106 protein-coding genes (2 of these 106 cut by a window edge) are annotated in these 111,523 nt (G+C 68.9%); 53 read left to right on the forward strand and 53 right to left on the reverse strand.

What is annotated here, in order from left to right:
- From CVO96_RS15590 to CVO96_RS15620, 7 genes are all read right to left on the reverse strand, one after another.
- On the reverse strand, positions 1-48 hold the 5' end (the start) of the coding sequence (locus CVO96_RS15590) for an ABC transporter permease (protein WP_165795323.1). 792 nt of this gene lie to the left of the window's left edge; only the first 48 of its 840 coding nucleotides appear in the window; it begins with the start codon at positions 46-48; its stop codon lies off the left edge, out of view.
- A gap of 3 nt (positions 49-51) precedes the next feature.
- Positions 52-1,026, reverse strand: coding sequence for an ABC transporter substrate-binding protein (locus tag CVO96_RS15595; protein ID WP_103313015.1), 975 nt, complete (start codon positions 1,024-1,026; stop codon positions 52-54).
- 138 nt (positions 1,027-1,164) lie between these two features.
- Positions 1,165-2,337: a sulfate adenylyltransferase gene (sat, locus tag CVO96_RS15600; protein WP_103313016.1), complete on the reverse strand. Its 1,173-nt coding sequence runs from the start codon at positions 2,335-2,337 to the stop codon at positions 1,165-1,167.
- Between the two features lie 160 nt (positions 2,338-2,497).
- The gene (locus CVO96_RS15605; RefSeq protein ID WP_423739381.1) at positions 2,498-3,220 is read right to left on the reverse strand and encodes a phosphoadenylyl-sulfate reductase; all 723 of its coding nucleotides are present in this window, start codon (positions 3,218-3,220) and stop codon (positions 2,498-2,500) included.
- 2 nt (positions 3,221-3,222) lie between these two features.
- Positions 3,223-3,765, reverse strand: coding sequence for an adenylyl-sulfate kinase (gene cysC, locus CVO96_RS15610; RefSeq protein WP_103313018.1), 543 nt, complete (start codon positions 3,763-3,765; stop codon positions 3,223-3,225).
- Positions 3,762-5,333, reverse strand: a complete 1,572-nt coding sequence (locus tag CVO96_RS15615; protein ID WP_103313019.1) for a nitrite/sulfite reductase — start codon at positions 5,331-5,333, stop codon at positions 3,762-3,764. The genes cysC and CVO96_RS15615 overlap by 4 nt, the downstream gene beginning before the upstream one ends.
- A gap of 49 nt (positions 5,334-5,382) precedes the next feature.
- Positions 5,383-5,841 carry a DUF4395 domain-containing protein gene (locus CVO96_RS15620; protein ID WP_103313020.1) on the reverse strand — a complete coding sequence of 153 codons (459 nt, stop codon included), beginning with the start codon at positions 5,839-5,841 and terminating at the stop codon, positions 5,383-5,385.
- A gap of 200 nt (positions 5,842-6,041) precedes the next feature.
- On the opposite strand from CVO96_RS15620, the gene CVO96_RS15625 reads away from it, so the two are divergent.
- From CVO96_RS15625 to CVO96_RS15635, 3 genes are all read left to right on the forward strand, one after another.
- On the forward strand, positions 6,042-6,572 hold the full coding sequence (locus CVO96_RS15625; protein ID WP_103313021.1) for a phosphoribosyltransferase family protein: 531 nt from the start codon (positions 6,042-6,044) through the stop codon (positions 6,570-6,572).
- The gene (locus tag CVO96_RS15630; RefSeq protein WP_103313022.1) at positions 6,569-7,147 is read left to right on the forward strand and encodes a phosphoribosyltransferase family protein; all 579 of its coding nucleotides are present in this window, start codon (positions 6,569-6,571) and stop codon (positions 7,145-7,147) included. Before CVO96_RS15625 ends, CVO96_RS15630 begins: the two co-directional genes overlap by 4 nt.
- Positions 7,148-7,636: 489 nt before the next feature.
- Complete coding sequence (locus CVO96_RS15635) at positions 7,637-8,026, forward strand: DoxX family protein (RefSeq protein WP_243398400.1); 390 nt, start codon at positions 7,637-7,639, stop codon at positions 8,024-8,026.
- Between the two features lie 141 nt (positions 8,027-8,167).
- Here the strand turns inward: CVO96_RS15635 and CVO96_RS15640 are convergent, their stop codons facing one another.
- On the reverse strand, positions 8,168-9,058 hold the full coding sequence (locus CVO96_RS15640; protein ID WP_103313024.1) for a complex I NDUFA9 subunit family protein: 891 nt from the start codon (positions 9,056-9,058) through the stop codon (positions 8,168-8,170).
- Between the two features lie 45 nt (positions 9,059-9,103).
- Positions 9,104-10,012 (reverse strand): MerR family transcriptional regulator, encoded by a 909-nt coding sequence (locus tag CVO96_RS15645; protein ID WP_243398401.1) that lies wholly within the window; start codon positions 10,010-10,012, stop codon positions 9,104-9,106.
- 156 nt (positions 10,013-10,168) lie between these two features.
- On the opposite strand from CVO96_RS15645, the gene CVO96_RS15650 reads away from it, so the two are divergent.
- Together CVO96_RS15650 and CVO96_RS15655 are read left to right on the forward strand one after the other, a co-directional pair.
- Complete coding sequence (locus tag CVO96_RS15650) at positions 10,169-11,071, forward strand: UbiA family prenyltransferase (protein ID WP_103313026.1); 903 nt, start codon at positions 10,169-10,171, stop codon at positions 11,069-11,071.
- 3 nt (positions 11,072-11,074) lie between these two features.
- The gene (locus tag CVO96_RS15655; RefSeq protein WP_243398402.1) at positions 11,075-12,445 is read left to right on the forward strand and encodes a phytoene desaturase family protein; all 1,371 of its coding nucleotides are present in this window, start codon (positions 11,075-11,077) and stop codon (positions 12,443-12,445) included.
- A gap of 60 nt (positions 12,446-12,505) precedes the next feature.
- Here the strand turns inward: CVO96_RS15655 and CVO96_RS15660 are convergent, their stop codons facing one another.
- The 7 genes from CVO96_RS15660 to CVO96_RS15690 all read right to left on the reverse strand — a co-directional run bounded on the left by CVO96_RS15660 (position 12,506) and on the right by CVO96_RS15690 (position 19,903).
- Positions 12,506-14,278 carry a S8 family serine peptidase gene (locus CVO96_RS15660; protein ID WP_103313027.1) on the reverse strand — a complete coding sequence of 591 codons (1,773 nt, stop codon included), beginning with the start codon at positions 14,276-14,278 and terminating at the stop codon, positions 12,506-12,508.
- 339 nt (positions 14,279-14,617) lie between these two features.
- Positions 14,618-16,189: an L-glutamate gamma-semialdehyde dehydrogenase gene (gene pruA, locus CVO96_RS15665; RefSeq protein WP_103313028.1), complete on the reverse strand. Its 1,572-nt coding sequence runs from the start codon at positions 16,187-16,189 to the stop codon at positions 14,618-14,620.
- Positions 16,182-17,057: an SDR family oxidoreductase gene (locus CVO96_RS15670; RefSeq protein WP_207795324.1), complete on the reverse strand. Its 876-nt coding sequence runs from the start codon at positions 17,055-17,057 to the stop codon at positions 16,182-16,184. The genes pruA and CVO96_RS15670 overlap by 8 nt, the downstream gene beginning before the upstream one ends.
- Positions 17,058-17,061: 4 nt before the next feature.
- Positions 17,062-17,994, reverse strand: a complete 933-nt coding sequence (locus CVO96_RS15675; RefSeq protein ID WP_103313029.1) for a proline dehydrogenase family protein — start codon at positions 17,992-17,994, stop codon at positions 17,062-17,064.
- Positions 17,987-18,673 (reverse strand): GntR family transcriptional regulator, encoded by a 687-nt coding sequence (locus CVO96_RS15680; RefSeq protein WP_165795324.1) that lies wholly within the window; start codon positions 18,671-18,673, stop codon positions 17,987-17,989. Before CVO96_RS15680 ends, CVO96_RS15675 begins: the two co-directional genes overlap by 8 nt.
- A 71-nt stretch (positions 18,674-18,744) precedes the next feature.
- Positions 18,745-19,221 carry an MgtC/SapB family protein gene (locus tag CVO96_RS15685; protein WP_103313031.1) on the reverse strand — a complete coding sequence of 159 codons (477 nt, stop codon included), beginning with the start codon at positions 19,219-19,221 and terminating at the stop codon, positions 18,745-18,747.
- Positions 19,222-19,501: 280 nt separating this feature from the next.
- A complete protein-coding gene (locus CVO96_RS15690) occupies positions 19,502-19,903 on the reverse strand; it encodes a hypothetical protein (protein WP_103313032.1) in 402 nt (133 codons plus the stop codon).
- An 84-nt stretch (positions 19,904-19,987) separates the two neighbouring features.
- On the opposite strand from CVO96_RS15690, the gene recO reads away from it, so the two are divergent.
- On the forward strand, positions 19,988-20,767 hold the full coding sequence (gene recO / locus CVO96_RS15695) for a DNA repair protein RecO (protein WP_103313033.1): 780 nt from the start codon (positions 19,988-19,990) through the stop codon (positions 20,765-20,767).
- Here the strand turns inward: recO and CVO96_RS15700 are convergent.
- Together CVO96_RS15700 and CVO96_RS15705 are read right to left on the reverse strand one after the other, a co-directional pair.
- Complete coding sequence (locus CVO96_RS15700; RefSeq protein ID WP_103313034.1) at positions 20,755-21,447, reverse strand: 16S rRNA (uracil(1498)-N(3))-methyltransferase; 693 nt, start codon at positions 21,445-21,447, stop codon at positions 20,755-20,757. The two genes, recO and CVO96_RS15700, sit on opposite strands and share 13 nt — an antisense overlap.
- A complete protein-coding gene (locus CVO96_RS15705) occupies positions 21,444-22,250 on the reverse strand; it encodes a 50S ribosomal protein L11 methyltransferase (protein WP_103313035.1) in 807 nt (268 codons plus the stop codon). The genes CVO96_RS15700 and CVO96_RS15705 overlap by 4 nt, the downstream gene beginning before the upstream one ends.
- Positions 22,251-22,518: 268 nt before the next feature.
- Between CVO96_RS15705 and CVO96_RS15710 the strand changes: the two genes are divergently transcribed.
- The 5 genes from CVO96_RS15710 to deoD all read left to right on the forward strand — a co-directional run bounded on the left by CVO96_RS15710 (position 22,519) and on the right by deoD (position 28,830).
- Positions 22,519-23,034 carry a MarR family winged helix-turn-helix transcriptional regulator gene (locus CVO96_RS15710; RefSeq protein ID WP_103313036.1) on the forward strand — a complete coding sequence of 172 codons (516 nt, stop codon included), beginning with the start codon at positions 22,519-22,521 and terminating at the stop codon, positions 23,032-23,034.
- Positions 23,031-25,136: an MDR family MFS transporter gene (locus tag CVO96_RS15715; RefSeq protein WP_103313037.1), complete on the forward strand. Its 2,106-nt coding sequence runs from the start codon at positions 23,031-23,033 to the stop codon at positions 25,134-25,136. Before CVO96_RS15710 ends, CVO96_RS15715 begins: the two co-directional genes overlap by 4 nt.
- Positions 25,137-25,344: 208 nt before the next feature.
- Positions 25,345-26,214 carry a DUF2167 domain-containing protein gene (locus tag CVO96_RS15720; protein WP_103313038.1) on the forward strand — a complete coding sequence of 290 codons (870 nt, stop codon included), beginning with the start codon at positions 25,345-25,347 and terminating at the stop codon, positions 26,212-26,214.
- Between the two features lie 278 nt (positions 26,215-26,492).
- Positions 26,493-27,680 (forward strand): alanine--tRNA ligase-related protein, encoded by a 1,188-nt coding sequence (locus CVO96_RS15725; protein WP_103313039.1) that lies wholly within the window; start codon positions 26,493-26,495, stop codon positions 27,678-27,680.
- A 442-nt stretch (positions 27,681-28,122) separates the two neighbouring features.
- Positions 28,123-28,830 (forward strand): purine-nucleoside phosphorylase, encoded by a 708-nt coding sequence (gene deoD / locus CVO96_RS15730; protein WP_103313040.1) that lies wholly within the window; start codon positions 28,123-28,125, stop codon positions 28,828-28,830.
- A 13-nt stretch (positions 28,831-28,843) separates the two neighbouring features.
- Here deoD and CVO96_RS15735 read toward each other — a convergent pair whose 3' ends face one another.
- Positions 28,844-30,103, reverse strand: coding sequence for an RsmB/NOP family class I SAM-dependent RNA methyltransferase (locus tag CVO96_RS15735; RefSeq protein WP_103313041.1), 1,260 nt, complete (start codon positions 30,101-30,103; stop codon positions 28,844-28,846).
- A 444-nt stretch (positions 30,104-30,547) separates the two neighbouring features.
- Here CVO96_RS15735 and CVO96_RS15740 point away from each other — a divergent pair, with 444 nt between their 5' ends.
- From CVO96_RS15740 to CVO96_RS15750, 3 genes are all read left to right on the forward strand, one after another.
- Positions 30,548-31,729, forward strand: a complete 1,182-nt coding sequence (locus tag CVO96_RS15740) for a sugar ABC transporter substrate-binding protein (protein WP_103313042.1) — start codon at positions 30,548-30,550, stop codon at positions 31,727-31,729.
- Positions 31,730-32,036: 307 nt separating this feature from the next.
- Positions 32,037-33,434 carry an ABC transporter permease subunit gene (locus tag CVO96_RS15745; protein WP_103313559.1) on the forward strand — a complete coding sequence of 466 codons (1,398 nt, stop codon included), beginning with the start codon at positions 32,037-32,039 and terminating at the stop codon, positions 33,432-33,434.
- Positions 33,431-34,801, forward strand: a complete 1,371-nt coding sequence (locus CVO96_RS15750; protein ID WP_103313043.1) for a sugar ABC transporter permease — start codon at positions 33,431-33,433, stop codon at positions 34,799-34,801. Before CVO96_RS15745 ends, CVO96_RS15750 begins: the two co-directional genes overlap by 4 nt.
- Positions 34,802-34,934: 133 nt before the next feature.
- On the opposite strand, the gene CVO96_RS15755 is transcribed toward CVO96_RS15750, so the two are convergent.
- From CVO96_RS15755 to CVO96_RS15765, 3 genes are all read right to left on the reverse strand, one after another.
- Complete coding sequence (locus tag CVO96_RS15755; RefSeq protein WP_103313044.1) at positions 34,935-35,339, reverse strand: hypothetical protein; 405 nt, start codon at positions 35,337-35,339, stop codon at positions 34,935-34,937.
- 224 nt (positions 35,340-35,563) lie between these two features.
- Positions 35,564-37,150 carry a phosphoenolpyruvate carboxykinase (ATP) gene (pckA, locus tag CVO96_RS15760; RefSeq protein ID WP_165795326.1) on the reverse strand — a complete coding sequence of 529 codons (1,587 nt, stop codon included), beginning with the start codon at positions 37,148-37,150 and terminating at the stop codon, positions 35,564-35,566.
- Positions 37,151-37,575: 425 nt separating this feature from the next.
- Positions 37,576-38,709 (reverse strand): coiled-coil domain-containing protein, encoded by a 1,134-nt coding sequence (locus CVO96_RS15765; protein ID WP_133161807.1) that lies wholly within the window; start codon positions 38,707-38,709, stop codon positions 37,576-37,578.
- 266 nt (positions 38,710-38,975) lie between these two features.
- Here CVO96_RS15765 and CVO96_RS15770 point away from each other — a divergent pair, with 266 nt between their 5' ends.
- Entirely contained in the window at positions 38,976-40,670 is a 1,695-nt protein-coding gene (locus CVO96_RS15770) for a DNA repair protein RecN (RefSeq protein WP_243398403.1), read from the forward strand.
- A gap of 251 nt (positions 40,671-40,921) precedes the next feature.
- Positions 40,922-42,055 carry a protease complex subunit PrcB family protein gene (locus tag CVO96_RS15775; protein ID WP_103313048.1) on the forward strand — a complete coding sequence of 378 codons (1,134 nt, stop codon included), beginning with the start codon at positions 40,922-40,924 and terminating at the stop codon, positions 42,053-42,055.
- Between the two features lie 38 nt (positions 42,056-42,093).
- Here CVO96_RS15775 and CVO96_RS15780 read toward each other — a convergent pair whose 3' ends face one another.
- Both CVO96_RS15780 and CVO96_RS15785 read right to left on the reverse strand, forming a co-directional pair.
- Positions 42,094-42,534: a DoxX family protein gene (locus CVO96_RS15780; protein ID WP_103313049.1), complete on the reverse strand. Its 441-nt coding sequence runs from the start codon at positions 42,532-42,534 to the stop codon at positions 42,094-42,096.
- A 282-nt stretch (positions 42,535-42,816) separates the two neighbouring features.
- Entirely contained in the window at positions 42,817-43,914 is a 1,098-nt protein-coding gene (locus tag CVO96_RS15785; protein WP_103313050.1) for a BMP family lipoprotein, read from the reverse strand.
- Between the two features lie 209 nt (positions 43,915-44,123).
- On the opposite strand from CVO96_RS15785, the gene ligA reads away from it, so the two are divergent.
- The 5 genes from ligA to CVO96_RS15810 all read left to right on the forward strand — a co-directional run bounded on the left by ligA (position 44,124) and on the right by CVO96_RS15810 (position 48,647).
- On the forward strand, positions 44,124-46,232 hold the full coding sequence (gene ligA / locus CVO96_RS15790; protein WP_103313051.1) for an NAD-dependent DNA ligase LigA: 2,109 nt from the start codon (positions 44,124-44,126) through the stop codon (positions 46,230-46,232).
- Positions 46,233-46,411: 179 nt separating this feature from the next.
- Positions 46,412-46,762: an Asp23/Gls24 family envelope stress response protein gene (locus CVO96_RS15795; RefSeq protein WP_103313052.1), complete on the forward strand. Its 351-nt coding sequence runs from the start codon at positions 46,412-46,414 to the stop codon at positions 46,760-46,762.
- Between the two features lie 43 nt (positions 46,763-46,805).
- Positions 46,806-47,303: a transcription antitermination factor NusB gene (gene nusB, locus CVO96_RS15800; RefSeq protein ID WP_103313053.1), complete on the forward strand. Its 498-nt coding sequence runs from the start codon at positions 46,806-46,808 to the stop codon at positions 47,301-47,303.
- Positions 47,300-48,205, forward strand: coding sequence for a bifunctional methylenetetrahydrofolate dehydrogenase/methenyltetrahydrofolate cyclohydrolase FolD (folD, locus tag CVO96_RS15805; protein ID WP_243398404.1), 906 nt, complete (start codon positions 47,300-47,302; stop codon positions 48,203-48,205). The genes nusB and folD overlap by 4 nt, the downstream gene beginning before the upstream one ends.
- Entirely contained in the window at positions 48,189-48,647 is a 459-nt protein-coding gene (locus tag CVO96_RS15810; protein ID WP_103313054.1) for a divergent PAP2 family protein, read from the forward strand. Before folD ends, CVO96_RS15810 begins: the two co-directional genes overlap by 17 nt.
- Positions 48,648-48,780: 133 nt before the next feature.
- Here the strand turns inward: CVO96_RS15810 and CVO96_RS15815 are convergent, their stop codons facing one another.
- Together CVO96_RS15815 and CVO96_RS15820 are read right to left on the reverse strand one after the other, a co-directional pair.
- Positions 48,781-49,161, reverse strand: a complete 381-nt coding sequence (locus tag CVO96_RS15815; RefSeq protein WP_103313055.1) for an NADH-quinone oxidoreductase subunit 15 — start codon at positions 49,159-49,161, stop codon at positions 48,781-48,783.
- 60 nt (positions 49,162-49,221) lie between these two features.
- Positions 49,222-51,054 (reverse strand): alpha-amylase family glycosyl hydrolase, encoded by a 1,833-nt coding sequence (locus CVO96_RS15820; RefSeq protein ID WP_103313056.1) that lies wholly within the window; start codon positions 51,052-51,054, stop codon positions 49,222-49,224.
- Between the two features lie 455 nt (positions 51,055-51,509).
- Between CVO96_RS15820 and CVO96_RS15825 the strand changes: the two genes are divergently transcribed.
- The 6 genes from CVO96_RS15825 (at position 51,510) to CVO96_RS15850 (ending at position 57,197) form a co-directional block, all read left to right on the forward strand.
- Positions 51,510-52,118, forward strand: a complete 609-nt coding sequence (locus CVO96_RS15825) for a GntR family transcriptional regulator (protein WP_243398405.1) — start codon at positions 51,510-51,512, stop codon at positions 52,116-52,118.
- 56 nt (positions 52,119-52,174) lie between these two features.
- A complete protein-coding gene (locus CVO96_RS15830) occupies positions 52,175-53,338 on the forward strand; it encodes an ABC transporter substrate-binding protein (RefSeq protein ID WP_103313057.1) in 1,164 nt (387 codons plus the stop codon).
- A gap of 184 nt (positions 53,339-53,522) precedes the next feature.
- Positions 53,523-54,410, forward strand: a complete 888-nt coding sequence (locus tag CVO96_RS15835; protein WP_103313058.1) for a branched-chain amino acid ABC transporter permease — start codon at positions 53,523-53,525, stop codon at positions 54,408-54,410.
- Between the two features lie 139 nt (positions 54,411-54,549).
- Positions 54,550-55,551 (forward strand): branched-chain amino acid ABC transporter permease, encoded by a 1,002-nt coding sequence (locus CVO96_RS15840; protein WP_103313059.1) that lies wholly within the window; start codon positions 54,550-54,552, stop codon positions 55,549-55,551.
- On the forward strand, positions 55,548-56,336 hold the full coding sequence (locus CVO96_RS15845; RefSeq protein ID WP_103313060.1) for an ABC transporter ATP-binding protein: 789 nt from the start codon (positions 55,548-55,550) through the stop codon (positions 56,334-56,336). The genes CVO96_RS15840 and CVO96_RS15845 overlap by 4 nt, the downstream gene beginning before the upstream one ends.
- A 99-nt stretch (positions 56,337-56,435) precedes the next feature.
- Positions 56,436-57,197 (forward strand): ABC transporter ATP-binding protein, encoded by a 762-nt coding sequence (locus tag CVO96_RS15850; protein ID WP_103313061.1) that lies wholly within the window; start codon positions 56,436-56,438, stop codon positions 57,195-57,197.
- Positions 57,198-57,242: 45 nt separating this feature from the next.
- Here the strand turns inward: CVO96_RS15850 and CVO96_RS15855 are convergent, their stop codons facing one another.
- Both CVO96_RS15855 and CVO96_RS15860 read right to left on the reverse strand, forming a co-directional pair.
- Complete coding sequence (locus CVO96_RS15855; RefSeq protein ID WP_243398406.1) at positions 57,243-57,980, reverse strand: MBL fold metallo-hydrolase; 738 nt, start codon at positions 57,978-57,980, stop codon at positions 57,243-57,245.
- Positions 57,977-58,321 (reverse strand): YrdB family protein, encoded by a 345-nt coding sequence (locus CVO96_RS15860; protein ID WP_133161808.1) that lies wholly within the window; start codon positions 58,319-58,321, stop codon positions 57,977-57,979. Before CVO96_RS15860 ends, CVO96_RS15855 begins: the two co-directional genes overlap by 4 nt.
- A gap of 53 nt (positions 58,322-58,374) precedes the next feature.
- Between CVO96_RS15860 and CVO96_RS15865 the strand changes: the two genes are divergently transcribed.
- The 3 genes from CVO96_RS15865 to CVO96_RS15875 all read left to right on the forward strand — a co-directional run bounded on the left by CVO96_RS15865 (position 58,375) and on the right by CVO96_RS15875 (position 60,705).
- Positions 58,375-58,968, forward strand: coding sequence for a TetR/AcrR family transcriptional regulator (locus CVO96_RS15865; RefSeq protein WP_103313063.1), 594 nt, complete (start codon positions 58,375-58,377; stop codon positions 58,966-58,968).
- A gap of 31 nt (positions 58,969-58,999) precedes the next feature.
- The gene (gene ispG, locus CVO96_RS15870) at positions 59,000-60,226 is read left to right on the forward strand and encodes a flavodoxin-dependent (E)-4-hydroxy-3-methylbut-2-enyl-diphosphate synthase (protein WP_103313064.1); all 1,227 of its coding nucleotides are present in this window, start codon (positions 59,000-59,002) and stop codon (positions 60,224-60,226) included.
- Between the two features lie 77 nt (positions 60,227-60,303).
- Positions 60,304-60,705, forward strand: a complete 402-nt coding sequence (locus CVO96_RS15875; RefSeq protein WP_103313065.1) for a DUF4259 domain-containing protein — start codon at positions 60,304-60,306, stop codon at positions 60,703-60,705.
- Between the two features lie 122 nt (positions 60,706-60,827).
- Here the strand turns inward: CVO96_RS15875 and CVO96_RS15880 are convergent, their stop codons facing one another.
- From CVO96_RS15880 to CVO96_RS15895, 4 genes are all read right to left on the reverse strand, one after another.
- The gene (locus CVO96_RS15880) at positions 60,828-61,337 is read right to left on the reverse strand and encodes an EXPERA domain-containing protein (protein ID WP_103313066.1); all 510 of its coding nucleotides are present in this window, start codon (positions 61,335-61,337) and stop codon (positions 60,828-60,830) included.
- 125 nt (positions 61,338-61,462) lie between these two features.
- The gene (locus CVO96_RS15885) at positions 61,463-61,699 is read right to left on the reverse strand and encodes a DUF7669 domain-containing protein (RefSeq protein WP_103313067.1); all 237 of its coding nucleotides are present in this window, start codon (positions 61,697-61,699) and stop codon (positions 61,463-61,465) included.
- A gap of 183 nt (positions 61,700-61,882) precedes the next feature.
- Complete coding sequence (locus CVO96_RS15890) at positions 61,883-62,305, reverse strand: hypothetical protein (RefSeq protein WP_165795327.1); 423 nt, start codon at positions 62,303-62,305, stop codon at positions 61,883-61,885.
- Between the two features lie 41 nt (positions 62,306-62,346).
- Positions 62,347-63,198 carry a M55 family metallopeptidase gene (locus CVO96_RS15895; RefSeq protein ID WP_103313068.1) on the reverse strand — a complete coding sequence of 284 codons (852 nt, stop codon included), beginning with the start codon at positions 63,196-63,198 and terminating at the stop codon, positions 62,347-62,349.
- A 118-nt stretch (positions 63,199-63,316) separates the two neighbouring features.
- Between CVO96_RS15895 and map the strand changes: the two genes are divergently transcribed.
- Both map and CVO96_RS15905 read left to right on the forward strand, forming a co-directional pair.
- A complete protein-coding gene (gene map / locus CVO96_RS15900; RefSeq protein WP_165795328.1) occupies positions 63,317-64,078 on the forward strand; it encodes a type I methionyl aminopeptidase in 762 nt (253 codons plus the stop codon).
- Positions 64,075-64,734 (forward strand): pentapeptide repeat-containing protein, encoded by a 660-nt coding sequence (locus tag CVO96_RS15905; protein ID WP_103313070.1) that lies wholly within the window; start codon positions 64,075-64,077, stop codon positions 64,732-64,734. The genes map and CVO96_RS15905 overlap by 4 nt, the downstream gene beginning before the upstream one ends.
- Here CVO96_RS15905 and CVO96_RS15910 read toward each other — a convergent pair.
- Complete coding sequence (locus tag CVO96_RS15910; protein WP_103313071.1) at positions 64,731-65,264, reverse strand: hypothetical protein; 534 nt, start codon at positions 65,262-65,264, stop codon at positions 64,731-64,733. The two genes, CVO96_RS15905 and CVO96_RS15910, sit on opposite strands and share 4 nt — an antisense overlap.
- 66 nt (positions 65,265-65,330) lie before the next feature.
- Here CVO96_RS15910 and CVO96_RS15915 point away from each other — a divergent pair, with 66 nt between their 5' ends.
- The 7 genes from CVO96_RS15915 to CVO96_RS15945 all read left to right on the forward strand — a co-directional run bounded on the left by CVO96_RS15915 (position 65,331) and on the right by CVO96_RS15945 (position 71,313).
- Positions 65,331-66,572: an ABC transporter ATP-binding protein gene (locus CVO96_RS15915; protein ID WP_243398407.1), complete on the forward strand. Its 1,242-nt coding sequence runs from the start codon at positions 65,331-65,333 to the stop codon at positions 66,570-66,572.
- A gap of 91 nt (positions 66,573-66,663) precedes the next feature.
- On the forward strand, positions 66,664-67,491 hold the full coding sequence (locus CVO96_RS15920; RefSeq protein ID WP_165795329.1) for an ABC transporter permease: 828 nt from the start codon (positions 66,664-66,666) through the stop codon (positions 67,489-67,491).
- Between the two features lie 97 nt (positions 67,492-67,588).
- Complete coding sequence (locus tag CVO96_RS15925) at positions 67,589-68,401, forward strand: ABC transporter permease (RefSeq protein ID WP_103313072.1); 813 nt, start codon at positions 67,589-67,591, stop codon at positions 68,399-68,401.
- Positions 68,398-69,495, forward strand: a complete 1,098-nt coding sequence (locus CVO96_RS15930; protein WP_103313073.1) for a polyamine ABC transporter substrate-binding protein — start codon at positions 68,398-68,400, stop codon at positions 69,493-69,495. The genes CVO96_RS15925 and CVO96_RS15930 overlap by 4 nt, the downstream gene beginning before the upstream one ends.
- Positions 69,495-70,085, forward strand: a complete 591-nt coding sequence (locus tag CVO96_RS15935) for a hypothetical protein (RefSeq protein ID WP_103313074.1) — start codon at positions 69,495-69,497, stop codon at positions 70,083-70,085. Before CVO96_RS15930 ends, CVO96_RS15935 begins: the two co-directional genes overlap by 1 nt.
- A gap of 90 nt (positions 70,086-70,175) precedes the next feature.
- Positions 70,176-70,520 carry a stage V sporulation protein S gene (locus CVO96_RS15940; protein WP_103313566.1) on the forward strand — a complete coding sequence of 115 codons (345 nt, stop codon included), beginning with the start codon at positions 70,176-70,178 and terminating at the stop codon, positions 70,518-70,520.
- Between the two features lie 109 nt (positions 70,521-70,629).
- A complete protein-coding gene (locus CVO96_RS15945) occupies positions 70,630-71,313 on the forward strand; it encodes a zinc metallopeptidase (RefSeq protein ID WP_103313075.1) in 684 nt (227 codons plus the stop codon).
- A 334-nt stretch (positions 71,314-71,647) separates the two neighbouring features.
- On the opposite strand, the gene CVO96_RS15950 is transcribed toward CVO96_RS15945, so the two are convergent.
- Together CVO96_RS15950 and CVO96_RS15955 are read right to left on the reverse strand one after the other, a co-directional pair.
- A complete protein-coding gene (locus tag CVO96_RS15950; RefSeq protein ID WP_103313076.1) occupies positions 71,648-72,001 on the reverse strand; it encodes a metal-sulfur cluster assembly factor in 354 nt (117 codons plus the stop codon).
- Positions 72,001-72,315 carry a rhodanese-like domain-containing protein gene (locus tag CVO96_RS15955; RefSeq protein ID WP_103313077.1) on the reverse strand — a complete coding sequence of 105 codons (315 nt, stop codon included), beginning with the start codon at positions 72,313-72,315 and terminating at the stop codon, positions 72,001-72,003. Before CVO96_RS15955 ends, CVO96_RS15950 begins: the two co-directional genes overlap by 1 nt.
- A 60-nt stretch (positions 72,316-72,375) precedes the next feature.
- Here CVO96_RS15955 and CVO96_RS15960 point away from each other — a divergent pair, with 60 nt between their 5' ends.
- On the forward strand, positions 72,376-72,657 hold the full coding sequence (locus tag CVO96_RS15960) for a rhodanese-like domain-containing protein (RefSeq protein WP_103313078.1): 282 nt from the start codon (positions 72,376-72,378) through the stop codon (positions 72,655-72,657).
- Between the two features lie 26 nt (positions 72,658-72,683).
- Positions 72,684-74,144, forward strand: a complete 1,461-nt coding sequence (locus tag CVO96_RS15965; protein WP_103313079.1) for an aspartate aminotransferase family protein — start codon at positions 72,684-72,686, stop codon at positions 74,142-74,144.
- Between the two features lie 227 nt (positions 74,145-74,371).
- On the opposite strand, the gene CVO96_RS15970 is transcribed toward CVO96_RS15965, so the two are convergent.
- On the reverse strand, positions 74,372-74,887 hold the full coding sequence (locus tag CVO96_RS15970) for a hypothetical protein (protein WP_103313080.1): 516 nt from the start codon (positions 74,885-74,887) through the stop codon (positions 74,372-74,374).
- A gap of 117 nt (positions 74,888-75,004) precedes the next feature.
- On the opposite strand from CVO96_RS15970, the gene CVO96_RS15975 reads away from it, so the two are divergent.
- Together CVO96_RS15975 and CVO96_RS15980 are read left to right on the forward strand one after the other, a co-directional pair.
- Positions 75,005-75,838: an alpha/beta fold hydrolase gene (locus tag CVO96_RS15975; protein ID WP_103313081.1), complete on the forward strand. Its 834-nt coding sequence runs from the start codon at positions 75,005-75,007 to the stop codon at positions 75,836-75,838.
- A gap of 46 nt (positions 75,839-75,884) precedes the next feature.
- Positions 75,885-78,440 (forward strand): excinuclease ABC subunit UvrA, encoded by a 2,556-nt coding sequence (locus CVO96_RS15980; protein ID WP_103313082.1) that lies wholly within the window; start codon positions 75,885-75,887, stop codon positions 78,438-78,440.
- Between the two features lie 59 nt (positions 78,441-78,499).
- Here CVO96_RS15980 and CVO96_RS21155 read toward each other — a convergent pair whose 3' ends face one another.
- The 6 genes from CVO96_RS21155 to mntE all read right to left on the reverse strand — a co-directional run bounded on the left by CVO96_RS21155 (position 78,500) and on the right by mntE (position 86,225).
- Positions 78,500-78,640, reverse strand: a complete 141-nt coding sequence (locus CVO96_RS21155) for an MFS transporter small subunit (protein ID WP_165795330.1) — start codon at positions 78,638-78,640, stop codon at positions 78,500-78,502.
- 15 nt (positions 78,641-78,655) lie between these two features.
- Positions 78,656-80,062, reverse strand: a complete 1,407-nt coding sequence (locus tag CVO96_RS15985; RefSeq protein WP_103313083.1) for an L-lactate MFS transporter — start codon at positions 80,060-80,062, stop codon at positions 78,656-78,658.
- Between the two features lie 230 nt (positions 80,063-80,292).
- On the reverse strand, positions 80,293-81,120 hold the full coding sequence (locus CVO96_RS15990) for a formate dehydrogenase accessory sulfurtransferase FdhD (RefSeq protein ID WP_103313084.1): 828 nt from the start codon (positions 81,118-81,120) through the stop codon (positions 80,293-80,295).
- The gene (locus CVO96_RS15995) at positions 81,104-81,706 is read right to left on the reverse strand and encodes a helical membrane plugin domain-containing protein (protein ID WP_103313085.1); all 603 of its coding nucleotides are present in this window, start codon (positions 81,704-81,706) and stop codon (positions 81,104-81,106) included. Before CVO96_RS15995 ends, CVO96_RS15990 begins: the two co-directional genes overlap by 17 nt.
- Positions 81,707-81,739: 33 nt before the next feature.
- On the reverse strand, positions 81,740-84,808 hold the full coding sequence (fdhF, locus tag CVO96_RS16000; RefSeq protein WP_243398408.1) for a formate dehydrogenase subunit alpha: 3,069 nt from the start codon (positions 84,806-84,808) through the stop codon (positions 81,740-81,742).
- A gap of 514 nt (positions 84,809-85,322) precedes the next feature.
- Positions 85,323-86,225 (reverse strand): manganese efflux transporter MntE, encoded by a 903-nt coding sequence (gene mntE / locus CVO96_RS16005; RefSeq protein WP_103313086.1) that lies wholly within the window; start codon positions 86,223-86,225, stop codon positions 85,323-85,325.
- 163 nt (positions 86,226-86,388) lie between these two features.
- On the opposite strand from mntE, the gene CVO96_RS16010 reads away from it, so the two are divergent.
- Complete coding sequence (locus CVO96_RS16010; RefSeq protein WP_103313087.1) at positions 86,389-88,617, forward strand: ATP-dependent helicase; 2,229 nt, start codon at positions 86,389-86,391, stop codon at positions 88,615-88,617.
- A 90-nt stretch (positions 88,618-88,707) separates the two neighbouring features.
- On the opposite strand, the gene CVO96_RS16015 is transcribed toward CVO96_RS16010, so the two are convergent.
- Positions 88,708-89,241 (reverse strand): chromate transporter, encoded by a 534-nt coding sequence (locus CVO96_RS16015; RefSeq protein WP_103313088.1) that lies wholly within the window; start codon positions 89,239-89,241, stop codon positions 88,708-88,710.
- On the reverse strand, positions 89,234-89,836 hold the full coding sequence (locus CVO96_RS16020) for a chromate transporter (protein WP_103313089.1): 603 nt from the start codon (positions 89,834-89,836) through the stop codon (positions 89,234-89,236). Before CVO96_RS16020 ends, CVO96_RS16015 begins: the two co-directional genes overlap by 8 nt.
- A gap of 192 nt (positions 89,837-90,028) precedes the next feature.
- On the opposite strand from CVO96_RS16020, the gene CVO96_RS16025 reads away from it, so the two are divergent.
- Complete coding sequence (locus tag CVO96_RS16025) at positions 90,029-90,403, forward strand: ArsR/SmtB family transcription factor (RefSeq protein WP_103313090.1); 375 nt, start codon at positions 90,029-90,031, stop codon at positions 90,401-90,403.
- Positions 90,400-90,942, forward strand: a complete 543-nt coding sequence (locus tag CVO96_RS16030; RefSeq protein WP_103313091.1) for an SRPBCC domain-containing protein — start codon at positions 90,400-90,402, stop codon at positions 90,940-90,942. The genes CVO96_RS16025 and CVO96_RS16030 overlap by 4 nt, the downstream gene beginning before the upstream one ends.
- Before the next feature lie 141 nt (positions 90,943-91,083).
- Here CVO96_RS16030 and clpB read toward each other — a convergent pair whose 3' ends face one another.
- From clpB to glnA, 9 genes are all read right to left on the reverse strand, one after another.
- Positions 91,084-93,642, reverse strand: a complete 2,559-nt coding sequence (clpB, locus tag CVO96_RS16035) for an ATP-dependent chaperone ClpB (RefSeq protein WP_103313092.1) — start codon at positions 93,640-93,642, stop codon at positions 91,084-91,086.
- A 110-nt stretch (positions 93,643-93,752) separates the two neighbouring features.
- Positions 93,753-94,361 (reverse strand): Ig-like domain-containing protein, encoded by a 609-nt coding sequence (locus tag CVO96_RS16040; RefSeq protein WP_165795331.1) that lies wholly within the window; start codon positions 94,359-94,361, stop codon positions 93,753-93,755.
- 97 nt (positions 94,362-94,458) lie between these two features.
- Positions 94,459-95,466, reverse strand: coding sequence for a lipocalin family protein (locus CVO96_RS16045; protein ID WP_207795325.1), 1,008 nt, complete (start codon positions 95,464-95,466; stop codon positions 94,459-94,461).
- A gap of 171 nt (positions 95,467-95,637) precedes the next feature.
- Entirely contained in the window at positions 95,638-96,405 is a 768-nt protein-coding gene (locus tag CVO96_RS16050) for an ABC transporter ATP-binding protein (RefSeq protein WP_103313094.1), read from the reverse strand.
- Entirely contained in the window at positions 96,398-97,207 is an 810-nt protein-coding gene (locus CVO96_RS16055; RefSeq protein ID WP_103313569.1) for an ABC transporter ATP-binding protein, read from the reverse strand. The genes CVO96_RS16050 and CVO96_RS16055 overlap by 8 nt, the downstream gene beginning before the upstream one ends.
- An 11-nt stretch (positions 97,208-97,218) precedes the next feature.
- A complete protein-coding gene (locus CVO96_RS16060) occupies positions 97,219-98,850 on the reverse strand; it encodes a branched-chain amino acid ABC transporter permease (protein ID WP_103313095.1) in 1,632 nt (543 codons plus the stop codon).
- On the reverse strand, positions 98,847-99,860 hold the full coding sequence (locus tag CVO96_RS16065; RefSeq protein WP_103313570.1) for a branched-chain amino acid ABC transporter permease: 1,014 nt from the start codon (positions 99,858-99,860) through the stop codon (positions 98,847-98,849). Before CVO96_RS16065 ends, CVO96_RS16060 begins: the two co-directional genes overlap by 4 nt.
- A 351-nt stretch (positions 99,861-100,211) precedes the next feature.
- Entirely contained in the window at positions 100,212-101,369 is a 1,158-nt protein-coding gene (locus tag CVO96_RS16070) for a branched-chain amino acid ABC transporter substrate-binding protein (RefSeq protein WP_103313096.1), read from the reverse strand.
- A 294-nt stretch (positions 101,370-101,663) separates the two neighbouring features.
- Positions 101,664-102,977 carry a type I glutamate--ammonia ligase gene (gene glnA, locus CVO96_RS16075; RefSeq protein WP_207795355.1) on the reverse strand — a complete coding sequence of 438 codons (1,314 nt, stop codon included), beginning with the start codon at positions 102,975-102,977 and terminating at the stop codon, positions 101,664-101,666.
- A gap of 477 nt (positions 102,978-103,454) precedes the next feature.
- On the opposite strand from glnA, the gene CVO96_RS16080 reads away from it, so the two are divergent.
- The 7 genes from CVO96_RS16080 to CVO96_RS16110 form a co-directional block, all read left to right on the forward strand.
- Positions 103,455-105,611, forward strand: a complete 2,157-nt coding sequence (locus tag CVO96_RS16080) for a glutamine synthetase III family protein (RefSeq protein WP_103313098.1) — start codon at positions 103,455-103,457, stop codon at positions 105,609-105,611.
- A gap of 650 nt (positions 105,612-106,261) precedes the next feature.
- Positions 106,262-106,798, forward strand: coding sequence for a pilus assembly FimT family protein (locus tag CVO96_RS16085; RefSeq protein ID WP_103313099.1), 537 nt, complete (start codon positions 106,262-106,264; stop codon positions 106,796-106,798).
- Positions 106,795-107,229 carry a type IV pilus modification PilV family protein gene (locus CVO96_RS16090; protein WP_103313100.1) on the forward strand — a complete coding sequence of 145 codons (435 nt, stop codon included), beginning with the start codon at positions 106,795-106,797 and terminating at the stop codon, positions 107,227-107,229. The genes CVO96_RS16085 and CVO96_RS16090 overlap by 4 nt, the downstream gene beginning before the upstream one ends.
- A complete protein-coding gene (locus CVO96_RS16095) occupies positions 107,226-108,134 on the forward strand; it encodes a PilW family protein (RefSeq protein ID WP_103313101.1) in 909 nt (302 codons plus the stop codon). Before CVO96_RS16090 ends, CVO96_RS16095 begins: the two co-directional genes overlap by 4 nt.
- Positions 108,135-108,223: 89 nt before the next feature.
- Entirely contained in the window at positions 108,224-109,759 is a 1,536-nt protein-coding gene (locus CVO96_RS16100; protein ID WP_133161809.1) for a hypothetical protein, read from the forward strand.
- A 484-nt stretch (positions 109,760-110,243) separates the two neighbouring features.
- Positions 110,244-111,049, forward strand: a protein-coding gene (locus CVO96_RS16105) for an IS5 family transposase (RefSeq protein WP_103313103.1) whose coding sequence is annotated in 2 segments (ribosomal slippage) — positions 110,244-110,586 and positions 110,586-111,049 — 807 coding nt in all. Because the reading frame shifts where the segments join, the coding sequence is not laid out codon by codon here.
- A gap of 376 nt (positions 111,050-111,425) precedes the next feature.
- A protein-coding gene (locus CVO96_RS16110; protein WP_103313104.1) for an AAC(3) family N-acetyltransferase crosses the window boundary here: on the forward strand, positions 111,426-111,523 show its 5' end (the start). 709 nt of this gene lie beyond the right edge of the window; the window shows 98 of its 807 coding nt (coding positions 1-98); it begins with the start codon at positions 111,426-111,428; the stop codon falls past the right edge of the window.

Below are 111,523 nucleotides of genomic sequence, written 5' to 3' on the forward strand. Positions count from 1 at the left end.
CGTGCTGGCCGGGCGGGCGTCGCCCACGGGCTGACGGGTCACGGTCACGGCCTACTTCCTCAGGAACGGCGTGAGGTCGGGCGCCGTCCGGGCGTAGCCGGCCTCGACGTTCAGCGCGGCGTACTCTCTGAGCGCGTCGGCGTCGAGCGCGGTCGTGAAGCGCGTGCGCGCGAAGGCGCGCTGCAGTACCCGTGGATCGAGCTTCGCGCCGGTCAGCTTGTCCAGCTCGCTGTTCACGGAGGCCTGCGCGGCCGCGGGCTGCTTGGTCAGGAAGGCCACGGCCTCGCTGTGGGCCTTCAGGAACGCCGTGACCAGTGCCGGGTTGGCCTGGGCGAACTTCGCGTTCACGATCAGGATGGTCGTCGGGTACTTCCCCTCACGCCAGACGGTTTTCTCGCTGCCGATGACCCGGTGGCCCTGGGCCTCCAGCGCCGCGCCCCAGGGCTCGGGCACGAGCGTGGCGTCGGCCCGCTTGCCTGCGAAGGCCAAGGTGGTGTCGGCGGGCGGAATGGGCACGATGGTCACGTCGCCGCCGTCGGCCTTCGATTTCAGGTTCTGTTCGCTCAGGATGTGGCGCAGGGAGATGTCCTGGGTGTTGCCCAGGCTGGGCACCGACACGACCTTCCCCGCGAGGTCTTTATAGGTCTTGATGGCGCTGTCCTTGCGGGCGACCAGCACGGCGCCGGCCTCGCTGGCTCCGGCCAGGAACTGCACCGGCATCCCGCGCGTGGCGGCGCTGATGGCCGGGCCGGGGCCGATGTAGGCGATGTCGATCTGGCCCGCCGCGAAGGCTTCAGACAGGGTCGTGCCCGAGACGAATTCTTTCGGCTCCAGCTTCACGGCCCCCAGCGCCTTCTGGAAGGTGCCGCGTTCCAGCCCGACCAGCGCGGGCGCGTGGGTCAGGTTGGGAAAAAACCCCAGCCGAACCGTGGTGGCCGGCTGGGCGAGGGCGGGGGTGGCGATCAGGGCCGTCAGCAGGCTGACGGCGCGGGACAATCGGAGCGTTCGGAGTCGGGTGGATGGCATGGACACCTCCGGTGGGCAGGGTGGGGGAAAAAGGTGGAGAACAGGCTCTATGCTGCCCAGCCACGTCCTGAAGGGGGTGAAGGGGGCGCCGGGCTGACCTTAAGAATCGGATCAGCTTCGCAGCCCCCCACCAGGGGCTCAGGCGTCCTGGGCGGTGTAGGCCCTTCGCAGCACCTCGGCCACCTCGGGGCGGGTGAATTCGGCGGGCAGATCCTCGCCCGCACGCAGCTTCTCGCGTACCTTCGTACCGCTCAGGATCAGGTGGTGCCCCGAGTCGTGCGGGCAGGTGCGCGGGCTGACGAGTTGCCCGCAACTCCGGCAGTAGAAGGTGTGCTCGAAGCGCAGGATTCGGATGCCCAGTTCCTCGGCCGTGAAGGCATGGAAGATCTCCTGGGCGTCGTAGGTGCCGTAGTAGCTGCCCACGCCCGCATGGTCGCGGCCCACGATGAAATGTGTGGCCCCGTAGTTGCGCCGCGAGAGGGCGTGGATGATCGCCTCGCGCGGCCCGGCGTAGCGCATGGCCGCCGGGTACACGGAGAGCAGCGTGCGGGCCTGCGGGTAGTACTTCTCCAGCAGCACCTCGTAGGCCTCGACGCGGGTGGCGGCGGGCACGTCGTCGCCCTTGGTGGTGCCCACCAGCGGATGCAGCAGCAGGCCGTCCACCAGCTCCAGCGCGACCTTCTGTAGGTACTCGTGGGCGCGGTGGATGGGGTTGCGGGTCTGGAAGGCCACGGTCGAGCGCCAGCCGCGCGCCTGGATCACCTCGCGCACCTCGGCGGGCGTGCGGTGGTGTACCGGGAACGCGCCGCGCGGCACCGCGAACAGGGTCACCGGGCCGGCCAGATTGACCTCACCCTGGGCGTACAGCGCCGCCACGCCGGGATGGGCGGGATCTTCGGTGCGGTAGACCTCGCGGGCTTCGAAGCCCTTGCGGGCGTCGTAGCGCTCCTGCACCTCGATGGTGCCGACCTCCTGGCCGCCGTGGGTCAGCACGACCGTTCCGCTCAGCCGCCCCGCGTCCTCGCGGCTCACGGGCAGCGTGATGGGCACGCTCCAGGGGGTGCCGCCCGAGAGCCGCATCCGCTCGATCACCGAGAGGTAGTCGGCCTCGCCCAGAAAGCCGGTCAGGGGCGAGTACGCGCCGGTGGCGATGAGTTCCAGGTCGGCGGCGGAGCGGTCTGAGAGTTCCAGCCGGGGAAGGCCGCGAAGCTCGGCCGGGTCGAAGTCGTGGCCGGGGCGCCGGATCAGGTTCACCAGCGTGCCGCCGAGCGGAGTGGGAAGGGTCGTGGCTTCGGTCATCAGCGTGGGCATCGGGACTCCGGGTGGGGGGGAGAGCTGTGGATGAAAGAGGTCAACAATAAGGCCAGGTCTAAGGGTCAAACAGTCCAACCGTCGAACAGAAAGGACATAGAACATCGTTCGCTGCCCCGCTGTCGGGCGGTTCGACCTTTCGACGGTTCGACCGCCTGCCTCACAGCTTGCCGTTCCCGGCCCACAGGCCACATTCGGTCTTGCCCTGGCCGGCCCAGCGGCCCGCACGGGCGTCCTCGCCGGGGCGCACGGCGCGCGTGCAGATCCAGCAGCCGATGCTCAGGAAGCCGTCGAAATACAGCGGGTTCACGGGCAGGGCATGCTCGGCCGCGTAGGCCTCCAGCTGCTCCCGCGTCCAGTGGGCCAGCGGATTGACCTTCAGGCGGGCGCCGCCCGTCTCCACGAAGGGGATGTCGGCGCGGGTGCTGGCCTGGTCGCGGCTGCGGGCGTTCAGCAGCGCGGAGGGGCCTCTGTGCCGCAGGTAGTCCTGCAGCGGCGCCACCTTCCGCACCGCGCAGCAGGCGTCCGGGTCGGCGGCGTACAGCGCGGGATCGGTCTGGCCGTCCTCGGGCGAGGCGCCCGCGTTCAGCGTCACGAACTTCAACTGGGGGTAGCGCGCCGCCAGTCGGTCACGGGTCGCCAGCGTCTCGGGAAAGTGGTAGCCGGTGTCCACGAACACGACCTCGCCCCGGTAGCCCGCCCGCGCCGCCAGGTCGATCAGCACCACGCCGTTCAGGTTGAAAGCGCTGGGCATTAGCAGCTCCGGGTGGGCGGCCAGCGCCCAGCGGATCACCTCAAGCGGGTCACTGTCCGGCGTGAAGGCGGGCGGGGTCAGGGTGGACAGCAGTCCGGCGTCCGGCCCCAGGGCCTCCGGCGAGCGCAGGCTCACGCTTCCCCCAGCGCGCGCAGCAGTTCGTCCAGGCCCTGCCGCACGCTGATCCGGTCGGTTCTCAGGTGCAGATCCGGATTCTCGGGCGCCTCATAGGGGTCGCTCACGCCCGTGAAGTGCGCGATCTCTCCGGCGATGGCCTTCAGGTACAGCCCCTTCACGTCGCGCTGCGTCACCACGTCCAGCGGCGCGTCCACGAAGACCTCCAGCGCCCGTGGGAAGGAGGCCAGCACCTCGCGGCGGGTGTCTGCATAGGGGCTGATCGCGCTGACCAGCACCGTCACGCCGTGCTTCGCCAGCAGCCCGGCCACAAAGCCGATGCGCCGGACGTTGGTGTCGCGGTCTTCCCTGGAAAAGCCCAGACCCCGGCTCAGGTTCTCGCGCACGGCGTCGCCGTCGAGCAGCTCGGCCGCCACGCCGCGCGCCTGCAGTTCGGCGTGCAGCGCTCCCGCCAGCGTGCTCTTCCCCGCGCCGCTCAGGCCGGTGAACCAGACGACCTGGCCGGTGCCGACCTGGGGGCGCTCGGCCGTCTGGGTCACGCCGTCACCACTTCGCGGGACTTCAGCACCGTTTCCGGCGTAAAGCGCTCGTGGCCCACCCGGTCGGCGTACTCCACGAAGCTCTCGCCCGGCTGTTTATGGTCGCGGAAGTCGCTCAGCACGGCCTCCGAGTAGTCGTTCAGGCGCTCTGCGGGCACGGCCCCCTTGAGCTTCGTGCCGGTGCGCTGCGCCTGCCCGATCGAGCCCGCCAGATGCACGTTGTAGACCTCGTGCACGGTGCCGTCGGGATCGGTCTTGTTGGCGCCCATGAAACCCAGGTCGGCCACCTGATAGCGCGTGCAGGCGTTCGAACAGCCGGTCAGGTTGATGGTGAAGGGCACGTCCAGATCGCTGAACTGCGGCTCCAGGTGGTCGACCAGGTTCGCGGTGCGGGCCTTGGTCTCGGTCAGCGCGAGGCGGCAGAACTGGGTGCCGGTGCAGGCGATGGTGGTGCCGCGCAGCGTGGTCTTGGGCGCGAGCCCCAGGGCCTCCAGCTCGGCGCTCAGGGCCGCCACGTCCCCGGACTTCACGTGCGGGATCAGCATGTTCTGGAAGGCGGTGGTCTTGAGCACGCCCCCGCCGTAGCGGTCGGCGAGGTCGGCCAGCGCGCGGGCCTTGCGCGGGTCGATGCGGCCCACGGTGGTCGCCACGACCACGTAGTTCAGGCCGTTCGCCTGGGGGTTGACGCCCAGCACGTCGTTGCCGCCGAAGCGCGCCACCGGGGCGGCCGGGCCGTCCGGCAGCCTGCGGCCCAGGTACTCGGTCTCCACGAGGTCGCGGAACTTCTCCACGCCCATGTCCTTGATGAGGTACTTCAGGCGGCTCTTCTTGCGGTTCACGCGGTAGCCGTGGTCGCGGTACGCCCCGGCGATGGCGCGGCCGACCTCGACCACTTCCTCGGGGCGCACGAACACGCCCAGGCGCTGCGCGAGGTGCGCCACCGCGCCCAGCCCGCCGCCCACCCAGACGTCGAAGCCGATCTCGCCGTTCACCCGGTGCGCCAGGAAGCCGATGTCGTTGATCATGTGGATGCCCTCGAGCTCGGGCACCGCCGTGATGCTCATCTTGAACTTGCGCGGCAGATCCTGGAACTCCGGATTGCCGGTCAGGGTGCCTTCCATGGCGTGGGCCAGCGGGCGCACGTCGATGATCTCGCGGGCGTCCAGCCCGGCCAGCGGCGAGGCGATCACGGCGCGCACGGTGTCGCCGCACGCACCCCGGGGGTGCAGGCCCAGCGGCTCCAGGCGCCGGAAGATCTCCGGAATCTTGTCGATGGTCAGCCAGTGGAACTGGAAGGCCTGCCGGTCGGTCACGTCCAGAAAACCCCGGCCGTACTCCTCGGCGATGTTGGCGACCTCGCGCATGGTCGCCGTGGAGAATTCGGCGGCCGGCACGCGCACGCGCATCATGAGGAAGCCGTCTTCCTGGGGGCGCTGCGGATACACCCCGGCCCACTTGAGCAGGTCGATGCGCTCGGGGTCGATGAAGCCCTGCGCGGCGTACTGCGGAATGAGGTCGAAGATCTGGAAGGGCGGCAATTCTTTCTTCAGGGTTTCGATGTCGGACATGGCAGTGTTCCCCTTGCTTCGTGGTGTCGTGGAAAGGCGGGTCTCTTCCTCAGCGCTTCAGGATGACGTACCGCGCCCGGCGGTACTGGAAGTACATCAGACAGCCCACACAGATCTTCTTCGACAGGTTGAGGACGGCCAGGGCGATGACGAGCACGCCCAGCAGGGCGCCCAGCACGCTCAGGCCGGTGAAGGTCGCCAGCGCGGAGGCCAGCAGAAACACGCCGCCCACGCCCTGCGCAAAGTGGTGGGCGCGGGGGTCTTCCTCGACGACCTCGGGCTTCAGGCCCAGCACTGGGCCCAGCACACGATACGCAGCGCGCATGGGCGAGACCTCGGGCGCCGGGGCCCCCACCAGCATGGCGAGGCCCAGGGCCAGCGTCAGCCAGGGCAGGGTCAGGATCACGGCCAGCAGGGTCACGGACACCACGGCCAGCTGGTTGAAGCGCAGCGCACTGAGATCGGTGCGCGCCGGCTGGCGAAGGGCGGAGGAGGGCGAGGTAATCATTGACCAAAAGAGTAAACTTCTATAGCTGACAAAACAAGTCAACTGCTTACATCAAGCGCTTATCCACGGCCAGATAGACCGATATGAGATCCGAAACGTCGTCTGAGCCGCTGCATTCAGCTCCCCGCTCTGTTTAGACGTGCCGGCCGGGGCGGGCCGGTGCGCCCTCACGGCGCCGGTCAGGTTCTACACTCGGGGACGTGAACTCGCACACCGTACACGTGGGTCGCGTGACCCGTGACCTTCCTATCGTTCCCGTCGCGCCGGGCGTCAGCGTCGCCCTCTTCAACATGCTGGGCGACACCGAGGTCACCGAGGAGGCCGGCCGCGAACTCGCCCGGCTCCTGCCCGCCGATATCGACGTGCTCGTGACCCCGGAGGTCAAGGCGCTGAGCCTGGCGCACGTCATCAGCCGCGAGAGCGGCAAGCCCTACATCGTGATCCGCAAGACCCAGAAGCCCTACATGGTCGAGCCCATCGCCCGCGAGGTCGTGAGCATCACCACCGGCAAGCCCCAGCTGCTGGTGCTCGACGGCTTCGACGTCGCTAAGATCCGCGGGCACAAGGTCGCCATCGTGGATGACGTGGTCTCCAGCGGCGGCACCCTGCACTCGCTGAGGCAGATCATCGAGGAGGTCGGCGGCGAGGTCGCGGCCGTCATGGCGGTCTTCACCGAGGGTGACGAGCGGCCGGAGGTGACGGCGCTCGGCCACCTGCCGCTGTTCAAATGAGCGCCGAGTCCCCGGTCAACCCTGAGTCCCCGGTGAACCCGGAGTCCAGCCCCCTGAGCGTGCGGATCGGTGAGGTTCAGCGCACCCTGCCCACTGTCCGCGCCGGAAACCTGGGCCGCGTGCCGCTCGTGGAGTTCATCGGAGATCCCGAATTCACCAACGCGGCCGCCCAGGCCATGCTCGGGCTGATTCCGCCCGGCACCGAGATCCTCCTGACGGTGGTGACCAACGCCCTGCCGCTGACCCACGAACTCAGCGACCGCTCGGGGCTGCCCTACGTCTGTGCCCGCAAGAAGCGCCGCACCTACATGCAGGATCCGCTGATCCAGAACGTGCCCAGCCTGAGCCTGGGCGTGGCCGAAACGCTCTGGCTGGACGGCCCGCACGCCGAGCGGATGCGCGGCAAGCGCGTGACCATCGTTCAGGATGTGATCGCCAGCGGCGGCACCGCGCGAGCCCTGGCCCGCTTCGTGGAGCTGGCCGGCGGCACCGTGGGCGGCTATATGGCCGCCTTCCGCCAGGGCGACACCACCCTGCCGTTGGCCTACCTCCAAGAGCTGCCGAGCCGGGTGTAAGCGGGGAAAGGGTTCGGGACAGGGCCACCGCACCGTCGCAAGCGCTGACTTTGACGGCTGGCCTGTGGGCGATCCCGTCTGCCTCTCAGCTGTCCCAGCCCGTCCCCTTGGGTGCCAGCTCTCCTCACTGCGGGCTCTGCGAGTTGGGGAAAGCAAAGGCGTGCCAGCTGATCTTTTCCTTGCCTCCCCCTTAAATCATGGCGACTCGGAACGCTGGACTCGCAGAGCGGCGACGCAGAGGGGTCGTCTGCAGCCTGACCGGGTTCACCCCTTTGCTGCCTGTGCCGTGGCCCTGTCGGGCTGCGTGAACCCAATCTTCATCAATCCCGGTCACCATGGTCTCACCTCGGGTGGTGTGGTCGGCCCCTCGTCCCGGCGCTTCTCCTTCGTTTCCTTCAAGGACGTTGCCTGCGAGGACATGGCCGACCCCCGTGCTCATCCCGAGCGGAGGCCGATATGACGAGTGCCACCATTCAGCCGAGAAGAGGAATGCACGTCGCCCTGTGGGTCGCTCAGATCCTGCTGGCCGCCGCCTTCGGGCTGAGCGGATTCGCCAAGATGACTGCGCCCATCGAGCAGCTGTCGACCATGCTGGCCTGGGTCACGGCCGTGCCCGAATGGCTGGTTCGCTTCATCGGCGTGGCCGAGGTGGCGGGCGCCCTGGGCCTGATCCTGCCCGCCGCCACGCGCCTGCAGCCGGGCCTGACGCCGCTGGCCGCGCTGGGGCTGACGACGATCATGGTGCTGGCCCTGCTCTTCCACCTCAGCCGGGGGGAGGTGCAGGCGCTGGGCATCAACGTGATCCTGGGCGTGCTGGCCGCCTTCGTCTTCTGGGGCCGCACCCGCCGGATGCCCATCTCGCCCCGCTCGACGTCATAGCGCATCGGTCATCCTGATTCGTCCTGGATGACCGGGCGGAGCGAGCGGAGTTCACCCAGCATTGGGAACCTGTGAAGAGGCGGAGCCGAGAATGGCAGCATCAGACGTCCTTTGTCTGATTCTGCCATCCAGACAGCGGCTCTAGCGCCTGTTCCTGGCGCCGGCCACGATCGCCGCGAGCTGGTCGTCCAGCCGCAACAGGGGCAGGCCGAAGACCGTGCGGGCGGGCTCGTTCGGCGCCGTGTTGCCTTCCTTGAGCATGGCGTACTGATCCTTCGTGATGGGCGGCCTGGGCAGCAGGCCCATCAGGGGCACCGCCAGATTCATCAGCGCGATCGGCACCGGCACGATGGGCTTGGATTTGCCCAGCGCCCGGAGTTCCAGTTCCAGGAGCTGCCGGAAGGTGTACTCCTGCGGCCCGGTCAGGGCGTAGGTCTGGCCCACGCTCTGCGGAGTGCTCAGCGCTCCCACGAAAGCCTGGGCCACGTCCTGCACGCTGACTGGTCGGAAGGGGAACGAGCCGTCGCCGATCTGCGGCACGACCGGCGCCGTGCTCACCAGCTCGCGCAGCACCCGCCCGAAGAAGTCGTCGCCCACGCCGAAGATCAGGCTGGGCTGGAAGATCGTCCAGTCCAGGCCGCTGGCGCGTACCAGGGCCTCGGCGCGGGCCTTGCTGGAGCTGTAGCGGCTGCCGCTGTCCTCGCGGGCTCCCAGCGCGCTCATGTGCACATACCGGGTGCCGCGCGGCGTGGCGGCCAGCACGTTCCGAGTGCCCTCCACATGCACCCGCTCGAAGGTCTGGCGGCCCTCCTCCTGGATGATCCCGACGAGGTGGATCACCGCCTCCGGATCGGCCTGGCCCACCGCGCGCTGCACGGAACCGGGGTCGGTCACGTCCAGCGTCAGGCCCTGGGCCGCTCCCAGGCCCTCGCCCCGGCGGCTGCCCGCCCAGACCCCGTGCCCGGCGTCCAGCAAAGCCTGCGTGATGGCCCGCCCCACGAAGCCGCTGGCTCCCGTGACGAGCACCCTCATGTCGTCGTCCTCATGCCACGTTCATTCATCTCCAGCTCCTCCATCTCAGGTACCCGTCTCCCGGGCAACCAGCAATTGCCCATCCTGCAGTCCGTTCACGATGGTCTCGGCCGCGCCCACGGCGTCCGGGCCGGCGTAGATGCCGCGCAGCTCGTCCGCCAGTTCGGGCCGGCTGTTGAGCAGCGCGCCGCCCAGGAATACCGGCAGTCCCAGGTCGTCCAGCTCGGGTCGCTGCGCGCGGGTCGGTGCCAGTGCCCAGTCGCCCTGCAGGGTCAGGGCCACGGCGGCCGCGCCCCGCTGCCGGGCGTAGATGCCCAGATCGCGCAGCGGCGTGTCGGCACCCACGAAGGCCACGCGCACGCCGCGCCGCCGCAGGGCCAGGGTCACCATCATCAGGCCCAGCTCGTGCTGCTCGCCGGGCGCGCAGGCGACCACCACCAGCGGGCCGGCCTCGCCCTGCACCTCGGCGTCCATCAGGGCGCTCAGGCGCGAGCGCAGAAAGGAACTGGCCTGATGCTCGTGGGCGATGGTGATCTCGCCCCGCTCCCAGCGCAGCCCGATGTCCACCAGACTGGGCGAGATCACCGACAGCAGCATGTCCTCGGGGCTCAGGTGGAGCTGGGCCTCGTCCAGCAGGGCCGCCGCCTCCGAGGTCTCGGGCCTCAGCAGCGCCTCGGTGAGTTCGGCGGAGAGCTGCTGGAGACTGCCGCCCTGGTTCCAGTCGGTGGGCCGCTCCAGCTGGCCGCCCCGCGTCAGCTCGGCCGCCCGGCGCGCCGAGACGCCCTGGCGCAGGTGGGCCTGCATCTGCCCGATCTTCGTCACGTCCTGCGGCGAGTACAGGCGGTACCCGCTGGCGTTGCGAACCGGCTGGGGAAAGCCGTAGCGCCGTTCCCACTGCCGGAGCGTGGTGGCCGGCACACCCGTCTGCGCCTCGACCTCGGAGGCGGTGAACATGGGAGTGTGCTTCAGATCGTGTTCTGGGGCCATTCGTTCCTCATTGTCCAGCACAGCCTATCCAGACTTTGCTGCATAGGGTACGGTTTCCCGGCTGCGGCGCCGCCGGGGGGCAAATGGAGGGCAGGCGTCGCCTAGAATGCAGCCCGGTCAGCCATGCGTACCCGTTTCCTGATCCACTCCGCCGCCCGCCCCTTCGGTCTGCCGCTGCGCCGCCTGCTGGCGGTGTCGCGCCCGGCCCTGTGGGTCAACACGGTGGGCACGCTGGTCACGGGGCTGTGGCTCAGCGGGCGGCTCTCCACGCTGGAGCCGGGCCTGCTGCTGCTGCTGGTCTACCTGACCCTGCCCTTCAACCTGCTGATCTACGGCCTGAACGACCTCTCGGACACTGAGGAGGACGCCCGTTCCAGCCGCAAGGGGGGCTGGCAGGGCGCCCGCCTGAGCGTGGCCGAGGGCGGGCCGCTGCTGCGCGCCACCCTGGCCTGGAACCTGCCCTTCCTGCTGGCGCTGAGCGTGCTGCTGCCCCCGCTGGCCACCGCCACGCTGCTGCTCTCGGCCACGCTGTTCGCGGCCTACAGCCTGCCGCCGCTGCGCCTCAAGGGCCGCCCCGGGCTGGACGGCCTGAGCAACGTCGCCTACGCCCTGCCGCTGGCCCTGCCGGCCCTGGCGCTGGGCGCCCCCGTGCCCTGGCTGCCCCTGCTGGCCCTGATGGCCTACTCGGTGGGCAAACACGCCTTCGACGCCGCGCAGGACATCCCCGCCGACTGGCATGCGGGCACGGCCACCGTGGCGACCCGCCTGGGGGTGAAGGGCACGGCGACCTATGCCCTGGGCTGGTTCGGGCTGGCCGGGGCCCTGCTCTGGCCCGTGTCCCACCTGAGTGCGCTGGCCCTCTGGCTGATCTGCGGCGGCATGGCCCTGGCCCTGCGCGCCCGCCCCACCCCGGAACGCGCCGCGGGGCTCTATCCGCTCAGCATCGTCACCCCCTGGATCGTGGGCGCCGTGGCAGGCGTGCAGCTGGTGTACCTGCTGGCGCGCGGGCTCTGGACGGGTCTCTGAACCGTGGCTGAGCGCCCACCTCAGTCCGGGCTGGAGGTTGGCGTGCTGGGCGGCGGGCTGGCCGGGCTGGCGATCGCCGCGCTGCTGGCCGGGCGGGGCCAGCGGGTCACCGTGTACGAGCGTGCCCAGGCCGGGGGCAAGCTCAGCCGCGTGCACGCCGGAGGGCTGGACTTCAGCACCGGCCCCAGCCTGTTCACCTTCCCGGACGTGTGGCGTCAGTTCCTGAGCCGCCTGGACGAGCCCGACCCGCTGGAGCTGAGGCCGTTGCCCGGCGGCCTGGGCCTGCACCACACCCCGTTCGGCCCCGTGCCCCTGCCCGTGCCGCCCGGCCACCCCCTCTCTACCCACTGGGCACGGTACGTCTCGCTCGTCGCCCCGCTGGCGCCCCATCTGCTCACCCTGCTGACCACCCCGCCCCGGCTGGGTGATGGAGCCTTCCGGCGGGCCGCCCGGGCCCTGTTCCGCGTCACCGGCCCCCACTCCAGCGCCGAGGGCTGGATCCGTGCCCACGGGTTCCCGGCCGCCCTGGCCCACGCCCTGCGGACTCAGGCCCTGAACGCGGGCCTGTCCCCCAGGGACGCGCCGGCCCTGTACGCCCTGCTGCCCGCTCTCATCGGCCCGGACGTGTTCCGACCGGCCAACGGCATGGGCGCCCTGCTGGAGACGCTGCTGGACTTCGTGGCGGCCCGCGGCGGGCGGGTGCTGGAGGACTCGGCGGTGAGCCGGGTGGGGAAGGGGCAGCTCACGCTGGAGGGGGGGGAGGTCGTCCGGCACGATCTGCTGGTGAGCGCCCTCGATCCGGCCCGGCTGGCGGCGCTGCGGGGCCAGCCGGCACCGTCGCCGGTGGCCCGGCGCACCGTCAGCGGCGTGGCGATCTATGGAGCGCTGGACAAGCCCTCGGCCCTGCCCGCCACCAGTGTCGTGCCGCCGGGGGATTTCGGGGCCTTCCGCGCGGCCCTGCGCGTCGGCGCCCTGCCGCCGGACACCCTGGCCCTCGTCCACGCCGATGACCGGCGGCTGGCCCTGCTGCTCACCGCGCCGGCCACGGGCCGGGCCCTGGATCTGGAGCACCCCTGGGTGCGGGGGCAGGTGGAGCGGGTGGGGAGAGTCCTGGGCGCGCCGGGCCTGCTCGCCTCGGCCGGGGGAGCGGTGGCCCTCACCCCGGCTTTGTACGCCCAGGGCGGTCATCCCGGCGGCGCGATCTATGGCCGGGCGCCCGGCCTGTGGCGGGGCGGCCCCCTTCATCCGCAGCCCTACCGCCTGAACCGCACGCTCTGGCAGGTCGGCACCGGGGTGCATCCGGGCGGCGGCATCCCCGCCATCCTAGGCGGCGCGCTGATCGTGGATCGCCTGCTGCGTGAGGCGGGTTATTGAACGTTTCACCAACAGCCGCCGCCTCCCCCGGAGGGAAGGCGGCGCCGGATGGTGGAGGGCTTACTGGCCGGTGATGGCCTTGTAGGGATCGACCAGGCCGGAGCCGAAGTTGGTGTCCTTTCCGGCGGTGCCCAGATCCTTCGCCGTGCTGGTCAGCAGGCTCAGCAGGCCAGCGTTCGTCAGCGTGGGCTTGGCGGCCCACACCACAGCGGCGGCGGCCGAGACGTGCGGCGTGGCCATGGAGGTGCCGTTGAACGACTCGTAGTCGGCCGCGGTCACCGAGGCCGTGCCGGTGGTAGGCAGCTTGCCGAGCAGGGCCTGACCGTCGGCCTGCTGGAGGCCCACGACGGGAACCGCGTAGGCGTTCGTCAGGCTGATGCCCAGCGCGCCGGCCGCGTTGTTGTAGATCATGACGCCCTTGGCGCCGCTGGCGACCGCGTTCGCCGTCTTTTCCTCGAAGGAGCAGGTGCCGCGGCTGATCAGGGCGATGTTGCCGCTCAGGGCCGCGTTGCGGGTCGTGGTGCCGCAGAACTCGTTGTTCGTGCCGCCCGCCGCGACGACGCTGCCGGTGAAGGAGCCCTTGCCGGTCAGGTCGGCGGCCTGCACGTTCTGGAAGCTCACCCCGCCGCCCGAGGCGCTGGCGGCCGTGCCCTGGCCCAGCGGCACCGAGCTGATCACGTCCACGCCGGGGCCGGACAGATCGACCTGGGTGCCGAAGTTGCTGAAGTCGGCCTTGGCGAGGTTACTGTCCACGGCCGCCACACCTACCACTTCAGTGTAGGCGGCGGGGTACGACACAGCTGCGCCGTCGTTGCCGGTCGCCGCGATGATCAGGGCGCCCTTGTTATAGGCGGCGGTGTAGGCCCGCTGCTCGGTCTGGCTCTTGGCGCCGCCGCCCAGGCTCATGGACACGATGACCTTATCTTCGGTGCCGCCCTGGGACTTGAGCTGGGCCACACACCAGTTTACGCCGTTGATGATCCCGCTGGAGGAGCCGCTGCCGGTGTCGCCCAGCACGCGCGCCATGTACAGATCGGCGCCGGAGGCCACGCCGCCCACCCCATCCGCGTCCATGCCGCTCTGCAGTCCGCCCGCGCCGGTGCCTGCCCCGTACTGGGCGAAGACCGTGCCGGCGACGTGCGTGCCGTGGTGAGACACGTCGTTCAGCAGGTAGGCGTCGTTCCGGTTGGCCTCCGTGGTCACAAAGTTTCTGAACCCCTTGAGCTTGCGCCCGAATTCGGGGTGGTTGCCGTCGATCCCGGTGTCCGTAATGCATACGGCGATCTTCGTGGTGGCCGCGCCCGTGTAGCCGGCGGCGCGCAGCTGCGGCACGCGCAGGGCGGCGTCGCCCCAGGTCGTCTCGCCGCTGGCGGTGTAGATGGCCTGCGCGGAGATCGCCTGCGCCGAGAGGGTCTGACCGGACAGGCTCCTCTGCGCACCTCCCTCGTCGCTCACGCCGCTGCGGAAGCCCAGCGCCCTATGCACGGCCTCGCGCTCCACGTACTCCACCTGCGGGTTGCCCTGCAGCTTCGCCAGGGCTGCCGGGCTCAGGCGCACGGCGGCGGCGCTGATCTCGGCCCACTGCTGGGTCAGGGCGCCGCCGGCCGCCTGGATCGCCTGGGCCTGCAGCGTGGCCTGGGCCGCCAGTTGCTGCGCGCCGAGACTCTGGCCACTCAGCGGCTGCTTGAAGCCCACCAGATAGGTGTCGCCCGCCACCGCTTCGGGGGCGGGCACGCTGGCGACCGGCGCGGCCGCGGGGGTGGCGGTCTGCTGTCCGCAGGCAGCCAGGGTCAGGGCGAGGGTCGTGGCGAGCAGGGGGCGCGTGTGCTTCATGGTGTCCTCCAGACAATCGTTCAAGACCGTCCTGGGCGGTCTGCCGCAGGATCGCAGGGTGTGGAGTCGGGCCGGGCACCCACCGCAGGAGGAGGGAGCCGCTGTACAAACACCGTACGCCGTGGGTTGAACTTGGCGCGGATGTTAGGGCGCCGTGAGTAGGCGCTGGAGAGACCTGTGTAGACGACCTTGGGCTCGGTTCAATGATGTGAAAAATTTCCGATCCGGTCGGGAGAATGGATGAAACTGGCCTGCCGGGCGGAAGGGTTCCGCCTGGCAGGCCGATCAGATTGACAAGGGGTGGTCATCAGCGCTTCTGAACGCCAGCGGCGTCAGAGTTCACCAGCGCTCGGTCACGGTCTTGAGTTGCAGGAAGTTGGCGAGGTAGTCCGGGCCGCCCGCCTTGGAATCGGTGCCGCTCATGTTGTAGCCGCCAAAAGGTTGCACGCCCACGATGGCGCCGGTGATCTTGCGGTTGAAGTACAGGTTGCCGGCCTCGAATTCATGGCGGGCCTGCTCCAGCCGGGCCCGGTCGCGGCTGCACACGCCGCCGGTCAGACCGTACTGGGTGGAGTTGGCGATCTCCAGGGCGTCGGCCCAGTCCTTCGCGCGCAGCACCGCCACGACCGGCCCGAAGATCTCCTCCTGCGCCAGCCGGGCCTCCCGCCCCACGTCGCCCACGATGGTCGGCTGCACGTAGTAGCCGGCCCTGCCGTTCGCCTCGCCGGGGGCCTGCCCGCCCAGCAGCACGGTGCCCTCCCGCGGGGCGATCTCCAGATACCCTTTGATCTTGTCGAAGCTCATCTGGTTCACCACGGCCGTCACGTTGGCGTTCTCCTCGCCCGTGCCGACGCTCAGGGCCCGGGCGCGCTCCACGAAGGCGTTCACCACGTCGTCGTACACGCTGTCCACCACGATCAGGCGGCTCATGGCCGAGCACTTCTGGCCGTTGAAGCCGAAGGCCCCCTGCACGGCGGCCGTCACGGCCACGTCCAGGTCGGCCGTTTCATCGACGATCAGGCCGTCCTTGCCGCCCAGTTCGAGGATCACCTTCTTGATCCACCGCTGGCCGGGCTGGGTCTTCGCGGCGACCTCGTTGATGTGCAGGCCCACCGCGCGGCTGCCGGTGAACGTGATGAAACGCGTCCGGGCGTGCGTGGTCAGGTACTCGCCGACCTCCCTGCCCACGCCGGGGAGGAACTGCAGGACGCCCGCCGGCAGCCCCGCTTCCAGCAGGATGTCCACCACGAAGCCGGCGATCAGGCCGGAGTCCTCGGCCGGCTTGGCGATCACGCAGTTGCCCACCACGATGGGCGCCGCCAGCATCCCCAGGAAGATCGCGCAGGGGAAGTTCCACGGCGAGATGCTGACGCCCACGCCGATCGGCAGGGACATCAGGCCGTTCTCCTCGCCCTCGAACCAGGTCGTCTCGGACGAACCGAAGCCCGCGTATTTCATGGCGCTGCGGGCGTAGTACTCCAGAAAATCGATGGCCTCGGCCACCTCCACGTCGGCCTCGGCGTAGTTCTTGCCGACCTCGATGCTCATCAGCGCGCAGGCCTCCAGGCGCCGGCGCTTGAGGATCGCCGAGGCCTTGAGCAGAATGCGGGCGCGGGCGTCCATGTCCCACTTCTTCCAGCCCTCGAAGGCCCTCCAGGCGCCCTGCAGGGCCCGCTCGGCATCCTGGATGGTCGCCTTCGCGGTGGTGCCCACCACTTCCTTGGTGTCACAGGGATTGAGCGAGGTCAGCTTCCCTTCAGTGTCCACCCGCTCGCCGTCGATGATCAGCGGATAGTGCCTGCCGACCAGCTCGGCGCGGACTGTCCTCAGCGCGGCCTGATAGGCCTGCACGTTCTCGGGCAGCGTGAAATCGGTGAAGGGCTGGGGGCGGTACTCCTGAATCTTAAGCATGGGGGGACTCCTGGAAGAGCAGGGGGGCGATGTGGCGGGCGAAGTCGGCCACCGACAGCGGCGGGCGGCCCAGCAGGCGGGCGGTGTCGGGCGAGACGCGCGAGGCGAGGCCCAGGCGCGCGACCGCGTAGATGGCCACCATGACCAGTAGCTGCGAGGCCGGCACGCCCCGCGCCCGCAGCCGGCGGTAGAAGGCCAGGGGAGAGGGATCGCTGTAGCGGATCGGGCGGCCCGTGGCGGCGCTGAGCGTCTGGGCGACCTGGGCGTAGGTCAGCGCCCCGGCCCCGGTCAGTTCGTAGGCCTGGCCGGCGTGACCCCCGCTGGTGAGCACCAGCGCCGCCACCGCCGCGATGTCCCGCACGTCGATGAAACTGGTGCGGCCCCGGCCGGCGGGCACGAAGACCTCGCCCCCCCGCAGCTCGGGCAGATGGGTGGTGCTCAGGTTCTGCAGGAAGAACGACGGGCGCAGGAACGTCCAGGCCACGCCGCTCTGGCGCAGGTATGCTTCCAGCTTCGCGTGCGGTACCCAGGGCTGGCGCTCGGCGCCCTGCAGCGACAGCAGGGTCATGTGCCCCACGCCCGCGCCCAGGGCCACGTCCAGCGCCGGCAGCATGTCGCGGGCCACGGTGCTCAGCTGGGGCGGGCGCACCACGAAGAGCCTGTCCAGGCCCTGGAAGGCGGCCACGTAGGTCGGGCGCTTCCCGAACTCCAGCGCCCCGTACTCCAGCCCCGGCTGCTCCCCGAAAACCTCGCGGGCGGCGTCCGGGCGCCGGGCCAGCACGCGCACCCGGGCGCCGCGCGCCAGCAGCTCGTGCACCAGCGGCGTGCCCACGTTGCCCGGCGCCCCGGTGACTCCGATCAGGGTCACGGCCTCATCCCCGGAGCATTCCGCGCAGCACGAACATCACGTTGGCGGGGCGCTCGGCGATGCGGCGGGAGAAGTACGGGTACCAGTCGCGGCCGTAGGGGATATAGGCGCGGACGCGGTAGCCCTCGGCGGCCAGCTGCCTCTGCAGGTCGCGGCGAACGCCGTACAGCATCTGGAATTCGAAGGCGTCCTTGCTGATGCCGTGCGCCAGGACGTAGTGCTGCACGTCGCGGATGATGCTCTCGTCGTGCGTCGCCACGTTCACGTAGTTCCCCGCGCTCAGGTGGGCATACACCAGCCGGCGGTAGCTGGCGTCCACGTCGGCCTTGTCGGGCATGGCGACCGTCTCGGGCTCCAGATACGCGCCCTTCACGATCCGCAGGTTGGGGTGCAGGTCGTCCAGAGCGGCGCGGTCGGCCTCCGAGCGGTAGAGGTAGCTCTGCAGCACCGTGCCGACGTGCGCGGCGCCGAACTCGCCCACCAGCGTGCGGAACTGGCTCAGCGTCACGTCCACGCGCGGGTGATCCTCCATGTCCAGGCACACGAAGCCGCCGTACTGCTTGGCGCGGCCCACGATGCGCCGGGCGTTGGTCAGGCCCAGGTCGGCGCCGGCCACGGTCTGGCCCTGCCCCACGCTGGACAGCTTGACGCTGACGTAGCCGGGGACGCCGGCCGCGTGCGCCTCGTCCAGCAGGTTCAGCACCTTGTCGGCGAATTCGTTGGCCCTGTCCGGGCTGGCGACGAACTCGCCCAGCAGGTCGAGGTTGCCCAGGATGCCGTCGCGTCGCAGCTCCTGCACGGCCCCGAGGGCGGTCTGCACGCTCTCGCCAGCCACGAAGCGCTGGGCGACGCCCCAGCCGCGCGAGCGGACGACGTGTTCAATGGTCTTCTGGCCGGCGACGGTCAGGACGGCTTTGCGGTAGAGCTGGTCAATCATGGCGGGTCTCCTCGGTCGTCCGGGCCAGGTCGTGCAGGACGAGGGTGGCGAAGGTCTGGACGTGCGTGCGGGCGGCTTCGCGGGCCGCGTCGGCGTCACGGGCCAGGATGGCGGCCAGCAGGGCGGCGTGCTGGGCGTCGGTCTGGGGATGGGCGTTGTAGGTGCGGGTCTGGTGCTTGATCAGCGCCACCCGCTGCTCCAGATCGCGGGCCAGGTCGCCCAGCACCGCGTTGTGGGCGGCCAGCGTGATACAGCGGTGGAAGGCCAGATCGAGCCGGGTCTGTTCGCGGTAGTCGCTGGTGGGCGCGGCCTGCAGCGTGTCCAGGGCCGTTCCCAGGGCCCGGGCGTCGGCCGGGGTGTGGGCCCGGGCGGCCAGCGCGGCCGCCAGTCCGTCCAGCTCCTGGCGCACCACGTAGGCGTCACGGGCCTCGGCGGCGCTCACCGTCCGCACCCGCACGCCCTTGTTCGCCTCGGCCACCAGCAGGCCGTCCTGCGTCAGCCGCATCAGCGCCTCGCGGATCGGGGTGCGCGACACGCCCAGCCGCTCGCCCAGCTCGACCTCGCCCAGCCGCTCTCCAGGGGCGATCTCGCCGTCCAGCACGGCCCGGCGCAGGTGTTCGTAGACGCCGTCCCGCACCAGGGTGGGTCGCTCGAAGGCGGTCGCGGTGGGGGCGGTCATCGTGGATATTGTATACAATCGTGCCTCCCTCCGTGTCATCGGTGTTCGAGTTCGGATTTGGGGCACCAGGCTCAGGGATCGGTGGGATCGCCGCGCCGCTCGGCCAGTCGGTGCAGCGGGCTCAGGACGAACAGGAACAGCAGGGTCGCCCCGGTGGCGAACACGTACAGGTGAAGTCCGCAGGCCACCCCGACGCCTGCCGTGGAGAGCAGGCTGGCGGCGGTCGTCAGCCCCCGGGTGTGCTCCCCCCGTTTCGAGGAGAAGATGGTGCCCGCGCCCAGGAAGCTCACGCCGCTGACCACGGCGGCCAGCACGCCCACCAGATCGAAGCGCACGCCGTCCTCGGGCGAGCCGTACTGCACGATCAGCTGCTCGGCCAGCACCACGAACAGCGACGAACTGATGCCCACCAGCATGTGGGTTCGCAGCCCGGCGCCCGCCCGCTTGCTCTCCCGCTCCCAGCCGATCAGGCCGCTGAGCAGGGCCGCGACCAGCAACCCGAGCATCAGGCCCAGCTCCGCCCAGATTCCCGACCACAGTTCCGTCATGCTCCCACGGTACGGAGCCCGGCGCGTGCCGGTCTTGATGAGATCTTCAGGGACGTGTCAGGGGATGCGTCCGGAGCACGGCACCGGGGGCGCCGCTGTCATGGGCGTGTCCGATGCGGCCGGAATGCGTGAACCCCTCTCCCGCCCGGAGTGGAAATGGACACTCGGTCTGCAGCAGGGGAACCCGAGGCCGTGTGATCCCTGGGTTCCGTCGGGAAAACTCTTCAGTTGGGGCGGCGTCCGTCAGGCTGGCCGATCCGAGTACTTCGGCGGGCGCGGCTCAGTCCGAGTAGGCCGTTTCGATGGGGAAGATGCGCCCGGAGAGCGTTTCCAGCCCCCGTTTGCCCGAGCGTTTCTGGCACGATTCGGTCGCCACGCACAGGGTCACGTAGCGGGTCAGGCGGCGGCCCACGTGCACACGAAAAACCGCAGCTTCGGAGCGGCTGCGGGTGAAGTGGCACAGGTCGCAGTGCAGCGCGTTCTTCCCCTTGGGATCGACCGGCGTGAATTCGGCCAGCTGGTCGCCGTGCACCAGGGCCAGCCGGCCATCGGCCACACGGTACAGGCCCAGGGTGGGGGGGGCCCCGGTCTGTTCCTCCCCGAACAGTTCCCGGTGGGTCTCCGGAAACAGTTCCCGCAGAAGATCCCTAACGCTGTGATCCTGGTGGTGCGGGTCACTCATCTCCAGAAGTGTACCTGCCCGGCGGGGCACGGAAAGTGGACGCTGGCACAGGTGTCCGGGGCGCATCCGGATAGACTGCGCCCTGTGAGGTCACGCACCGCCAACCGCAGCGGCATCGTCATCCGGCGGCGGGTGACGCCGGCGGGCGACATCATCGTGACCCTGCTGACTCCGCAGGGCAAACTCAAGGCGGTGGCGCGGGGCGGGGTGCGCGGCCCGCTCGCCAGCCGCCTGAACCTTTTCCACCATGTCGGCGTCCAGATCTACCAGGGGCCGCACAACGATCTGGCGAGTGTCCAGCAGGCCATTCTGGAAGGTGCACTGCCGAAGCTGGCTGAGCCCGAGCGTTACGCCTTCGCCCACCTGATGGCCGAGTTCGCCGACGCGCTCTTTCAGGAAGGCGAGTTCAGCGATCAGGCCTTCGAACTGTTCGCCGGCGCCCTGCGTGGGCTGTCGCACCAGCCCGATCCGGAGTGGGTGGCGCTGGTGCTGAGCCACAAGCTGCTGGCGCTGGCCGGCTTCGTGCTGAACACCGGCCACTGTGCGCGCTGCCGGGCTCCCCACCCCGCGCACCCCGATCCGTTGGGCGGGCAACTGCTGTGCGGCGCGTGTTCCAGCCTGCCGGCGTACCAAGGCGAGGCGCTGGAATTCCTGCGGAGCGTGGTTCGTCAGACCGTGCGGGCCAGCATGGAGGGGCCGGTGCCGCCCGAGCAGCGCCCCGCGCTGTGGAAGGCACTGGAGCGCTACGTGACCGTCCATATCGGCAACGTCCGATCGTGGCGCCAGCTCCTGCCGATGGCCGCGCCGGCCTTTGCCAGCCCTGGCCCTGTGGCTGACGCTGTGGTCGACACTCAGGCCCCGTAGGCCGCGATCGCTCCCAGCAGGGCCACGGGCGCCGTCTCCGCCCGCAGGATGCGCGGCCCCAGCGTGACCGACTGGGCGCCCCGTTCCAGCAGCCCGGCGACCTCGGGGTCGCTCAGACCGCCCTCGGGACCAGTGAGCACGGTCACGGGGGCCGTCCAGTCCAGCAGGTCGCCCAGCCGCTGGGCCGCGCCGGGCTGGGCCACGAACAGCCTCCCGGTCCAGTGCAGGGCGCCCAGGGGGATGGGGGAGAGCACGTCCGGCACCACCGCGCGCCGCGACTGCTTGCTGGCCTCCTGCGCGACCCGCCGCAACCGAGTCAGCTTCTGCTCCCCGATCTCGCGGGCGTCGGCACGGGCCGTGACCAGCAGCTGAATCCGCGCCACCCCCAGCTCTGTGGCGGCCCGCACGACCTCCGAGAGCTTGTCGCCCTTGAGGAGCGCCACCGCCAGCGTGAGGGGAAAGGGGGTCTCTGAGGCGCCCGCGGTCTCCTCGCCCAGTTCGAGCACGGCCCGGGACTCGTCCAGCTCCAGCACGGTCGCCCGGGCCTCGGCGCCCTGGCCGTCGAACACGCGCACTTCGTCTCCCGGCCGGAGGCGCAGCACATGAAGATGTCGCGTCTCGGCCGGCCCCAGCGTCATCTTCCCCCGGAGCGCCGGCACCCGGACGCGGTGGCGGGTCATCCCTGCGGCGCGCGGGCGGTCAGCAGCACCCACTCGCCGTCCTGGCGCACCTGCAGCTGGCTGAACCCCTCCCGCTCCAGGGCCTCACTCACCAGCGCGAGCTTGCTGCCCAGGATGCCGGTCAGGATCAGGGGGCCGCCGGGGCGCAGGGTGACCGCGTATTCGCCCGCCAGCAGATCGTGCAGTTCGGCGTACAGGTTGGCGACGAGCACGTCGCAGGCCGGCTCCGGCGCGTCCGAATCCAGCCCCAGGCTGCCCTCGGCGAAGCTGACCCGACCCTGGGGCACCCCGTTGATCTCCGCGTTCTCCCAGGCGATGGGAATGGTGATGGGGTCAATGTCCAGCCCCCGCGCGTGCCCGGCGCCCAGCAGCGCCGCCGCGATGGCCAGCACGCCGCTGCCGGTGCCCACGTCGAGCACCGTGCGGCCGCTCAGCTCCAGCTCGCCCAGCGCCTCCACCGCCATGCGCGTAGTGGCGTGGTGGCCGGTGCCGAAGGCCATACCGGGTTCGATGATGAGTGCGACCTGCCCCGCCGGCACCTCGCCGGTCAGCCAGGGCGGCACGATGGTCACGCGGCCGGCGTGCACCGGGCGCAGGTTCGCCTTGAACTCGGCCAGCCAGTCCTGATCGGCCTCCTGGCGCCACTCGCCGTCGCTGACTTCCGGCGCCAAGTCGGCGCGGTCGTCGAAGTAGACCCGGATGGTGCCGGCGCGCTCCTCCAGGCCGGTGGCGCCGGCTTCCCACAGCAGATCGAGCTGGGCTTCGCGGGTCTCAAAGGTGCCGGGCAGGTGGTACACGAGCATGGGGGAAGTGTAGCGGGGCCGCGCCGCCAGGATTCCGGACGGAACCGTCCCCACCCACCTCCGGACGTCCACGTCCAGCCCGCCCCAGTCGAAGCGTTTCGGTGTGGAGGACGGGTGCCTCAATCCTGTGGGGGCAGCGGGGCAGAGGAACCGTGGTTCCAGCGAGTCCGCTGGGCCACCGCCCTAAGCCATCCGGCCGACCTTGACGATCCGGACACTCAGGTTCATCATACCGTCTTATGGACAAGACAGTTTCAAGCTTGGAACTATGATCCCCCCCGACCTCCCCTCGCCGTCCGAGGTGCCGCCGGCCAACCGGGAAGCCGCCACCCGGCTGGGCCACACCATGCGCCGGCTCCACAAGCACATCAGCAGTCTGGTCATGGGCGGCATGCAGGACGAACTGCAGGAACTCGACCTGTCGTTCTCGCAGATGACGGCCCTGCACCACCTGCGGGCCTATTCCCCCGCCACCGTCACCGTCCTCTCGGAGCGCACCCGGCTGAGCCTGCCGGCCGCCAGCCACCTGCTCGAACGCCTGGTGCAGCGCGGGCTGGTGACCCGCCAGGAGAACCCGGAGAACCGCCGCGAGAAGCTGGTCGCCCTCACGGGCGCCGGCCGCGCCGTGCTGGAACAGATGGACTCGGCCTTCGTGGGCGCCTATATCAGCACCTTCGCCCAGCTCAACCCGCAGACCATCGAGGCCGCCGAGGGCCACCTGCGTGCACTGCTGAATGAACTTGAGCCCGCCGCCGCCTGCGCTGCCCCCCAGGAGACCGTATGACCACCCCCACTGCCCGCGCGCCCGAAGGCCGCATCAACTACGCCGAGACGCTCGACTTCCCCACCAAGCGGATCATCCTCTTCGGCGTGCTGCTGGGGCTGTTCCTGGCCGCGCTGGATCAGACCATCGTGTCGACGGCGCTGCCGATCATCGTTCAGGAACTCGATGGCCTGAGCCTGTACTCGTGGGTCACGACCGCCTACCTGCTGGCCAGCACCGCCATGGTGCCCATCTACGGCAAGCTCAGCGACATCTACGGCCGCAAACCGATCCTGCTCTTCGGCATCGTGGTCTTCCTGGTCGGCTCGGCGCTGTGCGGGATGGCCGGCGAGCCCTGGTTCGGCAACCTCTTCGGCGGCGGCATGATGCAGCTCGTGGTGTTCCGTGGCCTGCAGGGCCTGGGCGCCGCCGCGCTGACCTCGGTGGCCTTCGCCATCATCGCCGACCTGTTCGCGCCGGCCGACCGGGGTCGCTACCAGGGGCTGTTCGGAGCGGTGTTCGGCCTCAGCTCGGTCATCGGGCCACTGCTGGGCGGCTTCCTGACCGATAACATTTCCTGGCGCTGGGTCTTCTACGTCAACCTGCCGGTCGGGCTGCTCGCCATCGCCTTCATCCTGTCCAAGATGCCCACGCTCGCCAGCGGCCTGAAGCCCAAGGTGGACTACCTGGGCGCCGCGCTGATCGTGGCCTTCTCGGTGCCGCTGCTGCTGGCGCTGACCTTCGGGGCCGACCAGGCCGCCTACGGCTGGCAGAGCCCCACGGTCTGGACACTGTTCGCCGTGAGCGCGGCCGCGCTGGTCGCTTTTCTGTTCGCCGAGTCGCGCCACGAGAGCCCGATCCTGCCCCTGACCCTGTTCAGGAACCCGACCTTCGCCTGGAGCGTCACCGCCCGCTTCTTCATCGGCGCGGCCTTCCTGGGCGCCATCCTGTTCCTGAGCCTGTATCTGGTGAACGTGCAGGGCGTCTCGGCCACCAAGGCCGGCACCGCCACCATTCCGCTCACGGTGGGGCTGATCATCGGGGCCATCGGTTCCGGGCAGATCGCCAGCCGTATCGGGCGCTACAAGCCGCTGATGCTGATCGGCCTGACCACCATGATCCTGGGCTTCCTGCTGCTGTCCACCCTGAACGCCGACACCCCGTACTGGGCGGTCATCGCGCGCATGGTCGTGCTGGGTCTGGGCATCGGGCCGGCGCTGCCGCTGTACAACCTGGCGCTGCAGAACGCGGTGCAGCCCTGGGAGATCGGCGTGGCGACCTCTGCGGGGCAGTTCTTTCAGCAGTTCGGCAGCGTGATCGGTACGGCCGTCTTCGGCGCCCTGCTGTCCAGCGGCCTGAGCAGCCAGTTCAGCACCCAGTTCAGGGCCGCCCAGACCGGGCAACCGGCCGCCGTGGTCAGCCAGCTGGAAACCATCCGCGAGACGGCCGCGAGCAGCAGCGGCGGCCAGGGCCAGTCGCAGGCCCAGCCCAGCGCCGCTGAGATCGAGGCGCAGATCAAGAAGGGCTTCGCCACCCAGCGCGACCTGACCACCCGCGCCATCCAGAACGGCGACGCCGCCGCCATCGCGCAGCTCACCCAGAGCCCGAACACGCCCGCCGCCTTCAAGGAGCAGTTCGCCCAGGGCAGCATCCAGGCGGGCTTCGCGCGCACCTACGCGGCGGTCGAGCAGGCCGTGAACAGCGGCAACGCCCAGGCCGTGGCCGCGCTCGCCCAGAACCCGCAACTTCCCGCCCCGCTGCGCGCCCAGCTCTCGCAGATTCCCGCCCCGGCGCTGGCCAACCCCCAGAGCCGCAGCCAGATCCTGGCGGGGGTCAAGCAGGGCCTCGACGCCGCCCAGACCCAGACCGTGCAGCAGGCCCTGAGGGGCGCCCTGAGCGGGCTCGACACGGCCGAGCAGAGCGCCCTGAGCACGGCCAAGACGGTCGGCACGCTCGCTTCCCGCGCGGTGAAGGTCTCGTTCGCCAACACCATCAGCCGGATCTACCTGTGGAGCATCCTGGTGGCGGCCCTGGCCCTGCTGGCGACCCTGCCGATGCCCAACCTGATCCTGCCCCGCCGCGGCGAGGGGCAGCCCCAGGCGCCGGTGCCCGTCGAGGTCTGAGCCGAGGTCTGAGCCGGGGCCTGAGCGCTGGGGTCTGACCCCGCAACGACTCCAGCCCGGCACCCGTTTCTGAACTCCCATGACTGACAGCGCGCAGGCGGCCTCCGGGTCGCCTGCGCCGTCCGTCTGATCCGGCCACCTCACCTGTCGGGGGCATGGGCATGTCCACACGACAACGCAGGCTCGCCCCCATTAAGATGAAGAAGTCATGAAACCCTATCTCATACTGGCGTCCGCCCTGGCGCTCGGCTGGGCCGGCGCCACGCCCCAGCAGGCCCCGTCCTCGTCCTCGGCCCTGACCTACCGCAGCGGCACCATCTCGCTGCTGGGGGGCAAGGCCACGCTCACCACCGGCACGACCCTGCGTTATCTCGATGCACAGGGCGCGCGGCGGGTGATCACGGAGCTGTGGGGCAACCCCCCCGGATCGGCCGACGACGTCCTGGGGATGATCGTTCCGGCCGGGATCGACCCCGATACGGAGCGGGGCTGGGGCGTGGTGCTCACCGAGTCCCTCGACGGGCACGTCAAGGACGACGACGCGGCCAAGACTGACTACGCGAAGATGCTGCGCGACCTGCAGCGCTCCACCGGGTCGGACAACAGCGAACGCGAGAAAGCCGGCTACGGCACCATCGACCTGATCGGCTGGGCCGACAGCCCCCGGTACGACGCGGCCACGCACAAGATGTACTGGGCCAAGGAGCTGGCCTTCCACGATAAGGGCGAGAGCCAGGCGCCCTCCGAACACACCCTGAACTACGCCGTACGCGTGCTGGGCCGCGACAGCGTGCTGGAACTCAACGCCGTGGCCGGCATGGCCCAGCTCGCCCAGGTGCGCCGTGACATGGGCGGGGTGCTGCAGCAGGTGAGCTTCACGCCCGGCCACCGCTACGAGGACTACCGCGCCGGCACCGACAAGCTGGCGACCTACGGGGTGGCCGCGCTGGTGGGCGGCGTGGTGGCCAAGAAGGCGGGCCTGCTCGCGGTGGGCCTGCTGCTCCTGAAAAAGGGCTGGATCGTGCTGCTGGCCCTGATGGGCGGCCTGGGCCGACTGTTCCGGCGCCGCGAGGCCTGAGCCACGGCCTTCGGGGCGCAGAGGGCAGAGGGCGGGGGGCAGAGGGCAGAGGGCAGAGGGCAGAGGGCAGAGGGCAGAGAGCAGAGGGCAGAGGGCAGAGAGCAGAGAGCAGAGAGCAGAGAGCATCTGTCCGGGGGACACCAGAGAGCGTCCGATGCCTCCATCCTCTGCTCCCTATGCTCCGCAGCTTTGCAAGTCCCGAATGGTCGGGGCCATTCGCTCGCTCAGCCTGGGCGTGAGGCTCCGTCCTCCATGACGAATGCTCTAGCCTGCCCGGCATGACCCGCGCCCTGTACCACGATCCCGGCCCCCTCCTGAACTTCACCGCCCGCGTGACGGCCACCGATGGTTCCAGGGTGGCCCTGGACGCCACGGCCTTCTACCCCGAGGGCGGCGGACAGCCCACCGACGTGGGTACGCTGAGCTGGGACGGGGCACAGGTACGGGTTCTCGGTGCCCGCAAGGACAAGGGCAGCGGCCAGATCTGGCATGAGCTGGAGGGCGCAGTGCCGGCCGTGGGCGCCCAGGTCTCCGGCGAGGTGGACGCCGCGACCCGCTGGCGCCACTCCCAGCGGCATTCCGGCGAGCACCTGCTGGCCCAGGCGTTCACGCGCGTCAGTCCGGTGTTCGGGGTCGAGGCCGTCAGCATGAACGGGCCGGAATGCACGATCGACCTGCGCGGCGACCCCGCCGAGTCCCACGTCCGCGCCGCCGAGACGCTGCTGCGGGAGGTGCTGGGCCGCAGCGACCTGCGCCTGGAGACCCCGGTGGTGCCCGAGAGCGACCTGCCGGACTACCCGCTGCGGCGGCCGTCGAAGGTGGGCGGTCAGGTGCGGCTGGTCATCTTCCGCGCTCCGGACGGCGCGGTCTTCGACGCCAGTGCCTGCGGCGGCACCCACGTCCCCCAGGCGAGCCTGGCCGCGCCCGTGGTCGTGCTGCGCACCGAGCGCATCAAGGGGGGCCTGACCCGGGTGGTCTTCATGGCCGGCGAGGAGGCGGCCGGCTATCTGAGCGGGGTCTACCGGCAGGCCAGGGCGCTCGCGCAGACCTTCAGCGTGCCGGTCGAGCGCCTGCCCGAACGGGTCGACGCGCTGCGGGCGGAACGCGACACCCTGATCACCGAGCAGGAGGGGGCCCGCCAGAGCCTCGCCCAGACCCTCGTCCGCACCACCCCGCCGGAACTCGTCGGGCCGCTGCGGCTGCAGGTCATCGAACTGGCCGATCCGGCGCTGCTCCAGGCAGTGCTCGCGGCGGTTCCAGGGGGCGGCGTCATCGTGGCCCTCGCGCCGGACGGCCGCTGCGGCGTGGGCTCGGCGCTGGCGGAGGTGGACGCGGGGGCCGTGCTGCGGGAGGCGCTGGGCCGCTCCGGCGGCAAGGGCGGAGGCCGGCCCGATCTCGCCCAGGGCCGCACCGATCGGCCCGACGTGTTCCTGGCCGAACTCCGGACGGCGCTGGCCCGGAGCTGACCCCTGTTCCGAGTGCCCTCCGTCGTGTGTTCGGAATCCACTCGACCCAAGGGTCTCGCAGGGGTGCGAAGCAGGGCAGGGAAAGGCGCGCATCGAATCGGGGTGGACTTGGAAAGCGCCGCAGGAGGCGAACGTCCGGTGCATTCCTGGCTGTGCCGGAAAGGAGCGGAGTCCGGATGAGTCGACGGTGCGGACATTCTCCAAACCGCTCAGCCCCGAATGCCGATCTGCACGGGGTTTCATCCACCTTGAGGGGCGAGGCTGGGCTCGAACGGCGGACGGGGTGAACGGGCACGGTGTCCCAGATGGACGTATTCGGGTCGGCTCCCCGCAGTTCACCGGAAGTGTCCTCGCCATTGATGAGCATTCGGGCACCGTGTCCGGGCCTGTCGCCCCCGGCCCCCCGCTCCCGGAACGGCCGCCCCCTGCTACCCTGCCCCTCATGAGTCTTCACCTGAACGCCGAACCGGGCCAGATCGCCGAGACCGTCCTGCTGCCCGGCGACCCGCTGCGCGCCAAACACATCGCCGAGACCTTCTTCGAGAATCCCGTGCTGCACAACACCGTGCGCGGGATGCACGGGTACACTGGCACCTACAAGGGCCAGAGGATCAGCGTGCAGGGCACCGGCATGGGCATCGCCTCCTCGATGATCTACGTGCATGAACTCATCACCGGCTATGGCTGCCGGAACCTGATCCGGGTGGGCACGGCGGGCAGCTACCAGCCCCACGTGCATGTGCGCGACATCGTGCTGGCGCAGGCGGCCTGCACCGACAGCAACATCAACAACATCCGCTTCGGCGAAAAGAACTTCGCGCCCATCGCGGACTTCGGCCTGCTGCTGCGCGCCCACCAGATCGCCCGGGAGCGCGGCCACACCACGCACGTGGGCAACATCATGAGCAGCGACACCTTCTACCACGACGACTTCGACCAGTACAAAATCTGGGCCGACTACGGCGTGCTGGCGGTCGAGATGGAGGCGGCCGGCCTGTACACGCTGGCCGCCAAGCACGGCGTGAAGGCCCTGACCGTGCTCACCATCAGCGACCATCTCGTGACCCGCGAGGAAACGACCGCCGAGGAGCGCCAGCTGACCTTCAACGCCATGATCGAGATCGCGCTGGACGCCGCGCTGGGCGGATAAAAGCTGGAGGGTCTCAGGTCGAGCGGCGCATCCGGGCGATAAAAAACCCGTCCACACCGTCCACCGGCACCGTCAACAGGCCCGGCCCCGACGGCACGTGCTCGACCTCGATGTCGGGCACGGCCTCGGCCTGGAACTCCGGGTGCGTCGCCAGGAAGGCCTCGACGACGCCGGCGCCCTCGTCCGGCGCGAGCGAGCACACGGAGTACACCAGCACGCCGCCAGGGGAGACCAGCGCGGCGGCGTTGGGCAGCAGCTGCCGCTGCAGCTCGGCCATCTCCTGCACGGCGTCCGGAGTCAGGCGCAGCTTGATTTCCGGATGGCTCCGCAGGGTGCCGCTGCCCGTGCAGGGGGCGTCCAGCAGCACGAGGGGAGCGCCCGGCGCGTCCAGAGGCCTGGTCAGGTCATGGGTGACGAACTGCGCCGCGAGCCCCAGCCGCTTCAGGTTGGCGCGGGCCAGGTCGTGCTTGCGCGGGGTGACGTCCACGGAGGTCACGCTGGCGCCCCGGGCTGCGAGCATGGCCGCCTTCACGCCGGCGCCGCCCGCCAGGTCGTACACCGGGCGTCCGCTCACGTTGCCCAGGGCGTCCACGCAGGCCAGGCTGGCCGGGTTGATGGGCTGGGCGTCGCCCAGTTGAAAGGCGTCCGTTTCACGCAGGGGCCGCGAGAGTTCCACCCGGTCGACCCCCTGTGGGCCGGGCGTCACGGCGCTGCCCTCCTCACGCAGGCTCGCCACCCCGGCGTCCGAGAGGCTCAGCCACAGCGGCTGGGGCTCCAGCAGGTCGGCGAAGATGGCGTCGGCCTGCGGGCCGTAGACCCGCCGCACCGTGTCTTCCATCCAGCCCGGCAGCTCGGACTCGGGCGCCTGGGCCACCCGCTCGACCCGGCGGAGCACGGCGTTGACCAGCCCGGAGGGCGCCATGCGGGCCAGCCGCGAGAGGTTCACGTATTCACTCACGACCGCGTGCGCGGGGGTGCCCAGGAACAGCTTCTCGAAACTGCCGGCCAGCAGCACGGAGCGGGTCTTGGGGTGGGTCGCGCCCTGCAGCAGCGGAGCCAGGGCCGCCTCCAGCGACATCAGGCGGCGCAGGGTGCCGTACACGATATGGGTGGCCAGGCCGGAGTCGCGGGGGGGCAGGCGGGCGGCCCGCAGCGCGGTGTCGAGGGCGGGGGCGGCGAAGGCGCCGTCGGTCAGCACCTGATGGAGCACCCGCACCGCCAGTTCGCGCGCAGGATTGACGGCGCCGGGGGGACGCTCGGAGGGACGTGTCATCCGGCCAGCATACGGGCTCCGGGCGTGGTGCAGGCCAGGCGCAGGCGAAGTGGAGATGGGCTGCGGGATCTCTCTGCCCGGACGCCGGTCGCGGAGCCTCCGGGCCCGAAGGAGGCCCTCAGAGGATAAAGATCTATTGCCAGGGAAGGGTGTTGGCTCAGTCCGGCCTGCTGGACGACCAGCCCGTTGGGCCACATTCTTGCGGAAACGAGTGATGAGTCACCGGCCACCCGAATGAATAGGGAGAGATGCTACAGAGCCGTCACTGGGGCGCTCAAAAGTGCGAGATCAGATCATTGTCAAGTCAGGTGCGGCCTTCTATAATGCGGACGAGCAACCGAGAAGTGTGAGCCGATGGTGCTCAAACAGGTTCAGTGCCCAGGCACTGAATGAAGGCATCCCTGTAATTTGGAAGCGATTCCAATCGCCAACCCGAGGAGTGATATGAAAAGAGCACTGACTGTCCTGTCCCTTGCCCTGCTGGGCCAAGCTGGCGCCGCCACCATTACGGTCTGGACGCACTTCGGCGACGCCGAGCTGACCTGGCTCAAGGCGCAGGCCGCTGATTTCAAGACCAAGACCGGCAACACCGTGAACCTGGTCAGCGTGCCCTTCGATCAGATCCCCGACAAGCTCATCCAGAGCGGCCCCAAGGGCCAGGGCCCCGATCTGGTCACCACCCTGCCCCAGGATCGCCTCGGGCAGCTGGCGGCGGCCGGCGTGATCGAGCCGATGGACAAGTACGTCACCTCCAAGACCGACCTCGACCGCACCGCCGTGAGCGCGATGACCTACCAGGGCAAGCTGTTCGGGCTGCCCATGTTCGCCGAGTCGGTCGCCCTGATCTACAACAAGAAGCTGGTTCCCACTGCCCCCACCACCTGGGCGCAGTTCCTGTCGGTCGCCCAGAAGAACACCGGCAGCGGCAAGTTCGGCTACCTGGCTGACCTGAGCAACGCCTACATGCAGTACGGCATCGTCAGCTCCTTCGGCGGCTACGTGTTCAAGAACACGGGCGGCACCGTGAACGTCAAGGACGTGGGCCTGGCCAACGCCGGCGCCGAGAAGGCCAGCGCCTTCCTGAACGACCTGCGCTACAAGTACAACCTGGTGCCCGAGGGTGTGGACGGCGGCGCGGCCAAGAGCGCGTTCGTGGACGGCCGCCTGGCGATGCTGCTCACCGGCCCCTGGGACATGGGCGACATCAAGAAGGCCGGCATCGACTACGGCATCGCCGCCTTCCCGACCCCTCCCGGCGCCACCGGCAAGTGGAGCCCCTTCGTGGGCGTGCAGGGCACCATGCTCAACGCCTACTCCAAGAACAAGGCGATCGCCGCGCAGTTCGCCAAGCAGATCACCACGAGCGACGCCCAGGTGGCCTTCAACAAGGCCGGCGGCCGGATCCCGGTCAGCCTGAGCGCCCGCACCAAGCTCAAGGCCGATCCCGTGGTCGTGGGCTTCGGCAAGACCATCTCGGCCGGCACCCCCATGCCCAACGTGCCCCAGATGGGCGCCGTGTGGGGCCCCTGGAGCAACGCCGTGGCCCAGAGCGTGCAGAAGGCCAACCAGAACTACTCGCAGATCCTGGACAAGGCTGTCGCAGAGATCAACGGCAACATTAAGTAAAGCGGGTGTCCGGGCCAGCGGGCGCCCTCAGCCCGCCCCCGGATCACCCGGCGTCACGGCAGGTGACGACACAGCATGAAGTTGTGTCGTCACCTGCTTCACTTTGCATTGGCTGGACTGTGCATTGCGCTGGACATTCCATAGGACGGCGCCCCGAACACCCGGTAGCGGGCAGGGCGCTTGAGCGGGGCGGAGATTTCCTTAGAACTGCGCCTGATCGCAAGCCAGCACTTGCAGTCTGAACGTGACGCGATCACAATGACCGCCAATCACACCCTGGAGGTTCACGACAGCCATGATCGAAACGATGCGTCCGCCCACCAAGGCGCGCCCGACCGTGCCCCCGCAGGGCGCCGCCGGGGTGCTGATCGCCGTGGGGATCCTGAGTGCCCTGCTGGCCATCTGTGGTCTGATCGGCTGGCTGCTGTCCAGCCTGACCGCGCAGATCGCGCCGACCGCCCCCCCATACATGATCCTGGTCTGGATCCTGGCGGCCCTGCTGGTGCTCACGCCCCTGACCTCCCGGCTCTTTCCCTGGATTTCCAACTGGCTGTACCTGTTCCCGGCGCTGGTGTTCATCCTGGCCTTCACCGTGCTGCCGGTGGTTCTGACCGTCAACTACGCCTTCACGAACTACTCCGGCGCCAACAGTGGCAACCCGGACAGCGCCTCCCGCACCACCGCCACGCTCAGCGCCGACCGCCGCGTGGTGACGCTGCCGGAGGTGGGAGCCGACCAGCCGCTCAGCGAGTTCCTGAAGTGTGCCGCGCCCAGCTGTGCCGGGGCCACCCTGGTGCTCTATGACGAAGACGCCTCCGTGCCCTACCGGCAACTGGTCGACAGCGTGCGTGGCAACACGGTCACGCTCCGGACGGCCGTGCCCGCCGCCGTGCAGGTCGCGGCCGCCACCCGCCTGAACCGCTACGAGTACGTGGGCCTGCAGAACTTCCAGGAGATCTTCAGCAAGGCCAGCCGCGCGCTGCTGCCGGTCTTCATCTGGACGATCGTCTTCGCCTTCAGCACCATCATCATCAACGCGGTCGCCGGGCTGATCCTGGGCATCCTGCTGTACAACAAGCGCCTCAAGGGGCGCAATATCTACCGCACGCTGCTCTTCCTGCCCTGGGCTATTCCGGCGGTGATCAGCGTGCAGATGTGGGTCGCGCTGTTCAACCAGCAGTTCGGCATCGTGAACAAGACCCTGGGGCTGCTGGGCTTCGTGGCCGTGCCCTGGCTGAACGACCCGCTGTGGGCCAAGATCAGCATCCTGCTGGTCAACCTGTGGCTGGGCTTCCCCTATATGATGACCGCGACCATCAGCGCCCTGTCGACCATCAACGACGATCTGTACGAGGCGGCCAGCATCGACGGCGCGAGCCGCTGGCAGCAGATCGTGAACATCACGCTGCCGCTGCTGCGCACCTCGTTCACGCCCATCCTGCTCTCGGGGTTCGCCTTCAACTTCAACAACTTCGGGATCATCTACCTGCTCACGGCGGGCGGCCCCGCCCAGGAAGGCCGTGAGAGCACCGCGCAGAGCACCGACATCCTGCTCTCGTGGGGCTATAACACCGCGTTCGTGTCCAGCGGCGGGCAGAATTTCTCGCTCGCCAGCGCCATCGCCCTGATCATCTTCTTCCTGACCCTGGCCATCAGCCTCGTGAACTTCAAGGCGGCCGGGGTGTTCGAGGAGGCCCGCAAATGACCGCCGCTCCGTCCCAACTGCCTCCGGGCGGCTACGTCCACCGCGAGCCCGGCCCACTGCGCCGCGCCCTGCCCTGGCTGGTCACCGCCGCGATCGTGCTCGGGCTGATCGTGCTGGCCTATTTCCTGAACCGCAACATGGCCGGGCGCCAGAAGAGTTTCACCATCTACTTCGTCGAGCGCGGCTGGGTGCGCTTCCTGCTGTTCCTGCTGGCCGCCAGCGGGGTGCTCGCGCTGCTCAGCCTGGCGGGGCAGAAGATCGGGGAGGCCCGCACCGGGCGCAAGATCAGCTACCTCGCGGTGCTGGGCGATCAGCTCACCCACCTGTTCCTGATCCTGGTCGTGCTGACGGCCGTGTACCCGCTGCTGTACGTGCTGATCGCGGCCTTCGACCCCCGCAACAGCCTCTTCGCCTTCCCGGACTTCAGCAATCCGAACATCCTCTACCGTTCGGGGATGCTGCCCAACCTGAGTGTCCTGAGCCTGGAGAACTTCGGCAAGCTGTTCGACGGCGTGACCATCCCGGGCTGGCAGCTGCTGGTCGCGGTGATCGGCGGCGCCGCGCTGGCCGTGGTGCTGCTGGCCGCCCTGGTGCGTCGCCTGGGCCGCGACAGCCTGGGCCAGACCAGCGTCCGCACCTGGGCCATGCGCCTGCTGGTCGGGTCGCTGGTGCTGCTGGTCGTGTTCATGACCCCGGCCCAGTTCACGGGTTCGGGCAACGAGAGCAAGTTCCTGCTGTCCGTGCGGAACACGCTGTTCGTGTCCGGGGTCACCGGCATCCTGGCCATCGTCCTGTCCACGACCGCCGGGTACGCCATGGCCCGCCTGCGCTTCCCCGGCCGCTTCCAGATGCTGCTGTTCTTCATCTTCATCCAGATGTTCCCGGTGTTCCTGGCCCTGGTCGCGGTCTACAAACTGCTCACGGATCTGGGCCTGGGCAACACCTTCACCGGCCTGATCCTGGCGTACTCGGGCGGCGCCATCGCTTTCAACACCTGGATCTTCAAGGGCTACGTGGAAAGCCTGCCCGAGTCCCTGGAGGAAGCCGCGATGGTCGACGGCGCGACCCGCTGGCAGACCTTCCTGCGCGTGGTGCTGCCGCTCTCGGGCGGGATCATGGTGTTCATCTTCCTGAACCAGTTCATCGGCACCTACGCCGAATTCATCCTGGCGAACGTGCTGCTCACCGGCGTGGAGCAGTGGACCGTGGGGGTCATGCTGCGCTCGTTTACCACGGGTCAGTTCAGCACCAAATGGGGCATCTTCGCGGCGGCCTCCACGCTGGGCGCCCTGCCGATCATCGCCCTGTTCTACGGCTTCCAGCAGTTCTTCGTGGGCGGCGCGGTCGCGGGCGGCGTGAAGGAGTAGGCCCAGCCGTAGCTGGACGACCGCCCGAAAAGGCGAGAAGGGAGGTGAGGGTGTATGACCCCACCTCCCTTTCCCATTCTGCTTTCGGCGCTGAAGGCTGGACGTTGCGCGGCGGCAGGGAAGACTCCCGGAATCAGTCGCCGCACCCGCCGCCGCTGCCCCCGTCGCTGGCGCCACACTCGCCCGACTGACCACCCGACGATCCGCTGGACGACCCGCCGTCGGGAACCCAGCCCCCACCGCCGCCGCGCTGGAGGCCCGCCCAGCGGTGCTGATTCCCGGCCAGCAGCAGCACCGACAGGGCGGCCACCAGCAGCAGGCCGACCAGGATGGCCCCCTGCAGCAGCGCCACACCGGCCAGGACGGCGAGGACGGCACTGACCCAGAGCCCTCCCCGCTGAGTGCGGTGGCGTTCCTCGTGATCAGGGTTGGATAGAGTGACCAGCGAGTCGTCGCCTGTCCGGGCAACGGGCAGGGACTCAGGGTCGGGCCTGGACTTGACGTCCGGCTGAAGGGGCGCGCTGCTGAGGATGGTCATCGTTGCCTCCTGGGGGTGCGGTGTCAGACGGTGAGCGTGCTGAGGCCATGGTCGGCGCCCTCTGTCAGCCGGACGTCAGGCTCGGCGCGGCAGCGGGCGGACGAAGCCCGTCTCCGTCCGTCCCGCCGGTCATTCCGCTGTGAACCCAGATCTCGTCATCATGGACGCACTGAAGGCTCTCCACCACTGCCACCCTGCACGCCCTCCGGAGGCGTCCCGCCCTTCTAGGCGTCGGGGTTCGGCATGGACTCGGTCACGGCCCTGTCCACGCCGTCCTCGAAGCGGCGGAAGTTCTCGCGGAACATGCGGGCCAGCTTGCGGGCGGTGTGGGCGTAGGCGTCCCGGTCGGCCCAGGCCTGCTGCGGGTTGAGCACCCCAGCCGGCACGCCCGGCACGGCGGTCGGAATCTCCAGGTTGAAGAAGGGTTCGCGCTCGAACGCCACGCCGTCCAGCCCACCCGAGAGCGCGGCGCTGAGCAGCGCGCGGGTGTGGGCGATGCTCATGCGCTGGCCCTGGCCGTACATGCCGCCGCTCCAGCCCGTGTTGACCAGCCAGACCTGCGCCCCGCTGGCCTGCACTTTCTGGGCCAGCAGCCGAGCGTACTCGCCCGGGTGGCGCGGCATGAAGGGCGCCCCGAAGCAGGTGCTGAAGGTCGGGCTGGGTTCGGACACGCCCTCCTCGGTGCCGGGAATCTTGGCCGTGAAGCCGGAGATGAACTGGTACATGGTCTGCTCCGGGCTCAGCCGGCTGATGGGCGGCAGCACACCGAAGGCGTCGGCGGTCAGGAACACCACGTGTTTCGGGTGGCCCCCGACGCTGCCCGGCTGCCGGTTGTCCACCTCCTCGATCGGGTAGGCGCTGCGGGTGTTCTCGGTCAGCGAGCCGTCGTTCAGGTCGGGGACGCCCTGCTCGTCGAGCACCACGTTCTCCAGCACGGTGCCGTAGGTGCGGGTGGTGCGGTAGATGATCGGCTCGGCCTCGGGGTTCAGGTGGATCACCTTGGCGTAGCAGCCGCCCTCGAAGTTGAACACCCCGCTCCCCGTCCAGCCGTGCTCGTCGTCGCCGATCAGCCGGCGGCCGGGGTCGGCGCTCAGGGTGGTCTTGCCGGTGCCGCTCAGGCCGAAGAACAGGGCGACGTCGCCCGCCTCGCCCACGTTCGCCGAGCAGTGCATGGGCATGACGCCCTGATCCGGCAGCAGGAAGTTCAGCACGCTGAAGATGCCCTTCTTGTTCTCGCCCGCGTACTGGGTGCCGCCCGCAATGATCATCCGGCGCGTGAAGTTCACCAGGATGAAGGTGTCGCTCCGCACGCCGTCCACGGCCGGGTCGGCCCGGAAGCTGGGGATGTTGAGCACCGTCCAGTCGCTCTGGAAATCCTGCAGCTCGGCCGGGCTGGGCCGCACGAACATGTTGCGGATAAAGAGGCTGTGGTAGGCCATCTCGGTGACCATCCGCACCCCGATCCGGTAGGCGGGATCGGTGCCGGCGAAGACCTGCTGCACGAACAGCTCCCGCCCCGCGGCGTAGGAGGTCATCTTCGCCAGCAGCCGGTCGAAGACCTCGGGCGGGGTCGGCGTGTTGAAGCCGCCCCACCACACCTTGTCGCGGGTGAGGTCGTCCTCCACGATGAAGCGGTCTTTCGGGCTGCGCCCCGCCTTGTTGGTGCGAACGGTGAGCGGCCCGGTCGCGGCGCGCACCCCCTCGCCCAGACGGACAGCGTCGGCATACAGCTGGTCGACACCGGGATTGAGGTGGATGGTGGCGGATTCAATGCCCAGGTCGGCAAGCGGGTTGCTGGCGGTCAGGCTCATGGGAAGCACTCCTTCATTGGTGCGGGCATGGACACCCGGCATGGCGCGGCGAAGCGGTGTACTGCGTGGCTTACTGGCCTGCATTGTCCATAAGGAAGCGCTTCCAGCCAAACGAGAGTTTGTTACGCTCCTGGGAACAACAGCGCCCCGCAGTGAGGCGGAGAGGGGGGAAGCGGGCGCCGCGACCGTCCGATCACGGCCGCTCCCCTGCCTGCTGAAAGTGACGTCCCAGACAAAGCGGTTCCGCACGTTGCCCATTCGCGGACTACTCCCTCAAAGGCCAGCTCACGCCGGAACCCGGAGGCTCTCCTGCCTCGCCCGACGTCCAGCATGGCCGAACAAATGGGGAGTGCGCCACCACCGCAAAACGAGACCGGGGAGCCTTTGACCGGCTCCCCGTCGCTGCCACACCGCTCAGTGACCGCTCAGTTGATGGGCGTCTGGTTCTGGCCGCCGGGCTTGCCGCCGGCGTCGTTGGCCGTGTTCTTCGGGCTGTCTTCCTTGCTCCCGTTGGACTCGCCCTTCGGAGTGGCCTGCGGGGGCGACGCGCCGTAGGAGCTGCCGGTCTGGCCCGCGGCGGTGGCGGCCGGCGACGCTTTGGGTTCCTCCAGCCGCTCCATCCACACGGAGCCGACGATGTTGCGGATGTTGCGTCCCGCCCGGCGCAGCGTCTCGGCCGCTTCCGGGCTCACGCCGCCCACGGCCGACAGGATGCCCTGCCTCGCGGCGGGAACGCGGGCCAGCACCACAGCGCCGCCGCCCAGCAGCGCGACCGTCAGGAGCCCGCCACCCAGGCCACCGCGCCCGCCCCGGCGGTCATCCCGGCGGGCCAGACGCGCCTGCTTCTCCAGCAGCTTCAGCTCGCGCCCCAGGTCTTTCTGCAGGCCCGCCACCTTGCGGTCGATGGCCTTTTCCAGTTTCCGGGGCTGCCACTCCTTGCGGGCCGAGCGCAGTTCGCGTTCAGCGCTCCTCCGGGCCCGGCCCAGCAGCTTCTCGGCCTGACGCCGCCGGCCTTCCAGCGTGTCGGCGCTCTCGCCCAGCACGTCCTGAACGCGGTCTTTGACCTCGGCCAGCAGGCCCAGCCCGGCGCCCTGGGCCTGAACCAGCGCGGGCTTGACCACCTCGTCCAGGGTCTCGCCGGCCGACTTCCGGGCGCCGATCAGGGCGCGGCGGGCGTGTTCGGACTGCGCGCCACCGATCTCCTGCGCTTCCCCTCGCAGCGTGGCGGCCCGTTCCTGGGCCGACTGGGCCAGCTCCCCGGCGGCCGAGCGGGCGCTGCTCAGCAGCGACTGGGCGCGGGCCGGGGTCTCTTCCCGCAGGGTATCCAGGGTCGAGGCCCCACGCGCCGCCGCCTCGTGCGCCAGCTCCTGCGCCTGGGTGGCGGCCTGGGCGAGCGCCGGCCTGACCCGCTCGTCCAGGGCCACGCCGGCCCCCTGCCAGACCTGCCGGGTGCCGCTCACGAGGCCCCACCGGGTGTCCTTGTTCAGCGCCAGGGCCGCCAGGCCGCCCAGCAGCACGAGACTGCGCTTGCTCACGCCAGCCATTGAAGTGTTGGTCATCAGATGCTCCTTTTGGGGCTGCCTGCCCCCGGCGGTGCCGGTGGCCCGGCGGTCGGCTCCACTCCACCTCCGCCCTCCAGGCCCTCCAGTCACCGGCCACGTCCGGCAGGCAGCACGTCGCTGCATTCTCGGCGGCGCCGTGCTGGCAATCGTGGGGGGAATGTAACGGTCGATTCATACTCAAGGGCGGAACCGGTGCCGGCCCCCCCCGCGCAATCCGAGATACGCTCCAGATGGGCCCACGCACAGGCATTACACTCGGAGGCGTGACCCGTAAGGCCCGCGCCCCCCGCCCCCCTCAAGCTGCCGAACCACTTCCAGAGGCTGTCCTGGCCCCGGCCGCCGGCCCGCTGCTCAGCCGGCTGGAGGTGCGTTCCCTGGCGACCATCCGTGAACTGGCGCTGGACTTCAGCCCCGGATTCTCGGTGTTCACGGGCGAGACCGGCGCGGGCAAGAGCATCATCGTGGACGCGCTGGGCCTGCTGCTGGGGTCGCGGGCGAACACCGACCTGATCCGCAGCGGCGAGGAGCACCTGCTGGTCACGGGCTTCTGGGACGAGGAGGCCGCCAGCCGCAAGGTGAACGCCCAGGGCCGCAGCACCGCCCGCCTGGACGGCGAGGTGGTCAGCGTGCGCGAGCTGCAGGACTGGGCGCAGGCCCGGCTGACCATCCACTGGCAGCACAGCGCGGTGAGCCTGCTCAGCCCGGCCAACCAGCGGGCGCTGCTGGACAAGCAGCTGCCGGAACCGCTGGCGGCTTATGCCCAGGCCTACCGCCAGTGGCAGGAGGCCCGCGCCCGCCTGGACGCCCTGCGCGCCAGCGAGCGGGAACGGGCGCGGCAGCTCGACCTGCTGCAGTTCCAGGCCACCGAACTCGCCGAGATCTCGCCCCAGGCCGGCGAGGAGGAGCCCCTGCAGGCCGACCTGACCCGGCTGGCAAACTTGGACACCATCGCGCAGGGGGCGGCGGGGGCGCTGAGCCTGCTCGCCGACGCCGACGACAACGCCCTGGGCTACCTCAGCGAGGCGATCCGCTCGCTGAACGCCGGCGCCCGCTACGACCCGACCAGCGCCGAGCTGCAGCAGGAACTGCGGGCCGCCCAGGACAGCCTGCAGGCGGTGGTCGGCGAGCTGCGCGGCGTGGCCGAGGACAGCGCCCCGGACGGCGAGGAGCTGGCCCGCGTGGAGGCCCGCCTGAGCGCCCTGAGCCGCCTGAGGGCCAAGTACGGCCCGACCCTGGAGGACGTGCTGGCCTTCCAGGAACAGGTGAACGCGGAACTCGCCGCCCTGACCCGCGACGAGCAGGACGCCGGCAGTCTGGATCAGGAGGTGGAGCGGCTGCTCGACACGGTGGCGCGGCTGGGCGGGGCCCTCGACCGGGCACGCGAGCAGCGGGCCGGGCCGCTCGCCCGGCAGCTGATCGGGGTCATTCGCGAGCTGGGGATGCCGCACGCCCGCCTGGAATTCCGCCTGAGCGCGGCCCCCGAACCCACCGCGCACGGCCTGAGCGACGTGACCCTGCACTTCACGGCGAACCCCGGCGAGGAACTCGCCCCGCTCACCGAGGTCGCCTCGGGCGGTGAACTCTCACGCGTGATGCTCGCCATCAGCACCGTGCTGGGCGCCGATACCCCCGCCGTGGTCTTCGACGAGGTGGACGCCGGCATCGGGGGCTCGGCCGCCGTGGCCGTGGCCGAGCAGCTGCAGCGCCTGGCCCGCAGCCGTCAGGTCTTCGTGGTGACCCACCTGGCGCAGATCGCGGCGCGCGCCGACCAGCACTACCGGGTGGTGAAGAGCGTGGCGGACGGCCGCACGGTGAGCCGGGTCGAGCGCCTGAACGACGAGGAACGCCTGGCCGAAATCGCCCGGATGCTCAGCGGCAACACCTCGGACGCGGCCATCCAGCACGCCCGTGAGCTGCTGGCGACGGCAGCGGACGACCGCCGGGTGGACGCCGTCTAGTCCAGCGTCCACCGCTCCGCCGTCGAGCCGTCCCTTCTCCGTCCGAAGGTCGAAGTTCCCCGCAGCCGAGAGGAATGGGGGAGAGGGTGGGAACCGTTCCCCCCCACAGATAGTGCCCCTCACGACCCTGAGCTCCAATTCGAACGTGGGCCACCTCCAGACAGCACTCGTCCAGAAGGCCGCCTTCCACATGGGAGTTGTCTAAAGGCGCACTTCAGTCGGCGGTCAGACACACTGCCTAAGCTGACTCCATGAAGAGAAGTGTGTCGTCTGCAGCAGTCCTGACCGCCGGGCTGCTGAGCGGGTGTTCCATGACAGGCCCCGGTCAGCTGAAAGTCCACGAGGCCCTGCTGTATGGGGGCACCCAGGAGCGGGTGGTCTGGGTCTACGGCACGCTGGGTGGGAGCAGCAGCAGCCTGCGCCTGGGCGGGCAGACGGTGGAGCTGCGCGCGCAGGTGAGCGACCCGGTGGCCGTGCCCGGCACCCTCAGCGTGAACGGCAAGGCCACCTACCGCCTGCCGACCACGGCGATGGGCCCGAAGATCGCGGTGACTTCCAGCGCGGCCGGCACCTTCGATGTCCGGGCCAGCGACAGCAGCGTCGCCGCGGTCTATTACACCGACGGCGCCCGCTGGACGAGGCTCGCGGGCGTGAATGGCCGGGTGGGCGGTCAGGCCGTGGCCGGTCTGGACGGTGCCGGGAACCTGAACGCCGCCGAGGCTACCGCCCTGAGCCGCGCCCTGCTGGGTCAGGGGCCGCTGGCCGTGGCGGTGCTGGCCGAGTCCAACCTGCCCGACGCGCCCCTGGCCGTCGAGCCGGCCGCCCAGGAATACCTGCGTACCGGGCTCTACATCCTGCCCAACGTGGTGTCCCTCCCGGTCGTTCCCGGCGCAGTGGTGCCCAGCCCTGGGCGGCCGGTGCCCCCCAAACCGGCCCCCGCTCCTGTGCCTACTCCCCCCACCCCCGGAGCCCGCGTGAACGTCACCGAACTTGCTAGTGGAACCCAGGCGTCCGTCCAGACCTTCGGCGTCCAGCTCGCCACCACCCAGGCCGAGGCCAGCGCCCTGTATGCCCGGGCCTACGGGCGGCAGACCGGCGTGCCCGAAGCGGCCCGGGTGGGCTCCTCGACCATCGTCGGGGTGTTCCTGGGACAGCGGGCGACCGGCGGCTACGGGATCAGGGTGCTGGGCGCCAGCGCCAGCGGCGGCGTGCTCACCCTGACGGTGCAGGTGCGCGCCCCGGCCCCCGGCGCCATCACCACCCAGGCGCTCACCAGCCCCTGGACGCTGGTGCGCGTGGACGGCGCCTTCACGCGCGTGAACGTCGTCGACGAGCGCGGCCAGCCCCTGCCGGCGGGCGTTCCGGGCGGTGGCGACGTCCGCTGAGCGTCACCGGAACCGTGCCCTCAAGGCTGGCCTGCGGGTCAGCCTTTTCTGCGCCGAACCGCACTGGAGCCGCGCGTGGCCGATGGGGAGGCGGCCCGCCAGCCCTCGACCGAGGGGCGCCCTGTCCCGCCCACCATCACCGCCAGACTGCCGGCCAGCAGCAGGGCCGACAGTTCCAGCCGGAGGGCCGGCAGGGCACCCGCCAGGGCCGACGTTCCGCCCACCAGCAGGGTGCTCAGGGCCAGCGCGCCGGCCAGCCCACGGGCGCCCAGCCCCAGGCCCAGCAGCAGCCCGCCCAGCAGTTCCAGCACCGCCGTGGTGGGCGCGGTCAACAGGGGCAGGGGCACGCCCGTGGCCTCGAACTGCCGGGTGACGGTCTGCAGCCCGGTCGTGAACAGCGTCTGCCAGCCGTGCCAGCAGAACGCGACTCCGACCGCGATCCGGATGATCGCCAGGGCCAGCTCGGGCTGCGGCTTCACGTCCGGAGTCTAGCGGCCCCCGGGCCAGAACGTGAGCAAATGTCCAATTGCGAGGCCAGGACTCCAGCGGGGCGGCTCAGTGGTAAGGAGCGGCAGGCGGAGGGGTGTTGAGGACAGTGATGCCCTCTGCACGGGGGCAGATCGGGGGGAGCTACGACGCGGCGTGGAGGTTCACCGTCCGGAGGTTGGACGGAGCCCGATACGCCCTGGGCTGGGGAGCCCCCTCGACCCCACGAAAAGAGGCGGCCCCACGTGGAGGCCGCCTCTGGATCAGACCTGGACTTACTTGGTGGGCACCTTGACCGCGCCGCTGATGATCTTGGCCTTGGCGGCCTCGACCTTCACGACCTGGGCGCTGGAGATCAGGGCCTTGTTGTACTGGTCGACCGCGTAGCCCACGCCGCCGTCCTTGAGCCCGAAGGTGCGCTGGCCGCCCTTGAACTTGTCGGCCTTGACGTCGTTGATCAGGGCGTACACGGCGTTGTCCACCCGCTTGAGCATGGAGGTCATGCCGTGGTTCAGCGTGGCGGCGTTGCCGTCGGTGTCGCCCAGGTAGTTCTGGTTGCTGTCCACGCCGATGAAGAACATCGGACGGGTGTTGCCGGCGCAGGCCGCCTTGTACTTGGCGCTCTTGGCGACGCTGGCGAAGTTGTTGCTGCCGAAGCTCACGCCCGAGGGCAGGTTGGCGGCCTTGAGGCACTGCGTCTGCTTGACGTAGTCGATCACGCCGTTGCCGCTCGCGCCGGCGGCCGCGAAGATGATGTCCGCGCCGCGCGTCCGCATGGAGCCGGCGATTTCCTTGGCCTTGCCGGGGTTGTTCCAGGCTTCAGGGGTGGTGCCGACGTACTGCGCGATGACGCGCGCCTTGGGGTTGGCGGCCTTCACGCCGGCCGTGTAGCCCGCCTCGAACTTGTGGATCAGGGGAATGTCCATGCCGCCCACGAAGCCCACGACGCCCGTCGAGGAGTTCATGCCGGCCAGGTAGCCCACCAGGTAGCTGCCCTCCTGCTCGCTGAAGGTCAGGCTGGCCACGTTCTTCTGGGGCGAGACGTCGTCGATCAGGCCGAAGAACAGATCCGGGTTTTCCTTGGCGACCTGGCTGATGGACGCGTTGTTCGCGAAGCCCACGCCGATGGTCAGGTCGAAGCCCTCGTTGGCGAAGCCGCGGATGCCCTGCACGACCTGGCTGGGGTCGCTGGGTTCGAAGTCCTTGACCTCGATGCCCAGGTTCTTCTTGGCGCGCAGCGAGCCCTCGTAGGCGCTCTGGTTGAAGCTCTTGTCGAACTTGCCGCCGGCGTCGTAGGCCATGCCGACGCGCAGGTTCTGGGCGGCGGCGAGGGTGGTGGTCATGGCGAGGGCCAGGGTCAGGAATTTCTTCATGGGTTTCCTCCGGGTGCTTTTGATGTGCGTTGCCTGAACAAGAGTATACGGAAACCGGCGGGTGTCTAGACCCCCGCGGGTACAGTCTGACCGGGTGTGCAGTGGGGCCTGGGGTCCAGCGCTGGGCGTGGCGCCCCAGACAGGCTAGCGTGCGCGTCTGACTGTGTTTTGACCCTGGCCACTTTCCGCCTGAATGCTAGGCTCGGCGCATGGCTCCGTCCGATTACGACCGCTATCTGGCCCTCAGCCGGGAGGTGGCGCAGCACAACCGCGCCTACCATGAACTGGACGCCCCGCTGATCCCCGACGCCGAATACGACGCGCTGGTGCGGGAGGTCAGGGCGCTGGAGGCCGGGCATCCCGACTGGGCCGGGCGGGCGGCGACCGAGCTGGGTGGCGAGGAGCCGGGCGGGGTCAGTCCCGCGCAGGCGGTGGGCGGCGCGCCCAGCACGGCCTTCCTGCCGGTCACCCACCCGACCCCCATGACCAGCCTGGACAACGTCTTTTCCGACGAGGAATTGGGCGAGTGGCGCGAGAAGCTGGCCCGCTCCCTGAACCTGCCCACCGACTGGGACGACTTCACCTTCACGGGCGAGCTGAAGATCGATGGCCTGAGCGTGAACCTGTATTACAAAGGCGGCGAACTGCAGTGGGCGGCCACGCGCGGCAACGGCGCGGTGGGCGAGCTGGTCACCGCCCAGGTGCTGACCGTGCCCGGCATTCCCACGACCCTGCCAGGCCACCGGGGCGAGCTGGAGGTGCGCGGCGAGGTCTACATGAGCCGCGCCGACTTCGCCGCCTACAACGCCCAGGCCGAGGAACTGGGCACGCCCCTGTTGAAGAATCCCCGCAACGGCGCGGCGGGCGCCCTGCGCCAGAAAGACCCGGAGGTCACGCGCTCGCGCAACCTCCGGGCCATCTTCTATCAGTTGGGCAGACGCGACGGCGTGCCGGTGAGCACCCAGTCGGGCGTGCTGGCCTGGCTGGGAGAGCAGGGCTTCCCGGTCAGCGCCTATTCCGAGACCCTGCGCGGGGTGGGCGCCGCCGCCGACTACCACGCCCGTATGATCGCCCGGCGCCAGAGCTTCGAGTTCGACGCCGACGGCACCGTGCTCAAGCTCGACCCGCTGGCCCTGCAGCAGGAGGCCGGCTTCACCAGCCGCGCGCCGCGCTGGGCCATCGCCTACAAGTTCCCGGTCGAGGAGGTCGAGACGGTGCTGGAGAGCATTTCCATCAACGTGGGCCGCACCGGCAAGCTGGCCCCGCTGGCCCACCTGCAGCCCCGGCTGATTGAGGGCAGCACGGTGAGCCGGGCGACCCTGCACAACGAGGATTTCATCCAGGGGCTCGATCTGCATATCGGCGACACCGTGGTGGTGCGCAAATCCGGCGGCGTGATCCCGCAGATCATGCGGGTGATCGTGGAGAAGCGGCCGGCGGGCGCCCAGCCCTACGCCTTCCCCACCGTCTGCCCCGAGTGCGGCCACGGCGCCGTCCGCACCGAGGGCGACGCCAACACCTACTGCCCCAACCCCGCCTGCCCCTCGCAGCAGTTCGAGCGCCTGCGCTACTTCGTGTCGCGCGGGGCCATGGACGTGCGCGGCATCGGCGAGAAGCTGATCGCCCAGTTGCTGGAGACCGGCCTGGCCCGCGACGCCGCCGACCTCTACGGGCTCACGGCCGAGCAGCTCTCTAACCTGGAGCGCGGCGGGGACAAGAAGGCGCAGAACATCCTGGGCCAGCTGGAGGCCAGCAAGACCCGGCCGCTGTGGAGACTGATCAATGCCCTGGGCATCAGCCACGTGGGTGAACGCAACGCCCAGGCGCTGGCGAGCGCGTTCGGCACCCTGGACGCCCTGCTGGCCGCCACGCCGGAGCAGATCGAGGCCGTGCCCGGGCTGGGCGGCGTGATCGCGCAGTCGGTGGCCGGCGCCCTGGCCGACCCGAGTATGCGTGACCTGATCGCCCGGCTGCGGGGGGCCGGGCTGAGCCCGGTGGAGGCGCTGACCGTGCGCGGGGAGCAGCTCAGGGGGCTGAACTTCGTCATCACCGGCAGCCTCTCGCGGCCCCGCGACGCCCTGAAGGCCGAGCTGGAGGCGGCGGGCGGGCGCGTGACCGGCAGCGTGACCGGCAAGACCTCCTACCTGATCGCGGGCGAGGACGCCGGCAGCAAGCTCGATCGCGCCCGTGAGCTGGAGGTGCCGGTGCTGGACGAGCCGGGCCTCTCGGCCCTACTGCGGGAACGCGGGGTCGGGGTGTCACAGGGGGAACCTTTGGCGGCCGACGCACCGGAAGAGGCGACCTCACCTCCAGTCTGAGCCCCGCACCGCCCGAAGCGCCTGTGAGCCGAAGACCGCTGTGCACGTGGCTTTCCGGCTCGTGGTGGGGCTGGAATCCCGTCTCCCGGACGGCCCGCAGCCGGCCCATCTGCGGGCCCATGCTCTAGACTGCTGAGCATTGGCGCGGCGAGATTCATCCGTGCTCGGAGGCATGAGGCATGGCAACCCCGGAAGTCGAAATCAGTAAACATGTCCTGCTGGACATCGCCAGCACCACCCTGGACGGCATTGAGGGTGCGGAGGTCGCGTCGGCGCCGCTCAAGGTGAACGACGTGCTCAGGCAGCAGGCCAACACCCGCCGCCCCCGCGCCCTGCGCGTCACCCGTGAGGGCCCGGACGTGCTGGTCGAGGTCGGCCTGAACGTGGAGTACGGCCAGAATCTGGTCGCCCTGGCGGAGCGGGCCCAGCGCGCCGTGCAGGAGAACATCGAACTCATGACCGGCCTGAAGGTCAGATCCGTGAACGTGACGGTGCAGGGTGTCTGTCTGCCGAAAGGGCCGGGCGCTTGAGCAGGGCCCTGCAGGGAAGGGCGGAGCACGCACAGGTGGGCGCATGACCCGCCGCCGCGAGCGCGCCCCCCGCCCGGTCGGCACCCGCCGCGCCGCGCGCGAGTTCGTGTTCCGCGCGCTGTTCGAGGCCGAACGCGGTGACCAGACGCTGGACGCCGCCTTCACCCGCGCCGAGGGCGCCATGCGGGAGGGCGACGACACTTTCGTGGCCCTGAGCGACGAGGCCCTGGTTTTCGCCCACGAACTGATGGCCAGCATGAAGCAGCACCAGGCCGAGATCGACGAGACGCTGCGCCGCACGATCCGCGGCTGGACCTTCGATCAGATGGCCCAGACGGATCTGAACATCCTGCGGCTGGCCACGCTGGAGATGATGTTCACGGCCGAGCCCCACCCGCCGGTGATCGAGAGCGCGGTGCGGATCGCGCGGAAATTCGGCGGCGAGGACAGCGGCAAGTTTGTGAACGGGGTGCTGGGGGGGCTGAGCCGCAGCCTGATGAGTGCGCCAGCTGCGCCCCCACCGTCCGGGGGCGAGGAGTGAGCCCAGCGCTGGCGACCCGCCTGAGCGGGCCACCGGCCGCCGAGGCCCTGCTGGCCCAGACCGCCCGGCGCGCCGCCGCGCTGGCCACGCCGCCGCATCTGGTCATCGTGCGGGTCGGGGAAGACCCGGCCAGCGTCAGCTACGTGCGCGGCAAGGCGAAGAAGGCCGGCGAGATCGGGCTGCGCGGCACGGTGCACGCCCTGCCGGACACCACCCCCCAGGCCGAGCTGCTGGCGCTGATCGCCGGTCTCAATGCCGACCCGGGCGTCCACGGCATCCTGGTGCAGCTGCCGCTGCCGGGCCATATCGACCCGGCGCCCGTGCTGGAGGCCATCGACCCCAATAAGGACGTAGACGGCTTCCACCCGGTCAACGTGGGCCGCCTCTGGACGGGCCAGCCGGCGCTCTCTCCCTGCACGCCCGCCGGCATCATGGCCCTGCTGGCGCATTACGAGGTTCAGGTGGCCGGGAAGGTCGTGGTCATCGTGGGCCGCAGCACCCTGGTCGGCCGCCCGCTGGCCGCGCTGATGCTGGGGGCCGACGCCACCGTGACCCTGGCCCACAGCCGCACCCGCGACCTGGCGGCCGTGACCCGTGGGGCCGACGTGCTGGTCGTGGCGGTGGGCCGCGCCGGGCTGATCACCCCGGACATGGTCAGGCCCGGCGCCGTGGTCGTGGACGTGGGAATCAACCGCGTGCTGGACGATGCCGGCAAGGCGCACCTGACCGGTGACGTGCACCCGGACGTGTCCCAGGTGGCGGGCGCCCTGACCCCGGTGCCCGGCGGCGTCGGCCCCATGACCGTGGCGCAGCTGATGGCGAACACCGTCCAGGCGGCCGAACGCCAGGCAGACAGACGCGCCGCACCGATCCCCGGAGTTCTGGGTGAACACGCTCACTGAGCTGCTGAACAACCGCTGGTTGTGGACGGCCGTGCTCGCCTCGACCGGCGCGCAGGTCTTGAAGGTGCTGCTGATCCTGCTGATCGAGCGCCGCTGGCGCCCGGCGGCCTTCATGGAAACGGGCGGCATGCCCAGCAGCCACAGCGCCATGGTGGCCGCCCTGACGACCGGCGTGGCCCTGACCGAGGGGCTGGGCAGCCCGCTCTTCGCCGCCAGCGCGGTCTTCGCCCTGATCGTCATGTACGACGCCACGGGCGTCCGCCACTCCAGCGGCCAGCAGGCCCGGCTGCTCAACGAACTGGTAGACGAGCTGCGCGCCGTGGTGCGCGAGGGTTTCGCGCCCCTGCCGCTGCGGGTGCTGCTGGGGCACACCTATCTGGAGGTGCTGGCCGGCATCCTGATCGGCATCGGCGCCGGCTTCATCGCCTTCGGGATGCGGTAGGCAAGGAGACGCGGCGGTTCAGTCAAAACAGGGTTTCAGCGAAGGGGGGAGGGCTCGTCCGACGACCCTCCCCCGTGTTCTGAATCCTGATCTCCGTCCGCCGGGCCCGACGTTGACTCGTCCGGCGCTGCCCTCAGACGGCGACGCCCCTCATCGCGCCGTCCAGCACGCTCGCCAGACGCTCGCGGGTAAAGGGCCGCTTGCCTTCCAGCAGGCCCGTCTCGCCCGCGTGCAGGTGCCAGTGCTTGCTGCCGCCCATCAAGCGCAGGCTGATCGCCTTCAGATCTACGTGGCGCGGGCTCACCGCCGCCACCAGCAGGGGCTGGCCGCCGGAGTTCAACCGCACGCTCATGACCGTGGTGGGCAGGTCGTAGGGCCGCTCCATGCGGTAGATGTAGTCCGGGAAGTCCGAGACCTTCTCGAAGCTCAGGCCCAGGCGGTCGGCCTCGGCGTCGAGCCAGCCGAGAAGTTCGACCCATTGGGCGTACAACGCTGCGTCCGGTGCATGTGCCATGTGGCACAAGTGTAAAGCACCGGGGGCGGGGGTGGTCGGCCGTCTCCGGACAGGGGAGCCTCAGCCCTGCAGCAGCAGCCGGCCGCTCGAGGCATCCACTGTCACGTCGCCGCCCGTCAGGGTCTCGCCGGTCAGGGCGTCGCGCCAGACGCCGTCTGGGAGAGAAATCGTGATCTCGTGGGCCTCACTGCGGCGGCTCGCCACGGCCACGGCGCGGCTCGTCCGGCCATCCGCCCCGGTCAGCTCGCGCAGGAAGGCCACCGCGTCGGCCTCGGCGTGCAGGAAGGTCAGTGAACCCCGGTGGAGCGCCTCTGTCGAGCGGCGCACGGCGATCAGCGCTTTCACCCTTTCCAGCAGGCCGGTGTCCCACTGCGCCTCGTCCCAGGGCATGGGTTCGCGGCACCAGGGCATGTTGCCGGCGCGGCTCTGGCTCAGGCCGATCTCCGTGCCGTAGTAGGTGCAGGGCACGCCGGGGTAGGCCATCAGCAGGGTGAAGGCGGCCAGGAACCGCGTGCGGTTGCCGCCCAGCCGGAAGTGCGCGCGGCCGATGTCGTGCGATTCGAGCAGGTTGAGCATGCTCAGGCCCACCTGCGGCGGCAGGGCGTGGTAGGCGTCCCAGAGGATCTCTACCAGTTCGTGGCCGTCCAGCCGGCTGGGCTCGTCGAAGTAGGTGGCGCCGCTGAGCCACTGCATGACCGGCAGGCCGAAGCCGTGGTAGTTCATGGCGGCGTCCTCGCCCTGGCCGTCCAGCGCGTGCTCGGGGTCGAAGAAGCGTTCGCCGAAGACGTAGGCGTCGCCCTTCTCCTGCCGGGCGGCGCGTTTCAGGGCGCGGTGCAGCGGCAGGTTGTCCTCGTCGGTGCCGCCTGCGCCGATCATGTGGGCCACGTCCAGCCGCCAGCCGGCCGCCCCGCGCCGCAGCCAGTGGCGCACCACGCTCTCCTCGCCGGCCAGGAACTCCTGCACGGCGAATTCGTTCTGGTAGTCGATCTTGGGCAGGGTCGGGACGTCGAAGAAGGCGTGGTAGGGCGGTTTGCCGGCCTCGTCGCGCCAGGTGAACAGCGCGCGTTCCGGGGCGTCCTCCCGCTCCAGCGCGGCCTGGAACAGCGCGTTCTCGTTGCCCATGTGGTTGAACACGCCGTCCAGCACGATCCGCACGCCCGCCTCGTCGGCCGCCCGCGCCAGCTCGTCCCAGGCCTCGTCGCCGCCCAGGTGCGGGTCGACCCGCCGGTAATCGGTGATGTCGTAGCGGTGGTTGCTGGGCGAAACGAAGATGGGCGTGAGCCACAGGCCCGTGACGCCCAGAGTCTTCAGGTACGGCAGCGCCTGCGTGATGCCCTGCAGGTCGCCGCCGTAGTGTGCGTGGACGTCGCCCTTCTCGTCCAGCGGCGTGTGCCACTCCTCGTGCGTGACGTCCCGCCCCGCGTACTGGTATTCGCCGGTCTGCACGTCGTTGCTGGGGTCGCCGTTGCGGAAGCGGTCGGGGAAGATCTGGTAGAAGACGCTGCTCCAGGCCCACTCGGGCGCCTGGTAGCCGGCCAGATACTGGAACCAGTTGCGGAAGCCGCGCCGGGTGTGGTGCAGGCCCAGGCGGGTCAGGTTGAGGTGGTCGCCCTCCAGGTTCAGCTGCCAGGCGTAGCGCACCCGGGCGTCATGGATGGGCAGCTCGGCCTCGAACCAGCGGCCCTCGCCGGCCAAACCGGAGACCTCGCGGGCCACGGCCGTCTCGATTTCGCCCACCCGCACGAAGCGCAGCTTGACCGAGGTCACGGGCAGGGTCACGCGCACCCGCAGCCGCACGGTCTCGCCCAGCCCTGCGCCCAGCCGGTCGGTGTAGCCCGGGGTGTGGTCGTGCTGCGCGGCGGGATGCGAGTCGAAAACGCTGGAGATGGTCATGGTCGGGCCTCCTGGGGCAGGGGGAGTGGGGACGGCACAGAAGCGCGGCACGACCTGTCCTGAGTGTGCAGGTGGTCGTGCCACGGGGCAAACGTTGCCTTCGGGTTGTGGGAATCAGTGTGGAGTCTCGGGGGGCACGGGGTCAAGGGGCCGACGGTCGGGTGACGGAACGCCGCCTTTGCCCGGTCCCGAGAGGGCGGTACCCGAAGGACAGGACGCACTGCACCGTGACAGGGTTCTCGGCACGGGGACGTGGGGAGGGGGTCAGTACGGCTGGACGTGAAGGTTTTACCCGACCGTCCCCGCATTCCCGCTTGTGTCGCCACCCATTACATGTAACACTCACCCTGTTCCACAACCCGAGCGTTCCACCGCCCCGCCCCGAGCGCCCTCCTCCCTGCCTGAAAGGAGCCTGTCTGCTGCAACCCGTCGCCAGCACCCGCGTCGTCGATCTCGTGCGCGACCGCCTGCGCGCCGCCATCCTGGCCGGAGAGTTGCCGCCGGGCTCGCGCCTGAGCGTGCCGGAACTGGCCCGGCAGCTGGAGGTCTCGCGCTCGCCGGTGCGCGAGGCGGTGCTGCTGTTGGTCGGGGAGGGGCTGGCGGTCGAGCACTCGCGCCGGGGCGTGGAGGTCGCCCGGCTGGAGATGGCGGATGTGCTGGAACTGTACGACCTGCGCGCCTGTATCGATGGCCTGGCCGCTCGGCTGGCCGCCGAGCGCATGACCAGTACTGACCTCGCCGCCCTGCGCGGCGTGCTCGACGCCCAGGGCGCGGCGGCCGTGGGCGACCCCCGCCTGTTCCGCGACCTCGACGCCCGTTTCCACCAGATCATCGTGCAGACCTGCGGCAATGCCCGCGTGATCCGCCACGCCGAGCTGCTGATGCGCGAGATGCGGCTGGCCGGGCGGCTGCTGCTCGACGAGCCCTGGCACCTGCGGCTCAGCCACGAGGAACACCGCGCCATCGAACGCGCCCTGCGGCAGCGCGACCCCCCGGCTGCCGAGGCCGCCATGGGCGGTCATCTGCGAAGGGTCGCGCAGGCCGTGCAGACTCACCGGAGCTGAACCCTCCATCCTCCCGCCCCCCTCTGTGGCCCCGCCACGTCCCCAAGGAGCCCCCCATGCGTACACCCACGATCCAGAGCGCCATCCTCCTCGCCACCCTCATGCTCGGCAGCGCGCAGGCGCAGGGCACCATCAAGATCGGCGCCATCACCTCGGTGACCGGGCGCTTCGCGGAATTCGGCAAGATGCAACTCGCCGGCTTCAAGGTCGGGGTCGAGGAAGTCAACCGCAAGGGCGGCGTGCTGGGCAAGAAGCTCGAACTGGTCGTGGAGGACAACGCCAGCGACGTAAATAAGGGCCTGGCCGCCGCCGAGCGGCTGGTCAACGCCGGGGTGCCCATCGTGATCAACGAGTACTCCAGCTCGCTGGTCAAGGCGCAGGCGCAGTACCTGGCCCGCCAGAAGGTGCCCAACCTGGTCATCACCTCCAGCGGCGACGACATCACCAAGCCCGGCTCCGACTACATCTTCCGCCTGAACCAGCCCGCCACCGAGTACGCCCGGGTAATCCTGAACATCTTCCGCGACAACAAGTTCAAGTCCATGGCGGTGATCGCCGGCACCGGAGCCTTCGAGAAGAGCGTAGCCGACGCCGCGCAGCTCATCGCCAAGGAGTACGGCATCACCATCATGGAAGACCAGCGCTACGACAAGGGCCTGACCGACTTCCGTCCGGTGCTGAACCGCATCAAGGCGAAAAACCCCGACGGCATCCTGATGGTCTCCTACGCCGAGGACTCCGTGGCCCTGATGCGCCAGGCGCGCGAGGTCGGCGTGAAGCCCCGCCTGTTCGCCGGGGGCGCCGCCGGCTTCGCCCTGCCCGAATTCGTGAAAGATGCGGGCAGTGCCGCCGAGAGCGTGGTCACCGCGACCGCCTGGATTCCGCAGCTGCGCTACGCCGGCACCCAGAAGCTGAACGTCGATCTGAAGAAGGCGCTGGGCGGCGCCGACCCCAGCTACCACGCCGCGCAGGCCTACGCCGGCGTGCTGGTCGCCGCCGAGGCCGTCCGCAAGGCTGGCAACACCGACCGCGAGGCCGTCAAGGCCGCGCTGAACGGCCTGACCATGAACACTTCGTTCGGCCCGATCCAGTTCAAGGACTTCGACGGCTTCAGGAACCAGAATCCGCTGGCGATGGTTGCGCAGCAGGTGCAGGGCGGCGCCTTCGTGCCGGTGTACCCCAAGGCCGTAATTCCCAAGCCCATCAAGTTCGAGCGCTGAGCCCCGGTGCCCGCCGCCCTGTCCCATCGGCGGGCGGGGCGGCCCGGCATCCCTTCATGCCACAGCAACACCTTGTCCTGTGGAGCGGAGCGAACCATCCCCGGTGGCCAGGGGGAAGACCCTCCATCTCGCTCAATACGCCAGAACACTCCGATCAGGCATTTCCCCATCCCAGGAGCACTGCATGGACTCAGCCCAGACCACCGCCCTCATCCAGACGGTCGCGCAGGGCCTGCTCACGGGCGGCCTCTACGCCTTGATCGGCACCGGCCTGAGCCTGATCTTCGGCGTCATGCGCGTCATCAACTTCGCGCACGGGGACTTTCTCGCCATCGGCATGTTCATCACGCTGGCGCTGTTCCGCGCCTTCGATCTCGATCCCTATTTCAGCCTGCTGGTGGCCGCGCCGGTGGGCTTCGCGCTGGGTTTCCTCATCCAGCGCGTCGTGCTCGCGCGGCTGGGCGACCGGCTGAGCGAAGCGTCCATGCTGGCGACCCTGGGCCTGGGCCTGATCATCTCGAACACGCTGCTGCTCACCTTCGGGGCGCAGCCGCAGAACATCAACGTGGCCTACGCCACCCAGACCGTGCAGCTCGGCGGCGTGCAGCTCAGCATTCCGCTGATCGTGGCGGGGCTGGGCACCCTCGTCTCGATCGCCGCCCTGAACTTCGTCCTGTACCGCACCGAGCTGGGCCGCGCCATCCGTGCCACCGCGCAAAACCCGCTGGGGGCCGAACTCCAGGGTGTCAAGACGGCGCATATCCAGGCCATCGTGTTCGGGATGGGCGTGGCTTTCGCCGCCATTGCCGGCGTGCTGCTCATGCCGCTGCTCTACGCCTTCCCCACGGTGGGCGAGAACTACACCACCAAGGCCTTCATCGTGACCGTGCTGGGCGGCCTGGGCAACCTGCCGGGCGCTGTGGTGGGCGGCCTGGTGCTGGGCGTGATCGAGTCGCTGGGCGCGTTCTACGTCTCGAACAACTACCGCGACGCCTACGGCCTGGTGGCCTTCCTGCTGGTGCTCCTGCTGCGCCCGGAAGGCCTATTCGGGAAGACGGTGAAGCGGGTATGAACGGGATGCAGATGGCAGATGGCAGATGGCAGAGGGCTATGAGCTCTGGGCTCTGGGCTCTGAGCAAAAGCGTGACTGCGCCTGTTCAGAGCTCACAGCTCAGAGCTCATAGCCAAAGGTGTCCAGTCCGAGGCCCCCGATGACCGCCGCACTCACTCCCGCCCGGCCCCGCGCGCTGACCTTCGGGAACGTGTGGCTCAGCGTGGCGCTGCTGGCGGTCATGGCGCTGTATCCGATGGTGTTCGGCAAGACATTGAACTTCGGGGTGTCCACCCTTATCTTTGCCGGGCTGGCGATGAGCTGGAACATCCTGGGCGGCTGGGCGGGGCAGATCAGCCTGGGGCACGCGGCGTTGCTGGGCATGGGCGCCTACACCATGACCATCCTCGCCACGCCGGAGCGGGTGCCCGCCTTCTTCGGGGGGCCGGTGGCGCCGTGGTGGGGCGCGCTGATCGGCATGGGCATCGCCGCTCTTCTCGCGCTGGTGTGGGGCGGGCTGACCTTCCGGCTGCGGGGATCGTACTTCACGCTCTCCACCATCGCCGTGGCCCTGGTGCTGCGGCTGGTCGCCATCAACTCCGACTGGACGGGGGGCAGTGAAGGACTGTTCATGCCCGAGCTGCCGCGCTTTCTGGGCTTCGACCTGTTCGAGCGGCGCACCGAGTACTGGCTCGCCTTCGCCTTCGTGGCCCTGACCCTGCTGATCACCCACCTGATTCGCCGCTCGCGGCTGGGCTACGCCCTGCAGGCCGTGCGCGAGGACGAGGATGGTGCGCGCGCGCTGGGCATCGATCCGACCCGCATGAAGGTGATCGCTTTTGTGATCAGCGCCGCGCTGACCGCACTCGGCGGCGCCCTCTACGCCGTCTACCTGCAGGCCTTCGAGCCCCACACGCTGCTGGAGCTGCCCATCTCGGTGCAGATCGCCCTGATGGCGATCATCGGCGGGCGCGGCTCGATCCAGGGGCCGGCCATCGGCGCCATCCTGCTGGCCGTGTTCGGAGAGGTCTTCCGCAACGTGTTCGCCAACGCCAACCTGCTCATCTACGGCGTGCTGATCCTGGTGGTGACGCTGTTCGCGCCCAACGGCATCATGGGTCTGTTCCGGCGGGGCGGAAACAAGCTGGGGACGGCCAGATGAGTGCGCCCCAGCCCACCATCCCGGCACTCGTAAATTTCGGGGGCCAGCCCGTCCATGCGCCGGCCGGCGAGCCGCTGCTGCGCGCCGAACACGTCACCGTGCGCTTCGGCGGGGTCGTGGCGGTCAGGGACATCAGTCTGGCGGTGCGGCCCGGCGAGATCGTGGGCCTGATCGGCCCCAACGGTGCCGGCAAGACCACGCTGTTCAACGCCCTGACCGGCTTCGTGCGCGCCAGCGAAGGCCGCGTGACCTTCGCCGGCCGCGACATCACCCACCTGCAGCCGCAGGTGCGGGCGAAGATGGGCATGGCACGCACCTTCCAGGTCGAGCGGCCCTTCGAAGACCTGAGCGTGCTGGAAAACGTACTGGTGGCGGCTTTCCTGAACAGGCGCGGCCGCGCCGCCGAGAATCACGCCTATGACGTGCTGGAGCGCGTGGGCCTGGCCGACCGGGCCGCGCAGCCCGCCTCGCAGCTCAACCTGGCCCGGCGCCGCCGCCTGGAGATCGCCAAGGCGCTGGCCCTGGAGCCGCGCATGCTGTTCCTCGACGAGAGCATCGCCGGCCTGAACCCGCCCGCGCAGCAGGAGATGGTCGCGCTGGTGCGGCAACTGGCGCAGTCCGGCCTGGGCATCGTGATGGTCGAGCACATCATGCACGTGATCATGAGCCTGTCGGATCACGTGATCTGCATGGCCTTCGGCGAACTGCTCGCGGAGGGCGACCCGAAGCACGTGGCCGCCCACCCCGACGTGATCCGCGCCTACCTGGGGGACGACGATGATTGAATACGCAGGCTATGAGCTATGGGCTATGAGCTATGAACAGGCACCCGTCTTGCTCATCGCTCATCGCTCAAAGCTCACAGCCAATTCTGGCGGCCGCCCATGACCTCCCACACTCCCCAACCCCCCACCCGCCCCGCCTTCACCCCCGGCGAGCGCGTGCTGGACGTGCAGGGGCTCGAAGTCGCCTATGGCGAGGTGCAGGTCGTGTTCGGCGTGTCGCTGCACGTCGACAAGGGCGAACTCGTCGGGCTGGTGGGCGGCAACGGCTCGGGCAAGAGCACCATCCTCCGGGTCGTGTCTGGAATGCTGAAAGCTCGCGGAGGTACAGCCACCTACCGGGGTCAGAATCTCAACGGCGTGCCGCCCCACCGGATCACCGAGATGCGCGTGGCGCACGTGCCCATGGGCCGGCAGCTCTTCGGCCAGATGACCGTCGAGGAAAACCTGCTGATGGGCGCCTACCTGCCCCGCACCAAGGCGAACCGTGCCGTCAACCTGCAGAAGGTCTACGACTTCTTCCCGCGCCTGACCGAGAAACGGGCCTCGCCCGCCGCCGCCCTGTCGGGGGGCGAGCAGCAGATGGTCGCCATCGGCCGCGCGCTGATGAGCGAGCCCGAGGTGCTGCTGATGGACGAGCCCAGCCTGGGCCTCGCGCCCCTGGTGGTGGCCGAGGTCATGCGCGTGATCGGCTCGCTGCGAGAGCTGGGCCTGACCGTGCTGCTGGTCGAGCAGAACGTCCGGCAGGTGCTGAAGGTCACGGACCGGACATACGTGCTCGAACTCGGCAAGCTGGTCAAGGAAGGCCCCAGCCGGGAGCTGATGGGCAACCCGGACATCATCAAGGCGTATCTGGGGGTGTGATCGGCAGGGGAAGAGGCGTCCGGGTGCTGGTCTGGACGCCCCCTTCTACTTTCTGGAGGCCGTGACGATCTGTTTCGCTCCCACCGCGCCCCCGGTGGTCATCCCGGTCAGCCGGCCGACCAGGGCCGAGACGCGCCGCGTCAGGGCGGACGGCTCGCGCCCGGCCTCCGCTTCCTCCACGGCGCGGCGCATGGCGGGCAGCGGATCGGGAATGATGGGGCCATGCCCAGGCGCCAGGAAGCGGGCGGGCACGTCCAGCAGGGCGCGGGCGCTGCGCGTGGTCTGGGCGGGGTCGTGCGTGCCCAGGGTGGGCAGGGGGAACAGCGCGTTCAGCACACTCGCCACATGCAGCCCCGGCACGTTCACGAAGGTGTCTCCGGCATAGAGCGTGCCATCCCGCTCGTCGAGGTAGGCGACGTGGCCCGGCGAGTGTCCGGGCGTCTCGATGACGCTCAGCGAGCCCACGCGGTCGCCCGCCCTGAGCAGTCGGTCGGGAGCCGTCTTGCTTCCTCGCTCGGCCAGCAGGGCCACGTCACCTTCGCCCACCAGCACCTCCAGCCCGGGCAGGGCCGCCTTCAGCGCGTCCACTGCGCCGATGTGGTCGTCGTGGGCGTGGGTCAGGGCGATGCGCCGCAGCGGGCGGCCACTCTGCCTGATGGTCGAGACGACGAACCGTTCCAGGCCGGGCAGGCCGGCGTCGATCAGGGTGAAGCCGTCGTCCTCGGGGATCAGGTAGGAGTTCACGAGTCCGAACTGGGCGTGGCGCAGGGGCGGGCGGGTCATCGGGTACCTCCCAGGGTGATGCCGAGCAGGGCGAGGGCGAAGTAGGCAGCGGCGGTCAGGGGGCCGGTGACGGCAGTCAGGGCGAGGGCGCAGACGGCGAATACCGCCAGCTTAGCCAGCGGCCACGCCAGGCCCGTCACAGGGCGGGTGGCCCGCGGCGACAGAAAGCGGGCCCAGAGCACGGACACCGCCAATGGCGGCAGGAGAACCCCGGCCCATCCGAACCGTTGCCAGCCCCAGGCCATCAGCGCGCCCAGGCCGACCATCTCCAGTCCCAGCGCCAGGCCATCCGCCCAGGAGAGGTGTGGCTGCTGCAGCGAATGAACACTGTTCGCTTTCATGGTGAACACTGTACTTCTTCCTTCAAGGGCTGTCAAGACGTACACTGTTCGCTATGCCCTACCCGACCAAGCTCACCCCGGACGCGATTCTCGACGCCGCCTGGGCGCTGCTGGGCAACGGAGGCCCCGAAGCGCTGAGCATGAGGCCCCTCGCCGACGCCCTCGGGGTGCGTCCCGGCAGCCTCTACCGGCATATCGAGAGCCGCGACGCCCTGATCCGGACGCTGGCCGAGCGCTCGGCCCTGGCCCTGCAGGCCGAGCTTCTGGCGGCGGCGTCCGGACACCCATCCCGCGACGCCCTTCAGGCCGCCTCGCTGGCCTACCTGCACTATGCCCGCTCCCAGCCCCACGCCTACGGCCTGCTGCTGAACCCGGATCACCAGACCGGGCAGGCGGGCATCCAGACCCCGCCGGGCAAGGCGCTGTGGAACACCCTGCTGGCTCTGGTCGGTGCGCTCAGCGGCGACCCAGACGACACGAACCACGCAGTCGCCCTCTGGACGTTCCTGCACGGCGCCTCGGCCCTGGAGCGGGCGGGCATCTACGGGGCCAGTGGCCCGCGCGGCGGGCTGGACGTGGGGCTGGTCGCGCTGCTTGATCACATGGAGGCCGCCGCACAGCAGACCGCCCGTAACCGCCCTTCCTGACCCACTGGCCCGGCCCGCGTAGACTTGGGCCATGACCCGCCGCCAGACCGTCACCGTGAACGTGGGGGGCGTCCCCGTGGGGAGTGCCCATCCCATCGTCGTGCAGTCCATGACGAACACCGACACCGCGAACGCCGAGGCCACCGCCATCCAGGTCGCGCAGCTGGCCCGCGCGGGCAGCGAGATCGTGCGCGTGACCGTGAACACCCGCGAGGCTGCCGCCGCCGTTCCCGAGGTCATTGCCCGGCTGGAGGAGGTCGGGCTGAAGGTGCCCATCGTGGGGGACTTCCACTACAACGGCCACATCCTGCTGCGCGAGTTCCCCGAGACCGCCCGCCTGCTCGCCAAATACCGCATCAACCCCGGCAACGTGGGCGCCGGACAGCACCACGACGCGAACTTCGCCACCATGATCGAGGTCGCCAGGGAGTACGACAAGCCCGTGCGGATCGGCGTGAACTGGGGCAGCCTCGATCAGCAGGTGCTGGCCCGCCTGATGGACGAGAACACGGCCGCCGGCAGCCCGAAAAGCGGCACCGACGTGATGATCGACGCGATGGTCGCCAGCGCCCTGGAGAGCGCCCACTACGCCGAGGAGCTGGGGCTCGCCCACGACAAAATTCTGATCTCGGTGAAGGTCAGTTCCGCGCCCGAACTGTGGCAGGTCTACCGCCAGCTCGCGCCCCTGTGCGACTACCCGCTGCACCTGGGCCTGACCGAGGCCGGCATGGGCATGAAGGGCATCGTGGCATCGTCGGTGGCCCTGGCGCCGCTGCTCATGGAAGGCATCGGCGACACCATCCGCGTGTCGCTGACGCCGGAGCCGGGCGCGAGCCGCAAACTGGAGGTCGAGGTCGCCCAGCAGATGCTCCAGAGCCTGGGCCTGCGCCAGTTTCTGCCCCAGGTCACCAGTTGCCCCGGCTGCGGGCGCACCACGTCGCAGTTCTTTCAGGAACTGGCACAGAAGATCCAGGACTATATCCGCGACACCATGCCCGACTGGAAGCAGAAGTATCCCGGCGTGGAGGACATGCAGGTGGCCGTCATGGGCTGCATCGTGAACGGCCCCGGCGAGAGCAAGCACGCCAACATCGGCATCTCGCTGCCCGGCACGGGCGAAGACCCACGCGCTCCCGTGTATCAGGACGGCAAACTGCTCACCACCCTCCGGGGCCCCCGGATCGCCGAGGAGTTTCAGGCGCTGATGGAGAAGTACGTGGAGCAGACGTACGGAACGGGAGAGAAGGCTCCGGTCTGATGTTTCTTGGCCGTGCCTGCCGATGGCTAGGCGCAAGGTAAAGGGCAAACCAACGCGCAGACCGTTACCCTGGGGGCATGGGTACCTGGGGCACCGGCAGTTTCGAGAACGACAGCGCCGCCGACTTCATCAAGGAAGTCGTCGAGGACGGCGCGGTAGCACTCCGGGAGGCGCTGGAGATCGTCCTCGACCCGGAGCTGGACGACGTGGAGGCCGAGGAAGGCGCGCGGGCCATCGCCGCCGCCGAGATCGTCGCCGCCGCGCTGTCGGGCGACATGAAGTACATCTCGGACGACGATCTGCAGAGCTGGATCGAGGAGCGGGACGCCAGCGAACTCACCGGGCACCGCGAACTGGCGCTGGAAGCCGTGGAGCGGGTGATCGGCCCCGCCAGCGAACTGCCGGAGCTGTGGGAGGAGTCCGACGATCAGGCGGGCTGGCTGGCCGAGGTGCAGCGCCTGCGCTCAGCGCTGGTCTGAGGACGGGCCCCGGCGCCTGAGCTGGGGCGAACCCAGGGACTGACCGGCATATGGAGCGGCCTCCGCCGAGAGTACGGGTGTGCCCTCCACCCTTGCGCGGTGAACCGGAGCCGCCGGGTCTCTCAGCGCAGGCCCCAGCGCCGGGGAAAGACCACCGGCCGGCTCATGCGCCAGATCAGGTACAGCGGCACGAGCACCCACGGCGCGTTCAGCGCCAGCACCAGCGCGGGCTGCGGCGTGCGGTGGAGGCCCTGCAGCTCCTCGAACAGGATGCAGTTGACGTTGGCGAGCAGCATCCCCGCGTACACCAGGCTCGGCACCCGGATCCACTCGGCCTGCCGCACGAAGGCCACGATCGCGGCCACGTAGAAGGGGCCGAACAGCAGGTTGTCCATCCAGATGGTCGCCCGCCAGAACGGGGGCCGCGCCATCAGCAGCGGGTCGGCCGCCCGCCCGTACCAGTGGATCAGCTCGACCAGCGGAGCGGGGGGCCAGAGCGGGGGCTGAAAGCGCTCGGGATCGGCGATGACCAGCTGTTCGAGATCCACCACATAGGTGATGAAGCCCAGGTTCAGCACGAAGAACAGCAACAGCACGACATCGGTGGGCCGGGTGCGGAGCATCGCCGTCATGGAATCACTGTAAAGGAAAGAACTCCTATTGTGACCCGTATCGCAATACGCGCCAGCCCTGCTCAGGCGTCAGAACCTGCCTGGGCCAAGCCGCCCCGTTGCGACTTTTTCCATCCCACCGAGCGCTACAGCAGGCGGAAGCGGCCGCGCTCGACGCGTTCCAGATCGTGGTACCGGGCGGCGGTGCTGCCGGTGGCGTTGCGGCACATCTCGCTGGAGACGTGGCGGCGGATGGTGGTGTCCAGATGGGTGGTGCCCCGCGCCCGCAACGCCGCGACGACGTCCTGCGTGGCGAAGGTGCCATCGGCGCTCTGCTGGCTCAGGATGCGGGCCACCGCGAGAATGTCTTTCCGGCACGTCATGGATCTATTCTGGCCTACCCGGCCCCACTTTGTCTGTCAGTCGAGGTCTGATCTGCGCCCCGTGGCAGGTCGAGCCCCTCAGCAGGGCTTCAGGAGAGCCAGCACAGCCACCCTGAGTCCACCGCCGAACCCTTCCGAGGGGCCACGAACAGAGTGCCTGCACAGCAGCAGTTCAGACGCGCTTCAAAAGCGCAGTTCCAGCCCCACACCGGCGCCGAAACGCCCCGCGCTGCTGCCCCGCACGAAGGCGCGCCAGCCGGCCGAGCCGATCAGCGGGCCGCGCAGGCCGCCCTCGCCGTACAGGGCGAAGGAGTTGCTGTATTCGGCGCCAATGGTGGCAAAGGCGTCCACCCGCGTGATGGGCAGGTTCAGGTCGCGCAGCGTGGCCCCCACGGCGTAGCGGTTGCTGGCGCCGTTGCCCCAGCCCCGTTCGGCCGTGCCCTCGACCCCCACTGCGCCGATCACGGGAATCCGCAGCAGCGACAGCCCGGCGTGCACCCCGAAGCCGGAGGTGCTGGCGTTGGCGCCGACCCAGGTCACGGCGCCGGCAGACGTGGCAGCGGCCAGAGACAGCGCCCCAGCCAGAGCAATGCGTTGAATTCGCATGCCGCACCTTACCCAGCCGTCATGAGAGGAGATGTGAGTGCTTAGCCGTCCAGGCGCACCTCGGCCACCTTGGCGAGCATCCGGAAGGTCTGGAAGAGGTGATAGGCGTCGGGGCTCTCCCAGCCCACCGTCACCGCGCCCTGGCGGGTGATGCCGGGCACGCGCTCAGCGGCGTCGGCGCGGGCCTGATGGTTGAACGACAGCTGGCAGGCGGCGGGCCAGTGGGTGGTGTAGGGGGTGGCCCGCCCGGCCGCACGGACGGCCTGCTCGGCGCGCTCGCGGATGCGGCGCTGGGCCTCGCGCGGGTGCAGGTGCACGGCGGCGAAACTGCTCAGTCCCTCCTTCACGGCCACCGTGACCACGCCTTCGCCCAGTTCGGCCCTGATCTCGGCCATCGCCACGTCGTCCCCGCAGGCGAAGACCACCGGCACGCCGTAGTGACCAGCCAGCAGGGCGTTCAGGCCGTACTCGCCGGTCGAGAGTCCATTGATCCGCACGTCGCGGACAAAGCCGTTCCAGGTGTGGGCCAGCGGCCCACGTACGGAGCCGGCGCGGGCGTGGTAGCCCACGAACAGCAGGGCGCCCACGCCGCTTTCCTGCACGCCCTGCACCATGCTCAGCGGCTTGTCGTTGCCGCTGGTGAAGCGCACGCCGTCCGGCAGCAGCTCCGGGATCAGGTTGCGCATGGTGTCGTGACTGTCGTTGACCAGTACGTCCGTGGCGCCGCCCGCCAGGGCGCCCTCGGCCGCCGCCGCCGCTTCAAGGGTCATGCGCTCGCGGGCGCGTGCGTACTCGCCAGCATTCACCAGTCCGCCGAACTCGGGGGGGCTGACCTGTACCCACGAACTGACCCCGCACACGCCTTCCATATCCACGCTGATGACGACTCTCATGCCTGCAGCGTAGCCCCTGCCCGGTGACGCTGCAGAGTCAGGCTGCAGAGGCTCGCTGCGCGGCCATGCTGGCACACGTTCCCATGCGCCGGGGCCGGGCATGTTAGCCTCGTTCGTTATGAGCCGCGTCGCCCTGAAATCCGCCCGTGAAATCGAGATCATGCGCCGCGCCGGGGCGCTCGTCGCCCAGACCTTCCGCGTGCTCGAACCCTCCGTGAAGCCCGGCGTGACCCTGAGGGAACTCGACCGGCTGGCCGAGGAGCACATCCGGAAAGCCGGCGCGACCCCAGCCTACCTGGGCTACGGCCCCAAGTCGTCCCCGTTTCCCGGCACCATCTGCGCGTCGGTGAACGACGTCATCTGCCACGGCATTCCCGACGGCCGCGAGCTGAAAGAGGGCGACATCATCGGAGTGGATATCGGCGTGCTGCTGGACGGCTATTACGGCGACGCCTGCTACACATACACGGTCGGGACGGTGAGCGAGAAGGTGCAGCGGCTGGTGGACACCACGCGCGAGGCGCTGAACGCTGGACTGGACGTGGTGCGGCCCGGCGCGCGGCTGGGCGACATCGGCCACGCCATCCAGACCCTGGCCGAGGGGCGCGGCTACTCGGTGGTGCAGGAATACACCGGCCACGGCATCGGCAGACGGCTGCACGAGGAACCGACCGTCTACCACCGCGGCGTGCGCTACACCGGCATGAAGCTGGAACCGGGGATGGTCTTCACCGTCGAGCCCATGATCAACCTGGGCCGCCCCGAGACGCGCCTGCTGCCCGACAAATGGACGGTCGTCACGGCCGACAAGTCGCCCAGTGCGCAGTTCGAGCACACGGTCGTGGTCACGAATAAGGGACACGACATCCTGACGCTGTGACGGCTTTGGTCAAGGCTCCTCAGCCGCCGAAGTACCCGAAAGGAGGTCTGCGGCCCCTGCTGCCTGCAGAACTGGAGGATGAGAGCGTTTTTCGCGGCCGGCTGATCGAGGGTGGGTCGCTGGACGCCGGGACGCTTCAGGGCGTGTCCTTCGAGGGTTGCCTGTTCCGCGAGGTCGATCTGTCGGGCACGCACTGGAACCTCGTCCGGCTGGCCGACGTGTGCCTGGAGGGCTGCGACCTGAGTGGGGCACACTGGAAGGAGGCCTCGCTGGAGCGTGCGCAGATCAGCGACTGCCGCCTGATGGGAATGCACCTGCCTGGGGCTAGGCTCAGGCACGTCCGGCTGATACGGGTGGCGGCGCCCCTGTCGCTCTGGTTGGGTGCTGAGGCGAAGCACCTGTGGCTCGAAGACTGCGATCTGACCGAAGCCGTGTTCATGGACGCGGCGCTGGCGGGAGCGGTCTTTCGACGCTGCCGACTGAGCGGAACCGACTTTCACGGCGCGGGGCTGGACGGCGCTGACCTGCGCTCCTCCGACCTGGCGGGCGTGCGGCTGGGCCTGCGGGAACTGGCCGGCGTGACCGTCGAACCGCTGCACCTGCTGAACCTGGCCCACTTGCTGGGTGTGCGGGTCGAGGAACTGGACGCCTTCTAGGCCCGCATCTTCTCGCGCAGCCCCTCGCCCTTGCTGAAGCGGTCGCGCAGGAAGTGGCCCTGGGTGAGCAGGCGCCGGGTCGCGCCCTGATCGGCGGCCAGCACGTCCTCCACCCCCCGGCTGATCTGTTCCAGCTGCTCCTGCAGCAGCGTTTCGGGAGGCTGGCCCCGCTCCGTCAACGCCTGCCGCGCCCCTGGGGTCAGGTTCAGGTAGGCGCGCAGGGTGGCCGGCAGGTACTCCAGCCGGGCCTGCCGGATCACGAACTGGGCCGGGGCGTCCAGCCGGTCGTAGGGCGCGTCCTGCAGGCGGCAGAGCAGGGCCAGGGCGTAGAGGCGCTGGGGTTCGGGCAGCCGCAGCGCCAGGGCCGGGGTGTCGTCCAGGGCAGGGTCGGGCACAGGGTCAGCTCTGCTCTCTGACCGTGCCTCCCCTCGCAGCCGCTCCATCTGGTGACGGTGGATCATCTCGCGGCGGATCAGCGGAAAGCCGAACACGGAGGCGAAAAAGAACAGGGGAACGAGGATGTCTTCCACGGGTGAACCTCCGGTGGGGGAAAGCGGGCGGCGGGCGGTCTGCGGCCCACCGTAGCCTGCCCGGAGGTGAGGACACGTCCCCCCAAAGGCGGAGGGCGGCCCCTGCTCACTCCTCCGGTCTCCTACAATTGCCCTCATGCGGCACAGACCTCGGGCGGGAGCGCAGCCATCAGCGGCGTAGCATTCAAGGGCAAGCGCGTCCGGGAACTCTCGGCCGACGCGGCGGTCAGCGTGGTGGACGTCTTCAAGAGCTACCCGGCGGCGGGCGGCGGCCAGACCCCGGTGCTGGACGATATCGACCTCGACATCCGCCAGGGCGAGTTCTTCAGCCTGCTTGGGCCGTCGGGCTGCGGCAAGACCACGCTGCTGCGAATCCTGGCCGGCTTCGAGCAGCCCGACGCCGGGGCCGTGATCATCGGCGGGCGTGACATGACGGGCGTACCGCCGCACCTGCGGAACGTGAACACGGTGTTCCAGAGCTATGCCCTGTTCCCGCACCTGAACGTGCAGGAGAACGTGGCCTTCGGCCTGCGGATGAAGGGTGTGCCCGCCGCCGCCCAGCGCGAGCGGGTGGGCCGCGCCCTGGAGAGCGTGCGGATCGCTGAGTTTGCCCGCCGCCGCCCCGATCAGCTCTCGGGCGGACAGCGGCAGCGGGTGGCGCTGGCCCGCGCCATCGTCAACGAGCCCCAGGTACTGCTGCTCGACGAGCCGCTCTCGGCGCTGGATCTCAAGCTCCGCAAGGAACTGCAGGTGGAGCTCTCGAACCTGCAGGAGACCCTGGGCATTACGTTCGTGTTCGTGACCCACGATCAGGAGGAGGCGCTGGTCATGAGCGACCGCATCGCCGTGATGAACCGGGGCCGGGTCGAGCAGCTCGGTCGCGCCGAGGAGCTGTATGAGCGGCCCCGCACCGCCTTCGTGGCGAACTTCCTGGGCTCGTCGAACCTCATTCCCGGCACCGTGCGGGAGCTGGACGCCACCGGCGCCACCGTGCAGACCGTCCACGGCCCCCTGCGTACCACCCACGCGCGGGGGCTGACGCTCGGCCAGGACGTGACCCTGAGCGTGCGTCCCGAGAAACTGCGCATGGAGCGCGACGACGAGACCGAGGGCAACGAGATCCGCGCAAGGGTGGACGACATCGTGTACACCGGCGCCGAGAACCAGTACCTGCTGGAAGCCGGCGGCCAGCGCCTGGTGGTCTTCCAGCTCAACTCCGACATCGGCGCCGACGAGGACTTCGACTACGAGGAAGAGGTGGCCCTGTACCTGCCACCGGACAACCTGATCGTGCTGGAGGAAACGTGAAGTCGATGGTTGATCGTCGATGGATGATGGAGAACAGAGGGTTTCACCATCATCCATCACCCATCACCCATTACCGCGCCGGAGGCGCCCCATGCTGACCCTGCGCCGCTTCCTGGGCACGCTGGGGCCGGGGACGCTGTGGCTCGTGGCGTTCCTGGTGCTGCCGACGCTGGTCATGCTGGGCTACTCGTTCCTGACCCGCACCGATCTGGCGCAGGTCGGGCGGCCCTGGACGCTGGAGGGCTGGCAGCGGGTCTTCGGCTACGACGCCCTGTTCCAGGAGTGGGTGGGCGACAACCTGCGGGTGCTGTGGCGCTCGCTGTGGGTGGCGGGCCTGAGCACCCTGCTGTGCGTGCTGATGGGCTACCCGCTGGCCTTCTACATCGCCCGCCAGGACGCGCGGCGCAAGAACCTGCTGCTGCTGCTCCTGATCATCCCGTTCTGGACGAACTTCCTGATCCGCGTCTACGCCTGGATCCTGATCCTGCGCCCCTTCGACCTGGTGCCCAGCCTGAGCGCGACCTTCCTGGGGATGGTCTACGCCTTCCTGCCCTTTTTTGTACTGCCGGTCTATTCCTCCGTGGAGAAGGTGGACTGGCGGCTGCTGGAGGCCGCGCAGGATCTGGGCGCCTCGCCCGTGCGCGCCTTCCTGGCGGGCGTGTTCCCCCAGACCCTGCCGGGGCTGGTGGCGGGCATCATCCTGACCTTCATTCCGGCGCTGGGCACCTTCGTGGTGAGCGACATCCTGGGCGGCGCGAAGACGGCCCTGGTGGGCAACCTGATCCAGAACCAGTTCGGGCAGGCCGGCGACTGGCCCTACGGCAGCGCCCTGAGCTTCCTGCTGATGGGGGCCGTGCTGATCGGCCTGTGGCTCTACGCCCGCACGGCCGGGCAGAAGGGCCTGGAGGAACTGGTATGAGGGGCGCTGAAGCGCCGCAGATGGCAGATGGCAGAGGGCAGATGGCGAAAAGCCTTGAGCTTTCGGCCATCTGCCCTCTGCGCCCCGAAGGGGCCCCATGACCCGCCGCACCCACCCCGCCCTGAGCGTCTGGGCCTGGCTGGTGTACGCCTTCCTGTACCTGCCGATCCTGGTCGTGATCGTGTTCTCGTTCAACGATTCGCGCTTCGGGGCGACGTGGGCGGGGTTCACGACCAAATGGTATGGGGTGCTGTTCGCCCGCGCCGACGTGCGCGAGGCGGTGGTCAACACGCTGAGCATCGCCGTGCTCAGTACGCTCGTCAGCACGGTGCTGGGCACGCTGGTCGGCCTGGGCCTGTGGCGCTACTCCTTCAAGTTCCGCACGGGCCTGAGCTTCCTGCTGGTGCTGCCCATCGTGGTGCCCGACGTGGTGATGGGCGTGAGCCTGCTGATGTTCTATTCCTTCGTGCGCCTGGGGCTGGAGAGGGCGGGCTGGACCTTCGACAACGGCTTCTGGACGGTGCTGCTGGCGCATATCACCTTCCAGATCTCCTACGTGGCCCTGACCGTGCGCTCGCGCCTGGCCGGCTATGGCCGCGAGCTGGAGGAGGCGGCCCGCGACCTGGGCGCCAGCAGCCTGAAGTCGTTCCTGTACGTGGTGCTGCCGCTGGCGACGCCGGGGGTGCTGGCGGGCGCGCTGTTGGCCTTCACGCTCTCGCTGGACGACTTCGTGGTCACGTACTTCACCTCCGGCTCGGGCTTCCGCACGCTGCCGGTGCTGATCTACACCAATGTCAAGCGCGGCGTGACCCCCGACATCAACGCCCTGAGCGCCCTGCTGGTGCTCGTCACCGTGGTGGCGATCATCGCCGCGAACGCCCTGCTGCGCCCGCGCCGGAGCCGGGCATGAAGCGGGGGGCGCTATTGGGGCTGCTCCTCCTGACCGCCTGCTACCGGGTCGAGAAGCCCGTGCCAGCGGAGGCGGCTAGCGCCAACCCGGCGCCGGTGGCCCGTGGCGACGGCAAAACCCTGCGGGTGTTCATCTGGTCGGAATACATCGACCCGGAGATCGTCGCGGCCTTCGAGAAGGAGAACGGCGTGCGGGTGATCCTCGATACCTACGAGAGCAACGAGGCCATGCTCGCCAAATTGCAGGGGGGCGGCGCGCAGTACGACCTCGCCGTGCCCAGCAACTACGTGGTGCAGACGATGGCCCGCGCCGGCCTGCTGCAACCGCTGGACAAATCGAGGCTGCCCAACCTGAAGAACGTCGGCACCGGCTTCCTGAGCGCGGGCTACGATCCCGGCAACCGCTACTCCGTGCCCTACCAGTACGCCGCCACCGGGCTGGCCTTCAACAAGAGTCGGTACACGCCCCCACGCGTCTCATGGGAACTGATCTTCGGCCCCCAGGACACCCTGCGCTTCATCCTGCTCGACGACCCGCGCGAGGTGGTCGGCGCCGCCCTGAAGTACCTGGGCTTCAGCGCCAACACCACCGACGTTTCTCAGCTCCGCGCCGCCCGCGACCTGCTGCGCCGCACGGTGGCCAAGCGCGGTTTCCAGGGCTTCGACGGCGGCCCAGGCACCCGCAACAAGCTGCTGGCCCGGCAGATCGACCTCGGCCAGATCTACGTGGGCGACCTGCTGATCGCCACGGAGGAAGATGAGAACGTGCAGGTGGCGCTGCCGCAGGAGGGCACGACCATCTCGATGGACACCCTGGTGGTGCTCCGGCGCAGCCCGAACCCCGAACTGGCCCACCGCTTCATCGACTATGTGCTGCGGCCCGAGGTCGGCGCCGCCATCAGCAACTACACCTACTACGCCACGCCGAACGCCGCCGCCCAGGAGCTGCTCGACGACTTCCTGAAGGAGGTGCCGGCCCTGAACCCGCCCGCCGAGTGGCTGAAAAACGGCAAGCTGGACTTCATCGACGAGCTTCCCGCCGGGCGCCCGCAGCGTCTCTACGACCGCATCTGGACGGAACTCAAGAGCCGCTGATGCCCCCTGACTCGGGCGATCCGGGCTGGCGCAACGAGGGTGTGGCCCACGACACCGAGGACAGGGCCTACTGGTACGGCCTGGGCTGCCGCGAGGAGGCCGACTTCTGCGCCGGGCTGGCCCATCTGGCCGGATTACAGGTACGGGTAAACCCCGCGAAAGCCCGGAACCCCAAGGTCATCGACCTGATCCGCACCCGCCCGGACGGCCGCGAGGGCTACGCCGACCTGAAGACCCAGCGCACCCCCTTCTTCACCGCCCGCCGCTACGGTCACGACCCGGCCCTGACCGTGACCTTCAATCTCAAGGATCTGCGCCACTACGAGCGTCTCTACCCGCAGGCCGACATCATCTACCACGTCTGCTGGACTCAGACCGAGCTGAGGCTGCGCGGAGGCCGCGAGGTGCTGCGGGTGCCCGTGGTCGAGGGCGTGTGGCTGACGAGCGTGCCGCAGATCCGCGCCCTCGTCGACGCCGGCCGGGCGCCCGTCCACGCCTACCAGCACCGGGTCGATGATGACCAGGGCAACGCCCGCGACAGCTACCTGCTCGCGCTGGGCGGCATGGAGGAGCTTCTGCGGCTCCACTGACCATGGCCTCTCCCGGCCGGATGCCTTCCCGTTTCTCCCGCCACTGGGGGAATTGCGAGTTTTTGCACATCTTCTTAGACTGTGCTCATCGTGACCTCCCCGTCGTCTACCCCCACCGAAACCCTGCGCGTGTCCGGCACCTCCCGGCCCAACGCCATCGCGGGGGCCATCGCGGCCCTGCTCCGTTCCCAGGGGCAGGTCGATATCCAGGCGATCGGCCCGGCGGCCGTCAACCAGACCGTCAAGGCCCTGGCGATCGCCCGGGGCTACCTGGTGGGCGACCACCTCGACCTCTACGCCCAGCCGGAGTTCGTGAAGCTGGATGTGCAGCAGGAAGAGCGCACCGCCGTGAGGTTCCGCGTGCATTCGGTCAGGCTGCCGGGGGCAGAGGCCCAGACCGCCGCGCTGCGAACCGGACAGGTCAAGACCGGCTGAACAGCCTCCTCAGCGCTCCTCATGGAATTTGAGTCCGAGGCGCTAAGATATTGATGGTGGGCGCCCCCGCTGGCCCCGCCCGTCTCTGGCCCCCGGAGGAGCTTCTGACATGATTTTAGGCCCTTACACCTTTCTGATCCTCGCCGTCTTCATCGCGTCCATGCTGATCCAGGGTTATCTGAGCAGCACCTACCGCAAGTGGGGGCAGGTTCGCAACGCCCGCAGCCTGACCGGCGCCGACGTGGCCCGCATGATGCTCGACGAGAACGGCCTGGGGCACATTCCCGTGAACGCCGTGCCCGGCAACCTGACCGACCACTACGACCCCATCCGCAAGACGGTGAACCTCAGCGAGAGCGTGTACGGCGTGCCCTCGGTGGGCGCGATGGCGGTGGCGGCCCATGAGGTCGGCCACGCCCTGCAGGACAAGGTGCGGATGCCCGCGCTGGTGCTGCGCGGTCAGATGGCCGTGCCCCTGAGCCTGGGCATGAACCTGGCGCCGCTGCTGCTGATGGTGGGCATCGTTCTGCAGATCAGCGGGCTGCTGTGGCTGGGCGCCGTGCTCTTCGGCTTGGCGCTGCTCTTCCACCTCGTCACCCTGCCGGTCGAGTTCGACGCCAGCCGCCGCGCCCTGGCCTACCTGAACAGCCGGGGCCTAAGCGGCAGCGACCAGGGCGTGAACGGCGCCCGCTCGGTGCTGACCGCCGCCGCCCTGACCTACGTGGCCGGCTTCGCGATGGCCCTGGCGCAGTTCCTGAACATCCTGAGCATCGCCCGCAGCAGCGACGATTGAGCCCTCAGCCGTTCAGCAGTGAGGCGGCCCCAGCTGGAGGCCGCCTTTCTCCTTGCTGGGACGAGGGAGCCGGTGGCGGTGGGTTCAGGCGTGCGGCGCCCTGACGTTCATCAAGGCGCGTGCCGTCAAGCCCGCCTCCGACATCGGGGGCAGTTCCAGCCTCCAGCACGAAGGCGATCCGAGCCCTCGCACGGCTCCGATTCACAGCGGTTCACACATCTGACACCCGTCAGACAGGGACGGAAGAGGCGGCTGCGACCGTTTCAGGAATCATCGCCATCAAACGTGAAAGGGGGCGACCTCCTGAGAGACCGCCCCTTTTCGATTCACTGCTTCAGACGTTGAAGCCGAACATCCGCATCTGGCGTTTGCCGTCCTCGGTCATCTTGTCCGGGCCCCAGGGCGGCGTCCAGACGAACTCCACGTTCACGTCGGTCACGCCGTCGAGGCGGCCCACGGCCATCTCGGCGTCGGCGCGGATCAGATCCTGCACCGGGCAGCCCACCGAGGTCAGGGTCATGGTGATGTCCACGGCGCCGCTGGGAGCCACGTCCACTCCGTAGATCAGGCCCAGGTCGACCACGTTCACGGGAATCTCGGGGTCTTTCACGATCTTCAGGGCTTCGAGCACCTGCGCCTCACTCGGCAGGCCGGCGGGCGTTTCGGTGGTGGGGGTCTGGTCTTCCATCAGGACTGCTCCTTGACGCTGGGCAGGCCGGCCTCGACCCAGGCCAGGGTGCCGCCCGTGAGGTTGGCGACCTGGGAATAGCCGTTCTGCATGAGGTATTCGCCCGCCCGGGCGCTGCGGGCGCCGCTGCGGCAGATCATGACCAGTTCGCGGTCTTTCGGGAGCTCGGCCACGCGGGACTCGAACTCGCTGAGCGGCATCAGCAGCGCGCCCTCGGCGTGCACCTCCTGGTATTCGTTAGGCTCGCGGACATCCACGAGCAGAGCGCCCGACTGCACGCGGCGCTGGCCTTCCTGCGGGGTGACATCTTCCATGAAGGTCAGGATACCCGAGTGCCCCGCCCGGAATGTGCGTCCCGGACTTATGCTGCGCCCATGACCCTGCCCGGCGCCGTTACCCTGATCGACCTGCGCCCCCCGGAGCTGCGCTTTCAGGAGCCGCTGGAACGCCTGACCCGCCTGCCCATCCGCACCCTCACCCTGGCGCAGATCGAGGAGGGCACGCACGGCCTGCAGCCGGCAGACGGCCCGCTGGTGGTGATCTGCGAACGCGGCGTGCGCTCCGGACTGGCCGCCCGCTTCCTGCGCGCCGACGGTCTGGACGCCACGGCCTACCCCGGCGGGGTGCCCGCATTGAAACGCGAAGCGGCGACCTGAGGGCACGCGGCACTAGACTGGCGGGCATGTCCGTTTCCCGCCCCGACTTCATCCGCGCCGACGAGGTGCTCCACGATCAGCTCAGCCCGGCCCGCGTGCGCGAGCTGGAGCTGACCTACGGCAACCAGGAACTGCTCTACGGCCTGGGCCTGCTGGAGCTGTCCGGGCCGTTCACGCGGGTCACGCCCTGGGAGCTGGAAGACGAACGCGGCGTGCGGCGCATCAATGCCAGCGGCTTCGCAGCCGTGCCCTTCGGGGATATGCCGCCGGTGCTGACCGCCTTCCTGCACGACTTTCTGGATCACAGCCGCGCCATGGGCCTGCCCCAGCAGTCGGTGAGTCCCTGGCGGGCCGCGCTGCAGGCCAATCTGGTGCGCCTGCTGGCCCGTGAACTGCCCAGCCACGCCGGCAGCCAGGTCTTCTTCTGCTCCAGCGGCACCGAGGCCGTGGAGGGCGCGTTGAAGTTCGCCAAGGCCTGGCGGCCGCGCTCGAAGTACCAGATCTCCTTTTCCAGCGCCTACCACGGCAAGACCCTGGGCAGCCTGAGCCTGACCCCCAACCCCGAATACCAGGACATCTTCCGGCCGCTCATTCCGGGCGCCGTGACCTGCCCCTACGGCGACCTGGACGCCCTGGGCCGCCTGATCCGCCGGCTGGGCCCCGACAACGTGACCTGCGTGATCGTGGAACCGATCCAGGGCGAGGGCGGCGTGAACGTGCCGCCGGGGGGCTTCCTGCGCGGGCTGGGCGAGCTGTGCCGCCGCCACGGCATCGTGGTGATCGCCGACGAGATCCAGACCGGCCTGGGGAGAACCGGCCACTGGTTCGAATCGGCCGCCCAGGGCCTCGACGCCGACATCATCACCCTCGCCAAGCCGCTCGGGGGCGGCCTCACGGCGGTCGGCGCGACCATCGTGCGCCACGACATCTACAAGAAGATGCTGGGCGGCCTGAGTTCCAAGCGCCACTCGAACACCTTCGGCGGCGGCACCCTGGCGATGGCGGTCGGCCTGAAGAGTCTGGAGTACCTGATCGACCACGACTTCCCGGCCCGCAGCCTCGCGCTGGGCGAGGTCGGCCTGAAACGCCTGCAGGAGCTGAAAGCCCGCTTCCCGAAACTCTTCGAGGAGGTGCGCGGCCAGGGCCTACTGCTCGCCATGCAGTTCCGGCCGATGGTGGGGGTGCCGCTGCCCGCCGCCCTGCAGGAGATCGTCTTCGAGGCGACCGCCATCCTGGCCCTGCGCGAGCTGCACGGCGCGGGCGTGATGGCAAACCTGAGCCTGAGTTCCAAGCGCACCGTGCGCCTCACGCCCGCCCTGGACATGCCCGACGAGGTATTCGGCCGGATGTTTGACCGCGTGGAAGCCTTCGCCCAGACTCATCCCAACGCCCGCGACCTGCTGCTCAAGACGCCGCCGGCCATGACCGCGAAACTGGCCGCCTTCGCCGCCAGCAAGCCCAAGAAACGCACGCCCAGCGACGGCTGATCCGGATTCCGAATGCTATCCGTTCTGTGTTCGGAATCAATCCGGTGCGGAGGGACTCGCAGAGCTGCGAAGCAGAGGAGGAAATGATACGGATTTCGCCGCAAGCGACTCGTAGAGCTCCGCAGGTGACTCGCAGAGCGCCGAAGGCAAGGGACATCCGGCGCTTTCCCGGATGTTCCGGAATGGAGCGGCAGTCCGTATGATCCGGAGGCCCGGCCCGCTGCAGCTCAGGCCAGGCCGCAGGCGCGCTGCACGATCAGGTGCAGTTCGTCGCGCCCCAGGCGGCGGGCGTCGAGTGGCAGGTCGTCGGGCAGGTCGCTCAGCCCGCGCACGATGGGCGTGAAGCGGAACTCGGGGCGCATGATCAGGTCGCGCCGGGCGGTCAGCGCCAGACTGAAGTCGGTTCGCAGCTCGAAATGGGCGTTGACCTCGGCCCGCAGCGGCGCGGGATCGTCGGCCAGCAGGGCGACCAGCGCGGGGTGGGGCGCGAAGGCGTCTTCCAGTTCGCGCCCCACCTTGACCAGATCGAGGAACACGGCCGCGTTGGGAATCGAGTAGCCGCTGATGCGCCGGCGGCAGACCTCGGGGCCGTCGCCGCGCACCAGACTCACCTCGCGCCCGGCGCGGGCCGCCCCGCCCAGCAGCGCCCACAGCCGCCCCAGGCTGGAGTAGCGCGCCAGTTCCACGTACCCGGCCGGCTTCACAGCCAGCGGGCGGGTCGGACGCTCGGTTGAGGCGGTCACGGCCGCATCCTAGAGCATGGGCCTGTGTGGGCGGTGACGCCTGCCGGAGTCCGTTACGTCGGCCCCCTGCCGCCCCCGCACCGTGACCCCCGCCCCGGTATGGGCCATGCTGTGCTCATGACCCGCCTGCGCCGCCCGCCCCGTCTAGGCCTGCCCCGCCTAAGCGCCCGCGCCCGCGCCTGGCTGCTGGCCCTGCTGTGCCTGCTGGCCGGCTACTTGGTCGCCACTGCCCGCCAGACGCTCGTCCGTCCTCCGCTGGTGCTCGGCCAGGACGCGGTACCTCCTGTCGGCGCAGCGCCTGCCGACACCTCGGACACCGCCCGCGTGACACTGGAGAACGTCGGCGGCCCGGCTATCCGCATCCGGCCCGCCCAGGGCGAGGGGGGCACGCTGCTGGTGTTCTATCCCGGCGGTCTGGTGCGCCCGCAGGCGTACGAGTGGCTGGGCCGGGCGCTGGCCGCGCAGGGCGTGGAGACCCTGATCCCCGCCTTCCCCCTCGACCTCGCGGTGATCCAGCCAAACCGCGCCGACGCCCTGATCGCCCGCTACGGAAAGGGAAAGCGTGTGCTCGTCGCGGGGCATTCCCTGGGCGGCGCGATGGCCGCCGGGTACGCCGCGGAGCACGCTCAGGCGCTCTCCGGCCTGATCCTGATGGCGGCTTACCCGGCCGGCAACGTCAGCCTCAGGGAGGCGTCCCTGCCCACCCTCTCGCTGCTGGCCGAGCGCGACGGCGTGGCGGCGCCGGACGCGGTGCGCGGGGGCCTGGAACGGCTGCCCGCCGGCACCACCCTGACGGTCGTTCCCGGCGCCGTCCACGCCTTCTTCGGTCGCTACGGCCCGCAGCGGAACGACGGTAGGCCCACCGTCACCCGTGCCCAGGCAGAGGGCGATATCCTCCGCGCCCTGACTGCCTTCCTGGCCCGCATCCCTTCGGCAAGCGTTCAGAAATAGGGGAGTCCTGAAGGCGAGTCCCGGCGCGGCCCCGCATACTCCCGCCATGACTCGCCCCGATGGCTCCCTTCCCACGCTGCTCGATACCGGGATGGTGCGGGTGCGCGGCGCCCGCGAGCACAACCTCAAGGAGGTGGACGTGGACGTGCCGCGCGGCGCGCTGGTGGTGTTCACCGGCGTCTCGGGCTCGGGGAAGTCCTCGCTGGCCTTCGGCACGCTGTATGCCGAGGCGCAGCGCCGCTATCTGGAATCGGTCTCGCCCTACGCCCGGCGCCTCTTCACCCAGGTCGGAGTGCCGGACGTCGACCGCATCGAGGGGCTGCCGCCGGCCGTCGCGCTGCAGCAGGGGCGCGGCAGCCCCACGGCGCGCTCCAGCGTGGGCAGCCTGACCACCCTCAGTAACGTGCTGCGGCTGCTGTACTCGCGGGCCGGCGACTATCCGCCCGGCCAGGGCATCGTCTACGCCGAGGGCTTCTCGCCCAACACCCCGGAGGGCGCCTGTCCGCAGTGCCATGGTCTGGGCCGCCTCTACGACGTCACCGAGGCGTCGATGGTGCCCGATCCGTCGCTCACCATCCGCGAGCGGGCCATCGCGGCGTGGCCGACCGCCTGGGGCGGGCAGAACCAGCGCGACATCCTGGTCACGCTGGACTATGACGTGGATCGCCCCTGGCGCGACCTGCCGCAGGAGCAGCGCGACTGGATCCTGTTCACCGACGAGCAGCCGGTCGTGCCGGTGTACCCCGGCTTCACGCCCGAGGAGACGAAGCGGGCGCTGAAACGCAAGCTGGAGCCCTCCTACATGGGCACCTTTACAGGCGCCCGGCGCCACGTGCTGCACACCTTCGCCCACTCGGGTTCCGAGAGCATGAAACGCCGCGCGGCGTCGTACATGGTCATGAGCGAGTGCCCGACCTGCCACGGCAAACGCCTGACCCCGGCGGCCCTGTCGGTCACTTTTGCCGGCCTGGACATCGCGGACTTCTCGCGCCTGCCGCTGGCCCGCGTGGCCGAGCTGCTCGCACCTGCCGCCGGGGGCGACCCGGACCGCCCGCCCGGCTTCCCGCCGCGCCCGACCGAGGAAGCGCTGGCGCTGACCCGCCTGGCCGGCGACCTGGTGTCGCGGATCGGGGTGCTCCAGGGGCTGGGGCTGGGCTACCTCAGCCTGGAGCGCTCGACCCCGACCCTCTCGCCGGGCGAGCTGCAGCGCCTGCGGCTGGCGACCCAGCTCTATTCGCACCTGTTCGGCGTGGTGTACGTGCTCGACGAGCCCTCGGCCGGCCTGCACCCCGCCGACACCGAGGCGCTGCTGGACGCCCTGGCGCGCCTGAAGGCCGCCGGCAACTCGCTGTTCGTGGTCGAGCACGAGCTGGACGTGATCCGCCGCGCCGACTGGATCGTGGACGTCGGCCCCGGCGCGGGCGAGCGCGGCGGCCGGGTGCTCTACAGCGGCCCGCCGGAGGGACTCAGGGACGTCCCTGAGTCGCTGACCGGCCGCTACCTCTTCAACGCCGCCCGGCCGACGGTGCGCGCGCCGCGTGCGCCGACGGGCTGGCTGCACCTTCGGGGCGTGCGCCGCAACACCCTGCAGGCCCTGGACGCCGAGCTGCCGCTGGGCGTCCTGACGGCGGTCACAGGGGTCAGCGGTTCGGGCAAGTCGAGCCTGGTCAGTCAGGCGCTGCCGCAGCTCCTGGCAGCGCACCTGGGCCAGCCCGCACAGCCGGAGGGCGGGGAACCATCCCCCGACGACGCCGAGGCTGCCCGTCCCACCGAGGGCCGTCTGGACGGCGACCTGCACCTCGTGGGGCGGCTGGTGCAGGTCGACCAGCAGCCGATCGGACGCACGCCGCGCTCGAACATCGCCACGTACACCGGGCTGTTCGACCAGGTGCGCGCGCTGTTCGCCGCCACTCCGGATGCCAGAAAGCGGCGCTACAGCGCGGGGCGCTTCTCCTTCAACGTGAAGGGCGGGCGCTGCGACCACTGCCAGGGCGAGGGCTTCGTGATGGTCGAGCTGCTGTTCCTGCCCTCGGTCTACGCGCCCTGCCCGGTCTGCCACGGCACGCGCTACAACGAGAAGACGCTGGAGATCACCCTCCGGGAGCGCACCATCGCCGACGTCCTGGCGATGACCGTCGACGACGCGGCCGCCTTCTTCGGGGAAGAGCCCACGCTGCGCCGCCCCCTGGGCGTGCTGCAGGAGGTCGGGCTGGGCTACCTGCGGCTGGGCCAGCCGGCCACCGAACTCTCGGGCGGCGAGGCGCAGCGCGTCAAGCTCGCCACCGAACTGCAGCGCAGCGCCCGCGCCCACACGCTGTACGTGCTCGACGAACCCACCACCGGCCTGCATCCCGCCGATGTCGAGCGGCTGCAGGCGCAGCTGGAACGTCTGGTAGACGCCGGGCATACGGTGATCGTGGTCGAGCACGACCTGGGCCTGATCGCCGGGGCCGACTGGGTGATCGACCTGGGGCCGGGCGCCGGGGACGAGGGCGGCCGGATCGTCGCCGCCGGCCCCCCGGCCGAGGTCGCGCGGGCCAGGGGCAGCCGCACGGCGCCGTATCTGGCGGCCGTGCTGGAGGGCGCCGCCGCCGCGCTCTGAGCGGAGACGTCGAAGCGGCCCACCCCCGATGAAGGGTGGGCCGCTGCCGATTTCCAGCGCTACTGGAACAGCTGCACGACTTTGAGCAGGGTCTGCCACACGCCCCAGGCGAGCGGAATGCCGGGTACCAGCCAGAAGAGGTAGGTGGCAGCGGACACTTTGTCGGCTTGGTGCACTTCAGTCACAGGATTCTGGGTCATAGGGGTCTCCCGGTCTCAGTCGTCGGCGGCCTGGGGGCGGCTCTGGGGGGACTCGGCCCAGTAGCGGCTGGCGACCGGGCGCACGAGCAGGTTGGCGATGAAGCCCACGACCAGCAGCGCGGCCATGATGTACATGACCGTGGAGTAGGCCTGGGCGGCGGGCACCCCGGCGGCGATCTGCCGGTCGCGGAAGCCGTTGAGCAGGGTGGGGCCGACGATGGCGGCGGCGCTCCAGGCCAGCAGCAGGCGGCCGTGGATAGCGCCCACGTTGATGGTGCCGAACATGTCGCGCAGGTAGGCGGGAATGGTGGCGAAGCCGCCGCCGTACATCGACAGGATCACGCAGAAGCCCGCGACGAACAGGGGCAGGCTGCCCATGCGCCCGAACTGCGGAATCAGGAAGTACAGCACCGCGCCCAGCGCGAAGAAGATCATGTAGGTCGGCTTGCGCCCGATCCGGTCGGAGGTGGAGCTCCAGAAGAAGCGCCCGGCCATGTTGAAGATGCTCAGCAGGCCCACGAAGCCGGCCGCCGCCGCCGCCGTAACCCCGTTGCCGGTGCCCAGCACGCGGTCGGAGAACATCTCCTGCACCATCACGCTGGCCTGACCGAGCACGCCGATCCCGGCCGTGACGTTCAGGAACAGCACCGCGAACAGCAGCCAGAACTGCGGAGTGCGGAAGGCCTGGTCGACCAGCACGTTGTGGTTCGAGATCATGCCGCCCGCCGCGTTGACCTTGGGTGTCCAGCCCGCCGGCTTCCAGCCCTCGGCGGGCACGCGGATCAGGAAGGCGCCGAACAGCATGAACAGCAGGTACACCGCGCCCATGATCAGGAAGGTGGTGCCCACGCCCAGCGTGCCGTCGCCGGCGAAGCGCGCCATCAGCGCGGTGCCCAGGGGGCTGCCGATCAGCGCACCGCCCCCGAAGCCCATGATCGCCATGCCGGTCGCCAGACCGGGGCGATCCGGGAACCACTTGATCAGCGTGCTCACCGGGCTGATGTAGCCCAGCCCCAGGCCGATGCCGCCCATCACGCCGTTGCCCAGGATCACCAGCCAGAGCTGATGCGTCCGCACGCCCAGAGCGGCCACGAAGAAGCCCCCGCAGAACAGCAGCGCGGAGGCGAACATGGTCTTGCGCGGGCCCTCGCGCTCGACCCACTTGCCGAAGATGGCCGAGGAGGCGCCCAGGAAGAACAGCGCCACCGAGAAGATCAGGCCGACCTGAAACAGCGACCAGTCGCCGGCCGCGCCCGTCTCGGCCTTCAGGTCGCCGCTGATCAGGCGGGAGAGGGGTTTGTTGAATACCGAATAGCCGTAGATCTGACCGATGCTCAGGTGCACCGCCAGCGCGGCGGGCGGCACCAGCCAGCGGCTCCAACCCGGCCCGGCGACGGAATGCTCACGATCCAGAAAGCCCATGCGTTCCTCCTTCCCTACAACTTGATGAGATGTGGAGGAGTGTAGACACTCGGGGGAGAGCTGTCTCTTGATGGGGCCTTTCATGAAGAAACACCTGTCTCTCAGGCAGAGACAGCACGAACTTACATTTTACGAGGGATGAAATGGAAGGCGGGTCATTTCACTTCAATTCAGGTGGAAGAGGGCAGTAAACCCCTGGGAGCGCGGCCTCAGGAGGTTCAGCCGCCTCCTCACGCCTCCACACGCTCGGCCCCCGAATACACCGTCAGCCGCCCCTCGCGCGCGAAGCCGCAGAGGGTCAGGCCGAAGGTGGCGGCGGTGTCCACGGCCAGACTGGTGGCCGCGCCCACGGTGACCACCACCGCAACCCCGGCAGTCACCGCCTTCTGCGCGATCTCGAAGCCGGCGCGGCTGCTCACGACCAGAATGTGGCGTCCCAGGTGAAGCTGGCCCTGCGTCAGGGCCCAGCCCACCACCTTGTCCACCGCGTTGTGCCGGCCCACGTCCTCGAAGGCGCAGAGCAGCGTGCCGTCCGGGGAGCAGAGTCCGGCGGCGTGCAGTCCGCCCGAGGCGTCGAAGCCCGGCTGGGCCGAGCGCAGGACGTCCGGCAGGCTCGCCAGGAAGCTGGCCCGGAGGGGGTTCCCCGTCCAGACCGGCGCCTGCGCCCGCACCGCCAGCCGCTCGATGCTGCCCGATCCGCAGACCCCGCAGGCGCTCGACGACACGCCCAGCCGCGCTCCTTGCGCCAGCCGCTCGTACTCCGGCGTGTGCAGGTGCCAGACGTTGGCGTTCTCGCCGTCCGGGGCCAGATCATACCCGTGGGGCAGCAGTCCTTCGGAGACCAGCCAGCCCAGCAGCAGCTCGCGGTCGTGGCCCGGCGTCCTCATCAGGACGGCCAGCGGCAACGAGGTCTCGGGGGTGTGCAGGCGAAGCTCCAGCGGTTCCTCGACCGCCACCGTGTCGTCCTGCTCCCCCCTCTGCCCGGCCTGGAAGCGCGTGACGGGCAGTGAAATGGTCTGCCCGTCCGTGTTCAGGAGTGCCTCAGCGACCGGCCTCATATCGGCTGGTGGACTTCGCCGCCTTGCTGGCCGGCGCGCCCTTGGCCGCCGGGGCTGACAGGGGAGACGTGGTGGTCTTGCCCCCCTGCTGGCTGGCCTCGTTCAGTTCGGCCAGTTCCTCCTGCCCTTCCCGCAGCGCCCGGCCGAAGCCCTTGAGGGTACCGAACAGGGCGCCCAGCGCGATCTGCACGTCCTTGTCGCGCATGAGGCCCATCAGCTCGCCCAGGCCCACGCCCTCGGAACGCGCTACGCGGCGGGCGCCCTCGTTCACGCCCTTGGTCAGGGCGCGGCCCAGCGTGCCGGTCGTGTTGGGATCGAGTTCGCTCAGGGTGCGCGCGACCTCCAGCAGGTTGCGGAGCAGGTGCACCGAACTCTGCCCCTCCATGATCTCCAGTGCGCCGCCAGCCAGGCCGCTGCCGCCGCGCACCACCTTGTTCGCCACGTCCAGCACCCCGTGGTCGTGCAGGGAGCGCAGCAGCTTCAGCCCCTCCAGCAGCGCCTCGGCGCTGTGCGGGTCGTTCCCGGCCTCGGCCAGCAGTTCCTGGGGCGTGGGGCGGCGGTGTTGGTATTCGATGTGTGTGGCCATGGAGTCTCCCGTCGGGCTCGGAAAGGGTGAGGATCAGTCGTCGGCGCCGCTGAGCTGGTCGGCCCGCGCATTCAGGCTGGCGCCCTCCAGCATGGTGAGGCTCGCGCCGGGGAACACGTAGTCCGGGCGCTGCCACTTGCGCTCGACCTCCACGCCGCGCTGCGGGGTCGGGTGGCCCCAGCGGTGGTTGGTGCGCGGCAGGGGATTCTCGCCGTCCAGGCTGAGCACCTCCATCCGCACGGCCACGTCCTTGTAGGCGGGCGTGTGGGTGGTCTGGTCGGTGTGGCTGCCCGTCAGGCGGTTCACGGCGTCCACCGCGTTGGGCACGTTCATGGGCATGTAGAGCTGCCGGCCCTGCACCCGCGCGGTGACCAGCACCGGCATCTTCACGGCCCCGTGGCGCGAGACGAGCCGCACCGTGCTGCCGGTCTTGATGCCGCGCTCCTCGGCCAGTTCGGGCGAGACCTCGATGAAGCCGTTGGGCACCTTGGATTTGATGCCGGGCGACTCGAAGGTCATGATCCCCTCGTGGAAGTGCTCCAGCATCCGGCCGTTGTTCAGGTGCAGGTCGAATTCCTCGGTCGCGCTCTCCAGCGGCGCAATCCACTGGGCGGGGTACAGCCGCGCCTTGCCGTCGGGGAAGGGGAAGCCGTCCAGGAACAGCAGCGGCGTGTCGGTGCCGTCGGCGTGCACGGGCCACTGCAGCGAGCGGAAGCCCTCCAGACGCTCGTAGCTCACGCCGGCGAACAGCGGCGTCAGGCGGGCGACCTCGTCCATCACCTCGGAGGGGTGCGCGTAGTTCCAGCCGGCGCCCAGGCGGTTGGCGATCTCCTGGATGATCTGCCAGTCGGGCTTGGAGCCGTCCAGCGGTTCCAGGGCCTGATACAGCCGCTGGATGCGCCGCTCGGTGTTCGTGAAGGTGCCGTCCTTCTCCAGGCTGGGGCTGGCGGGCAGCACCACGTCCGCGAAACCGGCGGTGTGCGTGAACAGCACGTCCTGCACCACGAAGAATTCCAGCTTGTTGAAGGCTTCCTCTACGTAGTTGGCGTTCGAGTCGACGATCGCCATCTCCTCGCCCATCAGGTACATGAACTTCAGCGTGCCCTCGTGGATGGCGTCCACCATCTCGTGGTTGTCCAGGCCCTTGTTCCTGGGCAGCGGCGTGCCCCACTCGTTCAGGTGGCGGCGCTGCACGTCTTCGTCCTGCACATTCTGATAGCCCGCGACGAAGGTCGGCACCGCGCCCATGTCGGACGCCCCCTGCACGTTGGAATGGCCGCGCAGCGGGTAGGAGCCCGCGCCGGGGCGCATGTAGTTGCCGGTCACCAGCAGCAGGTTGGAGATGGCCGTGCTGGTCTCGCTGCCGCCACACTGCTGGGTGACGCCCATGGCCCACATGATGCAGGTGCCATCGGCCTGCACGATCTCGTGCGCGATCTGCTTGAGCTGCTCCTGCGAAATGCCGCTGACCTGCTCGGCGTAGTCCAGGTTGTAGGGCGCCAGGGTTTCCCTGAACTCGTCCAGGCCGTTCACCCAGCGGGCCAGGAAGTCCCTGCTCTCCAGGCCGTTGTCCAGGATGTACTTCGCCACGGCGTTCAGCCACACGAAGTCCGTGCCGGGCTTGGGCCGGATGAACAGGTCGGCGCGGCTGGCCATCTCGTGCTCGCGCAGGTCGGCCACGATCAGGCGCTGGCCGTTCAGCTTGTGGGCACGCTTGACCCGGGTCGCCAGCACCGGGTGGGACTCGGCCGTGTTCGTGCCGATGCCGATGACCAGCCCGGCCAGCTCCAGATCCCGGATCGAACCGGTGTCGCCGCCGTAGCCCACTGTGCGGAAGAGGCCCACAGTCGCCGGGCTCTGGCAGTAGCGCGAGCAGTTGTCCACGTTGTTGGTGCCGACCACCGCGCGGGCGAGCTTTTGCATCAGGAAGCATTCCTCATTGGAGGTCTTGCTCGACGCGATAAACGCCAGGGCGTCGGCGCCATCCCGCGCCTTGATCTCGGTCATCTTGCGCGCGATCAGGCTCAGCGCCTCGTCCCAGCTCGCCTCGCGGTAGGTGTTTCCCTCGCGGATGAGCGGCGAGGTCAGGCGTTTGCCGGAGTTCACGTAGTCCCAGCCGAACTTGCCCTTCACGCAGGTGCTCACGCCGTTGGCCGGGCCGTGGGTGGGCTCGATCTTGAGGATGTGGCGATCCTTCGTCCAGACCTCGAAGGAGCAGCCCACCCCGCAGTAGGTGCAGACCGTCTTGGTCTGTTTGATGTAGCCTTCCCGGCCCGCCGACTCGATCTCCGAGATGTTCAGGATCGGGCCGTAGCCCATCGATGGCTCGATGTCCTTGACCAGCGCGACCGCGCTCTGGAACATGGGCAGCGGGATGCCCGTGAAGTAGCCCGCCTCGTGCACCATCGACTTTTCCATGAGCGCGTTGCAGGGGCACACCGACACGCAGTGCCCGCAGCTCACGCAGCTCGACTCGTTGATGGCCTTGCCGCCGTCCCACTGCACGCGCGGATGCTCGGATTCCCAGTTGATGCTCAGCGTCTCGTTCACCTGAAGGTTCTGGCAGGCCTCCACGCAGCGCCCGCAGAGGATGCACTGATCCGGGTCGTACTGGTAGAAGGGGTTGGTGGCGTCCACCGCGTAGGGCTTGGGCTGGTAGGGCCGGTTCTGGTGCTCGACCGCCATCAGCTTGGTCGTGTTGTGCACCGTGCAGTTGCCGTTGTTGTTGTCGCAGACCGTGCAGTACAGCAGGTGGTTGGCGAGGATGCGGTCAAACGCATTTTCGCGGGCCAGCTGGGCGGCCTGCACGGCGGTTCGCACCGTCATGCCCGGCGTGACCTTGGTGCCGCAGGCCCGAACGAGCTGGCCGCCGACCTCCACGATGCAGGTGTCGCAGGTCTGGATCGGCCCGAGCTGCGGGTGGTAGCAGACCTGCGGCAGCTCCATCTGGGCGCGGTTGATCACGTCCACCAGCGGCTCACCCTCGTGAGCGCTGAGGGTCTGGGCGTCCACGGTGATCTGGGTCGGCGGGCCGTACGCCGGGCGGGTGGGCCCCGCCATGGAACGGATGTGGGTGTCGGTGCGGGGGTCTATCTCGGCCATGTCCTCTCCCTTCGTCCCGAACGGCGGCTGTGTGCTGTCCGCTCGTGTCCGTGGTGCCCTGCTGGAATGCCGGGAGTATAGACACGATGCCCGCGCACAAAAGAAGCCCCCGGCGCGCAAACGCTTTATCAATGGTTCACGGGGACGGAACGCGCTCGTGGCCACCCCGCTTCAGGCCGCCACATCCGGGACGATACGGGAGAGTCCTCCGCTGCGGAGCACCGGCAGTCCACGCCGCCAGAGGAACGCTCCTCCCGACTCCGTCCAGCCCTGGGATGTGCCGTTCAGAGGTGCTTCCGAGCGGCGAGACAGACGAATCGGAAGGGCTTGGCTGGCCTTCCTATCCCCCTTCGCTGCGCGCTGCCGCCCGTTTCTCCGGACTGTGCCCGTCGAGGGGGAGGGGCGAACACCGCCCTGTACATCACCTGTCGGGCGTCCTTGCCAAGCCTGTCTCCGCACCCGCGTTCTCGCCTAACGCAGTCCGGACACAGAGCCCGCTCGACCGGCATCCGCCTCAGAGCACCAGCACGCCGTGGTGCTTGGCCTTCTCCTGCGGCTCCACATGGATCGTCACGCTCACGTCGGGCATCTCCGCGCGCAGGGCGTCCTCGACCCGGTCACAGATGGCGTGCGCCTCCTCCACGGTCATGGCACCGGGCACGACCATGTGGAACTCGACGAAGGTCAGGCGGCCGGCGTGGCGGGTGCGCAGGTCGTGCATCTCCAGCGCGCCCTCGCCGTGCTGGCTGAGGATGGTACGGATCCGGAGTTCGGTGTCCTTGTCGACCCCGGCGTCCATCAGGCCGCCCACGCTCTCGCGCACCAGCTGCCAGCCGCTCCAGAGGATGTTCAGGGCCACCAGCATGGCCAGCAGCGGGTCGAGGAAGTACCAGCCGGTCAGCCGCGCGGCGAGCACACCGATCAGCACGCCCACGCTGGTCACCACGTCGCTCATGACGTGCCGGCCGTCGGCGGCCAGGGCCGGGGAGCGCAGGGCCCGGCCCTGGCGCACCAGCACCGTGGCCCACAGGGCGTTCAGCACGCTGGCCCCCAGGTTGACCGCCAGGCCCTCGTAGGAGGCCGCGATCTCGACCGGATTCTGGAGGGCCGGAATGGCCGCCCGCAGGATGGAAATGGCCGCCAGGACGATCAGCACGCCCTCGGCGACCGCGCTGAAATACTCGGCCTTGGTGTGGCCGTAGGGATGGTTCTCGTCGGCCGGCCGCGCAGCGACCCGCAGGGCGACGAACGCCGCCAGCGCTGCCGCCACGTTGATGATGCTCTCCAGGGCGTCGGAATACAGCGCGACACTTTTGGTCATATACCAGGCCAGGAATTTCAGGCCGAGCACGATACAGGCGACCAGCACGCTCCCCAGGGCGAGGCGAGAGGCGAATTGAGGATGTGGCTGGGTCATCCAGGCGAGGCTAGCAGGGTTAGGTGCGGCGAAAACCGTGCCCTGACCGGGAACACGGTGGGCCGGGGCCGCCCAGCGGGGGCCTGGTTCCGGGGGGGCCGGCATGGTATCTCGGCCCAATCGATTACGCTCAAAACAGAACGTCTCCTGCTAGACTGGGGCAGTGAGTTCCGGCCCCGATCTGCTGTCCAACCTCAACCCGACCCAGGCCCAGGCCGCCGACCACTACACCGGCCCGGCGCTGGTCATCGCCGGCGCCGGCAGCGGCAAGACCCGCACGCTGATCTACCGCATCGCCCACCTGATCGGGCACTACGGGGTCGATCCCGGCGAGATCCTGGCCGTGACCTTCACCAACAAGGCCGCCGCCGAGATGCGCGAGCGGGCCAAGCATCTGGTCGGCGGCGCCGACAAGCTCTGGATGAGCACCTTCCACTCGGCGGGCGTCCGCATCCTGCGGGCCTACGGCGAGCACATCGGATTGAAACGAGGCTTCGTCATCTACGACGACGACGACCAGCTCGACGTCATCAAGGAGGTCATGGGCAGCATCCCCGGCATCGGCCCGGACACCAGCCCGCGCGTGATCCGGGGCATCCTCGACCGGGCCAAGAGCAACCTGATGACCCCGGACGACCTGGCACGGAGCTACGAGCCGTTTATCAGCGGCCTGCCCAAAGACGTCGCCGCCGAGGCCTACCGCCGCTACGAGGCGCGCAAGAAGGGCCAGAACGCCATCGACTTCGGCGACCTGATCACCGAGACCGTGCGCCTGTTCCACGAGGTGCCGGGCGTGCTGAACGCCGTGCAGAACCGCGCGCGGTTCATCCACGTGGACGAGTACCAGGATACGAACAAGGCGCAGTACGAACTGACTCGGCTGCTGGCCTCGAGAGACCGGAACCTGCTGGTGGTGGGCGATCCCGATCAGTCGATCTATAAATTTAGAGGCGCGGATATACAAAATATCCTCGATTTCCAGAAAGATTACCCCGATGCCAAAGTCTATATGCTGGAGCATAACTACCGCTCCAGCGCGCATGTGCTGAATCTGGCGAACAAGCTCATCGAGAACAACGCCGAGCGGCTGGAGAAGACCCTGAAGGCCGTGAAGGAGGATGGGCACCGGGTCGTGTTCCACCGCGCCACGGACCACCGCGCCGAGGGCGATTTCGTGGCCGAGTGGCTGACCCGCCTGCACACCCTGGAGGGCCGGCCCTACACCGACATGGCGATCCTGTACCGCACCAACGCCCAGTCCCGCGTGATCGAGGAGTCGCTGCGCCGGGTGCAGATTCCGGCCAAGATCGTGGGCGGCGTGGGCTTCTATGACCGCCGCGAGATCAAGGACATCCTGGCCTACGCCCGGCTCGCCATCAACCCATCGGACGACGTGGCCCTGCGCCGCATCATCGGGCGGCCCAAGCGCGGCATCGGCGATACGGCGCTGGAGAAGCTGATGGAGTGGGCACGCCTCCACCACTCGAGCCTGCTGGACGCCTGCGCCAAGGCCGCGGATCACGGCATCCTCGACCGGGGGGCGCAGAAGGCCGTGGACTTCGCCGCCCTGATGGCCGCCATGAGCGACGCCGCCGACAACTACGAGCCCGCCCCCTTCCTGCGCTACGTGATCGAGTCCAGCGGCTACCTCGATCTGCTGAAACAGGAAGGCCCGGAAGGTCAGGTTCGTATGGAGAACCTCGACGAACTCATCAACGCTGCCGAGGAATGGGCGCAGTCCCAGGATCACGCGGGCACCATCGGAGACTTCCTGGACGACGCCGCGCTGCTGTCCTCCGTGGACGACATGCGCACCAGGCAGGAGAACAAGGGCACCCCCGAGGACGCCGTGACTCTGATGACCATGCACAACGCCAAGGGCCTGGAATTTCCCGTGGTGTTCATCGTGGGGGCCGAGGAGGGACTGCTCCCCAGCCGCGGCGCGCTGGTCGAGGCGGGCGGCATCGAGGAAGAGCGGCGATTGTTCTACGTGGGCATCACCCGCGCCATGGATCGCCTGTTCCTGACCGCCGCCGAGAACCGCATGCAGTACGGCAAGACCAACGCCGCCGAGGACAGCCGCTTCCTGGAGGAGCTGGGGGACGGTTTCGACACCATCGACCCCTACGGGCAGGTCGTGGAATACCGCGCCAAGAGCTGGAAGCAGTACCGGCCCACCGTGCCGGTGACGCCCAGCGCGGTGAAGAACACCAGTTCCCTGACCGCCGAGATGGCGTACCGGGGGGGCGAGAAGGTCACGCATCCCAAGTTCGGCGGCGGGCAGGTGCTGGCGGTGGCCGGCACCGGAGACCGGCAGGAGGTGACGGTGCATTTTCCCAGCGCGGGCACCAAGAAGCTCCTCGTTAAATTCGCCAACCTGAGCCCGGCGTAGCTGGGGGCGCCGCCCCCTGGCTTCGGCCGGAACAGCGGATCGGCGCGAGGGTCACGTCAGCTGCTCCCCCACGGCGCTGAAGTGCCCGCCCTAGAGCCCCAGCACCGCCCCCAGCACCGCCGCGCCCAGCACCACCCACACCGAATTCACGCGCGTGCGCCAGAGGATCAGGAAGGCGGCCAGCGCCAGTCCCGCGCCCGCCCAGCTGTGAATGCTGGTCTGGGCGAGCACCAAGGCGCCGGCCAGCAGCACGCCGGCCCCGAAGGGCAGCAGGGCGTCGCGGAAGGCGACCAGCCAGGGGTGGGTGGAAAAGCGCTGCCAGACCAGGGCCGCCGCCGCGCTCAGCAGGGCGGTGGGGCCGTAGAAGCCCAGGGTGGCGGCCGCCGCGCCGCTCCAGCCGTCAATGGCGAAGCCGTAGTGGGTGACCGAGAGCATGTTCGGCCCCGGCATCAGCTGGCCCAGCGAGAATCCGTTGGCCAGCGTGGCGGGCGTGATCCAGTGCCGGGTGCCCACCAGCACGCGCTCGATCTCGGCGAGGTTGGCCCCTCCGAAACTGATCAGGCCGAGGCGTGCAAATTCGAGCAGCAGGGTCAGGAAGCCCGGCCCACTTCCCGGTTCAGTCATGCGGTGGTACCCGGCGCGGACGGTTGAGGATCAGCCCGGCGCCCACCAGCGCGGCGAAGACCGGCAGCAGATCCAGGCGCAGGGCGCCCAGCGCCAGGAAGGTCAGGGAGGACAGCACGGCGCCGCCCCGCACCCTCAGGGCGACCCTGACCACGGGGATGGCCGCCGTGAGCAGCACCGCCAGGGCCGCACAGGCCGCGCCCCGCAAGGCGCTCTGCAGGACTGGCGGCAGGCCGACGCCCACCAGCAGGGCAGAGGCCCCGAGCATCACGATCAGGCCAGGACACAGGATGCCGGCCACCGCGGCCAGGGCGCCCAGCCCCCCCGCCTCCCTGGCCCCGATCATGGCCGCCAGATTCACGGCGTTCGGGCCGGGGGTCAGCTGAGCCAGGGTGTAGGACTCGGCGAACTGCGCGTCCGTCATCCAGCCCTGGGCCAGCACGGCCCGGCGCGTGTGGGCCGGCAGCCCCCCGCCGACGCCCGAGAGGGCCACGCCCGTGAACACCCGGAACAGGGCCGCCGGAGTCGAGGGCTGCGGCGCTCCCGCTCCCTCCGGCAACGCGGCCGAGGTGGGCCGCAGGGGAGAGGACGTCATGCCCCGAGGCTACGCTGCCGCTGGCTGTGTAGGGCCGTTCCTGCCTGGGGAACAGGGCGGTTAAGACCGATTCATGCGCGGTGAGTGGGGACACCCCAGATATGATCGTATATGCCTTGACAGGAATATTCGTACCATGGAATAATATAATCAGCAGGCAATCGATGCTGGAGGAGGTGATCCACCGAGCCCTTGAACACCGCCACGTTCACCGCCCTCGCCGACCCCTACCGGCTGCAGATGGTGGAGTTGCTGCGCCGTCAGCCCCTCGCGGTCGGGGAAATCGCCAGCCGCCTCGGACTCCGGCAGCCGCAGACATCCAAGCACCTGCGGATTCTCAGCGACGCCGGCATCATCGACATGCAGGCCAGCGCCAACCGCCGGATCTGCAGCCTGCGCCCTGAGCCCTTTCGGGAGCTGGACGCCTGGATCTCCGAGTACCGGCTGCTCTGGGAGGAACGCTTCGATCAGCTGGACACCTACCTGCAAACCCTTCAGACCGATCCGACCGCCACCCGCCCGCCACCTCTCCCGAACGACCCGACCAAGCCAGGAGGAGAATCATGACCAGCCCGACGAGCCGCCCCACCCCCGTGCCCGCCCTGACCCACCGTGTCGAGGAGGGCAAGGAACTCGTTCTGGAGCGCATGTTCCAGGCGCCGCCTGCCCTGGTCTTCGAGGCCTTCACGCGGGCGGAGCACCTGCGCCACTGGTGGGGGCCGCGCGGCTGGGTACTCAGCCACTGCACGGTCGACCTGCGTCCTGGTGGACGCTGGCACTACTGCATGAAGTGCGTCGACCAGAATCAGGGCGAGTTCTACGTCATGGAGTCGTGGGGCCTGGGGGTCTACGAGGAGATCGTCGCCCCCAAGCGCCTGACCTACACCGACTATTTCTCGGACGCCCAGGGGGCCATCAACGAGGCCATGCCGGCCACCCGGGCGATCCTGACCTTCGAGGGGGTCGAGGGAGGCACGAAGGTCGTCAGCCGCTCCGTGTACAGCACGCCCGAGGCTCTGGTCACGGTGATGGAGATGGGCATGTTGCAGGGCATCAGCGAAACGTGGGATCGTCTGAGCGAATTTCTGGCCGATCGGCCGGGCTGACCGCCGGCTCCCGCCGTCAGATGGCTGGAAGGGAGGCACCGCAGTCGATACGGTGCCTCCCTTCCCCTTTGTGGTGATGTGCCCAAGTCTGTCAATCCTGCTCACGGGAAAACAAAACTCTCAGCGATGCTCCTCCTGCGCTCAGTTCAGCACGCCGGTCTGGAAGCTGAAGCGGCTGCCGTCGTACTCCACGTTCAGGCTGGAGTTGTCGGGCACATGGCCCTGCAGGATCTCCCTGGCCAGCGGCGTCTCGATCTCACGCGAGATGGCGCGGCGCAGCGGCCTCGCCCCGAAGGCGGGATCGTAGCCCACCTCGGCCAGCCGCTGCTTGGCGGCCTCCGTCAGGTGCAGGGTCACGCGTCGGTCGGCCAGGCGCTTTCTCAGGCTGTCGAGCTGGATCTCCACGATGCGCGTCAGGTCGGCCTGGGTCAGGGCGTCGAACACGATGATGTCGTCCACGCGGTTCAGGAACTCGGGGCGGAAGTGCGAGTTGAGTTCGTTCAGTACGGCTTCCCGGATCTCGTCGGGGTCGTCGCCCCGGTGCTGCATCTCCAGGATCAGCGGCGAGCCCACGTTGCTGGTCAGGATGATCAGCGTGTTGCGGAAGTCCACCGTGCGGCCCTGGCCGTCGGTCAGGCGGCCGTCGTCGAGCACCTGCAGCAGCACGTTGAACACGTCCGGGTGCGCTTTCTCGATCTCGTCGAGCAGCAGCACCGAGTAGGGCCGGCGGCGCACGGCCTCGGTGAGCTGGCCGCCTTCCTCGTAGCCCACGTAGCCCGGAGGCGCCCCGATCAGGCGGGCGACCGTGTGCTTCTCCATGTACTCGGACATGTCCAGGCGCACCATCGCGTCACTGGAGTCGAACAGGAACTCGGCCAGCGCCTTGGCCAGCTCGGTCTTGCCCACGCCGGTCGGCCCCAGGAACATGAAACTCCCCAGCGGCCGGTTCGGGTCGTTGAGCCCCGCCCGCGCCCGGCGGATGGCGTCCGAGACGCTCACGATGGCCCGATCCTGCCCGATCACGCGGGCGTGCAACCCTTCTTCCAGGCGCATCAGCTTCTCGCGCTCGCCCTCCATCAGCTTGCTGGCGGGCACCCCGGTCCAGCGACTCACCACGGCGGCCACGTCCTCCTCGGTGACCTGGGTGTGGGCGAACTCGGCGCCCTTGAGCTTGCTGGTCAGCTCGGCCACGTCCTTCTCCAGCCCCGGCAGCTGACCGTATTCCAGCTCGGCGGCCCGCTGCAGGTCGTAGTCGCGCCGGGCCTTCTCGATGTCGGTTCGCACCTGATCCAGCGCGTCGCGCTTGGCCTTCAGGCTGTGCACGTCGCCCTGCTCGGCCTGCCAGCGCGACCTCACGTCGCCCAGCTCGTCGCCCAGCTTCTTCAGGCTATCCTCGATGTCCAGCAGGCGGTTCTGCGAGTCCTGATCCTTCTCGCGCTTCAGAGCCTCGCGCTCGATCTCCAGCTGCAGCTTGCGGCGCTGCAGCTGATCCACGCGCTCGGGGCTCGATTCCAGCGCCATCCGCAGGCGGGCCGCCGATTCGTCGATCAGGTCGATGGCCTTATCCGGCAGCTGCCGATCCGTGATGTAGCGGTGCGAGAGCCGCGCCGCCGCGACCAGCGCCGGGTCGGTGATTTCCACGTTGTGATGCACCTGATACCGGTCTTTGATGCCGCGCAGGATCGAGATGGTGTCCTCCACCGAGGGCTCATCCACGAACACCGGCTGGAAGCGGCGTTCCAGCGCCGAGTCCTTCTCGATCTCACGGTACTCGTCCAGCGTGGTCGCGCCGATCAGGTGCAGCTCCCCGCGCGCCAGCGCCGGCTTGAGCATGTTGCCGGCGTCCGGGCTGCCCTCGGTCTTGCCCGCGCCGACGATCGTGTGCAGCTCGTCCACGAACAGGATGATCTCGCCGGCCGACCCGACCACCTCGTCAATGACGCCCTTGAGGCGTTCCTCGAACTCGCCCCGGTATTTGGCTCCGGCCAGCAGGCTGCCCATCTCCAGGCTCACGATGCGCTTGTTCTTCAGGCCCTCCGGCACGTCGCCCGAGACGATCCGCATGGCGAGGCCCTCGGCGATGGCGGTCTTGCCCACGCCGGGCTCGCCGATCAGCACCGGGTTGTTCTTGGTGCGCCGCAGCAGGATCTGCATGGCGCGGCGGATTTCCTCGTCGCGGCCGATCACCGGGTCGAAGCGGCCGTCTCTGGCGCGCTGCGTCAGGTCGGTGCCGTACTTGTTCAGGGCGTCGAACTGGCCCTCGGACGATTTGTTGGTCACGGTCTTTCCTTTGCGCCCTTCATTGAGCGCGCGGTTCAGGTCGGCTTCACTGGGCAGGCCCTTCCCTCTGTACTCGCCGCGCAGCGCCAGCAGCAGGGTATCGGCGGCCACGAAGGAGTCGCCCAGCTGCCCGGCCAGAGTGTCGGCCTTCGTGAAGGCGCGGGATAGGGCGGGATCGAGGTACAGCTGTTCGCCGCCGCCCTGCACGCGCGGGAGGCGGGCAATCTCGGCGTCCAGCGCCGCGCGGGCGGCCGCGAGGTCACCCCCGGCGGCCGTGACGGCGCGCGACGCCGTGTCGTTGTCCAGCATGGTCCGCAGGACGTGGTAGATGGTCAGATTCTGTTGCTGCTGGCTCTGGGCGAGTTGCTGGGCCGCATTCACGGCCTGCGCGCTGGCTTCGGTGAAACGTTCGGGATTCAAGGTGAAACCTCCAGACGGGAAGAGGACTCGGTCGATCTGTCCCCATTCTGGAAGTTGAGTGTGGTCATGTCAAGTTTATTGCGGTTTAAAGTTTGAGATCCGTTTCGCGCTCACCTGTCCACGGGGCCGCGTGGGCAGACCATGCCGCGTCCCCCACGTCCGAAGACCGTGCTGACCGTGAATCTTGGGTCGGCCCTGAGGGTCGCCGTGATGGTCGTGCGCCCGACCTGCCGGCTGCACACGGATCGAACCATGCCGGTCTGATCCACGGTGGCGACGCTGGGGTCGCCGGATGTCCACACCACCTCGCGGCTGACCGATCCCGGCGCATCGAGAAAGAGGTGGTAGCGCTGGAAGTAGGGCCAGGAGCCGACCACCATCGTGTTATCTGAATGGACACCCACGAAGCGAAAATCACGGATCAGGGGAGCGCCCCGAACCGGCCGCAGTCGGACGACGACGGGAGTCGCCCTCACCGGGCCGCAGCCGTCGTACTGGACAACGATGTTTTTCACTGTCTGCGGCTCGTACCAGCGGCGCTTCACGGTCAGGCCATAGCTGCCGTCCCGGTGCGGATCAATCTTCAGCCAGGGCGCGTTCCACGCCTCCATATCGCTCGAGCGGGCCAGCACCTGCCCCCGCTCGTTCTTGACCGTGATGTCGAGAGCCGGGCGCCCGATGTCGGTGCAGACCATGCGCGGCGGCGGGGGGATCTGCACGGCTCTGGGTGCTGACGAGGCACCTGCGATCAGGCCAAAAAGCGCGGACAGGAGCAGCATGACCCACGCTACCCCCTGCCCGTGACGGGTCGCTGACCTACTTGCCCAGGTTCGCCGGAATCCGCCCCCCCTCCTCGCGGCTCAGCACGCCACCCACGAACTCGCCCATGCCCTGCGCGGTCACCGGCGCTCCGTCCGCCGTCCCTGTGCCCGCCACTGGCCCCTCCCAGTACGCTATCGAGGTCGTCCTGCTCAGCAGTTCCTGATCGTCGCGCAGGGGCGTTAAGCTCAGTTCCAGGCTGGGGGCTTTCACCGTCCATTCCAGCACGTAATCGCGTCCGCTGGGGCTGCGCCAGGTGCGGTTCGGCGTCAGCGTCATGTCCGGCACCACTCTGGCCACGCCGTCGGCGCCTACCCGCGAGCCGATCACCTGCACGACCCTGCCCTGGGCGTCGCGCATCCGGTAGACCATCAGATCCGAGCCGTCGGACAGGTTCACGCCGAACCAGTCCCACAGCGCCCGGCGCCCCGGCAGCTGGTCGCCCCACTGGTGGTCGAGCCACACGGTGCCCCGCGCCTCGCGCGGCTGCCCGGCGACCTCCACCGTGCCCGAGACCGCCAGCCGCGTGATGCTCTGGTAGTACAGCCGCCCGACCTCAGCGGTGCCGGAGTAGCCCGGTGGATGCACCACAGGCGACTTCAGGGGGGTGAGCGTCAGGTTCAGCGGCCCGGCGGTCAGGCGGTACGTGGCGTCCATCTGCTTGAGCGTCCAGTCGCCCTGCTGCACCAGCAGCGGCGGAAAGCCGAAACGGGCCGTCTGCACGTCGTTTTCCACGAAGTTCAGCGGGCTCCCCCGGAGGTCGGTCACGGCCACGTGCGAGGCGTAATAGGGCAGGCCCCGGTAATTGACCTTGAACTGCGCCCAGTGGAAGGCCAGCCCCGATTCCGGCAGCACCCCGGAGACGTACCACCACTCGGTCGCCGCGTTGTTCGGCCCCAGGGCGTCCGGCGCCGGCATGCGGTTCGGGTCAAAGGCCAGCGGGGCGGGCATACAGGCGGTCATCAGCAGGCCGGACAGCAGCAGCCCCAGGGGCAGAAGTCGCATAGGACACGCTACAGGGCTGGGCCAGGGGGACACTGTCGTGGAGCGTGCAGAAGGCAGAAGGCGAAAGGCAGATGGCCATAAGAAAAGGGCGCCCCCAACAACCATCGTGGGAGCGCCCCTCATTCGAAGTTCGACCTTTAGCCGTCTGCCCTCAGCCTTCCGCCTTCTGCATCATTCGTCCCCCAGATACGCCTTGCGCACGCTCTCGTCCTGCGCGATGTCGGAGGCGATGCCGGACAGCTTGATCTCGCCGGTCTGCATCACGTAGGCGCGGTGGGCGATCTGCAGGGCCATGTTGGCGTTCTGCTCGACCAGCAGGACGGTCGTGCCGTGTTCGCTGTTGAGCTTCTGCACGATGTCGAAGATGGCCTCCACGAACAGCGGCGAGAGGCCCATTGAGGGCTCGTCCAGCAGCAGCAGCTTGGGGGCGACCATCAGCGCGCGGGCGATCGCCAGCATCTGCTGTTCGCCGCCCGACATGGTGCCGCCGACCTGATGCTCGCGTTCCTTCAGGCGTGGGAAGTAGCCGAAGCCCTCCTGCACGCGGGCCTCCACCGTCGCCTTGTCGGTCACGGTGTAGGCGCCGACGTCCAGGTTCTCGCGCACGGTCAGCTGCGGAAAGATGCGCCGGCCCTCGGGCACGTGGGAGATGCCCATCTGCATGATGTGGTGGGCGGGAATGCCGGCGATGGTCTTGCCCTGGTAGCTGAGCGCGCCGCTGCGGGGCTTCATCATGCCGCTGATGGTGCGCAAGGTGGTGGTCTTGCCCGCCCCGTTGCCGCCGATCAGGGCCACGATCTCGCCCTCGTTCACGGTCATGGTGATGCCCTTCAGGGCGTGGATGTGGCCGTAATAGGTGTGGACGTCGTGGAGTTCCAGCATGGGCGTGCCCGTGCCAGTCCCGGACGCCCGGACACCCGTCGAGACTGCGTCAGGCATGGGGGCGCTCCTCCTTTCCGTATTCCCCGGCGGCGGCGCCGCGCCCCAGGTACGCTTCCATCACGCGCGGGTCGTTGCGCACCTGATGGGGCAGGCCCTCGCTGATCTTGGAGCCGTAGTCCAGCACGGTGATGTACTCGCTCAGGGTCATGACCAGCCGCATGTCGTGTTCGATCAGGCAGACCGTCACGCCGAGTTCGTCGCGCACCCGGCGGATCAGGGCCTTGAGGTCTTCGGTCTCGCGGGGGTTCATGCCGGCGGCGGGTTCGTCCAGCAGGATCAGCTTGGGCGTGGTCGCCAGCGCGCGGGCGATCTCCAGCTTGCGCTGGTCGCCGTAGGGCAGGTTGGTGGCGAGTTCGTTCTTCCAGCGGCCCAGCCCCACGAAGTCCAGCATGATCCGCGCGGCGTCACGCGCCTCCTGCTCGGACTCGTGGAACTTCTTCGTGTGCAGCACGGCGTCCACGAAACCGCTTTTTAGGCGCGAGTGCCGGCCCACCATGATGTTTTCCTCGCTGCTCATGGTCGAGAACAGCCGGATGTTCTGGAAGGTGCGCGCGATGCCGGCCTGCGTGACCTGATCGGGTCGCAGGCCCACCAGCTCGCGCCCGCCCAGGCGGATGGTGCCGCGCGTGGGCGTATAGATGCCGGTGATCATGTTGAAGAAGGTGGTCTTGCCCGCGCCGTTCGGCCCGATTACCGAGACGATCGAGCGCTCGGGGATGCTCATGGTCACGTCGTTCACGGCCGTGAGCCCGCCGAACTCCTTGGTGACGTTCTGGACGTCGAGAATGTTCCCGCTCATGCTGACCCCCGTCACCGCGCGCCCCCGCTGCGTTCGTCTTCCTTGGCCGGCGCCAGCCCCGGACTGAGCACCTCGGTCAGCCCGGTGGACAGGTCGCCGCCCTCGCCCCGGCCACTGTCGTCTTCCTGATTGTCGTCGTGGTGCAGTTCCAGCGTGCGGCGCCGGCTGGGCAGCAGCCCCTCGGGGCGCAGCAACATCATGGCGACCAGGATCGCGCCGAAGATGAGGCGCTGCAGCTGGCCCGGATTGACCTGCTGGGGAATGCCCAGGTTGGCGGTGGCCTCGCCCAGCCCCGGCAGGATGCGCAGGTTGAGCAGCGTGACCACCGCCGCGCCCAGGATCACGCCGGGGAACGAGCCCATGCCTCCCAGGATGACCATGCTCAGCACGCCGATGCTCTGGAACAGGTTGAAGGACTCGGGCGAGATGAAGGTCTGCTTGGCGGCGAAGATCATGCCCATGACGCCCGCGAAGGAGGCGCCGGTGGCGAAGGCGATCAGCTTGGTCTGCACCAGCGGCACGCCCATCGCCTGCGCGGCCACCTCGTCGTCGCGGATGGCGATCCAGGCCCGCCCGATGCGGCTGCGGTCGAGCCGGATGTTCACGGTCAGGATGACCACGATCACGGCCAGCACCAGGAAATACAGGAACAGCAGGTAGTACTGATCCTCGCTGAAGCCCAGCGCGCCGGCCAGCGAGTCGAACCACGGCACGGAGGCGCTCTTGATCGGGGTAATGCCCTGCGAGCCGGCCGTGTACAGGTCGAGGTTGTTCGCCAGCACCCGGATGACTTCCCCCAGCCCCAGAGTGATGATCGCCAGGTAATCGCCCTTCAGGCGCAGCACCGGCAGGCCGATCAGCACGCCCACGATGGCGGCCGCCATGATGCTCAGGGCCAGGAACAGCCAGAAGAACCCTGGATTGATGCCCGTGGCCAGCGACTCCGCCTGCCCGGACATCAGCACGACCACGGCGCGCGCACTCAGCGTCAGGCCGGCGATCAGGCCAAAGCTGGCGAGCCGGAAGCTCCAGGTGGTCGTTCGGGTGGGGGCGGTGCGGGCGGTCAGGCGGTTGATATACACCATGCTGGCGATCGTCACGACCGTCAGGAACAGCCCGATGGCGAGCGTGCCGGCGTTCGTGGCGCCCGGATTCTCGCCGTAGTATTTGAGAACCTCGCTGAAGCGTGGGCTGGCGAAGATGCCCCAGGTGTAGGCGCCCACAGCGAAGAAGGCCACGTAGCCCAGGTCGAGCAGGCCCGCTAAGCCCACCACGATGTTCAGGCCCAGCGCCAGCGCCGCAAAGATCATGATCTGGATGCTCAGGTCGAGCAGGGAGGTGTCCTCGCGCCCGGCCAGCGGCAGGACGAAGAGCAGACTGCCGATCCCGACCAGCAGTTTGGCCCAGGGCGCCGCCCGCCACAGGTGCGCGAAGAGGACGTTGGCCAGGAACAGCGAGACGAACAGGGCTTCCACGATAGGGTTGCGCAGGAAGCTGCCCAGCGGCCCCAGGCTTTCCAGCAGCGGCGCGTTGTGCGAGATCAGCAGCACGGCGCTGGTCAGCACGAAGAAGATCACCAGCAGGAGGGTGCGGTCGGGCATAGGTCTGGCCCGGCCCGGCGCCGGCTTCATCGTGGCCGTCATACCTTCTCCACGTTGCTCTTGCCGAGCAGGCCGGTGGGCTTGAAGATCAGGATCAGCACCAGCACGATGAAGGCCCCGATCCGCTGGTACGAGGCGTCGATGGCCTCCAGGTTGGCCGAGCCGACCACCGAGCCCAGGATGTTGGTCACCCCGATCAGGTTCTGGATCACGCCCAGCAGCAGGCCGCCCAGCACCGCGCCGGGAATCGAGCCGATGCCGCCCAGCACGGCCGCCGTGAAGGCCACGATGCCGGGGTCGAAGCCGCTGTAGGCGTTCACGGTGCCGAACTTCATGCCGAACAGCACGCCGCTGATGCCGCCCAGCGCCCCGCCGATCAGGAAGGTGGCGGAGATCATGCGGTTGGAATCGATGCCCATCAGGCCGGCGGTCACGCGGTCCTGCGCCACGGCGCGAATGGCCGTGCCGAGGCGGGTGTGGTTCACCAGATAGTTCAGGACAAACAGGCTGATCCCCGCCACGATCAGCAGGATCACGTCTTTGAGCTGCACCTCGATGCCGATGGTCTGCAGCGCTGCACCGATGGCCGGGCACGTCGAATCCGGCCCGCAGAAGCGCGTGGCGAACCCGGTGGGCAGGGTGTAGGTCAGGTCGAAGCGGCCCTGGAAGCCCTCGATGATCCGCAGGAGATCCTGCAGGATCAGCGAGACCCCGATGGCCGTGATGAGGGGCACCAGCTTGGGCGCGTTGCGCAGCGGCCGGTAGGCCAGGCGCTCGATCACCACGTTCAGCAGGCCCGAGACCAGCATGGCGGCGATCAGCGCCACGAGCAGCTTGAGATACCCGTTCATGGCCACGTTCTGCAGCACGCGGAAGACCTCGAAACCGACCACCGCGCCGGTCACGAACACCTCCGAGTGCGCGAAATTGATCAGCTGCAGGACTCCGTAGACCATGGTGTAGCCCAGCGCGATGATGGCGTACACCGCGCCCAGCACCAGGCCGCCGACGATCACGTTGACCAGGAAGGGGAGAAGAACGGCGAGATCCAAGAACATCAACTCCTTTCAGTGACCTTGTGCCAACCAGAAGACGGCGTCACGACAAGCTTGAAACGGTGTTTAGCGAAAAAAAAGTGTTCAGCGAAAAAGCGCGCGGCAGAGCATGGGCGCGGAGCAGGAAGCGACAGCTCGGTGTGGGCGGCAGAGGCTCGGGCGCTGGGACAAGATGGGCCACAGTGTCACATTGGCGTCCGGAATGGTAGTCCCAGGCGCGGGGCACGGGTGTCCAGCGCTCCGCCCGCTCCCCGGGCCCCTGAACGTCACTGGGCATCTCCACTCCACCGGGCACCTGAAAATGGGGCCGGGCGACTCGCCCGGCCCCACCGTCCAGCGGGGTGAAGCTTACTGCCTGGCCGGCTTGACGGCGATGGACGAGTTCAGCTTGAACTTGCCGCCGGTCACGCCCACCACGTACATGGTGGCGGCGCGGCGGTCGCCCACCGAGTTGAAGGACACGTTGCCCGAGAGCAGGCCGGTGAAGTTGCCCTTGCGGATGGCGGTCTCGACCTGGGCGCGGCTGGGCAGCTTGTTGCCGTTGGCGCGGGCGGCGCTCAGGATGCCCTGCAGGACGACCTTGGCGGCGTCGTAGCCGAAGGCGCCGAAGCCCTGGGCGTCGTCGTTGAAGGTCTTCTTGAAGCTGGCGGCGAAGACCTTGGCGGCCGGCAGCGCCTCGATGGGCGCGGCCACCGTGGTGAAGTAGATGTTGTTGGCGTTCGCGGCGCCCACGATGGTCGGCAGCTCGCCACTGTCCAGACCGTCGCCGCCGACCACGGGGGTCGCCACGCCGGATTCACGCAGCTGCTTGATGAACACGCCGACCTGGTTGTAGATGCCGCCGAAGTAGATGGCGTCGGGCTTCTGCAGCTTGATCTTGGCGATGATCGAGGAGAAGTCGCTCTTCTCCTCGGTGCCTTCGTTGGCGGCCACGGCCACACTCTTGGCCTTGAGGGCCTTCTCGACCTCGGCCGCCAGCCCTTCGCCGTAGGCGGTCTTGTCGTTGATGATGTAGACCTTCTTGGCCTTCAGCACGTCGCTGACGAAGTTGGCGCCGGCGCCGCCCTGGGCGTCGTCGCGGGCCACGATGCGGTTCATGTTGCTCAGGCCGCGGTCCGTGACCTGATTGGCGGTGTTGGCGGGGCTGACCATCGCCACGCGGCTGGCGACCAGCGCGGCCGAGGAGGGGATCGCCACGCCGGAGTTCAGGGTGCCCACGACGGCCAGGATCTGGCGGTCGGCGGCGATTTTGCGGGCGGCGGCAGTGCCGGTGGCGGGGTCGGCCTGGTCGTCGTAGGGCACGAGCTGCAGGTCGAAGCCCAGCTTCTTGAAGGCGGCCTTGTACTCGTTGACGGCCAGCTGCGTGCCGTTGCGGATCTGGGTGCCCAGGTCGCTCTGGCCGCCGGACAGCGGGCTCAGGGAGGCGATGCGGATGGTGGTCTGGGCACCGGCGGTGCCGAGGGCGAGGGCGGCCAGAACAGACAGGCTCAGGGCAGTTTTCTTCATGAATCCTCCGGATACGGGTACACGTCGGGCCGTCTGGCCCGGGTGCGGTGTGGTGATTCGGCAATTCTAGGCATGGTCTTGAATTGAAGTCAATGCGCCTCTCACCTTTGGTGCGAAACGTTGCAGCCTGACTCCTGGAATCAGAGACCGGAAATTGCCTGAACGATCTGTTTGTGGCAATATCTGTGCTCGCGAGTCTGCACTTTCTAAATCTCGTCGCTTGATTTGCTTTCCGCGGCGCAAGCGTTCCGTGCCACGCTCGCTGGCGGCGGGGCGGGAGGCCCAGGACGCCGTTCAGATGAGGTCGAGGTAGCGCTCCAGTTCCCAGGCATGAACCGTGGCGCTGTATTCCCGCCACTCGGCCTGCTTGGCCTCCACGAAGTGGTCGAGGACATGCTCGCCCAGCGCCTGCGCGATCACCTCATCCTTCTGGAGTTCCTCCACGGCCTCGCGCAGATCCGTGGGCAGCTCCTTGACGCGGTGGTGGCGCTTCTCGCGCACCGTCATGCGGAAGATGTTGCGCTGGATGGCGGGTGGCGGCTCCATCTGCTGCCCCACGCCGTCCAGCCCGGCGGCCAGCATCACCGCCAGGGCCAGGTAGGGGTTGCAGCTGGGATCGGGCATCCGGACCTCGGCGCGCGTGGAGTTGCCGCGCTTGGCTGGAATCCGGATCAGCGCCGAGCGGTTGGAGGTGCTCCAGGCGATGTTCACGGGTGCCTCGAAACCCGGCACCAGCCGCTTGTAGGAGTTCACCAGCGGATTCGTGATCGCGGTCATGCCGCCGGCGTGGTCGAGCAGCCCGGCGATGAAGGCTTCCGCCGTGCGCGACAGGCCGTGCTCGCCCGCCGGGTCGGCGAAGGCGTTCACCCCGCCTTGGAACAGACTCAGGTGGCAGTGCATCCCGCTGCCGTTCACGCCGGGGATCGGCTTGGGCAGGAAGCTGGCCAGCAGCCCGTACTCCAGCGCCACCCGTTTCACCACGAACTTGAAGGTGGCGATACGGTCCGCCGTTTCCAGGGCCGGCGCGTAGCGGAAATCGATCTCGTGCTGGCCGGGCGCGACCTCGTGGTGCGCGGCCTCGATCTCGAATCCCATCTCGACCAGCTTGTTGGCGATCTCGCGGCGGATGCGCTCGCCCTTGTCGATGGGCGCCAGATCGAAGTAGCCGGCCTTGTCGTGCGTCACCGTGCTGCCCAGGCCCGACGGGGTGCGCTCGAACAGGAAGAACTCGGGCTCGGTGCCCACGAACATCTCGAAGCCCAGGGCGCGGGCCCGCTCGACCTGCAGCTTCAGCACCTGCCGGGGATCACCCGAAAAGGGCGTGCCGTCCGGCAGGGCCACGTCGCAGATCAGGCGGGCGACCCGGCCGCGCTCCCCTTCCTCGCGCGAGAACTGCGGGTAGATCAGGAAGGTGCTCAGATCCGGGCGAAGGAGCATGTCCGACTCCTCGACCCGGGTGAAGCCCTCGACCGCGCTGCCGTCGAAGGTCACGTCGCCGTTCAGCGCCTTGAAGAACTGCGATTTGGGCACCTCGACGTTCTTGGTGGTGCCCAGGATGTCCGTGAACTGCAGCCGCAGGAACTTGACCTCGCCCTGCTGCAGCTCCATGAGGATGCTTTCCTTGGTCGGCGGGGTCTTGGAGGCGGCGGTGCTGGACGTGGCTTTGCTGGATGTCATGGATCGGAAACCTCCGGAAGGGGGCCTGGGGGAGGCGCCAGGGGTGGGCGCCAGCGGTGGGCGCAGGTCGCCCGGCGGGACTTGACGGCGTGATTATGGCGGACGGCTCCCGGAAGGCCGGGGCAGACCACCGCTGAGGGAGACGCTGGAGGCGGGGCGAGGGCGCTCAGGTGTGGATGCAGGTTGTCCACCGGATTGTGCTCCTTGGGAAAGCTCCGGCACAACAATCTGCACGGACTCGCCCGCCGGGTGGGCCGGGAGGGGGCCGGATCGGCCACTTGTTCAGAAGTATTTGACCCCCTGGCGAGCCTGCTCCTATACTCGCAGGCAGTGTCAGGACTTCGCCGCGCGGCGACATCCAGGCAATCGCCAACGCCGCACGGACGAGTGTCCGCCCAAGGGAGCCGCATGAACCATGACTTCGACGTGATCTCCGCTGCCCGCAACTGGCGCACGGACGCCAGCCAGGACGCCACCCCCCACCAGATCGTGTCCGACATCTTCGCCAGCGACGTGCTGGGCCTGGAGCAGCTCAAGACCCGGCTCAGCAAGCCCGTGCATAAGAGTCTGCAGGCCACCCTGGAGCGCGGCGAGACGCTCGATCCGGGAATCGCCGACACGGTCGCGCTGGCCATGAAGACCTGGGCCATGGAAAAGGGCGCCACCCACTACACCCACTGGTTCCACCCGCTGACCGGCTCGACCGCCGAGAAGCACGACTCCTTCGTGACTCCCGCCGGCGACGGGCAGGCCATCGCCACCTTCAGCGGCAAGGAACTGATCCAGGCCGAGCCCGACGCCTCCAGCTTCCCCTCGGGCGGCCTGCGCGCCACCTTCGAGGCGCGCGGCTACACCGCCTGGGACGCCAGCTCCCCGGCCTTCATCATGCGGCACGCCAACGGCGCCACGCTCTGCATCCCCACGGCCTTCGCCTCCTGGACGGGCGAGGCGCTGGACACCAAGACGCCGCTGCTGCGCTCGGTCGAGGCGCTGAATACGGCGGTTACACCCGCGCTGCATCTGTTCGGCGCGAGCGAGGGCACCCGCGTGGGTTCCTCGCTGGGAGCTGAGCAGGAGTATTTCCTGATCGCCGAGGAGTACTTCTACCGCCGCCCCGATCTGGTCATGACCGGCCGCACGCTGTTCGGCGCCCAGCCCCCGCGTGGCCAGGAACTCGAAGACCACTACTTCGGCGCCATTCCGGACCGGGTGCTCACCTTCATGACCGACGCCGAGACCCAGATGTACGCCCTGGGTATCCCGGTCAAGACCCGCCACAACGAGGTCGCCCCCGGCCAGTTCGAGATCGCCCCGATCTACGAGGACTCCAACATCGCCGCCGACCACCAGCAGCTGATCATGCAGATCCTGCGCAACACCGCCCGCAAGTACGGTCTGGTGGCGCTTCTGCACGAGAAACCCTTCGCGGGCATCAACGGCTCGGGCAAGCACTGCAACTGGAGCATGAGCACCAACAAGGGCGAGAACCTGCTGGAGCCCGGCGACACGCCGCACGAGAACATGCAGTTCCTGTTCTTCTGCTCGGCCGTGATCAAGGCCGTGGACGACCACCAGGATCTGCTGCGGATCTCGGTGGCCAGCGCCAGCAACGACCACCGCCTGGGCGCCAACGAGGCACCGCCCGCCATCCTCTCGATCTTCCTGGGCAGCGAGCTGACCGACATCTTCGAGCGCATCGAGAGCGGCCAGGGTGGGCGCGGCACCGCCGCCGGCCTGCTGGGCCTGGGCACCTCGGTGCTGCCGCCGCTGCCGCGCCACGCCGGCGACCGCAACCGCACCAGCCCCTTCGCGTTCACCGGCAACAAGTTCGAGTTCCGCGCGGCGGGCTCTTCCCAGAGCATCTCCTTCCCGATCACCGTGCTCAACCTGATCGTGGCCGACGCCGTGAGCCAGCTCACTGCCGAGCTGCAGCGCAAGCTGGACGGCGGCGCCGATCTGAACACGGCCGTGGCCGAACTGGTGAGGAGCACCTACCAGGCCCACAAGCGCATCGTGTTCAACGGAGACGGCTACTCCGACGCCTGGCACCAGGAAGCCGAGCACACCCGGGGGCTCCTGAACCTGCGAACCTCCCTGGACGCCATCGAGCACCTGAGCAGCCCGAAGAACGCGGCGCTGTTCCAGAAGTTCAGGGTGCTGGACGACCGCGAGCTGGCCGCGCGCCAGGAAATCATGTACGACATCTACTTCAAGACCGTGAACATCGAGGGCGAGACCACCGAGTACATGGCCCGCACCATGATCCTGCCGTCCGCCGTGAAGTACCTGGGCGACCTGCACGCCGCCGGGGACAGCCGCGCGGTCATGGGCATCGAGTCCGAGGTCTCCGGCGCGGCCGACGAGCTGTACGACGCCATCCAGACCCTCAGTGCCCAGAACGCGGCCAGCGGCGGCGACGAGGTGCACGAGAAGGCCCACCACATGCGCGACCACGTGCTGCCCGCCATGCTGAGCGTGCGCCAGGCCGCCGACAAGCTGGAGAAGGTGGTGGCCGAGCAGCACTGGCCGCTGCCGACCTACCGCCAGATGCTCTTCGTGAAGTAAGTCTGGTTATCGGGCCGCTCAAGCAGCTGGATGACTGGGCAGCTGAGTGACTGGAGGGTAAACCGGGATGATCGGCCGGGTTTACCCTCTATTCCGTTGCCGGTGGCTGTGTCGCCGCGGCTCCGCCCCGGTATCACGACCCCCAGCACCGGGTTCGTCCACCCGTCTTCTCCCTTCCGTTGGCGACACCTGAAAGGTATGGCCGCTCTACCGGGCCAATGAAGGCGCGTCCGGCTCCCTCATATTGTATCTTGGCAGCCACTTGCCCACAGCTGGAAAAGCTCTCTAAGATCGACGATTGGTGAACGTGCTCGCTTCGCGGTACTGCAGGACTGGGGCGGAGGCAGGGTCTTGGCTGGCCACCTGCTGGATGGGCGGCTGCGCCGACCCTCGGAACACCGCTGCGCCTACGTTTGGCGGGCTGGCTGGGGAAGGTAGCACCCAGATGGGGGCAGGCGCACGGCCAAAGAGATTCTGGCTGACTCTTCCACTCGAGGAACTTTCGCACTTCGCCCTGTCTGGCGGGCGGCGCACTGCCTTACAGCTGATGCCTTCCCGACCGGCAGGTTCGCCAGATGTAGTTGTCCTTCATTGTCAATGAAATAATCGTGGTCAGAATCTTGAATGAATCTTCATGATAACTGTGAGGTGTGAAACACGCCGGGGTGACCCTCATCGAAATGCTTGTGGTGCTGATGGTGATCGGCATCCTCGCGGGACTGACCACCTACATCAATCTCGACCGTCCGGACTTCAACCGTGCCGGTGCGGATCTCCTGGGCACCCTCCAGAAGGCGCGCTTCGAAGCTGTCCGGCAAAACCGCCCGGTGGTGGTGAACTTCGTGATCACCGGCACGGCCAGTACCGTTCAGGCATTCGTGGATCTCAACGACAATGGGGTCAAGGACTACCTCGACGTCGATGGAAACGGTCTGCACGATGTCGGTGAACTGGGCGACAGCGCGTTGGGAGGCTGGACGTCGACCGAATATCGGGGCGCGGTCAGCCTGAGTGAGGCGGCGTTCGGTGGCAGCCTGAGTCAGAGCTTTTCCTGGCAGCCCGACGGCACGCCTGGCACCACAACGGGCAGCGGGGGTCAGGGTCGGGTGGTACTGGTCAACCGGCAGGGACAGCGGCTTGCCGTGAGCCTGTCCGGAGCTGGCCTGCTGAGCGCGGGAATTCCATGACCGGCCCCGCGAGCCGACAGTCCCAATCCGCTGCCCGGCCGCCCGCGCGGCAAGGCTTCACACTTCCCGAAGTGCTGATGGCGATTGTCGTGCTGGTGGTCGGCATTCTGGTGGTGGCCGGGATGCAGAGTGCCAGTCTGCGTGCCAGTCACCAGGCCAGCGAGGCGCAGCAGGCCACCGCGCTGGTGCGTTCCAAAATCGAAGGGCTGCGCGCCCAACCTGCCACACTCAGCACCCGCTGCGTGAGCGGCGAAGTGGTCGGCGCCTTTACCCTGAACTGCACTCCCATTCCCTGCACGCTGAACGCGGCCGCTGATCTGAACTGCGCTGTCGGCCTGTCCACTCCTGTGGCCTATCGTATCGATCTGCGAATTGAGCGCACTCCCGATGCCAGGGAGATTCTCAGTGTGGTCACCGTGATCGCGCTATGACCGCCGGGCATACTCGGAGCGGCCATGTGGGCTCCGGAGCGACCCTTCAGAAACACGATCGGGAATCCGGGGTGAGTCTGGTCGAACTGCTGGTCGTGATGGCGCTCCTGGGCGTGGTCGGGCTGGCAATCACAATGTTGCTGGTCGGCAGCGGTCAGGCCAGCCGACGCCTGCTGGCCAGCGCCGGACTGCAGCAGGAGACTGCGGTGGTGGCGCAGCTGGTGCAGAGTGAGCTGCGGCTGGCGGGTTACCGGGGCGGCGACCAATACACAGGGACGGCCTGGACGGATCAGATGCGCTCCCGCAGTCTGAACTGGGCCGTCCAGAGCTGGCCGTGGCTCCGCGGCGCTGACGGCACCACGCTTCCCACAGTGTTCAGCACCCTCGGGGGCACGCCGGGCTTGGGCCTGAGCTGGGTCGAGGCGTTGCGCAGCGACCTGGCTCCAGCGGTGAGCTACAGCCTCCGTCAGACGCTGTTCAGTATGTCAGGCCGCACCCTGCGGCGCACCGACTCCTATTTCAGTTGCGTGGTTGCAAACACGGATATTCAGGCGGTGGCCGCCTATCCCTGCTCCGTGCCGAGCGATCGACCGACGGTCACCAGTCCGCTCTCGGATCACGTGGAAGCCTTCGTACCCTTTTACCAGACCCGGAGCGGCGGCTGGAGCACCAGCCTGCCCGCCGTGGGTGAGTTCGCGGCGATCTGGGTCTACCTCCGGCTGCGGAGCGCCCAGCCCGTGTCCGGTCAGACTTGCAGAAGCTGGCCCGCCGCCAGCCTGACCCTGCCCGCGCCCGCCGCCACTCTGGGCCTCAGCAGGGTCACTGACAGCGGTGATGCCTGTACGTACATGAAAACGGAACGGCTGGTCACGGTCTTCCCGGCCAGCCGCCAGTGGTGGCCCTGATGCCTTCCGGACGGCGTCAGCCTCCGCCAGTACAGGTGGTGGGCCGTCCCCTTACTTCCGGTCAATTCCAGCAGGGCAGGAGTGCACCCATGAAACGACAAGGCGGCTTCATTCTCGTTGCAGCGCTCGGCGCTATGGTGCTGATCCTGATCCTGGGATTGGGTAGCGCGTTCATGGCCCAGACCAATCTGAACGTGGCCCGGAACCTGAAGGTCAATTCCCAGATGCGTTACCTCGCCGAGGGGGGACTGGATTATCAGATCGCGGCCTTGCGCCAGGGCCGCGATCCCAACGCCACCCTGCAGCTCGCCGGATTGAGCGTCGGCGCAATCCTGACCGAACTCGACCCCCCGACCGAGCTGGCTGAGGACAATAGTGACGAAGAGCCGCCCATCGACGACATCACCGATGACGTGCTGGACGATACCGAACAGGATGACGCGGCGACCGGCAGCGAGACCCGGAACCTGATCAGTGTTCAGGTTGATGTGGAGAACGCCACAGGCGCCCGTTATTCCACCCAGGCCGTGCTGGCCTACGACGGTACGCTGGGGATCGGCAGCCAGCACACCACCTTCAGCACGCTGCTGGGCAGCAACCGCGCCCTGGCGAGCGAGCGGTACGTCAGGATCACCACGCCCAAGTCCACCACCTCGGTGATCAACACCAACGTTCACGGCAACTACGGCTTCAACCTCAAGGGCACGCTGGGGATCACGGCTGGTCATAGGGCGACGGCGGCCTATACCAAGGCCACTCGACCGGGCCGCAAAATCAAGGTGATCTGCAAGGACAAGGTCACGAACAATGGCAGCGCCTACTGCATCGACCCAGAAACCCCAGCCAATATGGACGCGCCGATCAGCGTACCCAAGCCCAACTACCTGGCCGTGAAGGCCGCACATATGCCCACCACCATCAATCATTCGGTGAATCTGGGCGGCAACCGCACGGTCGATAAACTCTCCACGCTGCTTCCCGGCGTGAACCTGAATTCCGGAACGCCCAGCAATCCGCTGGTGATCAAGCTCAGCGGGGGCGACGTCACGTTCACCAGCGACATGGTGCTGACCAACGTCATCCTGATCGTGGACGGCAAGCACAGCCTGAAGCTGGAGCACAAATTGACGGCCACCAACAGCATGGTGTTCGCCGAAAAAATCTGGGTGCGCGAAGATCTCAAGTTCGACAACACCAAGATTTTCGCCGATCGCGATATCCGGTTCGACAAGGACAACACCAACTCGAACGCCATCACCTACGACAACACCGTGACGCTGGCGGCCGGACGCAACATCAAGCTCATGAGCAACAGCATCAATGAAGCCGACCACGCCTCCCCCCATTCGCGTTTCAACGTCATCGCCCAGCGCAAAATAGTGGCCAAGGGCAATATCACCGCCACAGCCTTCTTCGTTGCGGGAGATAAGTTTCAGTACAAGAATAAAAAGTCTTCACAACTCAAACTCGTGGGCGGCGTCATCAGCAAAAAGCGCATCGACATCAAGGGGGTCGTGAACATCTCGGGCGCTACGAATGCGGAGATCGCCAGCAACACCGATCTCCAGCTGGCCGAGACTCCTACCTACAACTACTCGAATCTGGAAGTCCTGAACCGGAAATAGAGTCGAGCGCTCAGCAGTCGAGCCACGTCCAGCGCGAGAGGTGGCCGTGCTGCACGGACGAAGCTGCACTCCTGCTGAAGAACTGTGGGGCGAGGTCGGAAGCGGTCTATGTGGCCACGTGCCTCACGGTCGGCTATGTCGTCGCGTCCTATCTTCACGGTCAACGCGACCCGACCCACGCTGCCCCGTGGCCAGGATTGCGGTTCGGAGCACCGGGGACACTCTCGACGATCCGGACGAGCACGCGCCGTGAGTGATCGAATGCGCTGTCCGGACATAGGGAGACGTCCTACCGCATTGCGGGGTCGGCAGCCTGTTGACCGCGCCACCCACTGGAAGTCGTACCAGCATCTGCCCTCATCCCGGAAGGGATCAGCTCCGAATGCCCACCGTTCAATGGTTCGGACAGTATTGACGAACTTCCGGCCGCCCACTCGACTAAGACCGCCTATCAAAACCTCAGGGTGGGGGTACAAGGTCAGGGATGGCCACGTCTCAGGTCACCGACGAGTTGTGGAGTCTGATCTATCCACTGCTCCCACCTGACGTCCTGAAGCCCACAGGCGGACGACCCCGAGTGCCTGATCGAGCGGCATTGGAAGGCATTCTGTACGTGCTCAAGACCGGCATCGGCTGGGAACACCTCCCCCATGAACTCGGGTACGGCAGTGGCATGACCTGCTGGCGACGACTGCGAGACTGGCATGCGGCGGGTGTGTTCACCCGCCTGCACCAGGTGCTCCTTGACCGGATGGCTCAGGCGGATCAACTCGACTGGACACGGGCGTGTGTGGACAGTACGAGCGTTCCCGCTGCCCGGGGGGGGCGCAGACGGGCCCGAACCCCACGGATCGAGGTCGGGCAGGGAGCAAACGTCATGTCATCGTCGACGGCCGTGGGACGCCGTTGGCGATGCTGATCTCGCCGGCCAACCGGCATGACAGCATGGTGTTCGAGCCGCTTCTGGACGCGGTGCCGCCCGTTCATAACGGGCGGCGGGGGCATCCCCGCACCCGGCCGGATCGGCTCCATGCCGACAAGGCGTATGACATTCCCAGGTGCCGCCGGGCCTGCCACCACCGGAGGATCAAGGTTCGCATTGCACGCCGGGGTCGTGAGTCCAGCGAGCGGTTGGGACGACACCGGTGGGTGGTGGAGCGGACGCTGGCGTGGTTCAGCCGGTTCCGTCGGTTGCGCGTGCGCTATGAGGTGCGAGCGGACATCCATCTTGCATTCACGCAACTGGCCTGCTGCCTGATGACCTTCAAGCAGCACCAGCGGTTTTGTTAGGCGCTCTAAGTCCATCTGGTACGCCTTTTCCGCTCACCCCCTCTGTGGCACAGCTCTGCGAGTCCCCACCTCCCCCTCAAGAGGAGGAATGAAAAAAACTGTCCCGCTCGGCGTTCAGCGGTGAGCGGCTTGGAAAGTGTACGCACCCCTGACCATTCCGTGTTCCAAATCAATCCGACTGAAAGCGGGATGGACTCGCAGAGCGGCGCAGGAGAGCGACATCCGGTGCTCTTCTCGATGTGACGGAATGGTGCGGAGTCCCTATGACACGACCAATTTCCCTGACCTGCCCTGGCGACACTCAAGCCTCCATGAACGCTGGAAACGTAAGGCTGCGCGACCCTGGCTCTGGGCGCTGTCCGGTACACTGGGCGGTGTGCTGAACCTGCTGCGAAGGCCCGCCCTTTCCTCCGCCGACCTGGATCGCGGACTCGCGGAACTGGGACTGGACGGCTCGCAGCACCTGATCATCCA

The organism is Deinococcus koreensis (assembly GCF_002901445.1).
Lineage (GTDB): Bacteria > Deinococcota > Deinococci > Deinococcales > Deinococcaceae > Deinococcus > Deinococcus koreensis.

Bases quoted from the DNA above. Each gene is read 5' to 3' on its own strand.
- CVO96_RS15830 (WP_103313057.1), top strand. From the start codon at position 52,175: ATGCGTACACCCACGATCCAGAGCGCCATCCTCCTCGCCACCCTCATG.
- CVO96_RS15680 (WP_165795324.1), bottom strand. From the start codon at position 18,673: ATGACCGCCCCCACCGCGACCGCCTTCGAGCGACCCACCCTGGTGCGG.
- CVO96_RS15925 (WP_103313072.1), top strand. From the start codon at position 67,589: ATGACCCGCCGCACCCACCCCGCCCTGAGCGTCTGGGCCTGGCTGGTG.
- CVO96_RS15845 (WP_103313060.1), top strand. From the start codon at position 55,548: ATGAGTGCGCCCCAGCCCACCATCCCGGCACTCGTAAATTTCGGGGGC.
- CVO96_RS16070 (WP_103313096.1), bottom strand. From the start codon at position 101,369: ATGAAGAAAACTGCCCTGAGCCTGTCTGTTCTGGCCGCCCTCGCCCTC.
- CVO96_RS15990 (WP_103313084.1), bottom strand. From the start codon at position 81,120: ATGAGGCCGGTCGCTGAGGCACTCCTGAACACGGACGGGCAGACCATT.
- CVO96_RS15645 (WP_243398401.1), bottom strand. From the start codon at position 10,012: ATGTTCACCGCCTCCGAGGTCGAGGCGCAGACGGGTGTGCCGGCCACC.
- glnA (WP_207795355.1), bottom strand. From the start codon at position 102,977: ATGGAGCTGCAGCAGGGCGAGGTCAAGTTCCTGCGGCTGCAGTTCACG.
- CVO96_RS15960 (WP_103313078.1), top strand. From the start codon at position 72,376: ATGACCCTGCCCGGCGCCGTTACCCTGATCGACCTGCGCCCCCCGGAG.
- CVO96_RS15945 (WP_103313075.1), top strand. From the start codon at position 70,630: ATGATTTTAGGCCCTTACACCTTTCTGATCCTCGCCGTCTTCATCGCG.
- mntE (WP_103313086.1), bottom strand. From the start codon at position 86,225: ATGACCCAGCCACATCCTCAATTCGCCTCTCGCCTCGCCCTGGGGAGC.
- CVO96_RS15705 (WP_103313035.1), bottom strand. From the start codon at position 22,250: ATGCTCGTGTACCACCTGCCCGGCACCTTTGAGACCCGCGAAGCCCAG.
- nusB (WP_103313053.1), top strand. From the start codon at position 46,806: ATGACCCGCCGCCGCGAGCGCGCCCCCCGCCCGGTCGGCACCCGCCGC.
- CVO96_RS16080 (WP_103313098.1), top strand. From the start codon at position 103,455: ATGAACCATGACTTCGACGTGATCTCCGCTGCCCGCAACTGGCGCACG.
- CVO96_RS15620 (WP_103313020.1), bottom strand. From the start codon at position 5,841: ATGATTACCTCGCCCTCCTCCGCCCTTCGCCAGCCGGCGCGCACCGAT.
- CVO96_RS15745 (WP_103313559.1), top strand. From the start codon at position 32,037: ATGCGTCCGCCCACCAAGGCGCGCCCGACCGTGCCCCCGCAGGGCGCC.
- CVO96_RS16090 (WP_103313100.1), top strand. From the start codon at position 106,795: ATGACCGGCCCCGCGAGCCGACAGTCCCAATCCGCTGCCCGGCCGCCC.
- CVO96_RS15755 (WP_103313044.1), bottom strand. From the start codon at position 35,339: ATGACCATCCTCAGCAGCGCGCCCCTTCAGCCGGACGTCAAGTCCAGG.
- CVO96_RS16020 (WP_103313089.1), bottom strand. From the start codon at position 89,836: ATGACGTCCTCTCCCCTGCGGCCCACCTCGGCCGCGTTGCCGGAGGGA.
- CVO96_RS15685 (WP_103313031.1), bottom strand. From the start codon at position 19,221: ATGACGGAACTGTGGTCGGGAATCTGGGCGGAGCTGGGCCTGATGCTC.
- CVO96_RS15785 (WP_103313050.1), bottom strand. From the start codon at position 43,914: ATGAAGAAATTCCTGACCCTGGCCCTCGCCATGACCACCACCCTCGCC.
- CVO96_RS15675 (WP_103313029.1), bottom strand. From the start codon at position 17,994: ATGATTGACCAGCTCTACCGCAAAGCCGTCCTGACCGTCGCCGGCCAG.
- CVO96_RS15875 (WP_103313065.1), top strand. From the start codon at position 60,304: ATGGGTACCTGGGGCACCGGCAGTTTCGAGAACGACAGCGCCGCCGAC.
- CVO96_RS21155 (WP_165795330.1), bottom strand. From the start codon at position 78,640: ATGACCCAGAATCCTGTGACTGAAGTGCACCAAGCCGACAAAGTGTCC.
- CVO96_RS15890 (WP_165795327.1), bottom strand. From the start codon at position 62,305: ATGCGAATTCAACGCATTGCTCTGGCTGGGGCGCTGTCTCTGGCCGCT.
- CVO96_RS15795 (WP_103313052.1), top strand. From the start codon at position 46,412: ATGGCAACCCCGGAAGTCGAAATCAGTAAACATGTCCTGCTGGACATC.
- sat (WP_103313016.1), bottom strand. From the start codon at position 2,337: ATGCCCACGCTGATGACCGAAGCCACGACCCTTCCCACTCCGCTCGGC.
- CVO96_RS16100 (WP_133161809.1), top strand. From the start codon at position 108,224: ATGAAACGACAAGGCGGCTTCATTCTCGTTGCAGCGCTCGGCGCTATG.
- CVO96_RS15985 (WP_103313083.1), bottom strand. From the start codon at position 80,062: ATGGGCTTTCTGGATCGTGAGCATTCCGTCGCCGGGCCGGGTTGGAGC.
- CVO96_RS15840 (WP_103313059.1), top strand. From the start codon at position 54,550: ATGACCGCCGCACTCACTCCCGCCCGGCCCCGCGCGCTGACCTTCGGG.
- CVO96_RS15920 (WP_165795329.1), top strand. From the start codon at position 66,664: ATGCTGACCCTGCGCCGCTTCCTGGGCACGCTGGGGCCGGGGACGCTG.
- CVO96_RS15855 (WP_243398406.1), bottom strand. From the start codon at position 57,980: ATGACCCGCCCGCCCCTGCGCCACGCCCAGTTCGGACTCGTGAACTCC.
- CVO96_RS15835 (WP_103313058.1), top strand. From the start codon at position 53,523: ATGGACTCAGCCCAGACCACCGCCCTCATCCAGACGGTCGCGCAGGGC.
- CVO96_RS16030 (WP_103313091.1), top strand. From the start codon at position 90,400: ATGACCAGCCCGACGAGCCGCCCCACCCCCGTGCCCGCCCTGACCCAC.
- CVO96_RS15930 (WP_103313073.1), top strand. From the start codon at position 68,398: ATGAAGCGGGGGGCGCTATTGGGGCTGCTCCTCCTGACCGCCTGCTAC.
- CVO96_RS16050 (WP_103313094.1), bottom strand. From the start codon at position 96,405: ATGCCTGACGCAGTCTCGACGGGTGTCCGGGCGTCCGGGACTGGCACG.
- CVO96_RS15880 (WP_103313066.1), bottom strand. From the start codon at position 61,337: ATGACGGCGATGCTCCGCACCCGGCCCACCGATGTCGTGCTGTTGCTG.
- fdhF (WP_243398408.1), bottom strand. From the start codon at position 84,808: ATGGCCGAGATAGACCCCCGCACCGACACCCACATCCGTTCCATGGCG.
- CVO96_RS15995 (WP_103313085.1), bottom strand. From the start codon at position 81,706: ATGGCCACACACATCGAATACCAACACCGCCGCCCCACGCCCCAGGAA.
- CVO96_RS15775 (WP_103313048.1), top strand. From the start codon at position 40,922: ATGAAGAGAAGTGTGTCGTCTGCAGCAGTCCTGACCGCCGGGCTGCTG.
- pruA (WP_103313028.1), bottom strand. From the start codon at position 16,189: ATGCTTAAGATTCAGGAGTACCGCCCCCAGCCCTTCACCGATTTCACG.
- CVO96_RS16015 (WP_103313088.1), bottom strand. From the start codon at position 89,241: ATGACTGAACCGGGAAGTGGGCCGGGCTTCCTGACCCTGCTGCTCGAA.
- CVO96_RS15955 (WP_103313077.1), bottom strand. From the start codon at position 72,315: ATGGAAGATGTCACCCCGCAGGAAGGCCAGCGCCGCGTGCAGTCGGGC.
- CVO96_RS16045 (WP_207795325.1), bottom strand. From the start codon at position 95,466: ATGCGACTTCTGCCCCTGGGGCTGCTGCTGTCCGGCCTGCTGATGACC.
- CVO96_RS15980 (WP_103313082.1), top strand. From the start codon at position 75,885: ATGACTCGCCCCGATGGCTCCCTTCCCACGCTGCTCGATACCGGGATG.
- CVO96_RS16060 (WP_103313095.1), bottom strand. From the start codon at position 98,850: ATGACGGCCACGATGAAGCCGGCGCCGGGCCGGGCCAGACCTATGCCC.
- CVO96_RS16095 (WP_103313101.1), top strand. From the start codon at position 107,226: ATGACCGCCGGGCATACTCGGAGCGGCCATGTGGGCTCCGGAGCGACC.
- CVO96_RS15975 (WP_103313081.1), top strand. From the start codon at position 75,005: ATGACCCGCCTGCGCCGCCCGCCCCGTCTAGGCCTGCCCCGCCTAAGC.
- CVO96_RS15765 (WP_133161807.1), bottom strand. From the start codon at position 38,709: ATGACCAACACTTCAATGGCTGGCGTGAGCAAGCGCAGTCTCGTGCTG.
- CVO96_RS15735 (WP_103313041.1), bottom strand. From the start codon at position 30,103: ATGACACGTCCCTCCGAGCGTCCCCCCGGCGCCGTCAATCCTGCGCGC.
- CVO96_RS15660 (WP_103313027.1), bottom strand. From the start codon at position 14,278: ATGAAGCACACGCGCCCCCTGCTCGCCACGACCCTCGCCCTGACCCTG.
- CVO96_RS15865 (WP_103313063.1), top strand. From the start codon at position 58,375: ATGCCCTACCCGACCAAGCTCACCCCGGACGCGATTCTCGACGCCGCC.
- CVO96_RS15710 (WP_103313036.1), top strand. From the start codon at position 22,519: ATGATCCCCCCCGACCTCCCCTCGCCGTCCGAGGTGCCGCCGGCCAAC.
- CVO96_RS15595 (WP_103313015.1), bottom strand. From the start codon at position 1,026: ATGCCATCCACCCGACTCCGAACGCTCCGATTGTCCCGCGCCGTCAGC.
- map (WP_165795328.1), top strand. From the start codon at position 63,317: ATGAGCCGCGTCGCCCTGAAATCCGCCCGTGAAATCGAGATCATGCGC.
- CVO96_RS15715 (WP_103313037.1), top strand. From the start codon at position 23,031: ATGACCACCCCCACTGCCCGCGCGCCCGAAGGCCGCATCAACTACGCC.
- CVO96_RS15850 (WP_103313061.1), top strand. From the start codon at position 56,436: ATGACCTCCCACACTCCCCAACCCCCCACCCGCCCCGCCTTCACCCCC.
- CVO96_RS15750 (WP_103313043.1), top strand. From the start codon at position 33,431: ATGACCGCCGCTCCGTCCCAACTGCCTCCGGGCGGCTACGTCCACCGC.
- ispG (WP_103313064.1), top strand. From the start codon at position 59,000: ATGACCCGCCGCCAGACCGTCACCGTGAACGTGGGGGGCGTCCCCGTG.
- CVO96_RS15700 (WP_103313034.1), bottom strand. From the start codon at position 21,447: ATGACCCGCCACCGCGTCCGGGTGCCGGCGCTCCGGGGGAAGATGACG.
- CVO96_RS15950 (WP_103313076.1), bottom strand. From the start codon at position 72,001: ATGGAAGACCAGACCCCCACCACCGAAACGCCCGCCGGCCTGCCGAGT.
- CVO96_RS15885 (WP_103313067.1), bottom strand. From the start codon at position 61,699: ATGACGTGCCGGAAAGACATTCTCGCGGTGGCCCGCATCCTGAGCCAG.
- CVO96_RS15895 (WP_103313068.1), bottom strand. From the start codon at position 63,198: ATGAGAGTCGTCATCAGCGTGGATATGGAAGGCGTGTGCGGGGTCAGT.
- CVO96_RS15815 (WP_103313055.1), bottom strand. From the start codon at position 49,161: ATGGCACATGCACCGGACGCAGCGTTGTACGCCCAATGGGTCGAACTT.
- CVO96_RS15630 (WP_103313022.1), top strand. From the start codon at position 6,569: ATGAGCGCCGAGTCCCCGGTCAACCCTGAGTCCCCGGTGAACCCGGAG.
- CVO96_RS15820 (WP_103313056.1), bottom strand. From the start codon at position 51,054: ATGACCATCTCCAGCGTTTTCGACTCGCATCCCGCCGCGCAGCACGAC.
- CVO96_RS16055 (WP_103313569.1), bottom strand. From the start codon at position 97,207: ATGAGCGGGAACATTCTCGACGTCCAGAACGTCACCAAGGAGTTCGGC.
- CVO96_RS15635 (WP_243398400.1), top strand. From the start codon at position 7,637: ATGCACGTCGCCCTGTGGGTCGCTCAGATCCTGCTGGCCGCCGCCTTC.
- CVO96_RS15860 (WP_133161808.1), bottom strand. From the start codon at position 58,321: ATGAAAGCGAACAGTGTTCATTCGCTGCAGCAGCCACACCTCTCCTGG.
- pckA (WP_165795326.1), bottom strand. From the start codon at position 37,150: ATGAGCCTGACCGCCAGCAACCCGCTTGCCGACCTGGGCATTGAATCC.
- CVO96_RS15690 (WP_103313032.1), bottom strand. From the start codon at position 19,903: ATGAGTGACCCGCACCACCAGGATCACAGCGTTAGGGATCTTCTGCGG.
- CVO96_RS15720 (WP_103313038.1), top strand. From the start codon at position 25,345: ATGAAACCCTATCTCATACTGGCGTCCGCCCTGGCGCTCGGCTGGGCC.
- CVO96_RS15740 (WP_103313042.1), top strand. From the start codon at position 30,548: ATGAAAAGAGCACTGACTGTCCTGTCCCTTGCCCTGCTGGGCCAAGCT.
- CVO96_RS15640 (WP_103313024.1), bottom strand. From the start codon at position 9,058: ATGAGGGTGCTCGTCACGGGAGCCAGCGGCTTCGTGGGGCGGGCCATC.
- CVO96_RS15965 (WP_103313079.1), top strand. From the start codon at position 72,684: ATGTCCGTTTCCCGCCCCGACTTCATCCGCGCCGACGAGGTGCTCCAC.
- ligA (WP_103313051.1), top strand. From the start codon at position 44,124: ATGGCTCCGTCCGATTACGACCGCTATCTGGCCCTCAGCCGGGAGGTG.
- CVO96_RS15615 (WP_103313019.1), bottom strand. From the start codon at position 5,333: ATGTCCGACATCGAAACCCTGAAGAAAGAATTGCCGCCCTTCCAGATC.
- deoD (WP_103313040.1), top strand. From the start codon at position 28,123: ATGAGTCTTCACCTGAACGCCGAACCGGGCCAGATCGCCGAGACCGTC.
- CVO96_RS15650 (WP_103313026.1), top strand. From the start codon at position 10,169: ATGCGTACCCGTTTCCTGATCCACTCCGCCGCCCGCCCCTTCGGTCTG.
- CVO96_RS15725 (WP_103313039.1), top strand. From the start codon at position 26,493: ATGACCCGCGCCCTGTACCACGATCCCGGCCCCCTCCTGAACTTCACC.
- CVO96_RS15935 (WP_103313074.1), top strand. From the start codon at position 69,495: ATGCCCCCTGACTCGGGCGATCCGGGCTGGCGCAACGAGGGTGTGGCC.